Below are 113,698 nucleotides of genomic sequence, written 5' to 3' on the forward strand. Positions count from 1 at the left end.
ATCAACGGCTCAGGTGCAGGAACTGCAGGTGCCGTTCGTACTGGCTGATGATGTCGTTGATGATCTGCTTGCGGTTGTAGCCGACCAGGTCGTAGTCCTGGCTGCCTTCGTACAGATGTACTTCGGCGCGGTAGTAGCGCTGGTTGCGCAGCTGCTGCGCGGCGAAGGACGGGGTCAGGTAGCCACTGAGGATCACCCGGTACAGGAAGTCCTGCTGCTCACCGTGGTTGACTGACAGCTCCATGTCGCCCGCTTCGAAGCGCGTCTGCACATCCCAGCCCTGCTCACCCAGCTGCTCGGCCACCGCCTCCATCGCCGGCTTCACCGTGTCATCCATGAAGCGGTACACCTGGTCGCGTACCGGGAAGTTCATGGCCTGGGTCAGGCGCTGGCGCCAGCCCTGGTGGTGGCGATCATCGCCGATCAACGGCGATGGCCTGAACTGCTGCGCGCGCTTGCGGTGCGACTCGTCACTGAAGGCACGGGTCAGGCCCCACATCATCAACAGCAGCACCGCAGAGAACGGCAACGATGCCAGCACCACCGCGGATTTCAGCGCATCGATGCTGCCGGCCAGCAACAGGCCGGCGGTCAGCACCGCGATCACCGTGCCCCAGAACACGCGCAGCCAGCGCGGGCCATCATCCTCTGGCGCACCGCCGTGCGAGGACAGCGTGGACAGCACCACCGCGCCGGAATCGGCCGACGTCACGAAGAAGATGAAGCTGACCAGCACGGTCACCCCGATCACCGCCTTGCTCCACGGGTAGCCATCCAGCAACGCATACAGCACCGTCGGTGGATCATCCACCGCCAGCTGCGCCAACTGCTGCTGGCCATGGTGCAGCACCTGGTCCAGCGCGCTGTTGCCGAAGATCGACAGCCACGCCAGGGTGAAGCCCAGCGGAATCAGCAGCACGCCGAACACGAATTCGCGGATGGTGCGGCCGCGCGAGATGCGCGCGATGAACAGGCCGACGAACGGCGCCCAGCCGATCCACCAGGCCCAGTAGAACACCGTCCAGCCGCCCAACCATTCCGGCCGGCCACCATAGGCGTACACGTCGAAACTCTTGCCCACCACGCTGCCCAGGTAATCACCCAGGTTCTGCATCAGCGTGCTGAGCAGGTACTGGGTGGGGCCGGCGCAGAGCATGAACAGCACGAGCGCGATCGCCAGCAGCATGTTGATGTTGGCCATCCAGCGCACGCCCTTCTCCACCCCGGACACGGCCACCGCGACGGCCGCGCCCATCATCGCCACCACCAGCAGGATCTGCACCAGGTTGGAGTGCGGCACATTGAACAGGTGCGACAGGCCGGCGTTGAGATGCAGCACGCCGAAGCCCATGTCCGCGCCGATGCCGAACACCGTGGCGACGATGCCCAAGGCATCGACGGTGTAGCCGATCGGGCCGTTGATGCGCTTGCCGATCAGCGGATACAGCGCCGAGCGCAGCGCCAACGGCAGGTTGTGCCGATAGGCGAAATAGGCCATCGCCATTGCCGCCAGCGCGAACACGCCCCAGCCATGCAGGCCCCAGTGCAGGAACAGCAGCTGCATGGCCTGGCGCGCACCGGCCTCGCCTGCTGAGCCATCACCCTGCGGCGGCTGCAGGTAATGGGTCAGCGGTTCGGAAACGCAGAAGAAGAACAGGGTGATGCTGATGCCTGCAGCGAACAGCATGCCGGCCCAGGAGAGATAGCTGAATTCCGGTTCGTCATGGTCGGCACCGAGCTTGATGCCGCCGTACTTGGACAACGCCACGCCGACCACGAACACCAGGTACAGAGTCATCGCCAGCAGGTAGTACCAGCCGACGTTGAGTGCGGCCCAGTCCTGCGCCTTGACCAGCAGGCGACCGGCGCCGAGCGGGAACAGGCTGACGAACAGTGCGAAGGCAACGACGACGATCGCCGCGAAGGCGAAGACGGGCCGCAGGGTTCGCACCGGCTGATGTTGAGGCTCCAGTGCTTCCATGGGCAGCCATCTCCGGATCGATCAGAAAGTGAGCCGGCGGATTCTGGATGAACAGCAGTGGACACAGGATGAAGTCGTGGCACCGCGCAGGCACGATCCTGCCTCCATCCGTGTTACTCGCGCGCCTGCACGGCGCGCGCGCCGCTCCGGCCTTACTGCATCACATGCACGGCGCACAGCTTGTTGCCGTCCGGATCACGCAGGTAGGCCAGGTACAACTGGCGCCCTGCCTTCTGCCGCACGCCAGCCGGGTCTTCCACCGCAGTACCGCCATGGGCCACGCCCGCTTCCTGCCAGGCATGCACCGCCTGTGGGTCGGCCAGCGCAAAGCCGATGGTGCCACCGTTGGCGTGGCATGCCGCCTGTCCATCGATGGGCGGGATGACCATGAACATCCGTCCATCCTTGATGTAGACCAGCTTGCCCTCGTCATCGAACACGCCTGTGCGGGCGCCGACGGCGGTGAACAACGCATCGTAGAAGCGACGGGAGATCGCCATGTCGTTGGTTCCGACGGTGACGTGACTGAACATGCGGGCACTCCGTTGCGGGAAAGCCCAAGTGTCGACCACCGTATCGACGACGGCAACGGCGCCGGCCGCCGCGGGTTTGTCGCGGGCGTCTTCACGCGACTATAATGGGAATCATTCTCATTGACGATTGAATCCGATGGCCGTGCCCGCCACCTCCAGCTCCGTGCTGGCGGGGTTCTACCGCGAACACCACGGCTGGCTGCTGGGCTGGCTGCGGCGGCGCACCCACAACGCCGAATGTGCAGCCGACCTGACCCAGGACACCTTCGTCCGCCTGCTCAGCCGCCGGGTGGACCCCACCGAGCTGCGCCTGCCACGCGCCTACCTGACCACCATCGCCCACGCGCTGCTGGTCAACCACTGGCAGCGTGCCGATCTGGAGCGGGCCTATCTGGCGGCGCTGGCAGCACAACCGGAGCCGGTGCATCCCTCCGCCGAAGAACGCACCCAGGCGCTGCAGCTGCTGCATGCCATCGCCGACATGCTGCAGGGCCTGCCAGAGCGGCCGCGGCGCGCCTTCCTCATGGCGCGACTCTCCGGCATGGGCTATGCGCAGATCGGCCAGCAGCTGGGCGTCTCCGAACGGATGGTCAAGAAGTACATGGCGCAGGCCATGCTGCATTGCCTGCAGCTCAGCGGCGACCTCCCGGCATGAGCCAAGGTATCGCCTCTCCGGCGCTTGAACAGGCCGCCGAGTGGTTCGCGTTGCGCCAGCAGGGCGCCTGGAGTGGCGACGATCAACGCCGCTGGGAAGCGTGGCTGCGGGAGCATGCCGAACACGCCCGTGCGTGGCAGCGGGTCGAATCCATCTGGACCTCGTTTGCTCCGCTGGCGCCGCATGCTGCCGCGCAGGCGCTGGATGCAGCGGGCCGTCGTCGTCGTCGCGCCCTGCGCGGCATCGGTGGCGCGTTGGGGCTGGGAGCGCTTTCGCTGCTCGGTCTGCAGGGCCTGCAATCGCAGCGGCAACGACTGCCGCTGCGCACCGCGGCAGGACATACCGGCGCGTGGACCCTGCGCGACGGCAGCCAGCTGTGGCTCAACGCCGACAGCGAAGTCGTCGTCGATGTCGCCGAAGGCCGTCGTGCCCTGTACCTGCTGCGGGGCGAACTGCTGCTGCAGACAGGGCATGCGCCGGCCTACGCCCATCTGCCATTGACCGTACACACCGCCGGCGCCCGCCTGCAGCCGATGGGGACGCGCTTTGCGGTCGGCCGCTGCGGACCGGACAGTCGGCTGGATGTGTTCGAAGGTGCGGTCCGTTGTCTGCCCTTGCTGGGCACGGCGCTGGACGTGGTTGCCGGTAGCGGGGCGCGCATTGGTGCATTGGGTGCACTGCAGCCGGTGGCTGCCGATCCGTTGCGCGGTGACTGGACCGACGGCCGCCTGCAGGTCACTGACACGCCATTGCTGCGGGTGGTCGATGAACTGGCACGCCATCACCGCGGTTACCTGGGCTGCGATCCGCGCGTGGCAGCGCTGAAGGTGACAGCGGTGCTGCCGCGGCTGGACAGCCTGCAGGCACTGCCGTTGCTGGCGCGCGCCCTGCCGATCCGCATCGAGCAACGCTGGCCCTGGTGGACCGTGCTGCGCCCGGCCTGATCGCGCGGTTCCCTTTTCTGCCGCTCACCGGGCAGTACAGGAGAACCCATTGCGGAACACCGCCCCATGACGTCCCCCCGCCCCCTTCCGTCCCCTCGCCCACTGACACTGGCACTGTGCCTGGCCATCACCGTGCCTGCCGTCCTGCCAGTCAGTGCGCATGCACAGAACGCCGCCGCAACAGTCAGCCAGTGGCGCATCGCTGCCGGTCCGCTCGACCAGGCCCTCACCGCCTTCGGCCAGCAATCTGGACTCAACGTTGCCGTCGATGCGCGCCTCACCCGTGGCCTGCGCAGCCCCGGCGTGCAGCGCGCGGAGTCGGTGGATGCGGCACTGTCGCAGCTGCTGGCCGGCACCGGGCTCACCTTCCAGCGCGATGCCGATGGTGTCGTGCTGCGCCACGCGCCGGCGCGCGACAATGATGGTGCTCGCCAGATAGGCACCCTGCGTGTTGGCGGTGAGGCCAGCGAAGGCGCTTCACCGTGGGGCCTGGCCGATGCCGATGCGGTCTACCGTGACAGCGGCTCGCGCGTGCATCTGGATCGCCAGCAGCTGGAGCGGTTCCGCGGCCAGTCGATCGGCGATGTCCTGGCCGGTGCCGTCGGTGTGCATACCGGCGATGTGCGCAACGGCGGCGCACTGGACGTCAACATCCGCGGCCTGCAGGGCCAGAACCGGGTGCCGGTGATCATTGATGGCGGCCAACAGGCCATCGATGTCTACCGTGGCTATGCCGGCGTGCAGCAGCGCAGCTACCTGGACCCGGATCTAGTGAGTGCGGTCAGCATCGAGAAGGGTCCGAGCCTGGCGGCGAACGCGGCCAGTGCCATCGGTGGCGTGGTGTACATGGAAACGCTCACTGCCGACGACATCCTGGACGAAGACCAGCCCTGGGGCCTGCGCGTGCGCGCCGGCGTGGCCGACAACAGCATCGACCGCACCCACGTGTTCAAGCAGGTGGCACGCGGCAACGACAACCGCAACAGCCTGCGCGATCCGCGCGACTGGAACGGCAGCGTGGCCTTCGCCCAGCGTGGCGAGGACTGGCAGTTCGTGGCGGCCTATGCACGGCGGCGCCAGGGCAATTACTTCGCCGGCCGCAACGGTGCAGACCGCTACGACGACCAGCACCTGTCCAGCGGCGGCACCGGCATGACCAGCCAGCCGGTGTCATCGATCTACCACCCCGGCGATGAAGTACTGAACACCCACACCGACAACGAATCGGTACTGCTCAAGTTCGTCTGGACGCCCAACCCCGACCAGCGGCTGGAACTGAGCCACCGCTTCTTCGATTCCCGCTTCGGCGAAATCATGCCCTCGGCCATCGGCCGCGTCGGCGAGTCCAACGAGTGGGTGACCTACGTGGACAAGGCCAACACCATGTTCCAGTTCGAACCCGGGCGCATGCGCGTCAACGCCACTTCGCTGCGCCACCGCTACCGGCCCGAGGCGCATCCGTGGCTGGACCTGAGCAGCACGCTGTGGTTCACCACCGCCACCAGCCGCATGTTCAACAGCAACGTGGCCAACACGCCACTGTTCAAGGACTACCCCGGCGACAGCATGCCCGACACGCTGGGCGAGACCTATGGCCCTGGCCTGCAGTCGGACGTGAAGAGCCAGCGCTGGGGCGTGGACAGCAGCAACACCACCCGCTTCAGCAACAGCCTGGGCGAATGGACGCTGCGCTACGGCGCCGCCTTCCAGCATGAGGACACCGCACCGAATTCGCCGGTGCTGCCGGTGGACTTCAACAACAACCGCTACCTGCGCTCGGGCACGCGGCGCGAGGCCAGCGCCGTCGCCTCGCTGCAGTGGCAGCCGTGGGACTGGCTGTCGTTGACCGCCGGCGGGCGCTTCACCGATTACCGCACGCAGGACCGCAACCGCGTGGCCTACGTCAGCCAGTCAAGCGACCTGCGCTACACGTTCGCGCGGCTGAGCAAGGACGGGCAGCTGCTGCCGGGCTGGTACAAGGAGTGGTATCCGGATGCACAGGGCGCCTATACCCTCGAGTCGCTGCGTGCCACGCCGTACGGCGACAGCACGCTGGGGCAGACCTATGACTTCGACGGCTTCCAGCGCGATCCGCGCGGTGCCAACGGCTTCTACACCAAGAAGATTCCCACCGCCTGGGGTTACCAGCCGGCGATCCGTCGTTCCGGCCATGGCTTTGCGCCCTACGCCGAAGCCCGCTTCAACCTGGATGCGGATGCCTTCTTCTACGTGAAATACGCACAGGGCTGGAAGATGCCCAGCCTGTTCGAATCGACGCTGGGCAACAGCACCTCGGCGCCGATCAACGGCCTGAAGCCGGAGAAGAACCGTTCCTGGGACATTGGTTTCAGCCTGCTCAAGCGTGACCTGTGGCGTGACGGTGACCGCCTGGCCTTCAAGGTGGCGTGGTTCAAGAACGATATCGACAACGCGATCACCCGCCGCTTCGATTCCAGCAACTGGGCGTTCTATGTCGACAATGTCGACAACTACACCATCTCCGGCTACGAGCTGCAGTCCGGCTATGACGCCGGCATTGCCTACCTGGACCTGTCGGCCAGCTACTACCAGCGCGCACGCACCTGTGATGCGGCCACGGCCAAGCGCCTGCGCGACGACCCGTATGCGAAGTGGAGCAAGCTGGACACCACGCCGGACTGCGTGGACGGCGGCTTCGGTACGTCCTTCGTCAATGCGCAGAACCCGCCGAAGTACTCGATCCACAGCACGCTCGGATTCCGCTTGTTCGACCGGCGACTGGATACCGGCATCCGCCGCATCTACAACAGCGGCCCCACCCATGAACTGGACAAGCCGTGGAACACCACCGGCTCGACCGGCCTGCAGAACATCTATCTGCCAACCGCGATCTACGACTTCTATGCGCGCTGGCAGTTCACCCCACGCACGGAAGTGGAACTGGCGGTCAACAACCTGCGCAACACCTACTACATGGACACGCTGGCGATGAGCCTGATGCCCGGCCCCGGCCGGACCACCCGGCTGAGTTTCACTGCACGCTTCTGAGTACAGCAGAAACAGCAACGCCCCGGGGAATCCATCCCCGGGGCGCCTGCATGCGGCGGCTCACGCTCTGGTAGGTGCCAACCTTGGTTGGCACAGCGACGCGCTACTTCGCGGTACTGAGCAGCAACACCGCCACAGTGACCAGGCCAATGCCAACCCAACCAATCGGGCGCAGGCGATTGCCGAACAGCAGGCGACCACAGGTGGCCGTACCGATCACGCCGATCGCGCCCCACATCGCATAGGCGGTGGCCAGGTCCATGTAGCGCACGGCCTGGCCCAGCAGGGCGAAGGCGATCCAGACCAGCACGATGGCGCCGACACCCCAGCGCCAGCGACGGAAGCCATCGGACTTTGCCACCATCATGTTGGCGGCCACATCGATCAGCGCCGAGCAGATCACGAAAAACAGGGCCATCATGTTCATCAGTGCGCCTCCCCGAGGGTGACACAGACGATGCCGACCACCGCCAGCACCAGACCGGCCAGCTGCTGCAGCGACAGGCTCTCACCGAACACGCTGATGCCGACCACGGTCAGCAGGGTCAAGCCGAGGCCTTCCCACACCGCATAGGCCACGCCGACGGCGATACGGCGCACCGACAGCGCCAGGAAGTAATAGGACAGCGCCAGCGCGGCGGCCATCACCAGATAACCGGTCCAGCCGCCATCGCGGGCGGCATGGGCCATGAAGGACGTGCCGACCACTTCGGCGACGATCGCCACGGTCAGGCAGGCCCAGGCGACGAAGGCGCCACGGGCGGGAACAGTACGGGACATGTGAAGCTCCTTGCGGGACGGGGACCGCGCCCCGTCGTCAATAGATCCACGCCGTGCGTGGATGATCCAAAACACCCCGCAGACAGGGGCGACGGCGGCCAGTATCATCGCCTTTTACGGTGGTATCAAAATGGATTCCATCGACAGGAGCGATGGATCAATGCCCTATTCCCCTGAATCCCTGCAGGCCTTCGTCGAGGCCGCCGCGCTGGGCTCGTTCTCGTCGGCCGCGCGCCGGCTGCGCAAGACCCAGTCCACGGTCAGTACCGCCATCGCCCATCTGGAGGCGGACCTGGGCATGGTCCTGTTCGATCGTAGCGGCCGCTACCCGCAGCTGACCGACGCCGGCCGGCAGGTGCTGGGTCACGCGCAGGAAATCCTTGCCGCCGACGCGCGCCTGCAACAGCTGAGCGTGCGTCTGGCCGCACCCGTGGAGCCACGCCTGACCGTGGTGTTCTCCGATGTCTACCAGCTCGATCCGGCGCAACGTGTGCTGCAGCGGTTTGCCGAGGCATTTCCGGAGATCGAACTGGAATGGCTGGATGCCGAAGGGCGGGACGTGCTGGAACTGGTGGATGCTGGGCGCGCCGGGCTGGGACTGCTGCCGCGCCAGGCGCAGTACCCCGATGCGCTGGTGGCCCAGCCCCTGGCCCACCACAGCGAACTGGCGGTGTATATGGCCAGCGACCATCCACTGGCGCAGGCCGGCGTGCGCGCGGCGGCGCAGCTGGCCCGGCACCGGCAGGTGCGGCTGAGCGCGCAGGTCGACCACGCGCCGCCGATCAGCGGGCCGGCATGGACTGCGTCGGACTACCTGATGGTGATGGAGATGGCCGAGGACGGCATCGGCTGGGCCGAGCTGCCGCGTGCGCTGGTGCAGCGCTACGACCGTGGCCGCCTGCTGGAGCTGCGCGTACCTGGCTGGCCGCGCCGCATCCACAGCGACCTGGTGTGGCGGCGCGATACGCCGCCGGGGCCGGCGGCATTGTGGTGGGTCGAAGCGTTGGGGTGATGTAGTGCCGGCCGCTGGCCGGCATCCCCTTGTCCCGTGGTTGCCGGCCAGCGGCCGGCACTACCGATCAACGATGGGCGAGCGCGTAATCCAGCGCCGAGCACACCGCTGCCACCTGCGCGTCGTTGCACTGCTGCGGCGTCGCCCGCGGGCTGTCCGGGTAGACCTCGGTGGTGGTGGTGTACTTCGCCCCGGTGATGCCGGCGCACAGGCCCAGCGGCACCAGCGCGTACTCGATGACGCCATGCGCGACCACCGGCGAACCGATGATCTCGCCCTTGTCGTCGGCCGGTGCGATATGGGTGACCTTCTCCACTTCGGCGACCACGGCCTGCTGGAACGCCGGCTGCGGATTCTCGCTGTCATCCACCAGGTAGAAGCCATCGGGAATCAGGCCTGGCTCGAACGGCTTGCCATCGCGCGCGGCGAGTGCGGGACGGAACTCGCTCTCGTCGCTGTCGGTGGTTTCGTGCAGGTCGATGTGCAGCACGAACTGGCCCTTCAACGGTGCGATCAGTTCGATCAGCGCCGTCGATTCGCGGGCCGGGCCGTCAGCGCGGAAGTTGCGGTTCGGGTCGATCGCATCGAAGTTCCAACGGTTGATGCGCTCGAAGCCCCATGGATTCACGCACGGCGCGACAAGCAGGTTGGCCTTGCCGGCATAGGTGTCGGCGTGTTTTTCGAGGAATTCCAGCGCGCCCAGCACGCCACTGGTCTCGTAGCCGTGCACACCGCCGGTCACCAGCGCGGCCGGCAGTGCCGGGTTCCAGTCGCGGCTGCGCAGGGCGAACAGGGTATAGGTCTCGCCTGCATAGTCGAGCTGGCCGTAAGCCACCTTGTCGAAGCGCTCGGCCAGTGCATCGATGCGCGGCAGCACTTCCTCGTCGTAACGGCGCAGGCGCTGCTGGCGCGCACGCCACTGCTCCCGTTCCGCCACGCCCCACGGCTGGCCAGGGGTTCCGACGGGATAGAAAGCAGCAGTGGACATGGCAGATCTCAGCGGGTCAGGAGGCAATTGATCACTTTACCACCGGGTCAAAGCGCTGAACCGTGTGCCGATTCCAATGGCGAATGGAATCAGCAATAATTCTCATTTACGCCCTTCCACTGCCCGCAACGATGCCCATCCCTGCCCTGCAACCGGCCCGCCTGCCCTTGGCCGCCGCCCTCGCCCTGTGCCTGATCCCGGCTGCCAGCGCCTTCGCGCAGGACAGCGCCACCACGCTCGACAGCATCCAGGTATCGGGCAGCTGGCTGGGCACCGGCCTGCACGACAGCGTCAAGAGCTTCGCCGGCGCACGTACCGTGGTTGATCGCCAGCGCATCGAGGCCAGCGGCGCCGCCAGCCTGGGCGATGCCATGCGCCGCATTCCCGGCGTGCAGGTGACCGACAACTCCGGCACCGCCGGCAGCTCGGTGTCGCTCAACATCGGCGTGCGTGGCCTGACCGGCCGCTACTCGCCGCGCTCGACCGTACTGCTGGACGGCGTGCCGCTGGCGGTTGCGCCGTACGGGCAGCCGCAGCTGTCGTTCGCCCCGGCCAGCCTGGCCAACATCGAGTCGATCGACGTGGTGCGTGGCGGCGGTGCGGTGCGCTACGGGCCGCAGAATGTCGGCGGCATCATCAACTTCAGCACCCGTGCGATTCCGACCGCGGCCGGCCTGCACGGCGAGGCCGGCGTGCGCTACAGCGCCTACGACCACGGCGGCGGCGACAGCACCCAGTACAACGCGTTCCTCGGCGGCACCGCCGACAACGGTCTGGGTGCCGCCCTGCTGTATTCCGGGCAGGACGGCCGCGGCTGGCGCCAGGGCAGCGATGACCGTTTCGACGACCTGGCACTGAAGTTCGCCTATGCCATCGATGCACAGCAGGAACTGCGCGCCAAACTCTCGTACTACAACGTGCGTTCGCTGACCCCGGGCGGTCTTACCCGCGCCCAGTACGAGACCGATCCGTTCCAGAACACCCGGCCGACCGACTTCTGGAAGGGCCATCGCACCGGCGTCGACCTGGGCTACACCAACACGCTGTCGCAGAACAGCGAGTTCGAGGTGCTTGCGTATTACAACGAAAGCAACCGCGCCAGCTCGCTGATCAACGCCGCCAACACGCAGATCACCGTGCAGCCGCGCGACTACCGCGTGCTCGGCATCGAACCGCGCTACACCCAGCGCCTGCACTGGGGCAGCAGCGTGCACGACATCACCGCCGGCTACCGCTTCCTGCGCGAGCGCGGCAACGACCGCAGCTACACGGTGGTGCGCCGCACCGGCGTGGAAAGTGCCACCACCCGCTTCGACAACGCTACCGATGCGCACTCGTTCTACGTTGATGACCGCATCGCCATCGGCCAGTGGCGGATCACCCCCGGCGTGCGCATGGAGTGGATAGACATGGACCGCCGGCAGGCCGGTGGCGGCGCAACCTTCAGCAGCCGCAACGACAAGGCCCTGCCCTCGCTCAACGTCGCCTACCTGCTGACCCCGCAGCTGACCGTGTTCGGCAACTACACCACCTCCTTCGGGCCGGTGCAGAACATCCAGCTCAACTCGCAGAGCGCGACCAATCCGCTGAACCCGGAAATCGCCAGGACCACCGAACTGGGTGCGCGCTGGCAGGATGGCGCGCTGCGTGCGGAAGTGACCGTATTCAAGATGCGCTTCGACAACCAGATCCTGCAGATTCCGGGCATCACCCCGCCCACCTTCCAGAACATCGGCGCCACCGACCACAAGGGTGTGGAAAGCGCGATCGAATACCGCTTCGCCGAGAGCAGCGCGCTGGCCGGGCTGGAGCTGTACGCGAACTACACCTGGACCAAGGCCATCCAGCAGTCCGGCGACAATCGTGGCCTGGATGTGCCGTTCTATTCGCGCGATACCGACAGCATCGGCGCGCGCTATGCGCTGGCCGGCTGGACCTTCAATGTGTCCAGCACCCACCAGAGCGGCCAGTTCTCCGATGCCGCCAACACCTGGAACGAAACCGCCGATGCGCGCGTAGGCCGCGTGCCGGGCGTACGCCTATGGAACGCGCAGGCCGCCTGGCAGCTGCCTTGGCTGGCCGACAGCGAGATTGCGGTGGGCGTGAACAACCTGGCCGACAAGCGCTGGTACACCCGCAACGTGGATGGCAACGCCGGGCGCATGGTGGCCGCACCGCGCACCTTCTACGTGCAGGGCCGCTACCGCTTCTGAGTGCGGTAACCGCCTGATGCGGTGACGGTGGCGCTCACGGTGGCGGCGTATCATGCCGCCACCATGTCGTCCGCCGCTTCGCCATCGCGCCTGCATCTGGCCTTCCAGGGCCTGCGCCTGCGCCTGCGCGGAAGCGACCTGTGGTTCATCGCCCTGGCCCTGCTGGTCGGGCTGATCGCCGGTGGCCTGACCCTGTTGCAGGCCGGGCTGGCACGCACCCTGCAGACTGCGCTGTATGGGCTGGACGAGGGCATGCGCCTGAGCTCGCTGCCCGCACTGAGCTGGACCGCGCTGCTGGTACTGCCGCTGGGCGGCCTGGTGGTGGGCCTGGTCAGCCTTGCTGCAACGCGCCTCAAGCGCCCCTTGCTGGACGCCGTGGAAGCCAATGCGCTGCACGGCGGCCGCATGTCGATGCGTGACAACCTGATCGTGTTGACCCAGACCCTGGTCTCCAACGGCTGCGGCGCGTCGGTCGGACTGGAAGCGTCGTACACGCAGATGGGTGCCGGCAGCGGCTCGCAGCTGGGACGAGTGATGCGCCTGCGCCGCAACGACGTGCGCATCCTGGTCGGGGCCGGTGCGGCCGGTGCCATCGCCGCGGCCTTCGGCGCTCCGCTGGCCGGGGCGTTCTACGCCTTCGAGATCGTCATCGGTGCCTATACGCCGGCTGCGCTGGCGCCGGTGGCGGTGGCGGCGCTGGCCGGTGCCTTCGTTGCCGACCAGGCCGGCGTGGAAGCCTATCTGCTGCCGGCGGCATCCACCATCGACGTGCGCGCTGCCGACTATGCGATCTACGGCCTGCTCGGCTGCTGCTGTGCCATGGTCGGCATCGTGGTGATGCGCCTGATCGCCTCCATCGAGGGCACGGTCAAGCGCAGCCCATTGCCGCTATGGGGACGGCCGGTAGTGGGCGGCCTGCTGCTGATTCCGCTGGCACTGGCCAGCCCGCAGGTGCTGTCGTCCGGCCATGGCGCACTGCACCTGGACCTGACCACCCATCTGCCGCTGATCTGGATCGGCGGACTGCTGACCCTCAAATGCCTGGCCTCGGGCATCTCGCTGGGTTTTGGCTTCCGCGGCGGCCTGTTCTTCGCCTCGCTGTTCATGGGCACCCTGGTCGGCACGCTGTTTGCCGGGCTGCTGGCGATGGCCACCGGCGTGCCGGTGGTCGACGCCACGTCGGCGGCGCTGGCGGGCATGGCCGCACTGGCCGCGGCGGTGGTTGGCGCGCCGATGACCATGGCCATGCTGGTGCTGGAAGGCACCCACGATTTCCTGCTGACCAGCGTGGTGATGAGCGCCGTGCTGGTGTCCAGCACCCTGGTGCGGCAATGGTTCGGCTATTCCTTCTCGACCTGGCGCATGCATCTGCGCGGGGAAACCATCAAGAGCGCGCGTGACATCGGCTGGGTGCACAACCTCAATGCCGGGCGGATGATGCGCAAAGGCGTAGCCACTGCCCCGGCCGACCTCGATGCCGCCGCCTTCCGCCAGCGCTTCCCGCTGGGCTCGGGCAGCCGGGTGATCCTGATCGACAGTGAAGGCCACTACGCCGGCATCGTGCAGATCCCGCGCCTGTTCGGCGACGGCGTAAAACCCGAGGACGTGGTGGGTACGTTCGCCGAGAACCACGACGTAGCGCTTGCCACCAGCGCGGATGTGGTGAGCGTGATGCAGAGGTTCGACCAGACCCAGGCCGACGAGCTGGCGGTGGTGGCCGACGATGGCCAGGTACTGGGCGTGGTGTCTGAAGCATTCGTGCGCAAGCGCTATGCGGAGGAGCTGGACAAGCGCCAGCGCGAAATGATGGGCGAGCGCGTCGACGAGTAGATCCACGCCATGCGTGGATGACCTTCCCGGCGCCCCCGTCCCGCCCACGCACGGCAAGGGCATGGAGCACGGAAATGCCCCCACTGCGCGTCGACTGGTAGATCCACGCCATGCGTGGATGATGTCCCGGCACTCCCACCCATCCACGCATGGCGTGGATCTACTGTCACCTGCGGGAGGTAGACTGCGGCCATGCGCTTCATTGAAACCTTCCAGTCCGGCCCCTTCGCCGACACCGTGGTCAGCCTGCTGGCGGCGTTCGTGCTCGGCACCCTGATCGGCGCCGAGCGCCAATACCGACAGCGTACCGCCGGCCTGCGTACCAACGTGCTGGTGGCCGTCGGCGCCGCCGCCTTCGTTGATCTGGGCATGCGTATCGCCGGCAGCGCCGAGGCCGTGCGGGTGATCTCGTACGTGGTCTCGGGCGTCGGCTTCCTCGGCGCCGGCGTGATCATGAAGGAAGGCATGAACGTGCGCGGCCTGAACACCGCCGCGACGCTGTGGTGCTCGGCTGCCGTGGGCAGCTGTACCGGTGCGGACATGCTGGCCGAAGGCGTGCTGCTGACCGTACTGATCATCGCCGGCAACACCCTGCTGCGGCCACTGGTGAACGCAATCAACCGCATCCCGATCAACGAAGCCGCCAGCGAGGCGACCTACGAAGTGCGCCTGAGCGTGGATGCCGACGCGGTGCCGCGCGTGCGCGAGCGCCTGGTCGATGCACTGGAAGCAGCGCAGTATCCCGTCGGCGACGTGCAGCTGGTCGAGCACGCCGATGCGCCCACCGATGTGATCGCCGTCCTGGTCAGCACGGCGGTCAGCGCCGACGAGCTGGACGTGGTGCTGGCGCGGATGGAGCAGGTGCCGGGCGTGCTGCACGCCACCTGGGAAGTCAGCACCCGCGATTGAGCGGGGATCGGCTGTTCATCCACGCATGACATGGATCTACTGCTCATCCATGCGCCACGCGCTGCTGCGCATGCAGCAGCCTGCGGAACGAGGCGCAGCGCCGTGCATCGTCAGCGTGCGGACAGGCTGCAGCCCGCCGTAACCGATCCTGCACCCGCTGCAACCCGCGTATCTGCCGCTGCAGCGCATCGGCCTGGGCCAGCAATGCCGAGCGGTCCAGTGCAAGCCCTGTCCCCTGCGGCATCGCCGCGCCGATCTGCTGCAGCGACAGACCTGCTGATTGCCCCAAGCCGATCAGCGCCAACCGTTCCAGCACCTGTTCGTGGTACTGCCGGCGCAGGCCGCGCCGCCCCAGCACCTGCAACAGGCCCAGCTGTTCGTAGTAGCGCAGGGTGGAGGCCGGTACACCGCTGCGGCGCACCACTTCACCGATATCCAGTTCCCGCATCGTGCTTGACCTCAAGTGGGCTTCAAGCGCCACCATGGTCGTACTCCCCGCGCAAGGCAAGCCCATGGCCGATTCACTCCCGCTCGATCAGAACACGCTCTGGAACGGCCCCGCTGGCGAGAACTGGGTCGCGCAACAGGCCCTGCTGGACAGCCTGTTCCAACCGATGGCCGATGCCCTGCGCGACGAGCTGCCGGCTGCCGTCAAGGAACTGCTGGACATCGGCTGTGGCACCGGCGCCAGCACGCTGACCGCCGCCACGATGCGTCCCGATGCGCATTGCACCGGCGTCGACATCTCCGCACCGATGCTTGCCCTCGCCCGCCAGCGTGCCGCCGCGATCGGGCGCGACATCGACTTCATCGTTGCCGACGCGCAGCGCCATGCCTTCGCGACAGCGCGCTACGATTGGATCCAGTCGCGGTTCGGGGTGATGTTCTTCGAGGACACGCAGGCCGCCTTCGCCAACCTGCACCGTGCCGCCCTAGCCGGCGCGGGCCTGCGCTTCATCGCCTGGCGCAGCGCGCAGGACAATCCGTTCATGACCGCCGCCGAACGCGCCCTTGCAGACCAGTTGGTGCTGCCAGCGCGAGCACCGGGTGCACCAGGACAGTTCGCCTTCGCCGATGGCGAGCGGGTGCGTCGGCTGCTGCAGAGTGCCGGATGGCAGGACGTGGACGTGTCGCCGCTGGACCTGACCTGTTTCCTCACCCGTGACGCGCTGGCCAGCTACGTCGGCCAGCTTGGGCCCGTGGGCCTGGCCCTGCGTGCGCTGCCGGCCGAACGCGCCGATGCGCTGCTGCAACACGCGCTGGCTGCGTTCGCATCGTTCATCGACGGTGATCGCGTGCGGGTGGAAGCCGCCTGCTGGATGATCCGCGCCCGCGCCTAGCAATAGAAAAGGGGACGGAGGGGATCACGTCGTTCATGCCCCGGCTGTGCGGGAAACGACTTGATCCCCTCCGTCCCCTCTTCTCTACAGCGCCTCGCCTGCATCGGCCAGCCGCGATTCGATGAGCGCGTACCACTGCTCGAGCATGTCGACCAGCATGTCCAGCTCGGCGTCGGCGCGCTGCGCGCGGCCGCTGCGCAAGCACGCCTGCGCCTCCTGCAGTTGGGTGAGGAACCCGGCAACGGTGTCGGCCTGCAGGATCAGGCCCGGCAGCCGGCGCCCGGGAATGCGCACCACCGCATGGTTGCCGAGTTGGCCGTACACACTGAGAGTGGCTTCCGTCTTCATGGACAAGGGCAGGAATTGGGCATTCATCAGGTGCACCAGGGAAGAAACCTGCCCACCGGCAGGCGTGGAAAACGGGGGAGACGTTTCCACGTCCTGCCGGCAGAACAGGGGGGACTCGGGATGCCGGGGCGCGCCCCGGCACGGGGATTCAGTGCGGCCGCGCCACGCCGGCGATCTGCACCCGGCGGTTGGGCGCCAGGCAGGCAATCAGTTCGCGCCGGTTGCGCTGGTCGCACTGCACCAGTGGTTCCGCCGCGCCGCGACCTTCAGCGCTGATGCTCGCCGCTGATACGCCGCCCTGTACCAGGGCCATGCGCACCGCCTCGGCGCGCCGCTGCGACAGCGTCTGGTTGTAGGCAGCGCTGCCGATGCGGTCGGTGTAGCCGACCACCTGGATCGACTGCACCTGGCTGGCCTCGCGCACCTGCGCCAATACGCCCTGCACGGCCTGCTGACCAGTGGCGCTGAGCACTGCACTGTCGAAACCGAACAGCGCATCGGCAGCCAGTCGCAGCGGCTGCTCCGGCAACGGCGCCGGCGGTGGCGGTGCAGGCGGACGCGGCGGGTCCAGTACGGCAGCGCACGATTCAGGCTTCCAGTAGCCGCCCTGGGCGATGCCCTTGTTGTCGAAGCGCACCTGGAACTGGCAGGTGAAGTATTCGGCGCCCTGTGCGGTGCGGAAGTTGAACAGGTAGTTCCACTCGCGCACGCCCCACATGCCTTCATTGAAATGCGGGGTGCCCAGCAACGTATAGAGCTGGCGCTTGCTCATGCCCGGTGCGAACCGGCGCAGGTCGGCGATATCGGGATAGATGCCTTCCTTCAGCGATGCCTTGCTGGCCTCCGGGAAGGTGACGGTAGTGCTGCCGGCGGGACCGTCGGCGGCCGGTGCGTGGCTGCGGCAGGCAACCAGCAGCCCTGCGGCCAGGATCAGGCCCAGCGTGGCGGCGACGCGGCCACTGCGAGCGATGCGATGCGATTTCATGTCATTCCCCCTGTAGACGTTGCCCGCTGCGCCGGGCCGCAAGTGCGACCCGGCGCGGGCGATCACCACTGGATACCAGCACCGACGGCCACACCGGCCTCGCCACGGCTGTTGGTGGAACCACTGAACTTGTAGATCCAGCGGCCGCCCTCGGAAACACCGGAGATGCCCAGGGCCACGCCGGATTCGCCGTTGTAGCTGCCCGCCGCGATCGAGGCCATGTTGCGGCCGGCTTCGCTGGGCTGCGGCAGCGATGCGGTTGCCATCGCCGAGGCGATACCGGCCGAGGCACGGTTGTCGGTCTTGCGCAGGTCGCGTTCGAAGCCGCCCATGCGCTCATCGGTGTAGGCCTTGGACCAGTCCAGCGTCTGCGCCATGCCCGACTTCAGCTGGTCGACATTGACCGCGTCGGTACCGGCGGTGCCGGCGGCGACGTTGCGCACCGTGGTCGGGCCGCTGCTGGTGCTGCCCAGGGTGACGCTGTTGTAGTTGGTGGTGCCGTTGGTGGTGGTGTCATAGCGGATCGTGCCCTGCTGCGAAGCCTGCAGCTGACGCACGTTGACCGCATCCGTTGCCTGCGAACCGTCGGCCACGTTGACCACCTGGCGTTCGGCACCGGCTGCCCCCACCGACACCGTATTGGCGCGGTTGGCGACCGAGCCTGCACCCAGCGCCACCGAGTTGTCGGCCTGTGCCTGCGAACCGTTGCCCAGTGCGGTCGAGTTCGCCCCGGCAGCGGTGGAGCCGGCACCGCCTGCGGCGGAGTTGGCACCGCTGGCGGACGGATCGGCCAGGTTGTTGCTGTTGTTGGCACGGAAGCTGCCGGCGACGTTGGTGATGTTCTGGATCTTCTGGTCGGTGTAGGACTTGGACTGGTCGATGGCGTAGTTGACGCCGTTCTTCAGCTGGCCGACGTTGGTCGCGTCGTGGTCGTCGGAGCCATCGGCCACGTGGGTGACCTTGCGCTCGCTGCCGCTGCTGCCCACCGCCACTTCACCGGACGAGTTGCTGGCACCGGTCTGGCCGTAGGCTCCGGTATAGCCGGTCTGCGCGCCGACACTGGCCACCGAGCCAGCACCCAGCGCAACACTGTTGCCTGCGCTGGCATCGGCGCCGTTGCCGACCGCCACACTGCCCGCGCCCGCTGCACTGGCCTGCGGGCCGACCGCCAGTGCTTCGGCACCGGTGGCCGTCGCCGCTGCGGCAGTGGAGTTGACCGCCAGGTACGGGCTGCCGCCGCCGTTGCTGATGCGCTGGTTGAGCACCCGCAGCGAGCCATCCACTGCGGAGAACGCCGCAGTGACGTTGCTGTAGTCGTTGCCGGTGATGGTGCCATCGGTGGCGATGGTGGAGATGTTGAAGGTCGGCGCGGTCCACAGGCCGGTGCTGCCGTTGTACACGGTGCTGCCACCGAAGTAGCTGGCCACGGTCTGGTGGGTGCTGAACAGCTGGTCGCCGGTGATGGCATCGCTGCTGCCCGCCAGGATGCTGCCGGCAGCCACGTTGGTGACTTTCACCGGTGCACCGCCGGTACCACTGAGGGTCACGGTATCGACCACGTTGCCACTCCCATCCACGTCATATTTCACGGCGCGCTTGTCCAGGTCATCGGTCTGGTCTGCAACGTTGGCCAGCGAATTGCTGACCGCATCGAAGGCCGTGCCGACGTCGTTGTAGCTGCCCTGGCTGACGGTGCCATTGGCGGCGACATTGTTGAGCGTGTAGGTCGGTGCGGTAACCACGCCATTGGCATCCACCGCAGCGCCGCCGCCGAGATGGGTGGCCACGGTCTGGTTGGCCGCGAACAGCTGCGCACCGTTGATCGCTTCGCTGCTGGCCGCGCTGATCTGGCCCGGGCCAAGGTTGCGCAGCGTGGTGGCCGTGCCGGACTGGCCCAGCGTAGCGCTGCCGTAGTTGACGCTGCCGTCGCCGTTGAGGTCGTAGCGCAGCGCGCCCTCTTCCGAGGCCTGCAACTGGCCCAGGTTGACCGCATCGGTGCTGGCGGTACCGGCGGCGACATTGGTGACCTGGCGTTCGGCGCCTGCGGCACCGATCGACACGCTGTTGGCACGGTCGGCCAGGCTGCCGGCACCGACCGCGATGCTGTTGGCGGCGGTTGCGCTGGCACCGGCACCGACGGCGATCGCTTCGGTACCGCTGGCCACGGCGTCAGCACCGGTCGAATTCACCCGCAGGTACCGGGTGCCGGTGTTGCGGATGTCGTTGATCTGCGTGTTGAGGTTGACCAGCGAGCCATCCACCGCATCGAAGGCGTCGGTGACGTTGTCATACAGCCCAGAGGCCACGGCGCCACCGGTGGAGATGGTGCTGATCTCGAACAGCGGTGCGGTGAACGTGCTGGTGAGCGGATCGAATGCTGCGCGTCCGCCAAAGAACTTCGCCATGGTGTCGTTGCTGGCGAACAGCTGCGCACCGTTGACCGCCTCGCTGCTGGTGGCATTGACCGCGCCGGCGGCCAGGTTGCCGATGGTGGTGGTGCCGGTGCCATTGCCGAGGGTGACACGGCGGTAGTTGGGATCGCCTGCACCATCCAGGTCATAGGTGACCGCCGCTGCGCCGACCGCATCGATCTGGCTGATGGCGCCCTTCAGCTGGGCCACGTTGACCGCATCGGTGTTGGCGCTGCCGGCCGCGAGGTTGGTGATCTGCCGCTCGCCGCCACCGGCGGTGCCTACCGACACTTCACCGGCCGACACCTGCGCGGTGGTCAGGCCATAGGCGCTGTAGCTGGCCTGGGCGCCGCGCAGTGCAGCCGAGCGGTAACCCAATGCCACCGAATTGGCCTGGTTGGAGGTGCTCTCCGCGCCGAGCAGGGTCTGCCCGTTGGCGGTGCCGCTGGCACTGTCGCCGACCACCACCGAGTGCCCCATGCGTGCCGCGTAGTCGGCGGTGGGAACGCCGGTCGGATCGGTCGGATCATTGGCGCCCGCGCCGGGGAAGGCCACGTTGGCATCGACCTTCGGCAGCTCATGGCGGGCATTGGCGCCGATCACCACTTCCTTCGAACCGTTGGCATAGGCGCCATCGCCCATCAGCACCTGGTAGTCCTGCGCGGCGTTGACCGCCCAGCAGGAGATATCGGCCAGTGCAATGTCCAGGCACTTGGCCGCCCAGGCCGGCGAATCCTTGGGCAGCAGCAGGCCCAGCAGGCCACCGGGATTGCCATTGTTGATGTTGTAGATGTAGCTGTCGGAGGTGACGCCGCCGATCAGGGTCAGGTGCGAGCTGCCACCGGTGACCGCGCCACCCAGTCCATTGAGCGTGGTACCGACCGGCGTGGCGTTGACCACCGGCAGGCCCAGCACGTTGACCGTGGAGTAGGTCTGCATGACGTTGGCGGTGCTGAGCTTGAGGTTGCCGTTGGACAGGTAGCCGGTGCCGCCGAACAGGCTGGCAGTGGTCGGGCCAAGCAGTTCGGTGACACCGCCCACCAGGCCACCGGTGCCGATCACCAGGCCCGCATTCGGGTCGGCGGCTGCGGGCGCCTTCGGGCTGGTCGGCGGGATGGCCGACGGCGAGGTCAGGCCGAGGCTGCCCAGGGTGTTGCCGACCAGACCGCCGACGGCGCCGGTCAGGTTGCCGACAGTGCCGTTGAGATCGCCGTTGAGCAGGCTGCCGACAGCGCTGCCAACGCCGTTCAGCGCAGTGCCGACACCGTTGAGCAGGCCGCCCAGGCCCAGCGCGCTGTTCTGTGCGGCGACGGTTGCGGTGCCGGCCAGCTTGAGGTTGCGATCAGCGACGAGTTCTTCGCCGTCCTTGCCCTGTACGCGTACCTTGCCCGCCACGCCGGTATCAAATGCGGCGGTGATCGCGCGGTCATCGGTGTCGCCCGGCAGCTCTTCCTTGGCCGGTAGTGTGACCGCGGCGGTGGCACCGGCCTGGCCTTGTCCTTCGATGGGGTTGCCGGCCACGACCAGATGCGAATCGACCTTGCCATCGACGGCCGCTTTCAATCCGGACGGCGTTGCACTTGCTGCGGCGGCAACCTGGGTACCGGCATCGACGCTGGCAATCGGCGTACCGGCGATACCGACGTTGGCCTTTGCTGCCGCATTGGCAGACAGGCCCAACGGTGCCTGCGCGGCCGGTGCGACGTTCGCGGCAAGCGCTGCATCGACACGGGCGGAGGCTGCGTTGCCGACGCCGATGTTGGCGCGCACGTCGGCGCCGAGCGCCGTTGCGGTCACCTGGCGCGGCGTGGCGCCGGCGGCCAGCTTGACCTGCACGGTGGCCGGCAGGACGTCGCGCACCACCGGCAGCGAGGTCGTGCTCAGCTGCAGGCCGACGCGTGCGTTCGCACTGATCGCCGGGTTCGCCTGGGCCTGTCGTGCGGCCGCTGCCAGCGCCACTTCGGCATCGACCTTCACCGGCATCGGCTGGGTGTACTTGGCTGCCAATGCCTGCAGATCGCGCAGGGATTGGCTGGACTCTGTTGCCGCCGCAGGCCCGCTGGCCAGCACGCACAGCAGTGCCAGGGCCAGGGTGCTGGGCACCAGAAGGCTGGCACGGCGGTCGCGCGGTGCGGTACCACCGCTATCGCCGGTGGCCAGTTCCGAGGCCACAACCAGAGCATTGAGCTGGCGGTTCCATACACGCCGGTAGATGCGGTTCATGAGCATTTCCCCCGTAGGCGGACAACTTGAATGTCAGTGGACTTGCCGTTAGGCAGGTGACTGACATTTCGCGCCTTTCAGCGAGGGCTGAGCACTTCATTCCGGCAGGGCAATCGCGCATTCCGGCAAATCCACGGCCGGATTCGGCAGCCGCATATGCAAAACCGGCAGGGAGGGCTGGCCGGGCTGCGCCCGGCACCCGCAGAGGCCACGTCAAAGGCAACAGCAACGGCAAAAGCAACGGCAGAAGCTGGGTTCCTGGGGGATGGCGGGGTGGGTCCGGTTGCGGGGGACGCCGTAAATACGTCCCTGTAGGCTTGGCCGCGGCATCCATGCCGCGGACACCCCCGCAACCGGACCCACCCCGCCTTCGACAGTTTCCCGCGCGCTTTCCTGTAGAGCCGGGCCATGCCCGGCTGAGGGAAAGTCGGATCATCATTTTTCATTTAGATCGAAATAATCAATGAAAATCGAGGTTGCACTCACGCCCGCAGTGAATGCATGACAGTCAATCCAACCGCCCTCGGGAAACTGTCAGGGGTGGGGCGGTGTGGGCTTGCAGGACCGTTGGCGCCATGGATGGCGCCATCGAGCCCCCATGGATGGGTTTACGGCGTGTCCTGCAAGCCCACACCGCCCCGCCAACCCACAGAAAACCCAGAGCCGGCTGTTGCTGTTGCTGTTGCTGTTGCTGTGGCTGTTGCTGTTGAGGTTGCCGGCCAGCGGCCGGCACTACCGCGGGTGCCGGGCGGCAGCCCGGCCGATACCCTCAGGCCGGTTGGCCGAGCTGTGCGGGCGCGCGCATCAGGGTGTCGCGCGGCAGTTCGCCAAAGACTTTCCGATAGTTGTCGGCAAAGCGCGACAGATCCCACAGCCCGCAACTGAGCGCGATGGCCTTGACCGAGCGCCGGTTGGAATCGGCCATCGACAGGCTGCGGCAGGCCGCGCACAGCCGCAGCATCGACAGGTAGCGATTGGGCGAGGTGCCGAACAGATCCTCGAACGCATAGCGCAGGCCGCGTTCGCTGACGCCGGCGGCGTCGCAGATTTCATTCATGTAGATATTGCGCCGCAGGTTGAGGCGCATGAAGTTCTCCGCCCGCTGCGCGATCAGGTAATGCGTGCGGCGGGCGCGACTGCAGCTGGGCCGGTCGGCTGGGCCTCCACCGAGCAGCGCCTGGATATGCTCATGCAGCAGGCGCTCGGTTTCTTCCGGCTGCAGCGCACCGCCCTGCCCCAGCTGTGCATGCAGCTGCTGGTAATGGCGTACCAGAGGCATTGCATCATCGCCGAGGTTGAACAACGAAAGTGCCTGCCCCGCCGGTGGCGTGCTGCGCAGGCTCAATTCGGTCAGCTTGCGCTGCACGCGCGCGACCGGCACCAGCATCAGCGTCATCTGCGTGCCGGGGCTGAGCGTGAACTCACTGATGCCTTCGGGCATCACGGCCAGCGCCATTCCCGGCGTCAGCGGCACGCCATGGCACCAGCTCAGTGCATCGTCGGTGGTGTGCAGGTAACCGAGCATCGCCCAGTCGGGGGGCAGCATGAATCGGCCGCGACAATGGAAGCCGCAGGTGATACTGCAGAACAGGGCTTCCTCGTGAACGCGCGAAGCGAATGCCGCGCGCGGACCATTGCCATCAAGCAGCAACAGCTCCACATCGCACACGCGGAGCACGCCGCTCAGCGTGGCCAGGTCGATCGACCTGAGATCGCCGTCGTCGTTGTCTTCCACCCCACCATCGACCATGACAGTGTCGTCCCCCGTTTGGTCTGCTGCACGACCCCGCCCCCACTGCCTGACAGGGCGCACGCCGTTTCCAAGAGCATCGTCCGTTGCCGTGATGGTCGCTGCGTAGAACGCGCGTCCATCCATGAAAATGCAAAACCTTGAATGCGAGTATGCCCGATAATCCGCGGCCGTAAACAGGATGTTTCAAGGCAGACGGATTATCGGCTGCGTGAAGAAATTGTGTGTGCGAGTGGCATGGTTTTCGCATGGGCGCAGATCGACCTCACATTATCTGCACGAGCATGAATCGTTTTGCGCAGGAACGGATTTACGTCACAGATCGTGATCGGAATATTCAGCAATTCCCCGAATCTGCCGAATTTGCATATAGGTTCCGGTTGCAGGGAACCGCCATTCAGGCAAAGTCGAATACACGGTGATCGGGCACGCAGATAGCGGCCACACCCAGGGGGACAGCATGACCATGCACCTGCGAAATACCGTTTCGACCACCGGCCCGGTGCCGTGCGGTCGCGGTTGCGCGGCCGCTGCCCTGCCCGGGAATGATCACCCTGCTTGAGCACAGCGGGATTGCCCGCCGTGCCTCCTCCGCCAGGATGGCAGAGGCCTACGGACGGTCCCGGCGGAGCCGGGCCACCGCCCATGCAGGTTTCCTGCAGCAACTGACAGGTAGAGGGAGACAACCGTCATGAACGCATCGATCCGCAAGTTCCTGAAAGAAGAAGATGGCGTGACCGCGCTCGAATACGGGCTGCTGGCCGCCGTGATCGCCGGCATCCTGATCGTGGTGGGCAGAACCCAGATCACCGCATTCTTCACCACGTTGTTCACCCGCCTGCAGGCCATCGCCACCGACGCCACCACCACCTAGCCGCCGCGCGGGGTGCAGCACCTGCGGTCGCTTCGATGGCGACCGCGGTGGCCGATGAAGGGGTCTGCAACTGTCCAATGACGGACGAAGAGGGTGTGCGATGACACTGCTGGGATTGCTGGCCATGGGAGTGTGCCTGCGGATCGCGATCAGCGATCTGTACGCCCGCCGCGTGCCCAACACCTGGCTGCTGGCCGCGTGCGCGATCGCCGTGCCACTGATCATCGCCAACCAGTTCACTGCAACGCGCACGACCTGGGCGCCCCACCTGCTGGGCGCGGCACTTGGCCTGCTGGCTCTGCTGCCGTTCTACGCGGTGCGCTGGATGGGCGCTGGCGATGTGAAGTTCTTCGCCGTGCTCGGCCTGCTGCTGGGCTGGAAGGCATTGCTGCCGGTATGGGTGCTTGCCAGCCTGGCCGCAGGCGCCCACGCCATGCTGGTGATTGCCGGACGGCAGTTGGCCGGTCACCTGCCGCTGCGCCTGCAGATGCAGGTAAATCGCGCCAGCACGCACTGGAATGAGCACCCTGCACTGCGCGAACTCCACGCTGCGCGCGCGGGGCGCCAGGGCATTCCTTACGCGGCCTACCTGGCCTTCGCTGCGATTGGCTGGGTATTGGCAACCACTTATGGAGGCGTGGCATGAAAGCGTTCGCACGTCGCCGCCAACGCGGCGTGGCCAGCATCGAATTCGCACTGATGCTGCTTCTCGGCCTGGTGCCGCTGTTGCTGTTCACCTTTTCCGGCGTGCTGATCATGGCCGCGCAGCAGACCCTGGCCACGGCCTCGGCCGAGGGCGCGCGCGCTTCGCTGCGCTATGGCAGCGCCGGCGAGCGGCGCACCGCAGCCTGCCTGGCGGCCCGCCGCTCCATGCAATGGCTGTTGCAGTTTTCCAGGCAGAACCCGGACTGCAGCGCTGGCGGCGCCGGTGCCATCGTGGTCTCGCCGCAGGCGCCCTGCGCCGGACTGGCGACGGTGCAATGCATGACCGTGACCGTGAGCTACGACTACAACGCCCACCCCTTCCTGCCCGGCACCGCCACGCTCTACGGCTGGGTGATGGGCGCCCCCATTCGCAGCGTCGCGGTCGCCCAGCTGGACCTTGGCAGCAACTGACGATCGGTACAGGAGACGTTCTTCATGCTCAAGTTGACCCGCATCGCCGCTATCGCCCTGATTGCACTCGCGGTGCTGCTCGCCGTGGTCGCCTTCGTGATCGGCCGCAAGCCGGCGGCCTCGGCGGACAATCCGAGCACGATCGTAACGGCCGATGCGCAGACCTTCAGTGTCGTCGAAGCCACCGCGCGGCTGCCTGCCGGCGAGCCGATCAGCGCCAATGGCGTACGGCTGACACAACGCACCGCAGAAGTGCCGGGGGCGGCGGCCGACCTGGCAGCGGTGGTCGGCAAGGTGCCGGTACAGGACATCAGCGAAGGCAGCGCGATTGGCGCCAGCCTGCTCGCGCAGGGCTTCTCGCTGCAGCTGCGGCCGGGGGAACGGGCGCTGGCGGTGCCGGTCGATGAGCTGGTCGCGGCAGGCAACCGCATCCTGCCCGGCGATTTCGTCGACGTGTTCCTCAACCTGCGCAGCGCCGCTACCAGCTACAACGGCCAGCAGGACATCGCACAGACCCGTTTGCTGCTGTCGCGCCTGCGCGTGCTCAGCTACGGTCAGCAGGACATCGCGGTGGCCCCCGGCCCTGCCCAGGGTGCGGCACCGGCCACGGCCAGCAACGACTCACGCGCGGCCGATATCACCAATGGTTCCAGCAGCGGCCACAGCAACGGAAACGGCAGCGATGCCACGCAACCGGCACGCACCGCAGTGCTGGCGGTACCGGTGGCCGACGCCAACCGCCTGCTGCTCGGCGCGCAGCAGGGCAAGCTGTTCCTGGCCCTGCGCAATCCCGCCGATACCGGCCTGCCGGACCTGGCGCTGTTCCCGCAGGCGCGCGGCGTGCTTGACCCGGTGCGCGGCCTGGACAACGAACAGCAGCAGGCTCTGCAGCGACCGGAGAACAACGCCTACGCAGGCCTGGATGGCGACGCACTGGCTGGCCGCGGCAGCAGCGTGCAGCGCAACGCTCACGAAACGCCGGCGCGTGCACCGGTGCAGCGCCGCTCGACACCGCGACCGGCGGGCATCGAGATCATCCGTGGCGACACCGCCGCCCCCCGTGGCTCCCTTTGACCCTTGCCGAGAGCGCACATGACTGAACGTCGCTACTGCCTACGCCCCTCTGTCCGCCAGCGCTGGCTGGCCCTGCTGCTGGTGCTGCTGGCACCGGGTGCGAGCGTGGCTGCCGACGACCTGCTGCTACAGACCCGCGAACAGCGGCCATGGACGCTGCCAGCCGACCTGGAACGGGTCGCCATCGCCGACCCCGGCGTGGCTGACATCGTGATGCTGCGTGGCGCACGCCAGGCGTTGCTGGTCGGAAAGGCGCCGGGCACCACTACCCTGCTGCTGTGGCACCGCAAGCAGAGTGAACCGCAGCGCGTGCAGGTGCGCGTGCAGAGTGCCGTGCAGGGTGCCGCCGATACCGGCTCCAACGGGCTGGTGTTCACCCAACAGGACCATCAAGGGCTCCTGCAGGGAACCAGCGACAGCGTGCTGGCGCACATGCAGGAACAGAAGACCGCCGTGATGGCGCTGGGCAAGGACGGCAGCCTGGCCGACGCCTCCACCATCAGCAGCGGCGGCGTGGTGCAGGTCGAGGTCAAGGTGGTCGAATTCAACAAGACCGCGCTGAAGCAGATCGGCATCAACTTCCAGAACCGCAACGGTGGTTTCGCCTATGGATTCGCCCGACCCGGTGGGCAGCTGCCAGGCAACACCGGCATCCTGCCGGGCATGAAGGAAGGCGAGTCCAGCAACGAAAGCGAATCGCCGATCTCCTCGGCGTTCCGGCTGGTGTTTGGTTCGACCAAGGGCTTGTGGAACGCCGACGTCGACCTGCTGCAGGCCAACGGCATGGCGCGCGTGCTGGCCGAGCCGACCCTCGTTGCGCTGTCCGGGCAGAGCGCCAGCTTCCTGGCCGGTGGCGAACTGCCGATCCTGGAGCCGCAGGGGCTCGGCACGACCACGGTCACCTACAAGCCCTTCGGCATCGGCCTGACCGTCACCCCCACCGTGCTCTCACCGAACCGCATTGCGTTGAAGGTGGCGCCGGAAGCCAGCGACCTGGACTACACCAACGCGATCGCACTGAACGGCGTGCAGATCCCTTCGATCACCACCCGCCGCGCAGATACCACTGTCGAGCTTGGCGATGGCGAGAGCTTCGTCATCGGTGGTCTGGTCAGTTCCACCGTGGCGTCGACGGTCAACAAGATTCCGCTGCTCGGCGACCTGCCGATCATCGGTACGTTCTTCCGCAACTTCGACTACAAGCGCCAGGACAAGGAACTGGTGATCATCGTAACGCCACGGTTGGTACAGCCGATTGCGCGCAATACCGAACTGCCGCTGCCCGGCGATCGCGAAGCCAAGCCGAACATGCCCGAATGGGGCGCGTGGCTGCTTGGCCCGATCAGCCGCGATCCGGTTCCCGGTTTCTCGCGCTGACCCACATGACGTCTCCGGTACCACGCCCATGCCCTACGCCACTGCCCTGCCGCTGCACCCGCAAGGACCACCGATGAACCTGGTCCTGTACGGGATCGACCGCGAACTGCTGCCACGCCTGGCTGCCAAGCTGCCGCCGGCCACGGCATTGCACTGGCAGGACAGCGGCGAGCCGACCTCGGCACAGGACCTGCAGCGTGGCCCGCAGAACCTGGTTCTGCTCGACTTCCGCCCGGAGCATGCGTCGGCATCGACGGTGCTTGCCCAGCAGCTGCAGCAGACCCAGCCCGACTTGACCCTGGTGGCGGTGGGCGCCACCAGCGCCGGTCAGGTTGAAGGTGTGGTGATGGCACTGCGCGCCGGCCTGCGCGATGTGCTGGACCTGGACAGTGACAACACCGGCATTGAGGCCGCCCTGCGTCGCGCCCTGTCGCCGCGGCCCGCCGCAAGCGCACAGCAGGCGCACAAGGCGCGGCTGATCGTGCTGCTGGGCGTGCGCGCCGGCGTCGGCACCAGCACCCTGGCTGCACATCTGTCGGTGCTCGCACAACAGACTCATACCCTGGCGCAAGGCGATGCGGCCGTGCAGGACGGGCTGCTGATGGAGCTGGCGCAGCCGGCCGGCGACCTTGCCCTGTACCTCAACCTTGACAGCCGCTTCCACTACGAAGACGCGCTGCGCAATGCCAGCCGCATCGATGCCACCCTGGCGCGCACCGCGATGGCGCGGCATTCCAGCGGCCTGGTCCTGCTTGATCGCGCCAGTGGCAGCGACGCGCTGCCGCCGTCCGACCCTGGCGCGCTGCTGCAGCGCCTGCGCAGCGTGTTCGCCAGCGTGCTGTGCGATGCCGGCGGCTGCCCGCTACGGCAGTTGCCACCGCTGCTGCTGGACCAGGCCGACGAAATCTGGCTGGTGGCCGACGCCTCCATCGCCACGCTGGTGTCGCTGGACCACGCCCTGAAGCACCTTTCCGGCCAGCGCGATCGCGAGAAGCGGCTGCAGCTGCTGATCAACCGCCACGACGACAACAGTGGCATGAGCCCCGAACAGATCGCGCGCCGCTTCGAGCTGCCGCTGCTGGCCACCCTGCCCGAGCGGCCACGGGTGCGCACCGCCGCCAGCCACGGTCATCTGCTGCTGCAGGATGCGCCGCGCGACCCGTACCTGCGTGCCCTCGCCCCGCTGGTGCAACGTCTGGATCCGGCTGCCTGCCCGGTCCAGACGCATGGCCTGCGGGAAAGACTTGCCCTTGCCCTGGGTGGATCGCAATGGAAGACAAAGTGACCCCGTTCCCGCACGTTGTCGCCCGCAACTCGGTGCCGGAACATGCACCGGGCAGCCTGCCGTTCGCACAGACCGAGCAGTACCAGAAGGTGCTGTCGGCCGCGCACGAGCACCTGCTCAACAGCATCGAAGACGAACGCATCGACATCGATTCCTGGGCCCCTGACACCATCGCCCGCTGGGTGGAGGTGCAGACGGTCAGTTTCATCCAGGAATGGCGCATCCCCATCAACGAAGAAGAAATGCAGGTGGTGGCCGAAGGCCTGGTCAAGGAGCTGACCGGGTTCGGCCCGCTCGATGACCTGCTGCATGATCCCACCATCGAAGACATCCTGATCAATGGCTTCAAGGATGTGCATGTCTCCCAGGGCGGGCAACTCAAACGCGCGCCACAGCGCTTCACCGACGACACCCACCTGCTGCGCATCCTCCGCCGCATCATCGCCCCGCTCGGCCGCCGCCTGGATGACTCCAATCCGATGGTCGATGCGCGCCTGCCCAATGGCGGCCGCCTCAACGCGATCATCTCGCCGTTGGCGGTGGATGGGCCGATGGTGTCCATCCGCAAGTTCCGCAAGGACCCCTTCACCCCCGACGAGCTGCTGGCCAAGGGCACCTTCGATGCACCGATGCAGGCGTTGCTGAAGGCGATGGTGCTGGGCCGCTGCAACATCCTGGTCTCCGGCGGCACCAGCTCGGGCAAGACCTCGCTGCTCAATGCGCTGGCCAGTTATGTCCCGGCCAACGAACGCGTCATCACCGTGGAAGACACCGCCGAGCTCTCGCTCAACCACCCGCACGTGGTGCGCCTGGAGAGCCGCATCGGTGGCGCCGAGGGCCAGGGGGCGGTCAGCATCCGCGACCTGGTGCGCAACAGCCTGCGCATGCGCCCCGACCGCATCGTGGTCGGCGAGGTGCGTGGCGCCGAAGTACTGGAAATGCTGCAGGCGATGAACACCGGCCATGACGGATCGATGGCCACCATCCACGCCAACTCGCCGCGTGACTGCCTGTACCGCATCGAGATGCTGGCCGGTTTTGCCGGCTTCCAGGGCAGCGAAGACAGCCTGCGTCGGCAGATCGCCAGTGCCATCGACTTCATCGTGCAGATCTCGCGGCTGGGCAGCGGCCGCCGCGTGCTGGTGTCGATCACCGAAATCACCGGTGTCAGCGACAACCTGATCACCACCCAGGAGATGTTCCGCCACGAAGTGCAGATCGATGGCAGTGGCAAGGAAATCGATCGCTGGATCGGCCTCGGCTTCCAGCCGCATTCGCACAAGCTGGAGCCGTTCCGGCAGTTGCTGCGCGAATCCCTGTACGGAGACTTCTGAGCATGAGTACCGGCCTGCTGCTGGGTGTGCTGAGCATCGTGTCGGTGCTGCTGGCGCTGGCCGTGTGGTTGTGGGGGACGGCCAACAGCCGCGAACAGCGCCAGGCCTCCCTGCAGCATGCCGAGCAGCAGCTGGCGCGCGGCACCGGCCCTGGTGCCAGTACCACCGCCGACGCGGCGCGGCAGGCCCCGTTGCCTGCACCGGGTCGGCGCACCCTGCCCTGGGACGGACAGCTGCAACGTGCCGGCCTGACGCCTGGCTGGAAGCTGCCACTGCTGATGCTGCTGCCGGGCATCGCCCTGTCCGCATTCGCGGTGCTGCGGCTGGGCACCGCCTGGATGTTCCCCCTGACTCTGCTGCTGTACCTGCTGGGCTGCTGGCTGTGGCTGATGCGCCGCACCGGCAAGCTGCAGGCGCAGCTGCTGCACCAGCTGCCGGACTTCCTCGACAACCTGGTACGTCTGACCGCCCTCGGCAACAGCCTGCAGGCCACCTTCCAGGTCGCCTCGATGCAGACCAACGCACCGCTGCGTGGCCTGCTCGACACCACCGTGCGCTATGCCCGTGGCGGCATGGACCTGGACCGCGCGCTCAACCTCGCTGCACAGCCCTACCGCATGGACGTGCTGAAGGTGCTGGCGGTGGTGATGGGGGTGAGCGTGCGCATCGGTGGCCGTGCCGACCAGATCCTGCAGCGCATGGGCGACTTCATGCGTGACCTCGAACAGGCCCAGCAGGAACTGGCCGCGACCACGTCTGAAACCCGCATGTCGGCCTGGGTACTGGGCCTGCTGCCACCGGCCAGCGCAGTGTTGATGGCGATCTCCAGCCCCGAATTCTTCCAGCCGGTGCTGCACGATCCGCTGGGCCACAAGATCCTGTTGATCGCCCTGTGCATGGAACTGACCGGCGCCTTCCTGCTGTACCGCCTGGCCAAATCGCTATGAGTACTCCCGTCCACGCAGGAGGCATCCAATGAGCGCCAGCATCTGGTTCGTGGCCGCCCTGCTGGTGCTCGCTGCCGGCGTGGCCCTGCTGGGCCTCGGCAGCTGGGTCCGCAGCCATCGCGAGGACCGCAGCGCGGCTACATTGAAGACGGCGCTGCGTCCGCGCGAAAACGAAGACGGCGCTGCCGATGCACGCAAGGATTCGCTTGGATGGCTGGAGCAGTTCGGCCGTGGACTGAGCGGTGGCCGCCTGGAAGCCGCACTGCTGGCCGGTGAAGATCGCCTGCTGTTGGACCTGGCCGGCTGGAACACCCGCCGCGGCACCGCCATCTACCTGGGCCTGCGCCTGCTGCTGGCGGTGCTGGTGCTGGGTATTGCGTTGGCGATCAGCGATGCCACGGGGTTGTCCAGGATCATGGTGGTGATCGGCGCGCTCGCTGCCGGCCTGCTGCTGCCGAAGTTCGCGCTCAGTGCGTGGGTCAAGCGGCGGCGGCGTGCCGTGAACAATGAACTACCGCTGTTGATCGACCTGCTGCGCCTGCTGCAGGGCGTGGGCTTCAGCATGGACCAGAGCCTGCAGACACTGGGCGACAAGCTGCGCGATGCGCTGCCGGTGCTGGGCGGTGAAATCCAGGAAGCGAATGTGTCCTACACCCACGGACGCACGCGCGCGCAGTCGCTGCGGCGGCTGAGCGATGTATACGGCGACGACGACCTGTCCAGCCTCGTGCAGTTGATCCTGCAGGTGCACGCGCATGGCGGTGCCGTGCAGGAACCGCTGCGCCAGTTCAGCATCCGCCTGCGCGAGCAGCGCCGCAACGCGTTGAAGGAAAAGGTCGGCAAGCTCTCGGTGAAGATGACCGTGGTGATGATGCTGACCCTGCTGCCGGCACTGATGCTGGTGCTGGCCGGACCGGCGCTGGTCGCGCTGGCCACTACCTTGTCGAAAATGGGATGACCTTCATGCCTGTCCTGCGCCCCGCCTGCCTGTTGATTGCCTTGGTTGCCGCCGCTGCCGGCTGCAGCTCCACCACGCCGAAGTACCTGCGTGCGCCGAGCCTGGCCGAGCCGACGCCGGCCCCGCAGGACAGCCGCAACGCCTATCTGGAGCTGATCCAGCGCATGCAGCAGCAGGGCGCCTGGTACGCCTCGCTGGCGCACGTGGATGCCTTCCGCCAGCGCTACGGCGATACCCCGGCACTGCGCCTGCTGCAGGCCGACGCACTACGCCAGACCGGCCAGATCGATGCGGCGCTGGCGTTGTACCGCGAACTCGGCAATGGCCCACAGGCCGCGGCCGCCGCGCATGGCATCGGCCTGATCGCCGCCCTCCGTGATGATGACGACGGCGGCGAGCAGGCACTCGCACGTGCCACCCAGCTGAATCCCCTGAACACCGATTACCTGGGCGACCTCGGCTATGCACGGCTGCGCGCCGGTCGCTTCGAACAGGCGCGCGAGCCGCTGGCCAAGGCGCTGGAGCTGTCACCGGGCAACGCCAAGGCCACCGCCAATCTCGCCCTGTGGGCGCTGCTGCGTGGCGACACGGCCACCGTCGAACGACTGGCCCAACAGGCCAGCTTCAGCGAGGAGACGCGCCGCAGCGTCGAGCAGCAGGCACAGCAGATCCGCGCGCGGCTGCAGCAACGGCAGGCAGCCGCCACTGCTGCAGCGGCGGCTGCGACGCGACCGGTTGCTTCGGTAACCGCCAGCGCACCCGCCGCAGGCCCGCGCCTGGCCGCCGAACCCCGCCGCGATGGCCGGGACCAACGCGACCCGTCACGACTGCCGCCCTCGATGCTGGAACGCTTCGGCACCACCGACCATCCCAACGGGAACACGCCATGACCTCGACGCCGCTGATTCGCTGCCTGCTGCCGATGCTTGCCGGCTTGTCTTTCGCTGCGGTTGTGCAGGCGCAGACGCCGCAGCAACCTTTGACCGGGCAGATGCTGGGCGGTGCTGCGCCCGCGTCGACCGCCGCCCCTCTGCACAGCGAGCCGTTGGCCACCGTGGACGTATCGCCGGAACAGGCTCCGCCGCCTCCGCCAGTCCCTGCAGCCAAGCCTGATTTCGGCGGCACGCAGCTGCGGCCCAATACCTCACAGATCGGCGACACCACACGCAGCCTGTTCCGCCTGCAGGCCTCCGGCGAGGTAGCCGGTGCCCGCCTGCCGATCCTCGGCGACCAGGCCACATCCAGCTACGCGCGTTACCTGAAGAGCTTCCAGTACGACATCCCGCAATTCTTCGAAACCGACGTCGCCAAGTCCGCAGGATCCTCCCGATCCGGACGCTGAGGTCTGCCATGAACCGAGCACGCCATATCAGCTTCAGTCGCCCGCGCGGCGGCATGTCGGTCACCATGATGCTGGTGATGATCGCGTTGCTGGCAATGCTCGGCCTGATCGAGATCGGCTTCCTGTTCTGGGCCAAGCGTGATGCACAGAAGGTAGTCGATCTTGCCGCGTTGGCAGGCGCACAACGGCTCGACCTGTGCAACGCCAGCAACGCCGACAACAGTGCGGCCCGGCAGAGCGCACTCTCGCAGAACCGCTTCCGCGGCCAGGTGCAGATCCAGTGCGGCAACTGGAATGCCACCCGCGGAACGGCTGACCACTTCAGCCCGAGCGTGGACGCCAGCAATCCACGCAACGCGGTACGCGTCGTTGCCGAACGCGGCGTGCTGCCTTTCTTCGGCCAGAACCGCACGTTGCCCACCCTGCGCGTGCAAGCGGTGGCCAAGCGCTCGGAACCCACCGCGGTGTTCGCAGTGGGCTCGCAGCTGCTGCGCACCAATGGCAACTCCCCCTTGATGGCGACGCTTCGCCTGGTCGGCCTGGACGTCACCAACGCGACGGTCTTGTCCTACGACGGCTTGGCGCAGGCCACCATCACCCCGTCGGGGCTGCTGGCTGCACTGGGCATCCCGGTCACCGCTGACCTCAGCGTGGCCGACTTCAACCGGCTGCTGTCGATCAACCGCATTTCGCTGGCGCAGCTGGTCAATGCCACCGCCACGGTAGTCGGCCGCGAGACCGCCGTCGGCGTACAGCTGCAGGCGCTGTCCAACCTGGTCGGCACCCGCCTGGACATCAACCAGCTCAATATTCTGCTGGGCAGCCAGAACGGCGGCGGCGGTCTGTTCGCGCAGGTGATCTCACCGGACGGCACCATCGGCAGCGCGCTGGAATCGCAGGTCAATGTGCTGGATCTTGTCACCGCCGCGATCTCCATTGCCAACGATGGCAATGGCGTGCAGGTGCAGGGCTTGAACCTGCTGGGCATCGACGTCAAGGCCGGCGTGGTGGAGCCACCGTCGATCGCCATCGGCGGTGTCGGCGCACGCGCGTACAACGCGCAGGTGCGGCTGATGGTGGACGTCGACAGCGACCGCCTGTTCGCGATCGGTCCGCTGTTGAACCTGCTGGGTACCCGCCTGCATCTGCCACTGCACGTGGATGTGGCCAATGCGATGGGAACATTGACCAGCATCCAGTGCGGGGCGACGCCACCGACGGCCACCGTCCAGGTCGATTCCTCGGTGCTCCGTGCCTGCGTCGGCAAGGTCAACGCAGCTGATCGTTTCTCCAAAAGCAACGTCTGTGACGCGACACTGCAGAACGAGCAGCTGTTGAAGCTGCTGGGGCAGCCCTTGATCAACGACAAGATCACCCTGCCGGCACTGACCAGCACGCAGAGCTTGACCCTGGCCGCCGGCCAGACCGGCTCGACCCGGATCAACCCATTGGCCGTCGGCACCGCCGTGTCCGATCTGGTCAACGAACTGCTGCGCGTGCTGTCAGGCATGCTCAGTTCGCCCAAGCAGGGCATGAACGCCAATGACACCGCCAAGGCATTGGCCGACCGTTACCTGCAGGCCGCCTTCCCCAGCGGCGGGCGCTACAACGTGGACCAGGTGATTCCGTTGCTGCGCGATGGCGATCCGTCGCGCAACCTCGCACCGCTGGGCAACTGGACAGTCACCAAAGGCGTACCCAAGCCCTGCCTGATTGGCCTGGGCACCTGCTGGGAAGATGGTTCAGTCTGGGCCGGTTACCGCGCCACTGTGACCGGCCAGGGCCTGGGCCTGCTCGACGGCCTGCTCGGCTCGCTGGTCGGTGGACTGCTGATCAACCGCTGCGACAGCCTGCTGGGCAACCTGATCGACTACAACGGCTGCGTGCGCACCAACCTGGCGTCCTACATCCAGACCGCGCCGGCCGGATTCCTAGATGGACAGAACGGCGGCGGGGTAACCACCCCGGGCAACAACGTGACCTGCAGCGGCCTGCTGTGCGCGCTGCTGAATCCGGTGCTGGCCGCACTCAAGCCGGTGCTCAACAGCGTCGGCACCCTGCTGACCAATACCCTGGCCAGCCTGCTCGGGCTGGAACTGGGCCGCACCGATGTCAGCATGCAGTCGATCCAGTGCAGCTCGGCGCAGCTGGTCTTCTGACCCGCGCGGGCGCGGGTTGGCGGCGCCCGTGCCCATGCTAGACTCGCGGCGGGGAACCACTTTCAACTCAACCCACACTACATCCGTGGATGGTCTAGACATGCGAGAAACTTCAGGGGGCACCGTCTTCGCCCGGTATCCGCGCGGCGCAGCTCTGCTGGCCGTGGCCATGATCGTGGTGGCGCCGTCGGCGCTGGCCGCACGTGGCGATCGCACTGCCACCACCGAGCCGGCCAAGGCCGCACCGGTGGTACGCAACACCGTCGACGAACTCAAGCAGTTGATGGATGCGCAGCAGCTCACCGAGCTGCGTACCACCTACAACGGCAACTACGGCGCCAGCCTGCTGTTCAACGCCAATACCCTGACCTACTACGTGGCCCTGTTCCAGGAGAAGAACTTCTGGCGGGTGATCAAGACCGATGCCGTCGACAACGCCGAGCGTGTCTACCGCACCTTTGCGCAGCAGTCCGAACAGCTGGCGCAGGTCTACATCGACACCACCCGGCTGGAAGCCGGCAAGCGCTACACCGAGCGCCTGGTGGCCTACAACGAAGAACGCCTGCGCACCCTGCAGCAGGAAATGGAGCAGCAGCAGGCGCAGTCGGCGCAGGTCAGCGCAGCGCTGCAGCAGGCCCAGCAGCAGGCGGTCAGCCTGAGCACCGACGTGCAGAGCACCAACAGCCAGCTCGATGCGCTGCAGCGCCGGATCCAGATCCTGCAGGCCGAACAGGGCAACCCGGAACTGAGCCTGCCCAAGCCGGATGCAGCCGCGGCGCCGGCCGCCGCCAGCGACGGACGCTGAGGCTTACCTGGCCTGTAGACCAGAACGGCACCTTCGGGTGCCGTTTTTCGTTGTGATCAACGACAGGCCTCGCGCACCGCGTCATCCAGCTGCCTGCGCTGCAGGTAATCGAGCCTGCGCGGCTTGGCCAGCGTTCTTACCTGCTGCTGGCGCGCCCGATCGCAGGCTTGCGGGTCGGCCGTGATCGATATCAGCGCGCCCTGCGCGCGCCCGCGCCGTGGCGTCCGCGTGGTTGCGCTGCGGGCAGGCGGCACGGCCGAAGGTAACGGCCCGCGCGCCTTCGACTCGACACTGGGCACCTCCCAGCGCCACTCTGCCCGCCCCTGGCAGGGCGTCTGCTGGTAGACCGGATGCTCACCATCGGTGCATTTGTAGACGTTGGTCTGCGCCGCCGCGACAGCCGCCAACAGCAGTCCAGGCAACACACCCCATCTCGGCATCTTCATGACTGGCCCTCGCGCGTCCGATGGCCATGGTTGCCATCAGTACAGGCCTGCCGCCAGAGCGAGTCGCGTCAGCGCAACGAACCCGTCAATCCGCCACAGCCGTGCAATGCACACCGCGCATCGTGCGCTGTACTGCCGCAGGCGTCGGCGAACCCGCAGGCGTCTTACCTCCCTTCCGCCAAGGAACCTGCAATGAGCAATTTCGTGACCGTCAATGATGGCGCCCGCATCTTCTACAAGGACTGGGGCACCGGCCAGCCTGTCGTATTCGCCCATGGCTGGCCGTTGTCGTCCGACGCCTGGGACCCGCAGATGCTGTTCATGGGCCAGAACGGCTACCGCGTGATCGCCCACGATCGCCGCAGCCATGGCCGCTCCAGCCAGACCTGGGACGGCAACAACATGGACACCTACGCCGACGACCTCGCTGCCGTTCTGGATGCGCTGGACGTGAAGGACGCGATCCTGGTCGGCCATTCCACCGGCGGTGGCGAAGTGGCCCACTACATCGGCCGCCATGGCAGCGCGCGCGTGGCCAAGGTGGTGCTGGTCGGCGCCGTGCCGCCGTTGATGCTGAAGACCGCCAGCAATCCGGCCGGCACCCCGTTGGACGTGTTCGACGGCATCCGCAAGGGCACCGGCGGCGACCGTTCGCAGTTCTTCAAGGACCTGGCCACGCCGTTCTTCGGCGCCAACCGTGATGGCAACAGCGTCACCGAAGGCATGCGTGATTCGTTCTGGCTGCAGGGCATGCTGGGTGGCGTGAAGGGCCAGTACGACTGCATCCACGAGTTCTCGGAAGTGGACTACACCGAAGACCTGAAGAAGATCGACGTGCCGGCCCTGATCGTACACGGCAATGACGACCAGATCGTGCCGTTCGACGCCTCGGCCAAGCTGTCCTCGCAGATCATCAAGGACGCCGAACTGAAGGTATATGCGGGTGCGCCGCACGGCCTCACCCTCACCCATGCCGACCAGTTCAACGCCGACCTGCTGGCGTTCGCACGCAGATGAGGTATCGCGGCGGCGCTCCGGCGCCGCCGCGCCTGCGGTCGTGCCTGCCGCTGGCCGGCAACCGCATCAACTCCGCTCGAAACCGCGTTCAGCCGGCCAGCGGCCGGCCCTACCACGGGGCCATCAGATGTCGCTGTGGTGATGTGGCGCCGCCGCCGGCAGCGGATCATGGCCGCCGACGAAATGACGCACTACCGGGGCACGCTCACCGCGGTGCAGCGCGCGCAGCGCCTCCTGGATCGCCTTGTCGTCGGCAGTGATGCGCTCATGCTGGCGCAGGTGCTCCAACCACGACGCCGCCACGAAATATTCCAGATGGATGCCCGGGGTCGCCACATCCTCGACCACGCCCCAGACCACGGCGCCATCGCGCCGACGGATCGTCCCCAGCGTGCGCATCTGCGCCTGGAACGCGGCACGGTCGGCGGCATCGATGCGATATTCGATGGTCACCAGCACCGGCCCGCGATCATTGGACACCGGTACCGACAGCTCCGGCGCTGGCCAGTGGCCGGCCGGGCTCAGGTTCAGATCTTCGGCACCGGCTATGCGCACGCGCCATACCAGCAGGCCGCCGATGACCGCGCCTGCGGCGGCCACCAGCAATGCCAGTTCCGGCGATGTGCGCTGCGCCAGCGCGCCCCAGCTCAGGCCACCGGCCGCCATGCCGGCCGAGAACACCATGATGTACAGGGCAAGCGCCCGTGCTCTCACCCAGGCCGGCACCGCGGTCTGTGCAGCGATCTGCAACGAAGACAGTACGGTGATCCAGGCGAAGCCATTGACCAGCATCACCAGCGGCAACACGTACCAGCTGCGGGTCAGGGCCAGGCCGGCCAGGCTTGCAGCCAGCGACAAGGTGGCCAGCAGCACCAGCAGGTCACGGTCGAGCTTCGCCCGCAGCTTCGGCAGCAGCAGTGCGCCGCCCACCGCACCGATGCCGATGCAGCCCAGCAGCACGCCATACTGTCCTGCCCCACCGTGCATCTGTCCGCGCACCACCACCGGCAGCATCGCGTTCATCGCTGCGGCAAAGAAGAAGAAACCAGCCGATTTGATCAGTACTGCCTGCAGCCGCCCAGCACGGCTGGCATAGCGCAGGCCTGCCTTCAGGCCAGCACCGAACCCTTCGGGAGGCAGGCTGGACGCCTTCGGATCGCGCTTCCAGCCCCACACTACGAACAGCATTGCCGCAAAGGTGATGGCATTGAACCCGAAGGCCCATACCGCACCCAGCTGGGCCACGATCACGCCGCCGATGGCTGGACCGATCGAACGGGCGATGTTGATGCCGATGGAATTGAGTGCCACTGCCGAGGCCAGCATCGGCTGCGGCACCAGCTCGGAGACGATCGCGGCCTGTGCCGGCATCGCCATCGCCGCGCCGCAGCCCATGCAGAAGGTCAGCAGCACCAGCAGTTGTGGCGTCAGCAGGTCCATCGCCGTAAGCATCGCCGTCACCGCCGCCACCAGCAGCATCCAGCCCTGGGTGAACAGCAGGTACTTGCGGCGATCGACAATGTCGGCCAGGGTGCCGGCCGCCAGCGCCAGCAGCACGATCGGCACGGTGGTGGCCGACTGCACCAGTGCCACCATCAACGCCGAACCGGTGCGTTCGGCCATCACCCAGGCGGCGGCGACGTCGTTGACCCAGGTACCGATGTTGCTGGCCAGGATCGCCAGCCAGATCGAACGGAACATGCGGATCTTCAGCGGCGACCAAGCGCCATCGGCCGGTGGGGAGTGTTGTGACGCGGATGCGTTCACCATTGCCATGCTCCAACGATTGAGGCGAACAGCGTGTCCTGGCCACCGGCCTGCTTCAGTGCAGGGCCCGCGTCGACCCAGGCCAGCTGCAGCTGCCATTGCCAGCGGTCATTGACCTGCCAGCGGGTTTCGGATTTGTACTGGGTGCCGATGCGGCGTGCGCCACCGGCACTGCCGGGCAGCGCAGCCAACGGTGCCGGCGTGGTGTAGACCGCATCGGCGCGCCGCTGCTTCCAGGCCAGCTGTACACCCAGCTCGGTGGTCACCGCGTCATGCAGGCGCAGCGCCAGTGTCGGTTGCAGATCCATCAGGTTGGCCGGTGCCAACAGGCTGGCTTCGCTGAAATAGGCGGACTTGGGAAACAGCGCATTGAACGTACCCAGCCGACCATCCTGTGCATCTGCATCGCCGCTGGCGATATCGGCCTTCAGGCCCAGGCGCGGTTGCAGCGGCAGCCCTGCCCAGCGCCAGCCGGTATCGGTGGCCAAGGTCCATGCGCGTATGTCCAGATCGCCGGTCACGGCCCGCAGCTCACCGCCCTGCACCACCAGTTCGGTATTCCAGTCCAGCGCACCGGACTGGCCGAACCAGCGCGCGCCCAGGGTCTGCCGGCGCTCGGTACCGCTGCCTGCGGCGAAGCGCGCGCCCTCGCGACGATAGTCCAGCAGGTACAGGTCCCATTGACTACCCCCTGCGCCCCTCGCCGTCGTCGCATACACGCCGATCAGGTGTGCACCGCGCTCACCGCGGTCATCGAACGCGCCCACGCGGTTCTCCACTGGGCGCAGCGCCATCAGGTCCAGCGCGCCCCGCCGGCCCTGCCAACCTACCCGTGCACCATCAAACGCCAGGCGGATGTTCGGTCCATCGCGCACCGACAGCAGGCGCGAGCTGCCATAGCCCGCTTCCTGCCGGCCCAGCTGCACGTGCATGCCAGCGCCAGTCCAGCGCCAGTACACCTGCTGTACGTCCAACGCACCGCGATCGGTACGCCCTGGACCGCCGGCCTTGCCGCGCTCGGCATGTGCACCCAGCTGCAGCTTCGCCTGCCAGTCATCGCGGGCGAAGGTGGCCGACGCCAGCGCACGCAGCAGGCCGTAGCCATCCTCGCCGCCACCAACGCCGAACCGGGTCGGGTCGTAGTACATGCCACGCAGGCGCAGCGATGCATCCCATTGCCACTGGCCATCGCCAACCACGGTACAGGCGCCACCGTCGCAGGCCAGTGCCAACGACGGCAATGCCAGTGATGCCAGGGTCAGAACGCGAAGCACGAACATCCCATCGCGCCCCAGAACGCGGTCAGGTCATCGGTTGGCGCGGCATGGCGGGCCGCATGTCCGTGCGCACCATGGGTGCTGCAGGCTGCGCCGTGATGGTGATGATGGGCCGCCGCCAAGCCGGTAGCGGCGCCGCCGACGTGGTAGCCACCGAACCGGTTCACCGGCGACCAGTCCGGCATCGCTGGAGGCAGCTGCGGCGCCAATCCGGCGTAGTCGCCGTCGCCATGCACGATGCGGCCACCCACCACGGTCAACAAGCTGGTGATGTCGGCGATCTGCGGCTCATCGACACGGAAGAAGTCCGCCGACAACAGGATGAAGTCGGCCAGCTGGCCCGCCTTCAGCGTGCCCTTCACCGCTTCGTCGCCGGAGAACCAGGCACTACCCTGCGTCCACAGGCGCAAAGCCTGCTCACGTTCCAGCAGGTTTTCATCGCCGTACAGGGCCAGGCCACCGACGGTGCGCCCGGTCACCAGCCACGACAGCGCCACCCAGGGGTTGTAGCTGGCCACGCGCGTGGCGTCGGTACCGGCGCCGACCGGCACGCCCTCGGCCAGCATCCGCTTCACCGGTGGCGTGTGCCGCGCCGCCTGCACGCCATAGCGCTGCACGAAGGCCTCGCCCTGGTAGGCCATGCGGTGCTGCACGGCGATGCCGCCGTTCAATGCACGGATACGTTCGATGTTGCGCGGGGTGATGGTCTCGGCGTGGTCGATGAACCAGTGCAGGCCATCGAACGGCACCTCGCGGTTGACCTGCTCATAGACGTCGAGGATGCGGCTGATGCTCTCGTCGTAGGTCGCGTGGATGCGGAACGGCCAACGCTTCTCCACCAGCAGCTTGACCACGTCGTGCAGTTCCGGCTCCAGCTCCGGCGGCAGTTCCGGGCGCGGCTCGTTGAACAGTTCGAAATCGGCTGCCGAGAACACCAGCATCTCGCCGGCACCGTTGTGGCGCAGCAGGTCATCGCCCTGGCGCGGCTGCAGCATCTCGCTCCAGCCGCGGAAATCGCTGACCTCGCTGCCCTTGTTCTGGGTGAACAGGTTGTAGGCGATGCGCACGGTCAGCTGCTGGTCGCGGTGCAGCTGCTCGATGACCTGGTAGTCCTCGGGGTAGTTCTGGAAGCCACCGCCGGCGTCGATCACCGAGGTGATGCCCAGGCGGTTCAACTCGCGCATGAAATGGCGGGTGGAATTGGCCTGGTATTCGATGGGCAGCTTCGGCCCCTTGGCCAGGGTCGCATACAGGATCAGCGCGTTCGGCTTGGCCAGCAGCAGGCCGGTCGGGTTGCCCAACGAATCGCGCACGATCTGCCCACCGGGCGGATCTGGCGTTTCCTTGGTATAGCCGCAGGCACGCAGCGCGGCGCGGTTGAGCAGCGCGCGGTCATACAGGTGCAGCAGGAACACCGGCGTATCCGGGGCGATGTCGTTCAGTTCCTGCAGGGTCGGCAGGCGCTTCTCGGTGAACTGGGTGGCGGTGAATCCCCCTACCACGCGCACCCACTGCGGTGCTGGCGTGCGGTCAACCTGCGCCTTCAGCATGGCCATCGCATCGGCCAGCGAGCGCAGGCCGTCCCAGCGCAGCTCCAGGTTGTAGTTCAAGCCACCACGGATCAGATGGGTGTGGCTGTCATTGAGGCCCGGCACCAGGCGCCGTCCCTGCGCATCGATGAGGGTGGCTTCGCTGCCCCAATCGCGCATGATCTGTTCATCGCTGCCGACAGCGACGATACGACCTTCCTGCACGGCCAATGCCTGCGCATGCGGTTGCTGCGGATCGAGGGTGGTGATGCGTGCGTTGCGGATGACCAGCGTGCTCATGCGGCGCTCCTTGGAAGGGGATTCGATGGCCGCGGCGGTGCCGCCAGCCAGTCCCAGCGCCAGCGCGGCACCGGTGGCCAATACCACGTTGCGGCGGCCAGGATCGAGAGGGTCGTTGCTCATGCGATGTCTCCAGAAAGAACCAGGCCATCCACCGCCCATGCACCGGGCCCGGCAAGGGCGATGGCCAGCAATGCCAGCGTCCACAACAACGGATACTCGGCACCGCCGCGCATCCAGAACCATCCTTTGGGCAGTGCCAGCAGTGCGGTGAAGGCGATGAACGCGGCAGCCACGAGCGCGGCGATCCGGGCCTGCCAGCCCAGCATCACCGCGGTGCCGGCCACCACCTGCAGCAGCGCAAGAAGCAATGGCAACGGGGCCGCTGCAGGCAGGCCGAAGCCACGCAGTTCGCCGGCAAAGCCCGCCAAGCCAGGCCCGTTGAACCAGCCGAACAGTTTCCCCAGCGCGTGCGGCAGCAGGAATCCTCCCGCCGCCACCCGCAGGATCAGCAAGGCCAGGTCGAGGCCATGGCCGTCGCGCACGCTCAGTGCCCGCCTTCCTGGGCGCCGAACATGGTCTTGGCGTACTGGATGCCGACGCCATAGCCGCCCGCATGGTCGCGGGCGATGCCGGTGGTCAGGTCGTAGGTTTCACCGCGCGCCCAGTCGCGCTGCAGTTCCAGCAGGTACTGCACGCTGGTGATCGGCACCGCACCGGCCTGCACCATGCGGGTGATCGCGCGTTCGTGCGCCTCTTCGCTCACATCGCCGCAGGCATCGGTGATCACATAGACCTCGAACCCCTGCTCCAGCGCCGACAGCGTCGGTCCGACGATGCAGACGCTGGTCCACAGCCCGGCCAGCACCAGCCGACGCTTGCCGATACGGTTCACCTCATCGATCACCGGCTGGTCTTCCCAGGTGTTCATCGAGGTGCGATCGAACACCGTCTGGCCCGGGAAGATCGCCGGCAGCTCCGGGAACATCGGGCCGGAGAACGACTTCTCGGCCACCGTGGTCAGCAGCACCGGCACGTTGAAGCCCTTCGCGCCCTTGCTGATCAACGACACGTTGTTGCGCAGTGCGGAGATGTCGATGGTGTGGGTGGCGAACGCCATCTGCGACTGGTAGTCGATCAGGATCAGGGCGTGGTCGGTGGGTGACAGCAGTGCCTTGGCGGGGGTGGCGGTGGCGAGGCTCATGGGTGGACTCCAGTGGAAGAAACAACAAGGGGACGTGCGAGCGCCGCATCGCCGGCCAGATACTGGCCGGGACTGCAGCCGGTCTCGGCGCGGAAGCTGCGGACGAAATGGCTCTGGTCGAAAAAGCCCAGATGCTGGGCCAGGCAGGTCATCGACTGCCCATGGGTCGGCAGCAGCTGCCGCGCGCGTTCAATGCGCCGTCGACGCACGTAACGCAGCGGGCTGGCACCGGTGCCACTGCGGAACAGGCGCACCAGATGGAAACGGCTGACGCAGGCGACCTCGGCCAGCTCGGTGACCCGCAGCGGCTGCGACAGGTGCTCATCGATGTAGCGCAGCGCACGCTGCAGGGCGGCCGACTGCTGGGGCGCCAGCATGGGCGTGGGCTGGGCGGGCGAAAGGACGGTAGCCATGCTCGGGCGCGCAGCGGGGGTGGCCCATGGTGCGGCGCCGCCCGTCGGCGCCCTACCCCCAACGGTCGAGGTCAACACTCACCCGATCGGGGGAGGCGGCCGTCGCAGGCGTCGCCGGCCGAACAGCCGCGCGTCCAGCGAATAGGCGCCCGGCCCCAGCAGCAACAGTGCCAGCGGCAGCAGCGACCATGGCAACGCCGCGCCCTGCCAGTAGAGCCCCGGCACCGCCAGCGCAACCGCCAGCGGCGTCAGCAGGCCGGGCAACAGCAAACCCGTTGCCGCCAGGCACAGCCACCACGACCCACCTGCAGCGGTACCTGGCAGCAACAGCGCGCTGGCGACGCACATTCTCAGCCACAGCAATCCCAGGCCCGGGCCGCGATCGGGAAACATCACATACAAGCGCTGCATCGCCGGGCTCCATCTTCCATGTCGGCGTGATAGCCGACCCGGCTGCATCACGCCTACCCCATTCGGGTCACCTGCGCCTGCCCCGCACCTGCCAGAATGAGCACCATGCGTGGCCACATCATCCCTCTCCCGCGTCGCCTGCCGGCGCTGCTGTCGTGCCTGCTGTTGTGGATCGCCCTGCCCGTGCTCGCCGCGCAGCATCCGGTGATCAGCGACGGCATGCCCGGCTACCAGCACACCGCGTGGCGGGTGGGCCAAGGGGCGCCCGGCGATATCTGGGACATCGCCCAGGATCGTGAGGGCATGCTGTGGCTGGCGACCGGCTCGGGCCTGTACCGCTTCGACGGTCGCCGTTTCGAGCGCCAGGCGGCACCTGCGGGCGCCCGCTTCCCCTCCACCAACATGGTCACGCTCGGCCTGGACGGCGAGGGCGACGGCCTGTGGATCGGCTATTTCCAGGCCGGCATCAGCCAGTTCTCGCCGCAGCGGCTGCGCAGTTTCGGGCGCGCACAGGGCGTGCCGGTGGGCGTGGTGCCGCGCTTCGCGCATGACCGCAATGGACGCCTGTGGGCGGCAGTCAACGGTGGCCTGCGCTGGTTCGACGGGCAACGCTGGCAGGCTCCGTCTGCCGATGAAGGCGTGCCACAACGTCGTGTGCAATGGCTGCTGCAGGACAGCCACGGCACCTTCTGGGTGCTGGCCGACCTGCACATCTGGAAGCGCCCGGCGGGAAAGACCGCATTTGAGAACACCGGCATCGCGGTCTCGCAGATGGCGTCCCTGGTGGAAAGCCCGCAGGGCGAGATCTGGCTGGCCGACCGCATCCGCGGCACCTCACCACTGGCCAACGCGCACGGGCTGCTGCCCCCCAGCGAGCGTGAAGCGCGGCGCATGCCGGGCCTGGTCGCCTCGCGGCTGCAGTTCACTGCCGATGGCGCACTGTGGGCCACGCTGAGCCCGCACGGTGGCGTCGCCCGCGTCACCTTCGAAGGTCAGCGTGCCGTGCGCATCGAGCGCTTCGACACGCCACAGGGCCTCACCGCGACCTCGGCGGTGCCGGTCATCGCTGACCGCGAAGGCAACCTGTGGGTCGGCACCAACCTCGGCCTCAACCGCTTCCGCGCCCGCAGCGTGCAGACGCTGGCCGTCGGCCCCAGCGATCCCTACCGCTCGCTGGTACGCGGCAGCGATGGCCGCGTGTACGGCTATGGCGAAGACCTCAAGCTGTTCGACCTGCAGCGCCCGCTGCTGGCCGGTAGCGCGGTGCAATTGCAGGCCGCCGCGCAGCGGGCGCCCACGCCGGTCTGGCAGTTCGACTGGATCAACCTCGCACGCACGGTCGGCGGCCACACCACGCGCATTCCACTGCCCGCACCGTTCACCGGCCAGCCCCTGCATGCCCTGCTGTTTGCCGACGATGACCAGGCCTGGGTCTGCGCCGGTGAGCAGGCGGTGCTGCAGTACGCGGATGACCGCTGGCGACGCGAGACGCGGCTGCCCGAACAGGCGTGCTCGTCGCTGGCGCGTGCCAGCAACGGCGCGCTGTTGCTTGGTTATTCCGACGGCACGCTGCGCCGCCTCGATAACGGATCGATCGCCACGTTCGGCGCAGCACAGGGGCTGTCGGTCGGCCCGATAACCGCGCTGCTGCAGCATGACGATCTGCTGCTGGTTGCCGGTGAGGCGGGTCTGGCCGCGCGCGTCGGCAACGGCCGGTTCCTGCCCGTGCGCACCAACACCACCGGTATCCTCGAAGGCATTACCGGCATGGTCGCCGATGCGCAGGGACGGCTCTGGCTCAACGGCAGCCGCGGCCTGGTGCGGCTAGAAGTCGCTACCCTGCGCAGCGCACTGCGCGACGGCCAGCCAGTCGCCCCGCGCCTGTTCGATGCCGTCGATGGCATGCCCGGCATTGCTCTGCAGAGCGGCCCCATCCCGACCGCCGTGCTGGCCGCCGACGGCCTGCTGTGGCTGGCCACCAACCAGGGCCTGGCGTGGTTGGACACGTTGCAGCCGCACATCAACACCATGGCGCCCGGGGTACGCATCGGCGACGTGCTGTATGGCACCACCCAGACGCCGTTGCAGGAGGGATTGCGCCTGCCGGCCGGCACCTCCCAGCTGCAGATCGACTATGTCGCGCTGTCGCTGGCGCGGCCCGAGCGCAACCGCTACCGCTACCGCCTGTCCGGCGTGGACGACGGCTGGCAGGACGCCGGTGGCAGCACGCGCGCGTACTACACCAATCTGGCACCGGGTCATTACCGCTTCGAGGTGGAAGCCGCCAACGAGGACGGCATCTGGAGCCGAGCGCCAGCCATCCGCAACTTCCGGATCGCACCCACGTTCCTGCAGAGCGTCTGGTTCAAGTTGTTGTGCGTGGTGCTGGTGCTGGCCGTGCTGATGTTGGCCATCCGCATCCGCAGCGGTCAGCTCGCGATGCTGTTCCGCGCCCGCCTGCAGGAGCGCAATGGCGAGCGCGAACGCATCGCACGCGACCTGCACGACACCCTGCTGCAGGGCAGCCAAGGGCTCATCCTGCGGCTGCACGCCATCAGCCAGTCCGCGCAGACGCCTGAACCGGTGCGCACCCAGCTGGAGGCGGCGATGCAGTTGGCCGAGCAGAATCTTGCCGAAGGCCGGGAACGGGTCAACGCACTGCGTGACGGACCGTTCGCCGGTCGCGACCTCGCCTCGGCGCTGGCCGATGTGCACGCCGAATACGCCGGCCAAGGCACCAACCCGCTGCGCCTGACCGTGGAAGGCAGCCCCCCGCCCCTGCAGACCGATGCCGCCGAAGAAGTGTTCCTGATCGGACGCGAGGCCATCCGCAACGCGTTGCGGCATGCGCAGGCCAGTGCCATCGAAGTGGAGCTGTCCTACGGCACGCGCTGCTTCCTGCTGCACGTACGCGATGATGGTGTCGGTATTGCCGACGAGGATGCCGGCCGCGGTCACTGGGGCATGCAGGGCATGCGCGAGCGCGCACAGCGGCTGGGCGCGGAACTGCAGCTGTGGACCCGTCCGGGACTGGGCACCGAAGTGGCGCTGTCCGTGCCGGCCCGTCGCCTGTATCACCGCCGTCCATCGCGCTGGCGCTGGCCCTGGAGCAGACCCACCCATGACTGAATCCCTTCCTCCCATCGGCGTGCTGGTGGTCGATGACCATCCCCTGCTGCGCGATGGACTGGCGGCGCTGCTGAGCACGCACGCAGACCTGCGCCTGCTCGGCGAAGCCGCCGATGGCGAAGAGGCGCTGGCCCGCTACCAGCAGCTGCAACCGGATGTGGTGCTGATGGACCTGCAGATGCCACGCATGGACGGCGTGGAAGCGATCGTGCGGATCCGCGCACTTGATCCCCGCGCCCGCATCATCGTGCTGACGACCTACCGCGGTGATGTGCGTGCGGTGCGTGCATTGCAGGCTGGGGCCAGCGCCTATCTGCTGAAGGACACGCTGCGCCACGAACTGGTGGACACCATCCGCACCGTGGCCAGCGGCCGCCGCGCACCGATACCGGCAGAGGTGGCGGCCAGCATCGCCGCGCATGTCGTGGAAGACCGGCTGTCGCCGCGCGAAACCGAAGTACTGCGCCACGTGGCCGGCGGCCTGTCGAACAAGCGCATCGGCGAACGCATGCAGATTTCCGAGCAGACGGTGAAGGCGCACATGAAAAGCCTGATGGACAAGCTGGGCGTCGGCGACCGCACCCACGCGGTCACCCAGGCGCTGCGCCGCGGAATCATCAGCCTGGATGACACCGGTCAGGAGTGAAGGGGGTTCGGCCGGGCTGCGCCCGGCACCCGCCGAATCAACGTCAAAGTCAACGTCAACGTCAACGTCAAAAGCGGGCTACCTGGGGGATGGCGGGGTGGGTCCGGTTGCGGGGGACGCCGTAAACCCGTCCTTGGGGGCTTGGCCGCGGCATCCATGCCGCGGACACCCCCGCAACCGGACCCACCCCGCCTTCGACAGATCTCCGCGATCTGCCCGGATGACATGACCTGCTCTTGGCAGGTGTCGACCTTGGTCGACACGTAGATCCACGCCATGCGTGGATGCTCTTCGTTCAATTGTCGAATTATTCGATTTCGATGGAGATTCATCCGCGCATGGCGCGGATGTACCAGACACCGGGAAACTGTCGAAGGTGGGGCGGTGTCGGATTGCGGGGTGTCCGCGCCATGGATGGCGCGGCCAAGCCTACAAGGACGTACTTGCGGCGTCCCCGTAATCCGACACCGCCCCGCCCTCCCACGGAATCCAGCTTCTGCCGTTGCCGTTGTTTCGGCGGGTGCAGGGCGCAGCCCTGCCGAACACCCCCTCAACGCAGGCGGATCAGCAGGCTGCCACCAGCACAGATCGTCGCCAGCCACGCCACGCCCTGCCATCCCCACTGCGCCAACGCCAGGCTGCCCAATGCGCCGCCGCCTGCCATGCCGACGAACATACCGGTGAACAGCAACGCGTTGAGGCGACTGCGTGCCGGCGGCACCAGACCGTAGACCAGGGTCTGGTGCGCGACCAGCGCCGACTGGAAACCGAAATCGAACAGCAACGCGCTGACCACCAGCAACGGCAGCAGCGCGGCGGCCGGCAGCCATGACTCGGCCAGCAACAGGGCGAAGCCTGCCAGCGCGACGGCGATCGCCAACCGCGCTACCGCAGGGCTGCCCAAGCGATCGGCGAAGCGGCCCGCAACGGGCGCAGCCAATGCACCCGCAGCACCGGCAATGCCGAACGCACCCGCAGCAGCACTGCCCAGACCCAGCCGTGCGTGCAGCATCAGCGCCAGCGTCGACCAGAACGCGCTGAAGCCCACCGCCAGCAGCGACTGGCTGGCCACGGCGCGGCGCAACTGAGGCTGCTCGCGCCAGAGCGCCAGCAACGAGCCCAACAGCGCGGGGTAGCGCAGCGTGCTGGTCGCGGCGAAGTGCGGCAGTGCCCGTGCCATCACCGCGCCCATCGCCAGCACCGAGAGCGCCGCCAGGCCGAACTGCACGCGCCAGCCCCAGGCTTCGGCCACCACGCCGCTGACCACGCGCGACAGCAGGATGCCCAGCAGCAGGCCGGTCATTACCCTGCCCACCACCTGCCCACGCTGCGCATCCGGCGCCAGCACCGCAGCGGCCGGCACGATGTCCTGCGCCAGCGTGGCCATCAGCCCCACCAGCAGGCTGGCAACAAGCAGCCCAGGCAACTGGCCAGCCAAGGCCGCCGCGCCCAGCGCCAACGCCAGCAGCCCCGACTTCAGCAGGATCAGGTTGCGCCGGTCGAAGCGGTCGCCCAGCGGAGCCAGCAGCAGGATGCCCAGCGCATAGCCCAGCTGGGTCAGGGTCGGCACCAGGCCCACGGCGCGCTCACCGGCCCCCAGATCCTGGGCGATCAGGCCCAGCATCGGCTGGCTGTAGTAGAGCGAGGCCACCGAGAAGCCCGCGCCGGCGGCCATGGCCAGCACCAATGATGGGGTGGGCGCAGCGCTGGGCGCAGCGGTGATGGTTGAGAGCGAGGGAGTGGACATGGGGGCATCCGGGAGAGAAGTGGGGCGTAGAGTGCCTATATTCGCTGCACGTCTGTAGTAGGCTCACTTACATACTTGCCATACGTCACGCGCATGAACGACCTTGCCTTGGGTGGTGACCGCCTGGACCTGCTGCGCACTTTCCTGCGTATCGTGGACAGCGGCAGCCTTTCTGCTGCTGCCCTGCAACTGGGTACCACCCAGCCCACCGTCAGCCGTCGGCTTCAAGCCCTGGAGCGGCAACTGGGTCTGCGCCTGCTGCAACGGTCCACCCACGGCCTGCTGCTGACCGAGGACGGCCAGCGCTGCCAACGTCATGCGCAGCGGGTGGTGGACGAATGGGAAGCGCTGCAGGCCGAGCTGCACGGCCAGGCCCAGATGCTCAGCGGTCGCCTGCGGGTGATGGTGCCGCACGCATTCGGCCAGGCGCAGCTGCTGCCGACCATGCTCGATTTCCTGGCCCAGCATCCACAGTTGAGCCTGGAGTGGATCCTTGAGGACCGCCGTCCGGACTTCATCGCCGAAGGCATCGACTGCGCGGTGCGGGTCGGCACGGTCGACGAACCGCGCATGGTCGCCCTGCCGCTGGCCGAAGTACCGCGCATCGTGGTGGCCGCACCCTCGCTGGCCGACGCGGGTTCGATCACCACGCCCGAACAGGCGCAGGCATTGCCGTGGATCTCGCTGGTCACCTACTACCGCGAACGTCTGTTGCTGCACGATGCGCAAGGCCGCGCACACACGCTGTCGATCACGCCACGCCTGCTCAGCGACAACCTGTTCGTGGTGCAACAGGCCGCACGTGCTGGATTGGGCGCGGCGGTGGTTTCGGCCTGGCTGGTGGCCGACGACTTGGCCGAAGGGCGATTGGTGCAGCTGCTGCCGGACTGGCAGGCACCGCCGCTGCCGGTGCACCTGGTGTTCCCTGCTGCGCGACAGCAACCCCTGCGCCTGCGCGCCTTCATCGACGCGATGAAAGCCGCGCTGCCGCAGCTGCATGGCATGCGGCCGGCACCGCGCTAGGCGCTGCCGGCCACATCACCGCAGGCGTGGTTTTACTTCGCCGCAGCATTCCAACCAGCGACCTTGGCCTTGGTGTCGGCCAGCATCCTGTCCAACGCCGCGCGATCGTACACATCACCGCGCAGGATCACGCTGTCGATCTTTTCGGTGGCGGCGATGTCCTGCAACGGATTGGCGGTCAGCAGCACCAGATCGGCCGCCTTGCCCGTGGCGACACCGCCATAGCGCTGCATCTGGCCAAACCAGGCCGGGCCGGAGCGGGTCGCGGCCGACAGCGCCTGCGGTGCACTCAGACCTTCCTTCACGAACAGTTGCAGCTCCTGGTGCAGGCCGATACCCGGGTAGTTGAACGAATTTAGGAAGCCCGCATCGGTGCCGGCGATGATCGTCACCCCCGCTTCCTGCAGCAGCGGCAGCACTGCGGCCACCTGGTGGTACTGCGCATGGCGCGCCTCGATCTGCGCGGGCGTCGCCTTTGCAGCGCGCTCCACGCGCCAGGCGTACGTCGCGCGCAGGCCCGGGCCGATGTAGGCCAGATACGGATCGTTGGCGTGGTCGTCCTGGTCGAGGAAGTCGAGGATGCGACCACCGTTGAGCGTCGGCGTCACGAATACGCCGCGCTTGGCGAAATCACGATAGGCATGCAGCGCGGTTTCGCGATCGAAGCTGGCGTCGAGCCGGCGGTTGGCCTCGGCGCGGTCGATGCGCCCGGCGCCGAAATCGGCGGCGATCTGCGCTTCATCCTTGCTGCCCGCCTTGAAGGCATAGTCCAGATGTTCGATCGAGGCCAGGCCTGCATCCACTGCCTGTTCCACCGTCAACGCCATCGGAATATGGCCTGAGGCCTTGAAACCCGCCTTGCGCGCGGCGCTGGCCGAGTAAAGGAACAGTTCCGGGGTCAGCGTGCTGTCGGTGATCTTCACGAAATCGACCTTGTCGTGCTGCAGGCGTTCGATCGCTTTGTCCGCGTCGGCCTTGCTGCCCACCTCGATCGTGCCCTTCCAGACCGGCTTGATGCCTTCGATCTTCGCACCGGACGTCAGCAGGCGCGGACCGAACAGCGTGCCGTTGGCGATTTCGCCGCGCCATTGCAGCACCTGCTGCGGCAGATCCCCAGAGCAGTCACGGATCGTGGTGATGCCATGGGCGATGTACAGCGGCAGCAGCGCCTTGTTCTCTTCCACCAGCGCCGGGCCGCCGCCGAAATGCACGTGCATGTCCCACAGGCCGGGAATCAGGTACTTGCCCTTGGCATCGATCTGACGGCTGCTGCTCCACTGGCTGCGTACCTGCGCATCGGGGCCGACCGCGACGATGTCCTCGCCACGGATGACCACGCTCTGCCCGGGCACGCTGCGCGCGTGCTCGACATCGACCACCGTGGCGTTGCGGATCAGCAGATCGGCGCGCTCGGCGGCAGACGCCGACAGCGGTGCAACCGCCAGAAGGACGGCAAGGGACAACGGATGGGAACGGAACATGGAGAGCATCCTGGTGGGCACGGCAGCGTGCGGGTGGAAGGGGCGGGTGTCAGCGTGTCGCGCCGTGCTGGCGCAGCAGGGTGTCGATGTTGGTGTAGCCGCGTTGCCTGGCATGCGCCAGCGGCGTTACGCCGTCGCCATCGGCAAGCTCGGGGTTGGCACCGGCGTCCAGCAGCATTTGCACGATCTGCACGTGGCGCGGGCCGCCATCGCCAAGCAGGATCGCCTCCAGCAGCGCCGTCCAGTGCAGGCGATTGACATGGTCAACGGCGACGCCGGCGCGCAGCAGCGTACGCACGGTAGCGACGTGGCCGCGTTCGGCAGCGGGAATCAGCGCGGTACCGCCGTAACGGTTGGTGCTGTGCAGGTCTGCGCCGTGGGCGAGCGTCAGCGCCAGGATCTCATCCAGCCCGCGCGCGCCAGCGTACAGGTAGGGGCTGTCCTGCATCGCGTCCTTGGCATTGACATCGGCGCCAGCCTCGATCAGCTCGCGCGCCGCGTCCACGTTGTTGCCGTGGGTGGCCAGCAGCAGGGCCGTGCGACCCTGGCCGTCACGGGCTTCCAGATCGGCACCCGCGTCCAGTGACTCGCGCACGGCCTCGGCATCGCCGCGGCTGGCGGCCTCACGCAACTGCGCATCGGCATCGCTGCTGGAAGTCGCCGTGCACGCTGGAATCACCATGGCCAGCAGGCACAGCAACAGCATGCGAGCCACTGCCGAACGACGCTGCCGGGAGCGAGGGTGGTGCATCGTGACTCTCCTCATGCGCGATGGCGCCGGCCATTGCCGGCCCCTGCCCTGCATGGTAGAAGTCGGCACGGGTATCCAGAAGTGAAATGTTCAAATGCAAGACAGTGCCAAATCGAATAGAACAGTGTTCGAACTGGACCTGCTGCGGGCCTTGGTGATGGTCGCCGACTGTGGCAGCTTCACCACGGCGGCCACCCGCCTGCATTCGACCCAGTCCACGGTCAGCCAGAAGGTGAGGCGGCTGGAGGAACTGGCCGGTCATCGCCTGCTCGAGCGCGGCCACCGCGACGTGCACCCCACCGATGCCGGGCACACCCTGCTGGGTTACGCCCGACGGATGCTGGATCTGAACGAGGAGCTGGCACAGGCATTGGCCGGCGCCACCGTGGAGACCGCGGTGCGCATTGGCGTTCCTGAAGACTTCGTCAATGCGCAGACCACGCGCATGCTCGCCGCCTTCAGCCGCCGCCACCCGCAGGTCAAGCTGGAAATCAGCAGCGGCCTCAGCCGTGATCTTGCCCACGGCTTTGACCATGGCGAGCTGGACCTGGTGCTGGTCAAGCAGCGTCGCAACACCCGCCAGGCCGTGCATTGCCGGCGCGAACCGATGCACTGGATCGACAGCCTGCGCAGCAGCAGCCTGCAGCAGGACCCGCTGCCACTGGTCACCTTCCCGCCGCGCGGACTGTACCGCGACGAGATGATCCAGGCCGTCGAGGCGCTTGGCCTGCGCTGGCGCATCGCGTTCACCAGTTCCTCGCTGAGCGGCATCCAGGGCGCGGTAGCCGACGGCATCGGCATCAGCCTGCTGCCACGTCGCGCGGTCAACCGCGAACACCGCATCATCGATGGCGAGCGCGACCTGCCGGTGGTAGACAACTACGAGATCGGCCTGCTGCATCGCGCCGATGCCGATGATGCGGTGCGTGCGCTGGCCAGCGAACTGTGGCGCCAAGTGCAACGCGAACCGGAGTGACCACAGTAGATCCACGCCATGCGTGGATGGAAACGACCGTCCGGTATCCGAAAAGGCGCTGGAGCGCCAGCGGGTACACGCTTGTCGTAAAAGGCCCACTGGTGGCGGACCCAAAGACTGGGCGATAGGGTAGTGAACGTCTTCTCCGGATTGCCCCACCCATGACCAACAAGCACCAAGTTACTTTGACCCCTGCTCCGAAGGACGAAGCCGACATCCGGTTCGATCCGCTGCCGCCTGCACTCATCGCGCACATGCAGCAGCAGCGTGCACAGGTTGCTGCCCTCGTCGCATCTGCGTTCCCCACCGTGCCTGTTCAATGGCCGCTGCTGCCGAGCACGCTGCAACGCGTAGTCGATGCAGAACTGATCGATCACGATGATTGTGACGGTTGGGAAGCACTGGGCGTCGCATTCGGTGACTGTCTGGCACAGCGTGTACCGGAACTTGCCTGGACCCAGGTAACCGATACCTGGGGCGTCGACGCGGTTCTCCGCTATGGAGAGGCCAATAGCATTGTCAGCGCCGTCACCATGTTGATCAAGCGCGTCGAAGAAGGCGAGGCCATCGAGATCAACCATCTGCTTGAAGCCCTTGAGGAGCTCGTCATCCAGCAAGCGCTCAAGTCCAGCTAAGCCCATGAGCGGACAATTGAGCCGCGCAGAATGACGTATGCGGACCTTTATGCTGCACCTGCGGGAGCAATCAGAGTTCGCGCATTGATCATTGATATCTGATCAGACCTGCCGCGCTAAGGCACTACATCGCCCGCTACAGTGCACATTGTTTCCGTGCCTACAGCGCCCTGCCATGTCCGACGAAATCCCCACCCGCTTCGATCCCCTGCCCGCTGCGCTGCAAGCGCATCTGCAGCACCAGCGTTCACGGATCGCCGCTCGCGTGGCCGCCGAGTTTCCCACCCTGCCGGTGCAATGGCCACTGTCGGCCCCGACGCTGCAGCGCGTAGTCGATGCGGAGCTGATCGATCGTGACGACTGCGATGGTTGGGAGGCGCTGGGCGTGGCGTTCGGCGACACGCTGGCCCAGCGCGTGCCGGGCCTGGCCTGGATGCAGGTCACTGACGCCTGGGGCATCGACGCGGTGCTGCGCTATGCCGACAGCAGCCTGCAGATCGGAGTCAGCACGCTGCTGCTCAAACGCGTCGAGCAGGGCGAGACGATCGACATCGCCCATCTGCTGGCGTGGTTGGAGGAGTTCGTCGCCACCCGCGCCGACGATTACGCCTGAAAGGCTGCCGAGCATGGCTCGGCAATACAAGGGGTTGGCGCGGCGTGATGGGTAGATCCACGCCATGCGTGGATGAACGTGACCGCGTGACGGTTCCATCCACGCATGGAATGGATCTACAGCCAGCGACCGTCAACCACCACGCGACGCTCGCCCGGCACCCCGGCCACGGCCGCCGGGCCATGGTCGGCACGCACCGCCACGAAGGTAGCGGGAAGACCATCTGCAATCCCGTACTGCGGCAACCCGATCACCGCCGCCGCATGGGTGGTGACCATGTCCAGCGCCAGCATCAGGTCCGCATCGGTGTAGAAGCCGGAGCGGTAACCGAGCAGCATCGCCCGCTGCAGCAGGTCGCCATTGCCGTAGGGCCACCAGCAGTCACGGATGTTGTCGTTGCCCGCGAACACGCGCACACCTGCGTCGTGCAGGGCGCGCAGCGGCGGGAACGGATGGTCGCCCGGCGCGTTGCTCATGATCGCTACGCCTGCGGCAGCCAACGCCTCGCCGACCTGCAGCGCGCGTGCCAATGGAACCTCGCCCAGCGCATAGGCATGACTGACTGCCACCCTGCCCTGCAGGCCCGACGCGCGCGTGCGCGCCGCGATCCGCAGCAGCTGCGACAGCCCGGTCTCGCCCGGCTCGTGCAGGTGGATGTCCAAGCGTACGCCATAGCGCTCGGCCAGCCCGAACAACAACGCCAGCTGGCCTTCGGCATCCCCGTCCAGCGTGCTCGGGTCGATGCCCCCCAATACTTCCACCCCTGCGGCGATCGCCTGTTCCAGCACCGCCGCCGTACCCGGGCACGACATCACACCCGCCTGCGGGAACGCCACCAGCTGGATGCGCATGATGTCGGCACGGCGCAGCGCCGCCTCGCGCACCGCCTGCAGGTGGCGCAGGCCGGTGCTGCCATCGATATCGACATGGCAACGCATCGCCACCATGCCGAAGCCGCTGCACTGGCGGATCAGCGCCTCGGCACGGTCCGCCATCGGTGCAGCGGCGGCTATCGCGGTCTTTTCCACCGCCAGCCGCTCACGCAGGCTGTTCACCGGCTGGTGCGGATGCCAGCGGTCGCCGACGAAGCTCTTGTCCAGATGGATATGGCCGTCGACCAGTCCCGGCAGAACGGTAAAGCCGGTCAGGTCGACGGTCTGGGCTTTCTCTGTTGCCGTGTCGTCGCTGTTGATGCCGACAAAACGGCCATCACGGACGTGGAAATGCAGGGGGGTACCGTCGCGATCGACGCCACCATGAACGAACTGCAGGGTCATCTGGATCTCCCGGAAAGCCAACTCTGGGGTCATCCTGCCCGCCGCCGCTGCCATCGGCCAACGAAATATCTGCATGCCATGCATTCATCGGCACGATGAATCCCGTCCGCGACCCTGCGCCGCAGGGACGCCGGATGCACGCCTGAACGGGTAACATGGGCGCCTGTTTCCGCTGTGATGCCGCATGGGCCCGTCCGACCGCCACGATCGTCTTCGCCGCTGGCAGGCCGCGTCCCTGTTGGCCGCCGCCCCGATCGCCAGCCTGTCCGCCACCGATGCCAACGCCAGCGCGCCCCTGCAGGCGCCGCCAGGCCAGCAGCGGATCGCCTCGGCTGCGCTGGTCGAGGTGCTGCATCAGCGCGTGCTGGCCGGTCAGAGCGCCACCGCCACCCTGGAAAGCTGGTGTGCCGAGCACGGCCTGGCCGAGCAGGCCCGGGTCCGCGCCGTGCGCGTACATGGCCAGGACAAGCCTGCGCCGGCCGACGTGCTGCAGGCCTTGGGCGCCAATGCCTCCACGCCCCTGCGTTACCGCCGTGTGCAGCTGGCCTGCGGCAGCCGGGTGCTGTCGGAGGCCGACAACTGGTACCTGCCCGATCACCTCAGCGCGGCCATGAACCAGGTGCTCGACACCACCGACGAGCCATTTGGCCGTGTGGTCGGTCCGCTCGGCTTCCAGCGCCAGACCCTCACCGACCAGACGTTCTGGCCGCCACGCGGCGAAGGCGACCATGGCGTCATCCTGGAAGTGCGCGCCCTGCTCCGTGACCGCCAGCGGCAGCCTTTCAGCTACGTCATCGAGTCGTATCTGGTGCAGGCGCTGCCCTGATCCAGCAATGAGCTGAATAGAGAAAGGCCCGGCAATGCCGGGCCTTTCGTTTTGCGTTTCGATCAACGGAACCGGTAATCCAGCTCCACCCAGAACTGGCGGCCGTACGGGTCGTAGTTGCCGACCGGATAGAACGGCCAGCCACCGCCATTCCTGTCCGCCGGCGGCCGGCTGTCGCGCAGGTTGTTGACGATCACACCCAGTGTCAGGTTTTCGCCGAACTGGCGGAACACACTGGCGTTGTAGGTCATGTACGGCGCGATGCGGCCACTGCCATCGCTCTTGGGCAACGAGCCATAACGGTTGCCATAGATCGTCGCGGTCCAGTCGCCCTGGTTCCAGGTGATGCTGCCATTGGCCTTGCTGCGCCACTGCCAGTCATCCAGCGAATTGCGGATGTCGCGCACTTCGTCATCGGCAAACTGCTTGTACTCGTGCTCCAGCACCAGGGTGTAGGCCAGACGCGTGGTGAAGCGGCCATAGCGGCCCGCATCGAAGCGCCAGTTTCCCTTCAGGTCGACGCCACGCACCGATTCCGATGCCGCATTGATCGGATTGATCAACACGCGGGTCACCTGGTCCGGCTGCACGGTGGCAGTGGAGGGATTGCGGATCACCCGCGACAGCGCGTCCTGGCACAGCGGCGAACCGATGTCGCGCGCCTCGCCACCGAGGGTGCGGCCCAGCCGGCAGTCGGCCTCATCGCGCAGGATGCGGCTGGTGTCGAGGCTGGTCACCTCGTTGTCGATGCGGATGTCGTAGTAGTCGGCGCTGAAATCCAGCCCGGACAGCGGCGACCAGACCACGCCGAAGCCATACGATTTGGCCGACTCCGGCTGCAGCTGCGGATTGGCGCGGTTGCTGTAGTCGATCGACAGGCCGTTGTAGTCGCAGTTGTCATACGACTGGCCGGCGGTGCGGCAGCGCCAGTAGTCGGTCATGCCCGGGTTGTAGCCACGGGTCTCGGTGGCAAACACATAATTCATGTCCGGCGCACGGAAGCTGGTGGCGGCGGTGCCGCGGATCAGCAGGCTTTCGATCGGACGGAATTCGACACCGAAGCTCCACGTCGCCTTGCCGAGATGCTCGCCACCGGCGCGGTACTGGTCGTAGCGACCTGCCAGGGTGGTGGTCAGCGACTGCAGCAACGGCAGCTGCAGTTCAACACCGGCCGCATAGCGGTCACGTTCGCCACCGGCACCGATGCCGGCGCTGGTGTTCCAGAATTCACCGGTGCCCAGGCGCGGGTCCGGACGATTGCGGTAGCCCTGGCTGCCCGCTTCAACCACTGCGGCCAACGCGGCATCGCCACCCGGCAATGCGAACAGGCGACCGTTGACCGTCGCGCTGAAGGTCTGCAGCCACGCCGCGTTGCGGCTTTCCTGGTAGTCGGACAGGCGACCGTACTCATCGGGCGTCAGCGGCCGGAACAGGCGCGAGGGATCCGGCGCATAGACCTCAACGCCGTTTCGCACACCGAGCTGCGGACCGAGCAGGTACTCGTTGATACCGGCCAGCAGCACCGGCCGGCGCGTGCGGTTCTCGTAGCGCGAGCGGCTGTAGACCGCTTCGTAGTCCCAGCCGCTGTCACCGAACTGGCCACGCGCACCGACATTGAACGACCACGAGTTTTCCAGGAAGCGATTGGCGTTGCGTGGCAGGCCGCCGATTTCCTCTGGCGCAAAGCGGCGGTACCAGCTCTCCAGGTTGCCCGTGTTCTGGTTGTAGAAGTAGTTGCGTGACGAGGTCCAGGTGGGCGCGCGCGTGTTGTTGTGGATCCGCGCGCTGCCCACGGCGACATCGGCGAACAGGTCGGTGCTGTCGTTGACGTGGAAGGTCAGCAGGCCGTAACCGTTGAGGTTGCGCTTCTCGGTCTGCACGGTCCAGTAGCTGGCGGCGGCCTCGTTGCTGCCGCAGTACCATCCCTGGCGCGGATTGTTGGTGCGCAGCACGCTGCCACCGTAGATGGCCGAAGCGGCATCGCAGCCGGCCGCGCCGGGATCGATGTTGCGACCGGTAGCGGCGTTGCGACGATAGGCGACGGCCGTCGGCTGCGGCGCCTTTCCGGTGGGATCATCGTCCAGCGAATCCATGAAGTCGCGCTGCCGCGCATGGATCGCCTTGCGCACGTCCAGTTCGAAGCCGAACAGGCCTTCCCAGCGATCGCCCGAGCTGCCGCCCACCACCTGCACGCGCTGGTTGTCACCACCACCCTGCTGGGTGCCGCCGGCACGCACGTTGACGTCCACGCCGTCGAAACGGTCCTTGAGGATGATGTTGACCACGCCGGCGATCGCATCGGAGCCGTACACCGCTGATGCGCCTGCGGCCAGCACCTCGATGCGCTCGATCAACGCACTGGGGATGTTGGCCAGGTTGACCACGTTCACCGAGCCCTCGTAGGCCAGCGGATAGTCGGCCTGGCGGCGGCCATTGACCAGCACCAGCGTGCGGTTCGGGCCCAGGCCACGCAGGTTGATGGTATTCGCCGCCGGGGTGAAAGTATTGCCGAAGTCTTCGCCCTGCACGTTACCGGTGTTTTCAGTGAGCGCGCTCAACGCATCGAAGGCGTTGCGGTAGCCCTGCGCATCGATCTGCTCGCGGCTGATCACCGTGACCGGTGACGGCCCCTCGACGCTGGCACGCGGGATGCGCGAGCCGGTGACCTTCACTTCCTGCAATGAGGTGGGTGCGCTTTCCTGCGCGAAGGCCGGCAACGAGGCCAGCATCAGGGACGACAAGGCAAGCACCAGCGGACGCGGGCGCAGCGCCAGGGAAGAGGCGGACATGGGCTTCCTGGGGGAGTTGGGCGGGTGGTCCGGGACGCTGGCGACGGTGCGCGCATAACGATCCCGTAACGAAAGTGTCCTGAACGGATGGTTGCAACGGAAATGACCAGGCCTGATGGCCTTATGCCTGAACCGAATCAGACCGCAGGCGTCGGCAACACCGCGTTTGCAACTTCTTTCATTGCTCCAGTTCGCCCAGGTGCGGCATCGTCCCACCCCATGAACCGGTATTTCCCTGCTTCCCTGCCACCGCTGCGACCGGTGCTGCGCCGCCATCTCCTGCGGCTCCAGCACGGGCCCGTCGTACTGCGCCCCCTGCAGCGTTCAGACCTTTCCGCCTGGCGTCACTACCATCAGCAGGTCGAACGCAGCAGCAACCTGCCTGGCCATTTCGATGCCGAAGCCCACTTCCTCTGCGGTGTGCAGCGTTCGCAGCTGCAACACGACAACGATCATCTGCTGCTGGGCAGCTTCGATGCAGTGGGTGAGCTGCTGGACCAGCTGAATCTGCGCCTGCATTGCGCGCATGCGCGCAGCGTCGAACTGCGCTGGCTGCATGCAGCAGGCTGCCCCCGGCAACGGCAGCTGCACGCTTCGTTGCAGGCGCTGTGCACGTTCCTGTTCGAACAGGTAGGAATCCGTCGCTTGTTCGTGCTGCTGCCGCCCGATGCAGGCAGCGAACTGGTCGCTACCCTGCAGGTGCTCGGCTTCGAGCGCGAAGGCCTGCTGCGCGACCACCACCTGGATGCCGAAGGCTGGCAGGACCGCCAGCTGTACGCCCTGACTGCCCCCGTCTGGCTGCAGCGGCAGCCAACGGAAAACTAGCGCACCCGCTCCAGCGAAGCATCCGCACCGGTCAACACGCTGCAGGCATGGTCCTGCAGCTCCTCGGCGCTGGCATCGTTGCCGCTGTCCGGGTCCAGCTGCGTGGCCAGCAGGATGAAACCGGGCGCGCCTTGCACGTCCTCGTGCCCCGCCACCAGCAGACTCCATTGGCCAACCTTGTCCACGCCGCTCAGGCCATAGGCCAGCAGGTTGAGCGGATTGGCAGTCAGCGCTTCGCCGGGCAGCAGCCGCGCCTGGTACTGATGGCCGCGCAACAGCACCGGAAGTGGTGCCCACTGCGTGCCGAGGGTCGCGCGATTGTCTTCCAACGCCTGCAGAACGTCAGCGCGCAGGCAGTCGACGTGGATGTGCAGCTGGTGCTGCGAACGACCATGCGGCGAATTCAATGCCAGGCTGGCGACGCTGCGCGGCAGCGGCTGGCCCAGCGCCTGTTCGGTGCGCGTGCGGGCCTGCCAGGCAGCGGCGAAGTAATTGGGTGCGCCACGCCGGTACAGCGCGGGGCTTTCGATGCCGCTGACCTTGTCCAGCGGCATCAGCAGGAACTGATAGTGGCCGTGCGCATCCTTGACCAGCACATCGCGGTGGTCGACAGCCGGGCGCACCTGCAGGCAATCGCCGCGTGGCGACTGTGCGCCCTGGCAATCACGCTCGATCAGGCGCCACAGCGCATCCGAATGTGCCGGCGGCGGCGCGGGGGGCACGCTGGCACAACCGGCCAGCAACATCAGGGGCAGCAGCATAAATCGCACGGCAACAACTCGCGGGATCAGGCGCGACAGGCAGCGCCGCGCGCCATTCTAGCCAGTGAGATGTGGCAATCAGTAGGTGCCGAACGGCACTTCAACCACGACCGGTGCACCCGTAGGCAGCAACTGCAGGGTATAGCGGTCCAGTGCGCCATCATCATCGGCCAGCGGCTGGCGATGGAACTGCAGGCGATAATGGGCCTCGCCCAGGCGCACCTCGCTGCCGTCGGCGGCCAGCGCGGCGGCGTCGGGCAGCAGCAGCCCACCCAGATCGCTGTAGGCACCGGCAACATCGGCGAAACCATAGTCGGCCAGTTCATCCACCCGCTGCATCGCATAGACATGCGGCAGGTACGGGCGCGCCGGACTGCGGCCGTTGCTCAGATCGGTCACACCGGCCTGCGGCAGGTGGTACTGCTCGCGAAGCGCGGCAACGCCCAGCGACTCGCTGGCCACCTGCAGGCAGCACACCGCGCGCTTGCCTTCACGGTCGAGGACCACGAAGCGATCACCCCGGGTGGCGGCCTGCGGCAGCATCGCGAACGCCAGGTTGCGCTGCGCCGGCTGGTAACCAGCTTCGGTCTGCAGGTTGCGCCAGCCACCAAACACCGGTGTTTCCGCAGCGGGTGCTGCGCTCGGCTCGGCAGCCACGGCCACCACTGTCATGCAAAGCAGGGACAGCACTGCCAGCGCCTTCACTGTGTTCTGCCTGCCACGCAAACTGCCTGCCGTCATACCCGATCCAACACCTGCACCGGACTGGCCCGGTCTGCCCGCCGGCACGCTGCCGGCAACGCCGGCCACTATGCAGTGCGGCGGCCGCGCGGGCAATGACCCGAACGCTGCCGGGTTTCGCGCGGTCAGTGCTATCGTGCCGCCAATCCCCTGCGCAGGAGCGCCCGCATGACCATCCGCCTGACTCTGTTGCTGCCCGCCTCGGCCCTGTTGCTGTCGGCCTGTGTCAGCACTCCCGGCCCGGAGGTCAAGGGCAGTGGCCGCTGCGATGCCAGCCAGCTGGGCTGGGCCATCGGCCAGCCGGCCAACGAGCCGAACATCCGCCGCCTGTCCAGCGAAAGCGGCGCCGGCATGGTCAATCCCATCGGTCCGGCCACCATCACCACCAAGGACATCCGCCAGGACCGCCTGCGCGTGTTCGTGGACAAGGACAACATCATCACCGCCACCCGCTGCGAGTAAACGCGCCAGCGTCGTCGCGTGGAGCCGGGCACCTGCCCGGCTCCATGGTTCAAGGCTCGGTGTAGCCCGAGCACTCCGGCAGTGGCTGATCCGGCTGGTAAGCCCCTGAGGTGAAGCGGAAGGTACGCGTGTAGCTGCATTCCGCGTCCTGTTCGGTGCGCAGATCCTTCTTCTTCAACTTTCCTTTGGCCAGCGGGTCCCGCTGCGGCGATACCCCGGCCGGATAGTTGCTGGCCTCGGTGCGGTAGCGCAGTACGGGCATGCCCTGCCCTTCGCTCGCCAGCGCAAGTTCCGCCTCGAAACTGTACTCGTCGTGGCAGGCACCGGCGCGCTGATCGAAATCGCGCTCGCTGAAGCACGCCCGGATCATCTTGTTGGCCGACCACGCAACGGACAGCACGTCGGCGTCCACCTGGACGCCATCATCGAGATGACGGATGCGCGCCAGTTGCAGGGTCGATGCGCTGGCACCGCCACCGGAATACATCGCGCGGGCCTCCAGCAGGCCGCCGACGAGCACGTTCTGCAGTGTCGCCTGTTGCGGATCGGCCACGGCCGGGCCTGCACCCGCGCCGGGGGCCAGGCGCACGATGAAGGGCCAGACCCGCAGGTCACCATCGTCAACCACATCGATGGGCACGTGGCGCATCCGTGGTTCGGCTGCACCACCCGCACGCTCGGCGACTTCCAGCGCTGCCGGCTGGTCTTCGCCCGTTGCAGGCAACGCCCGCACGCACCACTGGCCATCGGCAGTGCAGTAGCGCTGGGGGTCGTCCGCTCCCTGCTCGCCCTGCAGCAACAGCGCTTCCAGCCGGTTGCCCGCGGCATCGTGTTGAACGGGCGCGACGTCCGCCGCTGCCGGCAGCGACGATGCCAGCAGCAGGGCGGACAGCACGGCGTAAGCAATACGCGTGGAATTCATGATCATCCTGTGCGCGCCGGCACGTCCTTGCGAGGGGCCGATGGTAGCGCAGGCGCCGCGTCGCGGCTCAGTGCCCGTCGCAGTCGCAGCCACCCCACCCTTTCGCCTTCGACGTCTGGCCGATGCCGGGGTTGAAGGTATTGCTCGGGTCCAGCGTGCGGTAGAAGCCGGCCAGCGCCGGCTTGGCCGGATACAGGTGGCCGACGTTGTGCTCGGCCGGGTACTCAGCACCGCGCTGGTCCAGCAACGCCCACATCGCATGCTCGATGGCCATCGGGTCTTCACCCTTGCGCGCGATGTAGTCCTGGTGGAAGACGTGGCACAGGAAGTGGCCGTAGTACAGCTTGTGCAGCAGGCGGCCATCGATATCAGCCGGCAACTGCTCGAACCAGTCGGCGTCATCGCGGCGCAGCGCGATGTCCAGCGCGACGATGTCCTGCACCTGTTCGCGGTGCACTTCGCGGTAGCGCACCGCTGCACCGGCCACGGCGAAGCGATGCAGGAACGCCTTGCGTCCTTCGTCGGCCGTGCAGTGGAAGTAACCGCCTTCATGGCCGTTGAAGAAGCTGCGCAGCCACGCTTCGGTGGCGGCCGCATCCTGTGCGGAAACCTTCAGCAGAAGATGATGTTCATAACGCTGGCGGAACTCGCCCATGCGCTTGGGCAGGTGCGAAGGCAGCAGACCGGTCAGCGTCTGCATCACCCTGTCGGTCACGCCACGCAGGCCAAGCCGTTCGAACCAGCCATCGACCCGGCTCTTCAGCGCGAACGCGGCCGGCACGCGTGCGGTGCCGAGCTTGTCGATCAGCAGGAAACTGTCCTTGCCGTAACGCTCACCGATGTCATAGGCATCGCGGTGGATGTACTCGCCGGCGATCGGCAGGCGCTCGAAGCCGGTCAGCAGCTGGCGGCGGATCGCGGTCAGGCTGTCGGTGCGGTTGCTGCCGATGTAGAAGACCTCGGCGGCCTCCTTCTCGAACGTATCCAGGCGCACGGCGAACACGGCCAGCTTGCCCGCCGATCCGGCCGCCTCGAAATGGCGGCTGGGGTCGGCATTGAAGCGTGCCGGAGTATCGGCATCGACCTTGCGTACTTCCTCGGCGTAACGCGGATCGGAGGCGGCGCGGCCATCACCGTTGCTGACATCTGCAGTGCTGTAGTCGCCGTCCTGCAGACGCTGCAGGATCTGCTCGGGCGTATCGCCCAGCGCGATGCCCAGATGGTTGACCAGCTGCAGTTCGCCCCGCGCGTCAACCTGTGCATACAGCGCCAGCTCGGTATAGGCAGGGCCACGGCGCACCAGTGCGCCACCGGAGTTGTTGCAGATGCCGCCCAGCACCGAGGCGCCGATGCACGACGAGCCGATCACCGAGTGCGGCTCGCGGCCCAGCGGCGCCAGCGTCTGCTCCAGCCGGTCCAGCGTCGCGCCGGGAAGGCACAGTACCTGCCGCCCCTCGTTCAACAGCTGGATGCCGGTCAGGCGTAGCGTGCTGATCAGCACGATCGGCCGGCCGTAGTCGTCACCATCCGGGGTGGAACCGCCGGTCAGGCCGGTATTTGCTGCCTGCAGGATGATCGCCGCGCCGCCCTGCACCGCCGCCTGCAGCACCTGCCACAGCTGCAGCAGCGTACCCGGGCGCACCACGGCCAGTACCGGGCCGTCGCCGAAGCGATAGCCGCGACGGAAGCGGCGGGTGGCCTTGTCGCCGGTCAGTACGTGGCGGCCCCCCACCGCGGCACGCAACTGCGCCAGCACCGTGTTGCGATCACTCATGGCAGGCGCACCAGCGAATCACGGCCGATATCGGCGATGCGGTGCGCACCGGTCAGTGTCATCGCCACGCGCATTTCCTTGGCGATCAGGTCCAGCAGGTTGGCCACGCCGGCCTCGCCCTGTGCGGCAAGCGCGTAGACGAAGGCGCGCCCCAGCAGCACGGTATCGGCGCCCAGCGCCAGCATGCGCACCACGTCCAGCCCGGTGCGGATACCCGAATCGGCGAGGATCTTCAGGTCGCCCTGCACCGCATCGGCGATGGCAGGCAAGGCACGTGCGGTGGACAGCACACCATCCAGCTGGCGGCCGCCATGGTTGGAGACCACGATGCCATCGGCGCCGAAGGCGACCGCGTCACGCGCATCGTCCGGGTCGAGGATGCCCTTGATCACCATCGGGCCCTTCCAGAACTCGCGGATCCACTCCAGGTCCTTCCACGAAATGGACGGATCGAAGTTGCTGCCCAGCCAGCCGATGTAGTCCTCCAGGCCCGTTGGGTTGCCACGGTAGGTGGAAATGTTGCCGAGGTCATGCGGGCGTCCGCGCAGGCCCACGTCCCACGCCCAGCGCGGATGGGTGATGGCCTGGCCGATCCGGCGCATTGCAGCATTCGGACCACTCATGCCCGAGTGTGCGTCACGATAGCGCGCGCCCGGCACCGGCATGTCGACGGTGAACACCAGGGTGGTCACACCCGCCGCCTGCGCGCGCTCCAGCGCATTGCGCATGAAACCGCGATCGCGCAGCACGTACAGCTGGAACCACATCGGGCGCTGGATCGCCGGCGCGACTTCTTCGATCGGGCACACCGACACCGTGGACAACGTGAACGGAATGCCGCGACTGTCGGCTGCGCGCGCCGCCTGCACTTCACCGCGACGTGCATACATGCCGGTCAGGCCGACCGGGGCCAGCGCCACCGGCATCGCCAGCTTCTCGCCGAACAGCTCGGTTTCCAGGCTCAGGTCGGACATGTTGCGCAGGATGCGCTGGCGCAGCGCAATGTCGGACAGGTCGGACACGTTGCGCTTCAGCGTGTGCTCGGCATACGCACCGCCATCGATGTAGTGGAACAGGAACGGCGGCAACCGACGCTCGGCTGCTGCACGGTAATCGGTGGAGGCGGAAATGATCATGGGGTCAACCGTGTGGGGAAGGCAGGCGCGAGGCCCGCGCACGCCGGGCTTCGTTGTCATCAAGGGTGCGCAGCGTGGTGTGCACGAACTCGAGGTGGGCATGTGCGGCGGCGCGCGCGCGTTCGGGGTCGCCGGCCAGCACCGCATCCATCATCTCGCGGTGCTGGTCGGACAACGGAGAGAAGGTCCTGGCCGAGGTGTACAGCTTTTCCCGGCTCTGCGAGATGTTGGTCTGCAGCAGTTCGAACAGACCACGCATCACCTGCAGCAGCACCAGGTTGTGCGACGCCTCGGCGATGGACAGGTGGAAGGCCGCGTCGGCCTCGGCTTCGCCAGTGGGGTCGTCCTTGCCATGCGCGTCCATCATGGTCTGGAACGCCTGGGCGATGCGCGCACGGTCTTCGTCGGTGGCGCGCAGCGCCGCGTGCCAGGCCGTGGCGCCTTCCAGCGCGTGGCGGATTTCCAGCACGTCGAAGCGGTATTCCGGGTCGCCCTGGAACAGCGGCAGGTATGGCACCAGGGGTTCATCCAGTGCCTGCCGTGCCCGTGCGGCGGGCTCGCTCACATAGGTGCCACCACCCACGCGCGCGGTCAGCAGACCGTGGCTGGCCAACTGTGCAATGGCCTCGCGCAGCGCGGTCCGCGAAACCCCCAGCTGCACCGCCAGCGTGCGCTCGGCCGGCAGCCTGTCGCCCGGCTGCAGCTGCCGTTCCTGCACCAGCGCACGCAGCTGCGCGGCCACCTTGTCCGAAACCCGTTGTGTGCTCATGGCGCCATTGTGGCCCGAAGCACGCCGCTGTTGGTCGGCCGGCGCTGCATGCTCAGGGAATCATCCAGGTCAGCCAGTAGGCCTGGGCCAGGGTGATCAGGCCGACCATCGTGGTGAAGATCAGGCTGTGCTTGACGGTGAAGCGGAACAGGTCCGACTCTTTGCCAGCAAGGCCCACCGCTGCACAGGCAATGGCAATGGACTGCGGCGAGATCATCTTGCCGGTGACGCCGCCGGTGGTGTTGGCTGCCACCAGCAGCACGTCGGACACGCCGATCTGCTGCGCGGTGGTCGCCTGCAGCGCCGAGAACAGCGCATTGGACGAGGTATCCGAACCGGTCAGGAACACGCCCAGCCAGCCCAGGAACGGCGAGAAGAACGGGAACGCCTTGCCGGTGTGCGCCAGTGCCAGCGCCAACGTGGCCGACAGGCCCGAATAGTTGGCGATGAAGGCGAACGCCAGCACCATGCCGATCGAGAAGATCGGCATGCGCAGTTCGCGCACGGTTTCACCGAAGGTCTGCAGCGCCGACCGCGCCGGCATGCGCAGGGCGATGATCGCGATCACCGCGGCGAGGATGATCGAGGTACCGGTGGCCGAGAACCAGTCGAACTTGTACACCGCCTCATAGCTCAGCGGCGCATCGACGATCGGCGGCATCTTCTGCACCATCTGGTCCAGGCCCGGCACCGGGATCTTCAGCACCCAGCCTTCAAGCGGGCCACCGGCTGCGAACAACGACTTGAACGGCTTGATGCTCCACACAGTGACCATCGCGGTGAGGATCAGGAACGGCGACCACGCCTTGGCGATCTGGCCAACGCTGTGGCGCGGTGCTTCCAGTGCCTGTGCCGCCGCCTCGGCGCTGGTTTCGGTATCGAAGCGGAAGATCCGTACCGGCTTCCAGCGGCGCAGGAACAGGGTCAGGCAGACCAGCGACGCCAGCGAAGCGGTGATGTCCGGCAGTTCCGGGCCGATGAAGTTGGAGGTCAGGTACTGGGCAATGGCGAACGAACCGCCAGCCACCAGCACCGCCGGCCAGGTTTCCTTGATGCCGCGCCAGCTATCCATGATCGCCATGATCCAGAACAGCACGATGATGGTCAGGAACGGCAGCTGGCGGCCCGCCATCTGGCCGATCTCGAAGGCGTCCAGGCCAGTCACCTGCCCTGCCACGATGATCGGAATGCCCATCGCACCGAACGCCACTGGCGCGGTGTTGACGATCAGGCACAGGCCGGCCGCATACAGTGGCTTGAAGCCCAGCCCGACCAGCAGCGCGGCGGTAATCGCCACCGGCGCACCGAACCCGGCCGCGCCTTCCAGGAAGGCACCGAAGGCGAAGCCGACCATCAGCATCTGCAACCGCTGGTCTTCGGTAACCGACAGGATCGAGGCGCGGATGATGTCGAACTGGCCGGTCTTGACCGAGACCTTGTACAGGAACACCGCGCCGATGATGATCCAGGCAATCGGCCACAGGCCATAGACGAAGCCGAAGCCTGCCGCGCCCAGCGCCTGCGCCACCGGCATGCGATAGAACAGCAGTGCCACGCCAAGTGCGATGGCCACGGTGATGGTGCCGGCGATCCAGCCCTTCATGCGCAGCACGGCCAGGGCAACGAAGAAGAAGGCGATCGGCAGCAGCGCGATCAGGCTCGACAACCACAGGTTGCCAGCGGGGTCGTACACGTGTTGCCAGGGCTGCATGAGGGCTCTCGACAGGAACAGGAGGTTCCCCACCGGGTGGGGGCGTCGTGCCCGTCACCATTGGTCGTACCGATTTGACCAGTGAACGGACCACAGGCGCGAATTGAACCGCCAATCCTGCGAAGAGCCTATTAGACCATAGGGCTATACGGAACTATTGGTCGTACCATTTGTTTCTCTACAGCTTCTTCTCCACCCGCCGGATCAGTGCGAGCACCAGCACGCACAGCACGCTGACGCCGAGCGCGATCACGTACTTGCCGATACCCACGGCAATGCCGATGGCCGCCGCCATGATCAAAGAGCTGGCCGTGGTGAGCCCGCTGACCTGGTCCTCGCGATTGCCACGCAGGATGGTGCCCGCGGCGACGAAACCGACGCAGGCCACCACCGCTTCGATCAAGCGCACCGGGTCGACCTGCAGCAGATCGCGGTAGCGCTCCTGCTGGAAGTGTTCGGCCACCGAGTCACCGAGCCCGACGATCAGCGCAGCGGCACCGGCAATCAGCATGTGCGTGCGCAGGCCGGCAGCATGCTTGCCCATCTCGCGCTCGACGCCCAGCACGCCGCCAAAGACCATGGCGGCGGCCACGCGCAGCAGAATGGACATGTCCTGGGTGAGTTCCATGGAGAGGCTCCGGTAGTTTCCCGGAGCGTTGCGCGGCGGCCGTGGGATGGGGGTGAAGGCGATGGCACGCCCTCTTCACCGCACGGATTCATCCAGGAATGGCGTCGACCGGTTGATCACCGCCATGCGTACCCCGGTTGCAACCGGTTACTGCGCCAGATAGCCACCATCGATGGCGTAGTACGCGCCCGTCGCGAACGAAGCATCGTCGCTGGCCAGCCAGGCCACCAGCGCGGCCACTTCCTGCGGCGTTCCCAAGCGCTTGAGCGCATGCCGCCCTTCCAGCGTTGCGCGCACCTTGGCGTCCATCTTTTCCAGCAACGGCGTGTTGATGAAGCCCGGGCCCACCGCATTGATGCGGATGCCATCGGCGGCGTGCTCCCATGCGGCCGTCTGGGTCAGGCCGACCACGCCGTGCTTGGCCGCCGCGTAGGCGGTCGAGCCGGCATAACCGACCTGGCCCAGGATGGAGGCCATGTTGATGATGCTGCCGCCGCTGCCCGCCGTACGCATCGTCTGGATCTGCGCCCGCTGGCACAGGAACACGCTGGTCAGGTTCACATCCACCACGCGTTTCCAACCATCGATCGGGTAGTCGCCACTGCTGGCCGCTGGCCCGCCGATGCCCGCATTGTTCACTGCGATGTGCACGCCGCCCAGTTCCTTCACCGTGCGCTGCACCGCCGCTTCCACCGCAGCCTCGTCGGTGACATCCAGCGCGATGCCGATGGCCTCGGCACCCTGGCTGCGCAGCGCGTCTACTGTTGCATCCACCGCTTCCTGCTTCAGGTCCCATACCGAAATACGCGCAGCCGATGCAGCGAGCGTCTCCGCTACCGCCAGGCCGATACCGGAAACACCGCCGGTCACGATCGCGGTTTTTCCGTTGAGCTGGTAATCAATCATCTGTGGTCTCCATCAGGGATAAATCGATACGGACACATTCGTCCGAATCAACAGTACGCCTTTGTCTGTGACGAATGCGCTGCCCCGCGTCTCCCCTGCACAGGTTTCTTTCCAGCGAATGTCCTTCGTACAGCCCGCGTTCGGCATTGGCATGCGGTCGCGCACGGATCGATCACCGTACGCACACGCATTGCAACGCAACCGGCAACTTGGCCGTAATTGCAAATCGATTGACCCACTCGATATCGCATTCGGGCTGGGGATCGAGAAAATGACAGGTAGCTAATTCCAACTCTGAAAGCGCAGGACCGATCCGCGCTGCAGGTGCACGATGGAACGTGCGGGCACATCGTCGCCGGCACCCGTCTTTTATTGTTGAGCGCCGAGCGATGTCCCGATACTTCACGTTTGCCGATTTCCGCCGCTTTGGCCAGCGCCATGGCTATGACTACCGCGCCGATCCCCGCCACCTGCGCGAAGAACAGTGGGCCGGCCACGGTGACCTGCACGAGCAGACCCTGCGCGGCGGCATGAGCCTGATCGCGTCCGACGTGCACAATCGCTTCGCTTACACCGCCACCGCGCATGAGCGGCCGGGCCTGGTCATCCGGCTGATGCTGCAGGGCCAGGTCGATGTGCAGGTCCCGCAGCGCAGTGGCTTTACCCTGCGCGCCGGCACGGCGGTCAGCACCAGCCACCGCGACCATATGGCGACGGTGGGCATGCATCCCGGCAACACGCGCCTGCGCGGCGTCAGCCTGCTGGTGCCAGCCGACATGGACCCGGATGTGTTCCAGCAACCACAGTTGCAACAGGCACTGCGTGCGCCGCTGGAATGCCGCCACTGGGCCATCCCGCACGCGATGCTGCCGACCCTCGCGCAGTTGTTCGAAAGCCCTTGGCAGGACGATCTGGATGCACTCTGGCGCGAAGGTGTGGCGCTGCAGCTGCTGACCGTGGGCCTGCAGGCCGATGATCTGCAGGTTGAAGGCGCACGCATGCTGCGCAGCGGACAGCGCAGCCGGCTGGAACGCGTGCGGGCTTTCCTGCACGACGAGCCCGGTCACGCGCACAGCCTGGTCGAGCTGGCCCAGCTGGCCTGCATGAGCCCCAGCGCGCTGCGCCGGCACTTCGTCCAGGTGTATGGCTGCTCGGTATTCGACTACCTGCACGAACAGCGCATGCGTTACGCCGAGCAGGGCCTTCGTGAATCCGGCTGGAGCGTGGAGCGGGCGGCGGCGGAAACCGGCTATCGTCATCCCAGCAACTTCGCCGCCGCATTCCGCAAGCGCTTCGGGCTGGTGCCCAGCCGCTGGCGCACCGGCCCTTCGAAGGTCGGCTGAAGCCCATCTGCTCTGGCAGGTGTCGACCTCGGTCGACACTCGCTGAAAACGATCGCATTTCCGGTACATCTCTGCGCATGTCGTGCATGCCCCTTGCCGCCAAAGATGGACCGCGCAACCGTAGCAAGGATGACTACAGGGAATCCACGTGGGCAACCGGAATCGACCACACACGCCAGACTTCATCCGAAGCATTCAAAGCCCATGGCTGCCTGAGGCCGGCGCGCCTACGGACGGCCTGCGCAGCCTGCGGGAACATTGGGCCGAGGCAGCGATTCCCGCGGACTTCATGCAGCTCCTGCACTGGTCAAACGGCGGGCGCTGCCTGTTCCCTCACGTTTATGTCGACCTATGGTCCATCGCCAGCATCATCGAGCTCAACGACAGCTACCAGGTCCGTCGTTACCTTGGCGACTCCCTGATGGGCATTGGAACGGACGGTGGATCGGCACTCATCGCGCTCGATCTCAGCCCGTCCAATCGCGGACAGATAGTCTCATTCGACCTGGGCAATCTGGATATCAGCCAAGGCAAACTCATCGCCAGATCCATTGCCGAACTTTTTCGTATGTTCGACAGCGGGCTGCTGACCAGCAACAGCCTTTACCCTTGAGCGTGAGAATGCCGGCCAGCGGCCGGCACTACCACGCGCCGCCGGGCATGGCGCGGCGCTACCGACACACGCGCCCCCCGGGTAACACCGGGCATGGCCCGGCGTCATCCCCTCCGCCTCAATACACCGGCAGCTCGATGTAGCTGGCCTGCGCGGCGCTGTGCCACACCCGCTGTGTGGCCTTCTGGTAGTCACCCGGCTTGGCCAGGTAGATGTTGGGCACGTAGGTCTGCGGGTTGCGGTCGTACAGCGGGAACAGGCTGGACTGCACCTGCACCATCACCCGGTGGCCTTTCTGGAAGGTGTGGTTGGCATTGGGCAGGTCGAAGCGGTACGGCAGCACCTGGTTGGCCGCCAGCGCCTTGGGATCGCTGAAGCTCTCGCGGTAACGACCACGGAAGATCGCCAGTGACACCGGCAGCTCATAGCCACCCATCTCCGGCGTCGACGCCTCCTGGTCCGGATACACGTCGATCAGCTTCACCACCCAGTCGCTGTCGGTGCCACTGGTGGATGCCTGCAGGTTCACCACCGGCGTGCCACCGATGCGCAGGGGTGCGGACAACGGCTCGGTGATGAAGGTCAGCACGTCAGGCCGGCCATCGACGAAGCGCTGGTCCTTGACCAGCCAGGTGGTCCACATGTCACGGTCACCGAAGCGCACCGGCCGCGGCACGAACGGAACCGGCTTGGACGGGTCGGACACGTATTCCTCGAAGTCGCCCTCGCCCGCCGCCGGTGCCTGGAACGCCAGCTTGCCACCGGCACGCAGGTACAGCGGCTTGCTGCTTGCCGCGCACGCCTTCTCGCAGCTGCGCGGCCAGCCCTGCAGGCGGTCCCAGTGGTTTTCACCGGTGTTGTAGACCAGCACCGGTGGCGTATCGGCCTTCGGCGCGCCGTCCACAAGGTACTGATCGAAGAACGGCTTGAGCACATCGCGGCGGAACTGCAGCGCGGTATCGCCGTCGAACTTCAGCGCCCCAAGCTGGCTGCCGTCATAGTTCACCTGGCTGTGCCGCCACGGACCCATCACCAGGTAGTTGTGGGTGTTGCCGGTATCGCGTCCTTCCATCGCCTGATAGGCATGGTTGGCGCCCCACATGTCCTCCTGGTCCCACAGGCCCTGCAGCCACATGGTCGGCACCTTCAACGGCGTCTTCGCCATCACCGCATCCAGCGCCTGGCCCTGCCAGAACGCATCGTATGCCGGGTGCTGCACCAGCTTCTTCCACCAGGTCAGCTGGTCCACGCCGGTGAAGCGTGCGTAGTCGCCGGCCGAGCCGATGCGCAGGAAGGTGCTGTAATCGTCGTAGCCCAGCGACGGCAGTGGCGTGCCCTTGCCGCGCTTCTCGGTCTGCATTGCGAAGTAGTTGAAATTGACCTGGCGGAAGGCGCCGTAGTTGAGCCAGTCGTCGCCCATCCAGCCATCGACCATCGGGCTCTGTGGCGCTGCCACCTTCAGTGCCGGGTGCGGATCGGTCAGTGCCATCACCACGGTGAAGCCTTCATACGATGAACCAAGCATGCCGACCTTGCCGTTGGTTTCCGGCACATGCTTGACCAGCCAATCGATGGTGTCCCACGCATCGGTGGAATGATCGACCTTGGTACCGTTCAGCGGCCCGCGCAGCGGCCGGGTCATCACGTAATCGCCCTCGGAGCCGTACTTGCCACGGATATCCTGGAACACGCGGATGTAGCCGCCATCGACGAACACTTCATCGCCCTGCGGCAGCAGATCGCGCATGCGCGGAGAATCGCTGCGGCTGGCGCGGCCGGCGGCGTCGTACGGTGTGCGGGTCAACAGGATCGGCGCGTTGTGGGCACCCTTGGGCACCACGATCACCGTATACAGCCTGGTGCCATCGCGCATCGGCACCATCACCACGCGCTTGTCGTAGTCGCGGCCCACATCGGGAGCGACGAAGGGTTTTCCGCTGATGTCCGGGGTCATCGGCGGCGTGTCGGCGGCCAGCACGGCGCTGGACAGGCTCAGGGCTACGGCAACAGCAACGGCACGCACACGCATGGACATCACCTCCCGGCAGGAAAGGTTCCAGCCTACTCCCGTAGCCCCCGGCAAAGCGCGTGCCTGCTTTGCATTCTGCGGCGTTTACAGGCAGGACTGATGGCACATGTGCTGGCCGCTGCCGCTGCGCTCGCCGGGCATGGCCCGGCGCTACCCGTTCGCGGACAACCACGGTAGCGCCGGGCCATGCCCGGCGGATTCATCACGCCACCGCTACCTCATGCAACGCCAGCCAGCGCCAGCGCCCGTCTTCCTGCCGCAGCACCGCCAGCGATTCCCGCCATGTGGGTTCGCCCGCGCCTACGGCATGCCCCTCGCGATAGCGCAGCACCGCCAGTGGCATCGGCGCTTCCATCGCCTGCACAGCCTCGATGGCGATCTGCAGCCCAGGTCGTGCACCGTGGCCACCCGCGAACAGCGCCTGCACTGCACTCCGGTCCAACCTGCGTCCGGCAATGCCGACCATGCTGAAGTCCGCGCAGAAATGCGCCATCAGATCGTCCAGTGCATCGGCCGCGATCTCCGCGCGGAACCAGGCCTGCAGCTTGTCGTGCAGAAGGTGGATTTCGTGTTCGGCGGTCATGTCCATCAAGCGGTCTCCGTCGTGGAAAGGGAATGCAGCTGCGCGTGGTGCAGCAGCGCCAGCGGCAACAGGGTGAGTACGGCGGCCAGTCCCAGCGCCACGCCGGTGGCATGCGCCGGCCACCACTGCATGGCCAGGGCCAGCAGCAGGGCGATGGCGGCGGTACCCAGGCAGAAGCTGAGCTGGCGGTTGAGGTTCCACAGCGCACTGGCATCGCCCAGCGCCTCGGCGTCCACACCATGGAACGCCAGCGTCTGCGCGGTGCTGCTGCACAGGCTGCCACCCGCACCCATCAAGGCGAACAGCATGGCGGCCAGCATGAACGGTGGCTGTGATTGCAGCGCCATCAGCAGCAGACCGCTGGCCTGCAGGACCATGCCCAGCCGCAGTACCGTGCCCGGCCCGACGCGCGCCAGCAATCGCCGGCTGCCGGTGATCGCCAGTGCCGAGGCCAGCGCCCACGGCAGCATCAGGGCGCCGATCTGCGCAGCGCTGTAACCGGCGTGGTTCAACTGCAGGGTGCTGGCCAGCTGGCTACCGATGAACACACCCGGCACCGCCAGATAGACCAGCATCGCCATGCGCAGGCCTCGATGGGACAGCAGCGACCAGCGCAGCAGCGGCTGCGGCTGCCGGCGCGCATGGCGTAGATGAGCGACAGCCAGCACTGTCGCCAGCAGCAGCAACCCTGCACCGGCGAAGCGATGGCCGGGCTCACCCAGCCAGGTCAGCGCCAGCAGCAACGCGCCCAGCGCAGACATCGCGGTGGCCAGTGCATAGCCCTGCAGGCGTGGCGCACTGCGCCGGCCATCGGCTGGCATCCACGCCAGTACCAGGGCGATCGCCAGCACCGCCAGCGGCAGGCTGGCCCACAGCACGCCGCGCCAGGACAGCCACTGCACCAGCAGGCCGCCGAGTGCAGGCGCCAGTGCCGGCACCAGCAACGCCACCAGCAGGATGCGCCGGGTCAGCGCACCGCGTTGTTCAGGCGTGCACTGCCGGTACGCCGCCGCCTGCGCCACCGGAATCAACAGGCCACCGGCCAGCCCCTGCAGCAATCGCCAGCCCAGCAGCCAGCCGATGGACGGCGCGGCGCCGGCCAGGCCCGCGGCCACCGCGAACAGCAACAAGGCAACCAGCAGCAGGCGACGCTCACCGCAGCGCGCGGCCAGCCACGGCGCCAGCGGAATCACCACGCTCAGGCCCAGCATGTAGGCGGTGCCCACCCAGGCCAGGGTGCCGATGTCCGCATGCAGCTCGGCCGCCAGCGCCGGGTAGGCCACCGTGGCGATGAACATGTTGACCAGGTCCAGGGCGAACACCAGCAGGAAGATCGCCTCATGGCGCAGGCGGGGGGACGGCATTGGCGGCGCTCCAGCGGGGAAGCGACCAGCATGCCGTCCGGACCTTGTTGGAAAAACACGACAACAGCTGCAACACTGTCAAACCTGCTTTGACAATGAATCGCCATGGTCAGCCTCGATCGCTTCGATATCTTCCGCGCCGTGGTCGAGGCGGGCAGCCTGACCGCCGCTGCCGAGCGCCTGGGCCTGAGCCGCGCGGTGGTCAGCTTCAACCTGAAGCGGTTGGAGCAGGAACTCGGGGTAACCCTGCTGCTGCGCAGCACCCGCCACCTGGCGCTGACCGAGGCCGGCGAACAGTTCCTGCAGCACTGCGTGCAGGCACTGGATGCTGCGCAGGCCGCGATCGATGCCGCACGCCGCGACCAGCATCAGCTGCAGGGCATGCTGCGCCTGACCACCACCCCGGAGTACGCGCAGCTGCGGCTGATTCCGGCACTGGAAGCCTTCCGCACGCAGCATCCAGCGCTGGTTCTGCATCTATCGACCTCGCCGGCACCGGCCGACCTGATTCCCGAACGCTTCGATCTGGCGATCCGTCTCGGCCGCCTGCCGGACTCGGGACTGCATGCCAGCGAGCTGGAGCGGCATCCGTTGTGTGCAGTCGCCGCGCCCGCTTTGCTGGCTCGCCTGCCATCCGCCGATGCTGTCGATGACCCCGTACAGTTAGGCACCCTGCCACGCCTCGGCTATCCGCGCCTGGCCGATGTGCCGGTGGTCGCAGCGGATGGCAGCGATGCCCTGTTCGCCACCAACCCGGGCAACGCGGTGGTACGCGTGGATGGGGCCAGCAGCCTGCGCGCGTTCGCGGTGGCCGGTGCAGGCGTCACCGTGCTGCCACGCTGGCTGATCGAAGACGACCTCGCCCACGACCGCCTGCGGCCCGTTCTGCGCCAGCATCGCTTCCCGCAGCAGAGCGTGTACGCGGTATACCCGCACAGCAGCCAACCCTCGCCGAAGGTGCGGCAGCTGATCGATTTCCTGCGCGTGTGGTTTGGTGACGACGCCGGGTGAATCCCCGCCCGCCGGGCATGCCCCTCGAGCGCAGCCGCACCCCGTAAACAAACACGGCCCCTTGCGGGGCCGTGTCTTCAAGCATCAGGACCGCGCCGTATCAGCGCAGCACCTGCTCCACCAGCTGCACGTCCACGCTCTGCAGCGGCTCGGCAGCATTGCGCGACAGCTGCACCTGGTAGGTGCCGCCCTCGATCTTCCACTGGCGGGCCTGCGCATCGTAGTGAGCCAGGGTCTTCGGCTCGGCTTCGATGCGGATGCGGCGCTGCTCGCCCGGCTGCAGCTCGACCTTGTCGTAGCCGATCAAGCGGATCGGCGTGGTGCTGCCGGCCGGCAGCTTCAGGTACAGCTGGGCCACGTCGGCGCCAGCGCGCTTGCCGGTATTGCGGATGTCGACGCTGGCGACCAGACGCGAGCCTTCCACGCTCACCTTCAGGTTTTCATAGGCGAACGAGGTGTAGGACAGGCCGTGGCCGAACGCGAAGGTCGGGGTCAGGCCCTTGGCTGCCATCCACTTGTAGCCGACGTTGGCGCCTTCGATATCGAAATCGAACACATCGCCGAACGGCTTGGCCGGCTTGAAGCCGAGGCCATCGATGTGCGGACGCGGCAGCTGCGATTCGTCCACCACCCAGGTCACCGGCAGACGACCGGACGGATTGGCCTGGCCGGTCAGCAGGGCGGCAATGCCTTCACCGCCGCGGATGCCCGGGTACCAGGCCTGCAGCACCGCCGGTACCTGCGCCAGCCACGGCGTGCGCACCGGGCCGTTGGTCTCCAGCACCAGCACGGTCTTCGGGTTGGCCTTGGCCACCGCCGAAATCAGCGCGTCCTGGTTGTCCGGCAACTGCATGTCCGGCAGGTCCACCGATTCGGCGGCCCACTGGGTAGCAAACACGATGGCCACATCCGCCTGTGCGGCAGCCTTGGCCGCAGCGGCAGCATTGGTGCCGTCCACATAGGTGATGGTGGCATCCGGACGCGCGGCACGCAGCGATTCCAACGGCGAGGACGGGTGGAAGATCACCGGGCCCGGCCAGGTGGTCGGCAGCACGCCCGGCACCGCATTGGTGCCCTTGGCAGTAACGCCCACCATCGACGAACCACCGCCACCGATCACGCCCTTGTCGGCATGGCCACCGATGATGACGATGCGCTTGGCGCTGTCGGCCAGCGGCAGCAGGCTGCCTTCATTGCGCAGCAGCACGCTGCCTTCTTCCACCGTGCGCTGGGCCACGGCGAAGCCGGCTTCTGCGTCGACCTTCTGGTGCTGCGGCGGATTGTCGAAGTTGCCGTGCAGGAACATCGTGCGCAGGATGCGCGCCACCATGTCGTTCAGGCGCGCCTGCGGTACCACGCCGCCGTGCACGGCCAGACGCAGCGGCTCATCGAAGAACACCGCCGCATCGAACACTTCACCGGCCGACTGCTGGTCCAGCCCGGCCAGCGCCGCCTTCGAACCGCTGTGCACACCACCCCAGTCGGACATCACGAAACCGGGGAATTTCCACTCCTGCTTCAGCACCTGGTTCATCAGGTAGCCGTTCTCGCAGCCGTAGGTGCCATTGATCTTGTTGTAGGAACACATCGCAACGCCCGGACGACCGGCTTCCAGCGCGATCTCGAACGCCAGCAGATCCGATTCGTGCATGGCCTGTTCGCCGATGCGCACGTCGTGGAAGTTGCGGCGGGTCTCCATGTCGTTCAGCGCGAAGTGCTTCATCGAGGAGATCACGTGCTGGCTCTGCACGCCCTGGATCAGCGCGCCGACCATCGAACCGGCCAGCAGCGGGTCTTCACCGGCGTATTCGAAGTTGCGGCCGTTGCGCGGGTCACGCTGCAGGTTGACGCTGCCGGACAGCAGGATGTTGAAGCGCTGCTGCCAGGCTTCGCGGCCCATCGTTGCGCCACCGGCAAAGGCAACACCCCGGTTCCAGGTGGACGCCGTGGACGGGCCCGACGGCATCGCCGTGGCGAAATCACCCGGGCGGATACCACCCGGATTGGTCACGCCCACGCCGGCGTCGGCCGACTGCTGCGACGGAATGCCCAAGCGCGCCACGCCCGGTACGAAACCGGCCGAGCCCACCGCGCCTTCCGGCAGCTTGCCGCCATCCTTGCCCAGCCCGAAGTAGCTGTGCAGCATCTGGAACTTCTCGTCCTCGGTCATCGCCTTCAGCAGCAGCGCAGCACGCGCATCGGCAGTGAGGGTGGTGTCCATCCACGGCTGCTCGCCGCCCTTGTCGGCGGCATAGGCCAGGGTCAGCAGGGTCGCGCGCAGCGTGCTGCCTTCCACCTTGAACGGCGCACTGCTGGCAGCCTGGAAACCATCGCTGAAATAGCTGGCATCGGCTTCCAGGGCCACGCGTGCCGGGTCGAAGCCGGCGGCCTTGGCCGATTCACCGGCTACCGCACCGAGCAGCACCGCCGGCGCGCCGAGCCGCGAACGCGACACCAGCGCCGGCAACTGCGCAGCACCGGCGCCCGCATCGGTGTAGACCGCCACCGCATGGCGGCCGTCATCCAGGCGCAGGTAGTTCAGGCCCGGCTGGTCCGGGCCGGATTCGGCGGCGATCGGCAGCCGGGTCAACACGGCCTGGCCGTGCTGGGTCTGGCCATCGTCCTTGCCGGCGGCGATGAAGCGGTACTGGTAGCCCAGGCCATCGGCCAGCAGCTGCAGCGGGTCGACCTGGCCGATGCCGCGCTGTACCTGGCGAACGCTGACCGCGTCCACCTGCAGGGTCTTCAACTGGGCAGCCAGGGCCGGCATCGTGTCCGCTGTCGGCGCCTGCTCCAGGGTCAGCACGGTGAAGGCGGCGGAGTCGGCCCAGGCCGGAGTGGCCAGTGCGGCAGACAGGGCCAGGGACAGGGTGAGCGGCTTTGTAAACGTTTTCATCGGCGGGCGTAATTCCGTTGCCAAGGCAATCGGTCCAGGGAAAGTGCCGCCGAAGGGTGCAGCGTCATGCCGCGTATGCGTTGCCGGGCAACGCCTTGCAGGCCAGAGGACGGGCCGGTCTGCGCGCGGGACCCTCCTCCCGTGCGTGACAACCTGCCTGTCCGGGCCGCGCAGGGCGACCCATCATGTGAAGAGTGTGCGAGGGCGTTCATCGCTGTCAACAGGACCTAAGTCACAGGCGCCACCTGCGCTATGGTTATCAGCCCATCACCGGCGGTCATCAACGGGCTGCACGACGCTGCCGATAATGGATCTCCCCGGCGACGAATCGAGCCCATGACCGTACATCGCGACTTCGACCATCTCTGGCGCGACCGCTGTGACACCTCCAGCCAGCGCAGCCCGCGCGTGCTGATCCGGGTATTCGTCGCCCCCGGCGAGCTGGAACGCAGCGTGGCTTTCTACGAGCAGCTGCAGGGTGTAGTCGCCGATGCCGGCTTTCCGTTTCCCGAGGCGGGCCTGCGGCTGGCGATGGTCGGTGCGTTCCTGCTGATCGAAGGCTGCGACAAGGCGCTGGCGCCCTTCACGTCGACCACGGGCACGTTGCTGGTCGACGACGTCCGGCCGTATCACGACAAGCTGGTGGCCGCTGGCGCCGAGATCATCTTCCCGCTGCAGGTAGTGCCCACCGGCGCGGCGTTCAATGCGGTGCATCCCGATGGCACCGTGGTCGAGTACGTGCACCATCGGCCGGACCCGCAGGGGCGCTGAGGCGGCGCGCCCCACCTCAGTAGATCCACGCCATGCGTGGATGCCTTGCACCCGGAGACATGCGGCACCATGACCGCTATCCACGCATGGCGTGGATCTACTGCTCTACCTGCGCCATCCACGCATGGCGTGGATCTACAATTCCCCCATGTCCTCCCCCGCTCTGCCCTGGAATGGCACCCTGCTGCTGGATGCACACGTTGCCGTGCTGCACGGCCACGCCGGTGACAGCGCTGCGCATGCGCACTACGCCCATCAACTACTGCTGAGCGACGGCGCGCCCTGGCAGGTCGAGATCGATGGCGCGCGGCAGCAGGGCCAGCGGTTATGGCTGCCCTCCTTCCAGCCACACGCGATCCTGTCGGCTCCCACGGACGGCTGCACGGTGTTCCTCGAACCGGCGCATGCCGACCTCGAACAGATCCAGCAGCATCTGCAGTCGTTGCCAGGCAATGCCGCGCAACTGCACGAGTGGCTGCCACGGCTGAGCCGCCCGCAACCCCTGGACCGTCGCGTGCAGGCGGCGCTGGCCCGCATCACCCAGCACCTGCCCGGCCCGGTGCCGGCCGCCGATATCGCCGAGGCCGCGCATCTGTCGACCAGCCAGCTGCATCGGCGCTTCCAGTCCGACTTGGCCGTGACCCTGCGCGGCTGGGTGCTGTGGCAACGGCTGCGCAGCGCACTGGCGCATCATCTGCGCGGGCACAGCCTGACCGACAGCGCGCATGCCGCCGGTTTCGCCGACCTGCCCCACCTCTCGCGCAGCCTGCGCCGCATGTTCGGCATCGGCGCCGCGCAACTGCAGGGCCTGCAGCTGCACGCGGCCTGACTCCCCGATCAACCGCGCCTGCGCAGACCTTCCGGAAGCTCCGGCACATCACCATGCGGCAGCTCGCGGAAGGGCGCCAGCAGTTGTGCGGAATACGCCTGCGGATAGTCCGGCTGGCTGCCGATGCCCAGATCACGCTGCCCCAGCCGATAGCCCGGCGCATCGAACGCCGTTCCCAGCAGGTGGTCCCACACGGTCAGGAACAAGCCGAAGTTGACGTCGCCCGCAGTGCCATAGCGGATGTGGTGGAAGCGATGCAGCGGCGCCCATGCCATCACCCTGCCCAGCACACCCGGTCGCATGTCCACGTTGGAATGCTGCAGCAACAACTGGATCGCAATGGCAAACGCCAGCACTGCGGCCACCGGCATCGGCATTCCCAGCAACAGCAGCGGCAATACGCCACCCACTGCTTCGGCGGCCTGGTGCAGCGGGTGTTTCATCAATCCATTGAAACCGTACATGCGGGTCACGCTGTGATGCACCGCATGCAGCCGCCACAACCAGCCGATGCGGTGGCTGGCGTAGTGGACCAGGGTGATGCCAAGGTCAGCCGCGATGATCGCCACCAGCACCTGCAGCGCGAATGGCCACTGCGTCGGCCAGATGTGCCAGGGCACGATCACCGCCAGCAGCGGCACCGTGGCGATCGACAGCAGGTTCAGGCTTTCATTGACCAGCGCATGCAGGACGTCACGCAGGCGATCGCCATGGTCGTGGTTGAACGCCGGGTCGTATGGCCACATCCGCTCGGCAGCGAACGACACCGCGATGGCCACAGCCAGCAAGGCAAGCAGCCACAGCGGATCACCGTGATGGTGACCGACCCAGCCGATGGCGGCAGCAACAAAACCCAGCAGGAACAACGGGGCATACAGGCGGAGCATCCAGTGCTTCATGGGCAACCCGGGAAGTGAGGGGCCTGCATGTTGGCGGGGCGTACAGGTGGTCGGCTTGAACAAACGGCGCAATCCCCGCGTCGTCCATCCACGCATGGCGTGGATCTACAATGGCGGCCTCATCGCGGCCGGGACCGGCATGGACTCCTTCACCTTGATGCGCGCCTTCCGCCGCATCGTCGAACGCGGCAGCCTGGCCCGTGCCGCCGAAGACCTGGGCCTGTCGCCAGCCGGGCTGAGCAAGCAGCTGCGCACGCTGGAAACGCATCTTGGCGTAGTACTGCTGCAGCGGACCACCCGCCGCATGAGCCTGACCGAAACCGGCCATGCCTATTACCGCGAATGCTGCCGCCTGCTCGATGAGCTGGACGCCCTGGAGCGCGGCATCGCCCAGCAGCGCGGTGAAGTGAGCGGACGCCTGCGCGTCAATGCACCGCAGTCGCTGGCCGCACCGGCACTGGCCTGCGGCGAGCTGCAGCAGGTGCTGCCCGACCATCGCTATCCGCCGCGGTTCGTCTACGCGGTCTACCCCACCGCGCGCCACCTGCAACCGAAGGTACGCACCTTCATCGATTTCCTGCACGCCGAGCTGCCCGCCTGCGCCGGCCTGGATTCGTAACCGCCAGCGAAAACTGAGCTGCCCGCCGCGTGCTGTTTCGGCCCGGCGGCGACACCTACTCTGCCGCCTCCCCTCTCACGGACGGCAGGCCGATGATCGCCTTTCCTTCACTGACCACCACTGCACCGGTGGTCGATTTCTTCCATGACGTGGTCTGCGGCTGGTGCTTCGTGCTGGCCCCGCGCCTGCAGCAGGTCTCGGCCGAACTCGGCATCCAGGTCCGCCACCGCAGCTTCGTGCTTCAGGACTCGCGCGAACAGATGATCGAGGTGTTCGGCTCGATGCCGCGCGCCAAGGCCATCATCCTGCGCCACTGGGCCGACTGCGCCGCGCATGACGACAGCGCGCGCATCGACATCGACGGCATGCGCGCACAGGACTTCGAGTATCCGTCCGGCTGGCTCGGCGCACTGGCCTGCCAGGCCGCCGGCATGCTCGGCGGCAACGACGCGCACGGCGCGATGTTCGATGCCGTGCAGTGGTCACACCTGCACCAGCACCGCAACATCGGCGACGCCGAAGTGCTGCTCGATATCGCCGAACACCTGGGTCATCGGCGTGGCGTCTTCGCCGACCGGATGCGCAGCGATGAGGTGCGCCAGCGCGTGCAGGCCGACCGCGCTGAAGCTGCCGCGCTCGGCATCCGCTCCATTCCCACCGTCATCACCGGCAACGGTCTGCGCCTGCAGACCCTGCCGCTGCCGCAACTGCGCCAGGCCCTGGCGCCGCTGGTCGTGGCCTGAGCCGCGCCGTTCCCCCACCCTGAAAGGAGATTTCCCATGACCCCACGTACCCTGGGCACCGCCCTGGCCCTGCTGCTGGCCGGCGCCGCCGTCAGCATTCCCGTATCCGCACACGAACGCGTTCCTTCCGGCCAGCAGGTCGGCACCAGCCCCTGGGGGCCGAAGGACGAGATCGGCCGCCTCAACCTGATCACCGAGGCATCGCGCGCGGCGATCCTGTCGCGGGTCAGCGGCGGCAAAGCCTACGATCTGGCAACCGAGTACTACGTCGGCATGCCCAGCTGGCAGGATGCCGGCGACCCGCACTACCAGTTCTGGATGACCCACACCCCGCGCGGCACGGTGATGGACGACCCGATGGGCGTGGGCGAGACGATGAACCTCACCCGCAGCTACACCGGCACCGCGTTCTCGATGTACAGCCATACCGGTACCCACATCGATGCGCTGAATCACTTCGGCATCCATGGAAAGATCTGGAATGGCTTCGAGGCCGACAAGCACCTCGGCGACCGCGGCTGGAACGTCACCGGCATCGAGAAATTCCCGCCGCTGATCGCCCGTGGCGTGCTGATCGACGTGGCCGGCGCCAAGGGCATGGACATGCTGCCGGACAGCTACCGCGTCACCCGCCAGGACCTGAAGGATGCGCTGGCGCGCCAGCACGTGCAGTTGCAGCAGGGCGACATCGTGCTGATCCGCACCGGTCGCATGCGCCTGTTCGAACAGCCCAAGGCGTACATGGCCAACCCGCCGGGCATGGGCCTGGATGCGGCGCGTTTCCTGGTCGAGGACAGCGGCGCGATGATCGTCGGCGCCGACAACCTCAGCTTCGAGACCTTCCCCTCCGAAGTGTCCGACGACTACGTGCCGCTGCACACCTACCTGTTGGCGCAGCAGGGCGCGCCGATCATCGAACTGGTGGCGCTGGATGATCTGGCCCGTGACAAGGTCTACGAGTTCGCCTTCATCGGTGGCCCGCTGAAGATCCGCGGTGGCGACGCCGCCCCGCTGCGCCCGGTGGCCCTGCCGGTCCGCCCATGACCCGATAGCGCCGGGCCAGGGTCCGGGGTGCCGGCCTTGGTCGGCACCGCATTTCCCCCATCCACGCATGGCGTGGATCTACTGCGGCCAAGCCAGCCACTTCCCGGTAGATCCACGCCATGCGTGGATGCTTTACCTCCTTCAGCAAGCTGAAACCCCACCCTCCGATTTCATTAGTAATATTACTCATAAGCCGAGTAGCATGTCCGGTCTCAGCCCCTGATACCGGCCTGTCGATACTCGCTCCATGCCTGCCGCTTCCGCCCACTTCTGTCGCTTCCCGCCAGCCCGGCGCCTCCCTCGGAGGACCGGCTGATGGGCGCCGTCGTCGCCCTCGACCGCCTGCTGGATGGCCGCCAGGTCTGGCGCGGGCCGGCACGCCAGGGGCAGGCCAGCGACCATCTGGCCAGTGGCCACCCGGCGCTGGACGCGCGCCTGCCCGGCGGTGGCTGGCCGGCCAGCGGGCTGTGTGAAGTGCTGCAGGCCGCCCCCGGGGTCGGCGAACTGGCCCTGATCTGGCCGGCGCTGGCAAAGCTGAGCCAGCGCGAACGGCCGATCGTGCTGGTCGCCCCGCCCTACCACCCGCATGCCCCCGCATGGGCCGCCGCCGGGCTCGACCTGGCCCAGCTGCAGATCATCCACGCCACACCAAAGCAGGCCCTGTGGGCGACCGAGCAGTGCCTGCGCTCTGCTGCCTGCGCCGCCGTGCTGTGCTGGCCGCAGCAGGCCGACGATCGCGCCCTGCGTCGCCTGCAGGTTGCTGCCGACAGCGGCCAGTGCCTGGGTTTCGTGTTCCGCGAGGCACGCGCCGCCCGCAACCCCTCCCCGGCCAGCCTGCGCCTGCAGCTCGACCACGGCCAGGTGCGGGTGTTGAAGTGCCGCGGCGGGCTGCCACCGGCGCAGCCGTTGCCGCTGGCCATCGCCCACTGAGGCCGCACCATGCACTGGGCCTGCCTGTTGTTGCCGCAGCTGGCGCTGGACAGCGTGCTGCGCCTGCAGCCCGATCCGCAGCGGCCGCTGGTGCTGCTGCAGGGGCCGGCGCAGCGTCGTGTGCTGCGTGCGGTCAGCCCTGCCGCGCGGGCAGCGGGGCTGCGCCCGGGCATGCTGCTGTCGGCCGCGCAGGTGCTGGTGCAGGACCTGCAGCTGCATGACTACGATCCCAGCGCCGAACAGCACACCCGGCAGTTGCTGGCCAGCTGGCTGTATGCCACCAGTTCGCTGGTCAGCCTCGATTTTCCGCATGCGCTGGTGCTGGAAATCGGTGCCAGCCGTGCCCTGTTCGGCGATTGGCTGACGATCGAACAACGCCTGCGCAACGGCCTGCATGAACTCGGCTTCCGTCATCGCCTGGTCGCCGCTCCCAACCCGCATGCCGCGCGCGTGCTGGCCAATGTGCACGATGGCCTGGGCATCGACGCGCAGCAACTGCCCGCCGCACTGGCGCAGCTGCCACTGGCACGCAGTGGCCTGCCCGTTGATGCGGTGACCGTGCTGGCACGCTCCGGCCTGCGCACGCTGGGCGCGGCCTTCGATCTGCCACGCGAAAGCCTGGCCCGCCGCTTCGCCCCCGAGGTGCTGCAGCAGCTGGATGCCGTGCGCGGCCTGGGCAGCGCGCCGTTGCGCTATTACCAGCCGCCGGACCGGTTCGATGCGCGCATCGAATTCGAATACGAGATCGAATCCAGCCAGGCCCTGCTGTTCCCGCTGCGGCGCCTGCTGCTGGACCTGGCCGCGTTCCTGTGTTCGCGCGATGGCGGCGTGCAGCGTTTCGACCTGCATTTCGAACACGACCTGCTGCCAGCCAGCGTGCTGACCATCGGCCTGCTGGCCCCCGAACGCGATGCGGCGCTGCTGTTCGAGATCGCGCGCAACCGCATGGAAGCCTTCGCCCTGCCCGCCGGCAGCCGTGCGTTGCGCCTGCAGGCCGAGCAGCTGCCGCCGTTCGTGCCGGCCGCGCGTGATCTGTTCGATACCCGCCCGGCGCAGGCGATGCCATGGACCCAGCTGCGCGAGCGCCTGCGTGCGCGGCTGGGCGATGACGCCGTGCAGCCACTGGCGGTGCAGGCCGACCACCGCCCCGAACGTGCCAGCGGCACCCAGCCATCGGCCAAGGCACCGGCTTACTGGCCGCTGCGTCCCGGCTGGCTGCTGGACACGCCGCAGCCGCTGCGCGATCCGCGCCTGCGCATCGTCGCCGGGCCGGAGCGGATCGAATCGGGCTGGTGGGACCAGGCCGACGCACGCCGCGACTATTACGTGGTGGAAACCGCGCAGGGCCAGCGTGGTTGGGCCTTCCGCACGCGCAATGATCCGCATGCACCGTGGATGCTGCACGGCTGGTTCGGTTGATCCCCATGCACACCGACCTGCCCGGGTACGCCGAGCTGCATTGCCTGTCGGCCTTCAGTTTCCAGCGTGGCGCCTCCATCGCCGAGGAGCTGTTCGCACGCGCTGCCGGACAGGGCTATCGCGCACTGGCGATCACCGACGAGTGCTCGTTGGCCGGCATCGTGCGCGCCTGGCAGGCGGCGAAGACACACGGCGTGGCGCTGATCGTCGGCGCCGAATTCCAGGTTGAAGACGGGCCGAAGCTGGCCCTGCTGTGCACCGACCAGGCGGCCTATGCCGGGCTGTGCCAGCTGATCACCACCTGCCGGCGACGAGCGGCCAAGGGCGAATACCGCTGCCTGCGCGAGGACCTGCATGGACTCCCCGAGGGCCTGCTGTGCCTGTGGCTGGACCGGCAACCGGCGGCCACCGAACTGGAACTGCTGCGCCATTGTTTTCCGCAACGCCTGTGGCTGGCGGTGGAGCTGCATCACGAACACGACGACACGCGCCGGCTGCACCAACTGCAGGCCTTCGGCGAACGCCACCAGCTGCCGCTGGTCGCCAGTGGCGACGTGCACATGCACGTGCGTCGGCGCCGCGCCCTGCAGGACACGCTGACTGCGATCCGCCACCGCTGCAGCGTGGCCGAGGCCGGCTGGCGGCTGTTTGCCAATGGCGAGCGCCATCTGCGCCCACGCACCGCACTTGCCCAGCTGTATCCGCCCGAACTGCTGGCTGAAACCCTGCGCATCGCCGAACGCTGCCACTTCACCCTGGACCAGCTGAAATACACCTACCCGCGCGAACTGGTACCCGAAGGCCACGACCCGGACAGCTGGCTGCGCGCTTTGGTCGAGAAAAATATTCCCTGGCGTTGGCCAAAGGGCATCGAGCCCGCGCAACGTGAGCAGATCGAACACGAGCTGGACCTGATCGCGAAGAAACAGTACGCGTCCTACTTCCTCACCGTGCAGGACATCGTAGGTTTCGCGCGCAGCCAGGGCATTCTGTGTCAGGGGCGCGGTTCGGCGGCCAATTCGGCGGTGTGTTTCGTACTGGGCGTGACCGAGATCGACCCGGCGCGCAGCAACCTGCTGTTCGAGCGCTTCATCTCCGCCGAGCGTGATGAACCACCGGACATCGACATCGACTTCGAGCACGAGCGCCGCGAGGAAGTGCTGCAGTACGTGTTCAACCGCTATGGCCGCGAGCGTGCCGCGTTGACTGCGGTGGCGATCAGCTACCGTGGGCGCAGCGCGATCCGCGATGTCGCCCGTGCGCTGGGCCTGCCGATGGACCAGGTCAACGAACTGGGCGCGGCGATGGACCATTGGGGCGGCAACATTCCGCTGCCGGAAACCCTGCGCGAGCGCGGTTTCGATCCGGAAACACCGTTGATGCGCCGGTTGCTGGCATTGACCGCCGAGCTGATCGATTTTCCGCGCCACCTGTCGCAGCATCCGGGCGGCTTCGTGATTTCCGAACACCCGCTGTCGACGCTGGTACCGGTGGAAAACGCGGCGATGGCCGACCGCACCGTCATCCAGTGGGACAAGGACGACCTGGACGCCACCGGCCTGATGAAGGTCGACTGCCTGGCGCTGGGCATGCTCACCGCCATCCGCAAATGCCTGGCGATGCTGCAGCAGCATGGCCTGCATGCAGGGCGGATGGATGCCATTCCCTCCAAAGATGCCAGGACCTACGACATGATCTGCGCCGCCGACACCATCGGCGTGTTCCAGATCGAATCGCGTGCACAGATGGCGATGCTGCCCCGCATGCAACCGCGCAATTTCTATGACCTGGTGATCGAGGTGGCGATCGTGCGCCCCGGCCCGATCCAGGGCGACATGGTCCATCCTTACCTTGAGCGGCGGCGGATCCTGCGCGAACAAGGCCCGGATGCGTTGAACGACCCGGACAACCCGCTGTATCCAGCGCGACTGGAACGCGTGTTCGCGCGCACTCTGGGCGTGCCCTTGTTCCAGGAACAGGTGATGCAGCTGGCGGTGGATGCGGCCAACTACACCGCCGGTGAAGCCGATGCCCTGCGCCGTTCGATGGCCGCCTGGAAGCGTCGTGGCGGCCTGGAGCCGCACCGCGAAAAGCTGCTGACCGGCATGTTGGAAAACGGCTTCAGCCTGGAATATGGCGAACACCTGTTCGAGCAGATCAAGGGCTTCGGTGATTACGGTTTTCCGGAAAGCCACGCCGCCAGCTTCGCCCTGCTCACCTATGCCAGCTGCTGGCTGAAGTGCCATCACCCGGCAGCGTTCGCCGCCAGCCTGATCAACAGCCAGCCGCTGGGCTTCTACAGCCCCGACCAGCTGCTGCAGGATGCGCGCCGGCATGGCATCACGGTACTGCCGGTGGACGTGCGCCACAGCGACTGGGACTGCACGCTGGACTTCAGCAAAGGCGCGGCGGCAATCCGCCTCGGCCTGCGCCTGGTCGATGGCTGCAGCGAACCGGCCGCGCAGGCCATCATGCGCGAACGCGCGCGGCGCCCATTCGACGATGTCGGCGACCTCTGCCAGCGCACCGCACTGGATCGCCGCCAGCAGGGCCTGCTTGCCGATGCCGGCGCCCTGCGCGGCCTCAGCGGCCATCGCCACCGTGCACGCTGGGATATCTCCGGCGTGGAGAACCGCCTGCCGTTGTTCGACCAGGCCCGCGCCACCGCCGAAGCACGCGTGGCCCTGCCCCTGCCCAGCGCCTGGGAAGACATGCAGGCCGATTACCGCAGCACCGGCACCACCCTCGGCCGCCATCCGATATCATTCCTGCGCGCGCAGCTGCGAACCCGTGGCTGCCTGGATGCCGCGCAACTGGCCAACCACGGCCATGGCCGGCGCGTGCGCATCGCCGGCCTGGTACGCATGCGCCAGCGCCCGCAGACCGCCAGCGGCGTCACCTTCCTTACCCTGGAAGATGAAACCGGCATGGTCAACGCGGTGGTCTGGCGACATCTGGCCGACCGCCAGCACCACATCCTGGTAGACACCCAGCTGATGCAGATCGACGGCCGACTGGAACGCGTGGATGGCGTGCAGCATGTGATCGTGCAGCGCATGCACTGCCTGGACGAACTGCTGCAGGGACTGCGCAGCCACAGCCGCGACTTCCATTGACGATACACATCGTCACACAACGAACTGGCCACGACCGACCGGATTCCGCTATCGTCGGCCACGTCCAAGGAAGGAATACACAATGGCGCGTGCCCTGACCCTGACCACCCTGGTGGTCGCCATACTTGCGTTGCTCGTGTCCGGCTGGACCGCCTGGAACCTGCATCGCAGCCAGTCACCGCAACGCGTGATCGAAGCGCGCGGCCTGATCATCCACGATGCCAGCGGCCAGCCGCGGGTGATCCTCGGTGCACCGGTCCCCGATCCCCTCAGCCAGGGCCGCCCGCAGGGGCCGCGTGCCACCGCCTTGTCCGGCGTGATCCTGCTCGGCCCCGATGGTTCCGAGCGCGGCGGCTACGGCACCAGCGACCGGGGTGGCGAAGCCCTGCTGACCCTTGACGATGCGACCGGCACCACCGAAGTCTTCAAAGTGGTCGCCAACCCGGACCGCGGCGCCAGCCTGATGGTCAAGCACCAGAACAACACCGGCGCCATGCTGAGTTCCTGGCAGGGCAAGCCGGAGCTGGTGTTCCTCGACGACAGCGGCCAGTCCTACTACGTGCGCCCCGGCGCCAGCGCCGCGCCCTGAGCGCACACCTTCAACGCATCACCGCCGACAGGTCATCGGCCAACCGACGCTGCTGCTGCGGGCCGAGTGCTGCACAGGTGATGCGCAGCCCATGCGCCGGTGCAGACACGGCAAAGACTTCCCCCCCACGCACATGCCAGCCACGCGCCGCCAACGCCAGCACCTGCGGTGTGCTGTCGGCCGGCAGGGGCAGCCACAGATTCAAGCCTTCCATCGGCATGGGTGTCGGCAGCCCACGCGCCTGCAACAGCGCCTGCAGACCCTGCAGCCGCTGCTGGTAGCGTTCACCGGCCGCTGCGACCTTCGCTCGTTGCTGCGCCGACTCCAGCACCGCACTGACCGCATCCTGCAACAGATGGCTGACCCAGCCGGTGCCCGCCGCCAGCCGCAGACGCAGGCGCGCCGCGGTCTGCTCATCGCAGGCCAGCCAGGCCACGCGCAGGTCCGGGCCCAACGCCTTGGACAACGAACGCAGCAACGCCCACCGCCGACCATCCATCGGCAACACCGAGTGATAGGCCCGTTGCGAGAGCAGCGCGTAGTGATCGTCGATCAGCACCGCGACCTGCGGATAGCCGGCCAGCAACTGGCGCAGCGCACGTGCACGCTTCGCGTCCAGGCTGGCACCAGTAGGATTGTGTGCGCGCGGGGTCAGCAGCACCGCGCGTGCACCTGCATCCAACGCCTGCCGCAATGATTCCACCTGCATGCCGTGCGCATCCACCGCCACCGGCAGCGGCGCGTGTCCGGCCGCACCGAGGACATTGAGGCTGCCCAGGAAACAGGGATCCTCCACTGCGATGCGGTCCCCCGGCAGCAGCCACGCCGACAACAGACGCTCGATGCCATCGACCGCGCCATGGGTCAGTTCCAGCGCATAGTCCGGCGGGCAATCGGCATCCAGCGAAGCCCGTGCCAGGCGTTGCATGCGTGGATCGACCGTCTCCACTCCATACAGGCGCGAGGCCGCCGCGGCCACGCGCAGGCTGGGCAGGCAGCGCGGATCCGGATTGCCGCCGGCCAGGTCATGCAGGGCCAGCCCCGGCGCACTGCCCTCGCGCGCCATCGTCGCCGGCAGGCCGCGCACCACGGTGCCGCGACGCCCCGCCGTACTGGCCAGGCCCGCCGCGTCCAGCCGCTTGTAGGCGGCGGCCACGGTATTGCGGTTGACCCCCAGCTGATCGGCCAGCTCCCGCACCGGCGGCAGCACGCTGCCCGCCGCCAGATGGCCACAACCGATGCCCTCGCGGATGCTGTCGAAGATCGCCTCGGCGCTGCTCCCGGTGATTTTCATTTTGTCCTATGCCAAACTATCTCTTGTCCTGTGCCAGTGTATCCCACCCTGGCCACCCCGCACCGGAGGTGCCCCATGTCCCTCGCCCCCGCCGACTGGCCCGTCGCCCAGTCCGTCGAACAGATCGCCGCCAACCTGGCCACCGTGCGCCAGCGCATCGCCAGCGCCTGTGCCCGCGCCGGTCGTGATCCGGCCAGCGTGCGCCTGCTGCCGGTCAGCAAGACCGTCGATGAAGCGCGCATCCGCATGGCCGTAGCCGCCGGTTGCCACGAGCTGGGCGAAAACAAGGTGCAGGAGGCGCAGCGCAAGGCCGAGGCCATGGCCGACCTTGGCGTGCATTGGTCAGTCATCGGCCACCTGCAGACCAACAAGGCCCGCTACGTCGCACGCTTCGCCAGCGAGTTCCAGGCGCTGGACAGCCTGCGCGTGGCCGAGGCGCTGCAGCAGCGGCTGCTGCTGGAGGACCGCACGCTGGATGTGTTCGTACAGGTCAACACCTCGGCCGAGCCCAGCAAATACGGCCTGGAGCCGGCCGCGGTGGCCGACTTCGTGCAGCAGCTGCCCGCCTTCGACCGCCTGCGCGTGCGTGGCCTGATGACCCTGGCCATCTTCACCCCCGAGGTAGAACGCGTACGCGCCTGCTTCGTGCGCCTGCGCGAGCTGCGCGACCAGCTGCAGCAGACGGCGCCGGCTGGACTCGACCTGTCGCAGCTGTCGATGGGCATGTCCGGTGATTTTGAAGTCGCCATCGAGGAAGGCGCCACCGTCGTCCGTGTCGGACAAGCGATCTTCGGTGCACGCTCCACGCCCGACAGCTTCTACTGGCCCGTTCCGGGAGCACCGGCATGAAGCACGCTGTTGCTCTGCAGCACGTGGCCTTTGAAGATCTCGGCACCCTGCACCCGCTGCTGCTCGCACAAGGGTGGCAGGTGCAGGTCCTGCAGGCAGGCGTGGATGCACTCGATGCCGCCGAAGATGCCGATCTGCTGGTGGTGCTGGGTGGCCCGATCAGCGTCAACGATGGAGCCGCCTATCCGTTCCTCGCCGACAGCATCGCGCTGCTGCAGCGTCGACTGCAGCAGCAGCGACCGACGCTCGGCATCTGTCTCGGCGCCCAGTTGATGGCGCGCGCACTGCACACCGACGTCGCCCCCACCGGTGGCAAGGAAATTGGTTTCGCACCGCTGCTGCTCACCGACGAAGGCCAGCGCTCGCCATTGCAGGCATTGCAGGGCATCCCGGTGCTGCACTGGCATGGCGAAGCCTTCGAACTGCCGGTCGGCGCACGCCGCCTCGCCAGCACACCCGCCTGTCGCCACCAGGCCTTCGCCATCGGCCACCACGCCCTCGCCCTGCAATGCCATCCCGAACTGGACGCGCGCCAGTTCGAGCGCTGGCTGATCGGCCATGCGCTGGAACTGGCCGCGGCCGGCATCGATCCCATCGACCTGCGCGCGCAGGCCCGTCGCTATGGCGGGCCGCTGGCAGCCGCGGCGACCGCGATGTTCCATCAGTGGCTGCACGACCTGCCGGAGACCCGCCAATGCACTACCGCCTGACCATCCAGCACAACGGCATCCATTGGGGCCATGTCGACTGCGACGGTCCCAACGCGCTGCAACGCATCGATGCCATCGCCGCGCGCCTGCCCGCCGCCGAAGGCTTCACCCTGCAACGGCAGAAGGGCATCGGCGAGGAGCGCATCCTCTCCAGCACCGCCGATGGCCTGCGCGTGCTGGCCGCGCAGATCCAGTACCGCGATCTCTGACGATCGTCATGATCGTGCCGGCCAGCGGTCGGCACTACCCGGCGACCCACTCCCATGCGAAGCTTCACGCATGTTGAAACTGTCACGCGGCACCATCGACGGCCTGCGCATTGCCCCACGCTGGCCCGCGTCACAGGTCATCGTCGAGACCGAGGTTCTGCAGCGCCTGCTCGACGCGCAGGCCCTGCTGCCGTCCACGCTGCGTCTGCTGGTCACCCGCGGCTTCGAATGCAGCCAAGGACAGCTGGGCGGCTTCCGGCGCGTGGTCCGGCGGCTGGGCATCGCCGTGTTCCGCTGCTGCTATCGGCATCGCCATGATGAGATCGACGCCATCTTCGGCGCCAATGGCCACGATCTGGACGGGCGTCATGTGGATGTCTCGCTGGTCCTGCACGGCCAGCGCCTGCGCCTGCTTCCGCTGGGCGTGTTCACTCCACTGCGCTGGCAGCAGCAGCGCGTCAGCCGCCATGCCGACGCCGTTGCAGCGGCCAAGGATGCACTGCAGCGATGCGGCTTCGATCTGCACCCCAACGCCACGGAGAGCCTGCAGATCCACTGCGACTATCGCGGCATCACGCTGGCGGAACCGTCGCGTTGATCGACGTTCCCCGCGTGTTGCAGGCAACCTGCACCGACCTTCAGCAACGGCTGGGCCGGATCGACAACCTGTCGGGCAATGGTGAACGAAGCCTCATCATCGAAGGAGAACTGCTGCGGTTCCCTTATCGTATCTACGCCGACGCCACGGACCTGTTCCGGCTCGCATCCCAACTGCAGGGTGATACGCGCGCCCTCTGCCTCTGCCTGCTCTCGCGTCACTGCGACGGACATGTACGGCAACGTGCGATCGAGACGCTGGGGCCCTCGCCGATGCCCTGGGTGCATGCCTTCCAGCTGACCTTGCTGGGTGAGTACGTGGACGAGATCTCATCGGTCGTGGCGATCCAGGCGCAACAGACCGGCCTGCAGCGCTATGCCGCGCTCATTGGCGAGAACCGCGCCTTCGTCGACCTCTGCCGACAACGCGCCGCCAGCTACTGGAATGCTTACTACCGCGCCCGCTACTCCACCCTGCGCCTGTTCCCTGCCCACAGACTGCTGCTGCAGATGGCCAACGCTGCGCGCTCGCCGTAGCGCTCTCTGCACCCGCCAACGCCCATCCGCTCGGCACCCTGCCTCCTCGCCCATAGATGCAAATGATTCTCCTTTACTGTAAGGTAATGCCGCTGCCCTTGCCGCCGCGGGCTGTTCCCTTCCCCAGCCTTCGCCCGCCCCGTGCCCACGCCTGTCGAATCGACGGATGTCGCGCAGCTGTGCGCCGCCCATTACCGGCCGCTGCACGCCCACGTCCGTCGCAAACTCCCACAACGCAGTGACGCCGATGATGTCGTCCAGGAAACCTGGCTGCGTGTCGTCAAAGTCGCCGCCAGCGGCCTGCTCGGCAATGGCCGCGCCTACCTGTATCGCGTCGCCCACAACCTGATCGCCGACCACTATCGCCTGATCCAGCGGCGTCGCGAAGAGGCCTTGGACGACGCGCAGCTGCAGGCCATCGCCGATCCCGCCCCGTTGCCCGAGCAACGCCTGCTCGATGCCGAACAACTGCGTCACCTAGACGCGATCATCGCCGCCCTGCCGCCGCGCTCGCGCGAGGTGTTCCTGCTGGCGCGCGTCGAACAGCTCAGCCTGGCCGACATCGGCCGCCAGCTCGGCATCAGCCGGCAGACCGCGCATGGCCATCTGCTGCGCGCGCTGGTGGCCCTGCAGCAGGTGCCAACCGCATGAGCCAGGATCCGATTGCCCGCGAAGCAGCGCGCTGGTGGCTGCATGCGCACGACGAACAGCGCGACGAAGCTGCCTTCACCCAGTGGTACGAGGCCGATCCACGCCACGCGGCGCAATACCAGCACCTGTTGCAGCTGTGGCAGGCCGGTGCAGCACTGCCAAGCCTGCAACGGCAACAGCAGCGTCGCCAGCGCCGGCGCCTGCGCGAAGCCGGCATCGCCGTGCTGCTGCTGTGTGCGCTCGGCCTCTACACCCGGCACAACGCCCTCCCGCCGGAACAGACACTGCGCACGGCATCAGGCGAAATCGAAGAGGTGCGCCTGCAGGACGGTTCTCGCCTGCAGCTCTCGCCGGACAGCGAACTGGGCGTGCGCATCGATGCCAACCGGCGTGCGTTGCAGCTGCGGCACGGCCAGGCCTGGTTCCAGGTCGCACCTGATCGCGACCGTCCGTTCCAGGTGCATACGCCGCACGGTACGGTCACGGCGGTGGGTACTGCCTTCGATATCGCGGTCAACGGCGATGCCAGCGTAGTGACCGTCACCGAACACCAGGTGCGCGTGGACAGTGGCTCGGGCAGCAGCGAAGCGGCCGCCGGCCAGCAGCTGCGCTTCGATGGCACGGCGCCCTCGGCCGCGCTTGCAGCAGCCCCGGCGCAGCTGGCATGGCGCGAACGCCGGCTGGCCTGGGTCTCCGCGCCGCTGGCTGACGTTGTCCAGGATCTGGATCGCTGGCACGGCGGCCGCACCTGGATCGCCGGCGACGCACTGCGGCGGCAGCCGGTCACGGTGCTGGCCGACGCGGATACGGCCGCGCGCAGCCGCGACCAGCTGGCCGCCGAACTGCACGTGCGCGTTGTCCGTATCGGGCCCGACCTGCAGGTGTGGCTGCCGGCGAAGGCATCGTCCGATGCACGCTGAACGCATCGACCCTGACATCCGGGCCACCGCTGCGTCTTCCCAGGATGACGACGCACTGCGTCACTCCCTGGAGCCCACGATGCTGTCCCACCGCCCCCTTGTTCTTGCGCTGTCTCTTGCCTGCGCCGGTATCGCCCCCGTGCTTGCTGCCACCGCGCAGGCGCAGGCCAGCGCAACCCGCCGTTACGATATTCCCGCACAGCCGCTGGTCACCGCGCTGGACGCCTACAGCCGCGTCAGCGGCGTCGATCTGGTGATCGGCCGTGCCCTGCCAGCCAACCAGAGCGCACCCGCCCTGCAGGGTGACTTCGACGACACCCAGGCATTGGCACGGCTGCTGGCCGGCAGTGGCCTGCGCGCGCGCTTCATCGATGCACGCCGTGCCACCCTCGAACCGGCGCCGGCCAGCACCGGCGACGGTAGCCGCCACACCGGCCCGCTGCGCGTGCAGGGGCGCACTGCCCATGCCACGACACCGGGCACGGGTGCCAGCCAGTACATTCCGGCCACGCAGGATGGCTTCGCGCCGAAGATCGGCAGCGAGCGGGTCGCCATGGCCGAGCGCCAGGACGGCAACAGCCTGCTGCGCTCGATGCCCGGCACGCACAGCTTCCACTCGCGCAGCCAGCCCGGCCTGCAGGTCAACATCCGCGGCATGGCCGGCGCAGGCCGGGTCAACACCATGATCGACGGCGTCACCCAGACCTTCCGCAACAACGCCGGCCATGGTTCGGGCGGCCCGTTCGCCTACGTGGACCCGTTCCTGTTGGCAGGCGTCGACGTACAGCGCGGCGCGGTCAGTGGTGGCGAGGGTGCCGGCACGCTTGCCGGCAGTGCCAACTTCCGCACCCTGGACATCGAAGACCTGGTCTCCGATGGCCGCGATTGGGGACTGCGTGCAGGCTATCGGCATGGCAACAATGGCTATGGCAGCGGACGTACCTTCGCCGGTGCCTGGCGCCACAGCGAAGACGGTGGCGATCGCCAGTTCGGCCTATTGGCAGCAGCCAGCAGCAGCCGCAGCAGCGAATACGCCACCTCCCATGGCCAGAAGAACGATGCCGACCCCGGCAGCCAGCAGCCCAGCAGCTGGCTGCTGAAGGCGCGCCTGCAGCCCAGCGACCAGCACCGCCTGGACCTGAGCCACATGCGCTATGAAAACGACTTCTACCACAACTATCCCTGGCAGATTTCCGCCCGCAACCAGCGCGCCAGCTACCACTACACGCCCTACTCGCCGTGGATCGACCTGCGCGCCAGTTTCGCCGCCAACAAGACCCGGCTGTTCTACCCGCCGGTGGAAGATTCCAGCTACATCGGCCGGCGTACCCACAGCAGCCTGAGCAGCTGGAACGTGGACAACACCAGCCGTTTCGACCTCGGCGCCGTACAGGCACGCTGGAACACCGGCATCAAGCACCAGTCGGACATCTTCGTTGCCGATACCCCCACCCTGCGTGGCGCCAACCCACAAGGGCGCAGCCAACTCGACAGCGTGTTCACCACGCTGGAGCTGCAGTACGACACCTACGCACTGTCGGCGGGCCTGCGCCAGGACCGCTACAACATCCGCGGCCACGTCCCCACCTGCTCGGATGTGCCTGGGCAATGCCTGGAGATCGGAGGTGGTGGCATCGACGTCGATCGCACCCAGCATGCGCTCAGCCCCAGCCTCTCGTTGTCGGTGCAGGCCACTGACTGGCTGCAGCTCTTTGCCGAAGTCTCGCGCACCTCGCGGCCGCCGCGCGTGCAGGAAATGTTCTTCGAGAAGATCCCGCTGGAAGGCATGAGCGATGCCGACGGCGTCGGCGCCAACCCCTTCCTGCGCCGCGAGCGTTCGCGCAACCTGCAGTTCGGCGCCAACCTCAGCGCCAGCTCGCTGCTGGTCGACGGCGACCTGGTGCAGCTGCGCCTGACCCGCTTCGACAACCGCATCCGCGATTACATCAAGCCACAGTACCTGCTGATCGTGCATCCGCCGGAAGTCGAACCGTTCGTGGTACCGATCGAAAGCGACCCGCAGCTCAACGCGTGGACCGACAGCCTGGAGGTGGACGACTTCAGCACCACCACGCGCTGGATGAACCATCCCGGCGTGGTGCGCATGCGCGGCCTGGAACTGGAAGCGCACTACGCCAGCGAGCACTACCACGCCACCCTCAGCTGGACCCGCTCGCGCACCAGCGCGCCGGCCATCGAATTCGTCAACCTGGAAGACATCACCGCCCTGCCCGACCGCTACTGGACGCTAGATGTCGGCGGCCGCTGGTGGCAGCAGCGCCTGCAGGCCGGTGTGCGCGCCGAGTACTCCGGCCCCACCGAAGAGGGTTACGACTTCTTCCAGACCCGCAAGACCGGCGGCACCGGCGTGCTGCTGGACTTCTATGCCAGCTTCAAGCCACAGGCCAACACCACACTGTGGCTGAACATCGAAAACCTGCAGAACAAGGCCTATGACAACAACGCCTCCATCGACAGCATCTTCAGCCCGATCCTGGACCGCGGCAACGGCCGTGGCCGTACCGTCTCGGTGGGCGTCAATGTGGCGTTCTAGCCGGCGCTGGCTGGGGCTGGGTCTGATCGCGCTGGCGGCGGCAGCCAGCGCGCAGCCGATGCCCGGCAAGGTGATCGACCTGGCCAGTGGCAAGGCACTGGATCAGGCCGCGTTCGTGCAGCGGGTTGCTGCCGCCGAGCGCGTGCTGCTCGGCGAGCGTCACGATATCGATGCCGACCATGACGCCGAACGTTGGCTGCTGCAGGCATTGCAGCAGCGGCGTCCGCAGGGCGCGCTGGTGCTGGAGATGATCGCAAGCGAACGCCAGCCGCGACTGCAGCGTGTGCAGCGCTGGCTGGACAAGGGCAACCGGGCAGAATCGCAACGGCTGGCCGAACTGCTGGACTGGGATCCCCGCTGGCCTTGGACACGCTATGGCGGACTGGTACAGATCGCCACCGATAGCGGCATCCGCCTGCAGGGCAGCAACCTGTCGCGCGCTGAAGTCAATACGCTGCTGGCGTCATCGCCCGAGGTGGTGTTCCCGGCCGACGGCGCGCGGCAACGGTTGTCAGCAGTGGTGCTGGCCCAGCACGCCGACGCTGCGCCCATGCTCGACGGCATGCTCGCCGTTCAGCACGCGCGCGACACGCGGATGGCACGGGTGCTGATGCAGTCGCCGGCACCCGCCCTGCTCGTCGCCGGCCGCTGGCATGTGCTGCGTGGCACGGGCGTACCCGGTTATCTGCCAACCTCTGCGCCAGCGCTGGTGATCGCGCTGGCCTCAGTCGACGAAGATGTGGCGAGAGATGACGCTGATCTGTTGTGGGTGGTCGGCGATGAGTGAGCGTCGGCAGCACTGGCAAGCGGTGACGATCAGCATCGGCCTACACCTGCTGCCGTTGCTGCTGTTCGTCCATTGGGTGTCCACTCCGCCGCTGCCACCGCCTCCCGAACAGGACGTGCGCATCAGCCTGCGCCTGCTGGCACCGGCCACACCACCGCAGCCGGTGGAAGAACTGCAGTCCGAACGCCCCAGCCAGGCACAGCAATCGCGGGCAGCCGAAGCGCGCAAAGCACCCCCGCCACCGCGCGCCACGGCGGCACCCGAAGGCAACCTCGCCGCCAGCGAGAAGAATGGCGACGGCCACCAGCCCTTGCCCGTGGCCCCGCCAGCGGCCGCGACCGATGCCCGTTCCGCACCGGCATCGATCACGGCCGCACCGCCCGCCCCGGACGCACCACCGGCGGACTTCCAGGCCGGCGCCGCCAGCGACCAGTGGGAAGCCCGCCTGATGGCGCGGCTGGAGCGTTACCGCTACTACCCCGCCGTAGCGAGGTCGCGGCGCCAGCAGGGCACCGCATGGGTCAGGGCCAGCATCAGCCGCGACGGCCACCTGCTGGCATTGCGCCTCGAGCAGCCCAGCGGACAACCGATGCTGGATGAAAGTGCGCTGCAGACATTCCGGCGCGCGCAGCCCCTGCCGCGGATTCCAGAAGAGCTGCCAGCTCCGCAGGAACTGGTGGTACCGGTGGAGTACTACCTGCGCTAGGCGCTGTAGGCCTCGGCCTCGATCTCGAACAGCATTCCGTCCAACGCCAACCGCGGCACCGGAATAAGCGTGCAGGTCGGTGCCGGGCGATTGGCCCAGCGCCGCCGAACCTGCCGGGCGATGATGCCCAGGCGATCCTCATCGTGGTCGACCACCAGGATCCGCAGTCGCGCAACATCGGTCAGGTCCGCATGGGCCGAGCGCAGCGCGGTCTGCAGATTGTCCAGTGCCTGCGACACCTGCTCCTCGAAGCTGGGTGACAGGTTTCCCTGATCATCTTCACCACCCTGCCCGGCGATATGGATCACCCGCGCTGGCAGTCGCACCACCGCCACGTGCGAGTATCCGTTGGCACTGGGATCGTGCAGGCCAGGGGGATCGAACAGATCCAGCAGGCCATGGCTGAAGTCCGGAGTGGTCAACAGGTTCATACCGCATGCCTCGTGGGGAATGCGAGGCAGTCTGCTACCTCAACTGCTGTTGAGGTCAAACCTATTGCATGCAACAGAGCGGCCCACCGCATGCAACGATCGGCTGCAACAACATCAGGTCCATGCCGGGTCCGCGGTGAAATCGATCGTCAGCCAGAACGTGCTGCTTCGCGCGTCCATCCGCACCGCGATCTCATCGCGCATCGCATCCACCTCACCCACCGTGCCCAGCGGGGTCGACGGCGAGGTCAGGATGTGGATCTCGATGAACCGCATGCGCCCCATCTTCGCGACATGGCTGGTGAAGCCGGCATAGCCATGCTCGGCCACGAATGCCTGCATCACCTGCTGCACGCGCTCGTCCAGGTCATCGGGTGCCACCTGCAGCACTTCCCGCATGGCCTTCCACGCACTGCGCGCCGGCACCGGCAATACCGCCAGGCTGATCAACGCCAGCACGATCGAATCCAGATAGGGCACCCAGTGGTGCCACTGCCCACCGTGCAGCGCCAGCGCCAACACGAAGGCCAGCACCACCGCCAGGCTCATCAGTCCACCCAGCAGCCAGCCCCGCACATCCAGCCACAGCAATGCTGACTGCAACCTGCGGGCACGCTGCGCCACGAACGCGGCCATGCCCAGGTTGCTGGCGCTCAGCAACGCCGCCCACCACAGCGCGGGCCCGAACTTCACTTCGTGCCCGCCGGTGGTCAATCCAATCACCGCATTGGCCAGCGCGTACACGCAGGCCAACGACAGGATCACTCCACCCAGCGCCTCGACCATCGGCTCCAGGTGCCAGTAGCCATACTGGAAGCGCGGGCTGTGTTCCCGCGCCACCAGCCGCAGCACCGACAACGACACCAGGGTCAGGGCTACGTCAACCAGGCTGTAGATGCCGTCGAACAGGATGGCCTGCGATCCCACCAGCAGGCCACCGATGAAGCCGACCGCGCTGACCGCCGCGGTGACCCCGATCGAGAACTTCAGGATGCGTTGCTCGCGCGCGGTATCCATCGTTCGCCGAAGGGCCGACCGTACCGGCTCAGGCCTTCAGCACCTCCACCTTGTAGGACGGCACGTCGCCATCGCGCTCGATGATAAGGCCATGCACGTCCGACTCGAAGCCCGGGAAGCGCGCGTTCTGCTCGCGGGCGATGCGCAGCGACTGGATGATCGGCTCGTCGCGGTCGCCGAAGCGCTCGCCCGGCATGATCGTCGGGATGCCTGGCGGGTACGGCACCAGCATCGTCGCAGCGATACGGCCGCTGACCTGCTCGATGTCGACCCGCTCGATCTCGCCCTTCACCAGGTGGTTGTAGGCATCGGCCGGGGTCATCACCGGTGTCGGCAGGTCCACGTACATCTCGCGCATCACCTTGGCCACCGCGAACTCCTGGTTGAACGCATGCAACGCGTCACACAGGTCACGCAGGCCCCAGCCGGCATAGGCATGGGGGTAATCGGCGGCAAGCGACGGCAAGGCCTGGCTCAGCGGCGCGTTGCGGTCATACAGCTCCTTGAACGCCATCAGTTCGGTAACCAGCGTGCTCCACTTGCCCTTGGTGATGCCCATCGAGAACAGGAACAGCACCGAGTACAGGTTGGTCTTCTCCACGGTGATGCCGCGGCCCCACAGGAACTTGCTCAGCACTGCAGCCGGGATGCCCAGCTTGCCCATGCTGCCGTCCATCGACAGGCCCGGCGTCAGCAGGGTCACCTTGATCGGATCGATCAGCACATAGTCATCGACCAGGTTCTCGAACCCGTGCCAATGCGCATCGGGCTGCAGGTACCATTCCTCGCGCTTGGCGACCAGCGGCGCCGGCGTATCGCCCTTGTCCAGGCTGCGCTCGACCTTCGTCGGTTGCCACACGCTGAACCACCAGTCATCGCGGCCCAGATCGTCGCGTACGTGCAGCATCGCACGGCGGAAAGCGATCGCTTCGTCATGCATTTCCTGCACCAGCGAACGACCGGCATCGCCCTCCATCATCTTCGAGGCCACATCGCACGCGGCGATCACCCCGTAGTGCGGGCTGGTCGAGGTATGCATCATGAACGCTTCGTTGAAGCGCTCGGCATCCAGGTCGCGGCTGGCCGAGTTGCGTACATGGATCATCGAGGCCTGCGAGAACGCCGCCAGCAGCTTGTGGGTCGAATGCGTGGTGAAGATGATCGCATCCTGCTCGCGCGGCTTGCCCTTGGCCATGCCGTAGTGATTTTCATAGAACGGATGGAATGCGGCATAGGCATACCAGGCCTCGTCGAAATGCAGGAAGTCGACCGCGCTGCCGATCTCCTCAGCGATCTTCTCGGCGTTGTAGCACAGGCCGTCGTAGGTCGAGTTGGTCACCACCGCGATACGCGGCTTGGAGCCGGCCTGGTAGGCCTGGCTGGCCAGCGGATTGGCGGCGATGCGCTGCTGCAGTGCTTCCGGAGTGAACTGGTCCAGGCTGATCGGGCCGATGATGCCGTGTGCATTGCGGCTGGGCGTGAAATACACCGGCACCGCGCCGGTCATGATCAACGAATGCAGCAGCGACTTGTGGCAGTTCCGGTCAACGAACACCACGTCGCCGCGGGCCACAGTGCCGTGCCACACGATCTTGTTGGCCGTCGACGTACCGTTGGTGACGAAGAAGGTGTGGTCGGCACCGAAGTTGCGTGCTGCCTCGTTCTCGGCGTCCTTGATCGGGCCGGTGTGGTCGAGCAGCGAGCCCAGTTCCGGCACTGAAATCGACAGATCGCTGCGCAGCGTGTTCTCACCATAGAACTGGTGGAAGGCGCGCCCGACCGGTGACTTGGTGAAGGCCACACCACCGGCATGGCCCGGCGTATGCCAGGAATAGTTCGACTCGGCGGCGTGATGGATCAGCGCCTTGAAGAACGGCGGCAGCAGGTTCTGCATGTAGTCTTCGGCTGCTCGCATCACCTGCCGCGAGATGAAGCTCTTGGTGTCTTCGAACAGGAAGATGAAGCCGTGGATGTACTTGAGCAGCTTGCTCGGCACCTTCTCGATGGTGCGTCGTTCGCCATACAGGAACACCGGAAGATTGGCGCGGCGCGCACTCTGTTCGCGCAGGAAGGCGGTCAGGCGCTGGAACTCGCCATCGACCTCCTCGCTGCCGTCGATCGAGATCAGCACCGCCGAAGCGGCCACGTAGGTACGGGCACCGGCACGGGCGTCATCCAGGTTCAGGCCGCACAGCACGCGCTGATCGTTGCTGCGCAGTTCTTCCACCAGCGCACGGATGAGGATGCCGCCGATGCGCGGCGAGTCGTAGTCACCGTCAATGACGATGACCGGGTAATCCAGGGACTTGAAATACACGTTGATTCTCCTTGTCTAACTCAGGAACGCTGCGCGCCGGCCGAAATCGCCGCCGCCTCGCGGGAACGCTGCCGCTGCTGGCGACGCTCCTCGCTGAAGAAGGGATAGAACACAGTGATGAACAGCACGAACAGGAAGGCGTACTGCACGATCGTTCCCGACGAGCCGTAGATCGCCCACAGGCAGTACACGACCGTCAGGCTGGTCAGGGTCCAGAACGCACCGGTGTGCACCAGCGTGTGCGAACGTTCCACCACGAAATAGCAGGCGACGCACGAGTAGATGTACGGCAGCAGCGTCAGCACCACCGCTGCCGAGGTGATCACGTCGAACTGGGCCGAGGCGGTCTTCGAGGTGGAGGTCACCAGCACCGCCAGGGTCATCAGCACGGCCACGATCAGCACGCCCTTGACCGGCACGTCGTCCTTGTTGGTCTTGCTGAAGATGCTCGGGAACAGGCCATCATCGGACGCCGCCTTGGCGCTCTGCGCGGTCAGCAGGATCCAGCCGCCCAGCGAACCGGCGGCGCCGACGAAGGCACACAGGCTGACCAGCGCACCACCCCAACCGCCCACGGCCTTGGCCGCTGCCAGTGCGAACGGCGCGTCGGACACCTGCAGCTCGCCGTTGGGCACCATGCCCATGATCACCGACGAGCTGGCGATGTAGGCGATGGCGGCCAGGAACACACCGGCCAGGGTGGCGCGGGCCACGTTCTTCTCCGGATTCTCGACCACGCCTGCCGTCACCGACGCCGACTCCACGCCGATGAAGGCCCACAGGGTCAACGCCGCGGCACTGGAGATCGCACCGAAGTTCGATTCGCCGGACACGTTGTAGGCGCCCTTGAAGATGTCGGCATCGAAGAAGAACCAGCCGAAGATGGCGATGCCCAGGATCGGCACCAGCGCGAAGCTGGTGGTGACCGTCTGCACGCGGCTGACGAACGCCGGGCCGATCATGTTGGCAAAGCTCAGCGCCCACACCAGGATCAGCACCGCGATGCAGCGCACCAGTGGCTCGGACAGGATCGGGAAGAAGTAGCTGAAGTAGCCCACCGCCGCGATGGGAATGGCCACGTTACCGATCCAGTTGGCGAACCAGTAGATGGTATTGGTCTGGAAGCCCATGTACGGCCCGAACCAATCGCGCGCGTACGCATACGGGCCGCCTGCCTTGGGTGCCAGCTTGCCGAGCTTGGCGAACACGAACGCCAGCAGCAGCGCCCCGGCGGTGGTGATCAGCCAACCCCATATCGAGGCGGTACCAATCTTGGCCAGGCTGGAGGGCAGCAGGAACACCCCTGAGCCCATCATGTTGCCGGCGACGAGGAAGGTGGCTCCGACCACCCCGATTTTCTTTGCTTCTGCCATGACAATCTCCTGTACCTGGCATGGGCCCGGTGAACCCGGGCGTGGGGAATGGCTACGCTGGCGTGCTGCCGCTGGCGCCTACTTGATGAAGTTGTATTGCAGGCTGCCCTGCACCCGGACCGTGTCGCCGCGCGCTCCGCCCTGCTGCTGCAGGCGGCCGTACAGCAGCTCCATGCCCATCGTCCACGACGGGGCCGGGCTCCAGATCAGATTGAACACGCCGTAGCGGCTTTGCCGGAATGCATCGGTGGGCAGCGCCGCATTGCGCTCCAGGGTCAGCTGGCCGTAGATCAGGTTCGAGCGCCACAGATCCGACCAGTAATGGGTGTAGCCGACGAAGCCACCGTGCAGGTCCAGCGCATCGATGCGTCCATCGGCATCCACCACGGCATCCAGGCCGGAGCCGGTGAGATCGGCGGTGTAGCGGCTCAGGCCGCGACCGCCCAACGCGCCGAACAGCAGCAGATCGCGTTCCCCCACCGAGGCCGAGCCACTGAGCTGCGCGCCACCGGCAAAGACGCGGTCACGACGGGTATCGCCGTCGTAGGCCAGATTGCGCGCCACGACGCCCAGCTGCAGATGGCCCCAGTCGCGCTCCATGCGCGCGATGGCACTCACATCCGGCAGTCGATTGACCGCCGCCATCGCATCGCTGGCGCCGGCCAGCTCGGTGTCCGGGTCTTCGGCGGCCAGCGTCAGGGTGTTGCCCTTGCCCAGCGCAAAGCTGTGATGGATGCCGGCCACGAGCAGGTAGCCGGCGCCGCCAGGGCCCGCAAAATCCAGCGTGTCGGGCAGGCTGTCCGGATCCATGAAACTGGAATAGCCATAGCCCGCGTAGGTGTTGCCGAGTTGACCATACGCGTGGCGCAGGCGGAATTCATAGCCATCGCTGCTGCCGAAGAAATCATTTTCCAGATAGAAGCGCAGGTTGCCGTGCGTGGTCGGCCGCCGCGCCTCGAAGCTGAAACGCGTCTGCTTGGCGTGGATGTTGAAGTTCGAAACATCCCGATGGTTGCCGCCCACCGGCATCGACGAAGGAATGAACTGATCCTCGTCCCCTGCCCCGCGCGAATCCGCAATCGCATCGAGCTTGGCATAGCCGCCAATGCGGATCACGGTGTCGGTGCCGGGAATGGCGAAGAAGCCTTTCAGGTCCGGATCGGTGGGGCCAGCGGCGCTGTCTGGACGCGAGGCCGCCGTTGAAGGATCGGCCACCGATTCACGCTGTGGCAGCACCGGCTGCGCGACGCCAGGCACCTGGGTGGAGTGAAGGATCCCACTGGTGGTTGGCACATTCAGGGTCGACTGTACTGCTGCGGGCAACGGCGACGACGCGGCAACGGGGGCCGCAGCTGCATGCTCTTCGCGCCGTTCAAGCTGGTCCAGACGCTGCTGCATGCCTTCCAGCGTCTGCCGCATCGCGTCGATCTCGCGACGCAACGCCTGCGCATCGTCCTGAGCATGCAGCGGCATCGCTGCCATTGCCGTCAGACACCCCAGACTCAGTACCGCCAAGCGCATTGCATCCTCCCTGGACTGAAACTCCCGCTGTGCGGCCGTACAACGCGCGTGCGCCATCCCGACCTCAACGAGCCGTTGCTGGAAATACGGGTACTGCGTGGACAACCGTTGCCAGCCTGCGCGTTGCAGGCAACAGGGCAATGACACTGTCCCGATTGCCAACACTGCGCCGGAGTCGCTCCCACTGCAGCAGTGCTGCCGAAGGGGTGGCGACCGCAGGCGTCTGGGTAACAAGCGCTGGGTGAGAGTGTCGTGAATGGCATTGCGCGCACGCCCTCTCGAGGGCGTGACGTATGCGGCATCCATAGCGCAGTGACGCTGTAATCCATGCGCCAAGGCTAGTTCGACTGTCGTTTTTGGCCTTGATTGGGATCAAAGCGAAATGCTTGATGTCAGTCACGATTCAGACGTGACATCTGTTCACGACGTGCGCAGCCCTCATCGCCGCGAATGTCGCAGAAAGCAACAGGCCCGCACGTTGCCATGCGGGCCTGTCGCTCAGTACAGCATGTCGGAGGCCTCAGCGCGGGCCGAGTACCGCCTGCAGGTCGTTGCCCTGCGGTAGGCCGGCACGTCGCTGCACCTGGCCCTGCGCATCCTGGAACAGGATGCCCGGCGTACCCTGGAAGCCCATCTCCACCATCAGCACCTGGTTGGCATCCAGCTTGCCAGCGATCTCCCGGCTGATGCTGGGCAGCGGCTTGATGCCACCTCGATCGAACTGATGCTCGTTTTCCAGCAGTGCCGCACTGGGATCGCGTGCGGCCATGATCGCCGCCGCCTTGGCCGGGCTGTCCTCACGGATCACGCCGACCATGATGTGGCGCAACTGCACCTTTCCTGCGTCCACCCAAGGGCGTGCCGCCTCCCAGAACTTGTGGCAGTAAGGGCAGTTGGCATCACTGAAGGTGTACACCACGCGTGGCGCATCGGCCTTGCCGTCACGTACCCAGGCGCTGGCCTCCAGCTTGCTCCACATCTTGGCCGACATCGGCGCGGCAACCAGCTTCTCCAGCGTCTCGGCTGCAACTTCGTTGCCCTCGGCGTCGAACAGGCTGCCCACCAGCACATGCTTGCCATCGGCGGTCACGTAAGCCGCCGCCGGCTGCTGGCCGCCGACCATGCCGGCAAAGCCGCGCAGGCCACCCGGCGCATCGAATTCGGAGACCACCTCGAAGCCATGCTTCTCGATGCCCTTCAGGACAGCCGGCAACTCGCCCTTTTTGGCAGCCGTCGATGCCGAAGCCGTTGCCGGCGCAGCGGCATCCTTGCCTGGCGGGGTCTGTGCCTGGCTGCAGGCAGCCAGCGCCAGCATGGCCGGCAGCATCAGCGTATGCGCGATGCGCGGGGAAATCGACAACATGGAAACTCCGTAGTGGGATGCCAGCGCAGGCTACCGCAGCCGGCGCAGTTTGTGTTCAAGACCGGCCTGGGTCAGTTCGCCGAGATGCAGTTCCTGCAACCGCCCCTGCGCATCGAAGAACAACGTGGAAGGAAAAGCCCGGACGTCCAGCGTGGTCGAGGCAGCCGAAGCCTCATCCAGCAGGACATTACCCAGCACGATGTGTTCAGCGGCAAGAAAGGTCTGGACCTCTCCAAGGGTCTCGCCCTGGTTGAGGAAGACGAACTGGATGTCAGCATGCTTCTGCTGGGCCGTCGCCAGCACCGGCATCTCGCGGCGGCACGGACCACACCAGCTGGCCCACAGATTCAGCACCAGCGGCTTGCCATGAAACGTCTGCAGTTCAATCGCCCTGCCCTGCAGGTCGACCACCTGCAGCGTGGGCAGTGGCATCTGCTTTGCCTGCCAGTACGCGAGCCCCTGGCTTGCCCCGCCCCACAACAGCAACCCAACCAGCGCACCTGCCAGCACCGGCGCCCGCAACGGGCGCTGCCTGCGCAGCCGCCACAGCGCCCAGGCAAATCCAGCGCCAACAACAACGGGAAGGTGGTACCCGCCATCGGCAATCTGCAGCACGCTCCAGGGAGCTTCACGATAGAGGCTGAAATGCGCTGCGACAAACGACAGCCGGCCACACAGCAGGCCAACCAGCAACATGTCCAGCACCATCCCCGCTGCGGGCGGCCGAACCTGACCAGGCTCACCACGCGACCAGATCCGCGCAATGGCCATCGCCAGCAGCAGGAAGATCAGGATCAACACCACCGGCATCGGCACCGGCCCAACACTCGACATCAGCTCACCCGCTCTCGCCTGCACAGACCCGCATGGTCAAAGCGTCGAGCCCGCGATGCAAGCACGACGCATTGAACCTTGTTCATCAAGCGGCGCTGCGACCCAGCTGCGTGCCCGGCGAGGCGCGCAGCCCCCGCAGGCTGCCGGCCACAGCAGGCGTCAGCGGACGATCGCGGCGTTTGCTGCTGACGTGGCGACGATAGTTGGCGGGCGTCATGCCAACAATGCGCAGGAACAGCCGACGGAACGCGCTCTGATCGGCGTAACCCACACCCCAGGCAACTTCATCGATGCTGGCGCCCTGCTGCAGCAACGTCTGCGCCTTCGCCACGCGCAGCCGCTGGCAATACTCGATGGGCCGCAGTCCGGTCGCCTTCAGGAAACGACGCTGCAGGGTCCGCGGTTCCAATCCCGAAATCTCGCAGATCGCCCCCAGCGTGGCCCCACGTGCAGCCGTGGTATGCAACCAGCGCTGTGCCTTCAGCACGTCCCGGTCGCCATGGGCGAAATTGGCGCTGAATCGCTCGAGGTCCTGCTGGATGCCGACCGGCACCACTATTCCCAACTGCTGTGCCACCGCGCTGGCCACGCCCTGGCCATGCAGCCGGTACAGCAGGCGCAAGCCAAGGAAGCGCCAGGCCTGGGCGCCGCCCACGGTAAGCAGATCGCCGTCATCGACGAGTGCCCGCTCACTGGGCGCCCAGCTGCCGACCTGCACCTGCAGCGCCGGATGGCGGTTGAGGTCAGGGCCGGACACCGTACGCCCGGTCAGCAGACCGGCCCGCGCCAGCACACTCACCCCGTCACCTGCGGCGGCCAGCAGGCTGCCGCCGTCATAGTGGGCCCGCAACCAATCCAGCAGGACGTCCTCGGCACGCACCGACGTGCTGGAACTGACCTGCCCCGGCAAGGCGATCACCGCAGGAATTGCCGCGTCCAGCATCTCGGCACCGGCGATGCGATGCACACCGGTATTGCTGGCGGGCACGATCCAGCGGGTCACCAGCACCCGCTTGCAGGGCCGCCGCTGCTGCTGTGCCAGACGATTGGCGACGTGTGCCATTTCGGCGAGCACCGATGCTGCCGACGGGTCGCCTCCAGGGTATTCAACCACCGCAACCTCGACGAATCCCTCGTTCCTGATTCCCTCCACTCCCCACCTCCTCTTCCGGTTCAGGCCGTCGAGCGGCCGGTTCAGGCGCAGGGTAGGAACTGCTTTGCCCTGAGGGATATGAAGAAAGTTGCAAAGTGTGCTGAATAGGCGGCGTGGGCAAAGCCTTGACTCTTGACCAGAGTCCAGGGATGACTATGCACGGCAGGCCCCAAGGAGTCCGCCGTGAACATTGGTCAGTTGGCACGTCAGGCCGGCGTTCCCATCGATACCGTCCGCTACTACGAACGTCAGCAGCTTCTGCCCACCGCAGCGCGCTCGGCAGGTGGCTACCGCATCTTCGGCGAGCGAGACCTGCGACGCCTGCGCTTCATCCGCCGGGCAAAGGCGTTGGGCTTCAGTCTCGATGAGATCGGTGAACTGCTTTCCCTCAGCGACCATCCTCCGCAGGACATGGGCAGCGTGCGTGACACCGCACGGATACGCCTGCAGGACATCGAACTGCGGATGGCAGAGCTGCAGCGCATGCATGGCGCGCTCTCCCAGCTGGTCGATGCCTGCCCTGGACATGGCGCCCTCGACCAGTGCCCGATCCTGGCAGCGCTGACCGGGGAAGACCGCTGAACCCTTCGCTTCTGCATCGACACATGTGCTGCCCGCATGCAGAAAACGCAGCTGCGCCACCGCGCGCGCTACGTGAAGAAAAGTGCAACAAAGCGCTTGCCAACCCCCGGGGGCACAGCTATTATTTCGCTCCTCAGCGACGTGGGGCCATAGCTCAGCTGGGAGAGCGCCTGCATGGCATGCAGGAGGTCAGCGGTTCGATCCCGCTTGGCTCCACCATACTTTCGGCATTAGGCCGTCGAAAGGTCGCAAAGAACATTGATGAGATCTGCGTCCCCATCGTCTAGAGGCCTAGGACATCACCCTTTCACGGTGGCGACCGGGGTTCGAATCCCCGTGGGGACGCCACTCATCATGAACAACGAGGACCCGGCCGATAACCGGGTCTTTTTTGTTCACCGCC

100 protein-coding genes and 2 tRNA genes are annotated in these 113,698 nt (G+C 67.0%); 56 read left to right on the top strand and 46 right to left on the bottom strand.

The genetic code is table 11. From position 1 onward, the window contains the following. Window position 1: 1 nt before the first annotated feature. Together betT and HFK18_RS18040 are read right to left on the bottom strand one after the other, a co-directional pair. Window positions 2–1,981, bottom strand: coding sequence for a choline BCCT transporter BetT (gene betT, locus HFK18_RS18035; protein WP_180167304.1), 1,980 nt, complete (start codon window positions 1,979–1,981; stop codon window positions 2–4). A gap of 152 nt (window positions 1,982–2,133) precedes the next feature. Beyond that, window positions 2,134–2,514, bottom strand: a complete 381-nt coding sequence (locus HFK18_RS18040; protein ID WP_180167305.1) for a VOC family protein — start codon at window positions 2,512–2,514, stop codon at window positions 2,134–2,136. Between the two features lie 136 nt (window positions 2,515–2,650). Here HFK18_RS18040 and HFK18_RS18045 point away from each other — a divergent pair, with 136 nt between their 5' ends. The 3 genes from HFK18_RS18045 (at window position 2,651) to HFK18_RS18055 (ending at window position 7,140) form a co-directional block, all read left to right on the top strand. After that, complete coding sequence (locus HFK18_RS18045) at window positions 2,651–3,169, top strand: sigma-70 family RNA polymerase sigma factor (RefSeq protein WP_180167306.1); 519 nt, start codon at window positions 2,651–2,653, stop codon at window positions 3,167–3,169. Beyond that, window positions 3,166–4,113, top strand: coding sequence for a FecR domain-containing protein (locus tag HFK18_RS18050; protein ID WP_180167307.1), 948 nt, complete (start codon window positions 3,166–3,168; stop codon window positions 4,111–4,113). Before HFK18_RS18045 ends, HFK18_RS18050 begins: the two co-directional genes overlap by 4 nt. Before the next feature lie 66 nt (window positions 4,114–4,179). After that, window positions 4,180–7,140 carry a TonB-dependent receptor gene (locus HFK18_RS18055; RefSeq protein WP_180167308.1) on the top strand — a complete coding sequence of 987 codons (2,961 nt, stop codon included), beginning with the start codon at window positions 4,180–4,182 and terminating at the stop codon, window positions 7,138–7,140. A gap of 103 nt (window positions 7,141–7,243) precedes the next feature. Here the strand turns inward: HFK18_RS18055 and HFK18_RS18060 are convergent, their stop codons facing one another. Both HFK18_RS18060 and HFK18_RS18065 read right to left on the bottom strand, forming a co-directional pair. Continuing rightward, window positions 7,244–7,567 carry a multidrug efflux SMR transporter gene (locus HFK18_RS18060; RefSeq protein WP_108268048.1) on the bottom strand — a complete coding sequence of 108 codons (324 nt, stop codon included), beginning with the start codon at window positions 7,565–7,567 and terminating at the stop codon, window positions 7,244–7,246. Beyond that, window positions 7,567–7,920, bottom strand: a complete 354-nt coding sequence (locus HFK18_RS18065; RefSeq protein ID WP_032975306.1) for an SMR family transporter — start codon at window positions 7,918–7,920, stop codon at window positions 7,567–7,569. The genes HFK18_RS18060 and HFK18_RS18065 overlap by 1 nt, the downstream gene beginning before the upstream one ends. 160 nt (window positions 7,921–8,080) lie before the next feature. On the opposite strand from HFK18_RS18065, the gene HFK18_RS18070 reads away from it, so the two are divergent. Further along, window positions 8,081–8,932: a LysR family transcriptional regulator gene (locus HFK18_RS18070; protein ID WP_180167309.1), complete on the top strand. Its 852-nt coding sequence runs from the start codon at window positions 8,081–8,083 to the stop codon at window positions 8,930–8,932. A gap of 67 nt (window positions 8,933–8,999) precedes the next feature. Here HFK18_RS18070 and HFK18_RS18075 read toward each other — a convergent pair whose 3' ends face one another. Continuing rightward, window positions 9,000–9,920 carry a M14 family metallocarboxypeptidase gene (locus tag HFK18_RS18075; protein WP_180167310.1) on the bottom strand — a complete coding sequence of 307 codons (921 nt, stop codon included), beginning with the start codon at window positions 9,918–9,920 and terminating at the stop codon, window positions 9,000–9,002. A gap of 131 nt (window positions 9,921–10,051) precedes the next feature. Between HFK18_RS18075 and HFK18_RS18080 the strand changes: the two genes are divergently transcribed. The 3 genes from HFK18_RS18080 (at window position 10,052) to HFK18_RS18090 (ending at window position 14,872) form a co-directional block, all read left to right on the top strand. Then, complete coding sequence (locus tag HFK18_RS18080) at window positions 10,052–12,133, top strand: TonB-dependent siderophore receptor (protein ID WP_180167311.1); 2,082 nt, start codon at window positions 10,052–10,054, stop codon at window positions 12,131–12,133. 63 nt (window positions 12,134–12,196) lie between these two features. Further along, window positions 12,197–13,963 carry a chloride channel protein gene (locus HFK18_RS18085; RefSeq protein WP_218946793.1) on the top strand — a complete coding sequence of 589 codons (1,767 nt, stop codon included), beginning with the start codon at window positions 12,197–12,199 and terminating at the stop codon, window positions 13,961–13,963. 192 nt (window positions 13,964–14,155) lie between these two features. Continuing rightward, complete coding sequence (locus tag HFK18_RS18090) at window positions 14,156–14,872, top strand: MgtC/SapB family protein (protein WP_099818727.1); 717 nt, start codon at window positions 14,156–14,158, stop codon at window positions 14,870–14,872. Between the two features lie 43 nt (window positions 14,873–14,915). Here HFK18_RS18090 and HFK18_RS18095 read toward each other — a convergent pair whose 3' ends face one another. Further along, window positions 14,916–15,320 (bottom strand): MerR family transcriptional regulator, encoded by a 405-nt coding sequence (locus HFK18_RS18095; RefSeq protein WP_180167313.1) that lies wholly within the window; start codon window positions 15,318–15,320, stop codon window positions 14,916–14,918. A 64-nt stretch (window positions 15,321–15,384) separates the two neighbouring features. Here HFK18_RS18095 and HFK18_RS18100 point away from each other — a divergent pair, with 64 nt between their 5' ends. Next, the gene (locus tag HFK18_RS18100; RefSeq protein WP_180167314.1) at window positions 15,385–16,212 is read left to right on the top strand and encodes a class I SAM-dependent methyltransferase; all 828 of its coding nucleotides are present in this window, start codon (window positions 15,385–15,387) and stop codon (window positions 16,210–16,212) included. A gap of 84 nt (window positions 16,213–16,296) precedes the next feature. On the opposite strand, the gene HFK18_RS18105 is transcribed toward HFK18_RS18100, so the two are convergent. The 4 genes from HFK18_RS18105 to HFK18_RS18120 all read right to left on the bottom strand — a co-directional run bounded on the left by HFK18_RS18105 (window position 16,297) and on the right by HFK18_RS18120 (window position 23,929). Then, window positions 16,297–16,587 carry a hypothetical protein gene (locus HFK18_RS18105; RefSeq protein WP_170929478.1) on the bottom strand — a complete coding sequence of 97 codons (291 nt, stop codon included), beginning with the start codon at window positions 16,585–16,587 and terminating at the stop codon, window positions 16,297–16,299. Between the two features lie 121 nt (window positions 16,588–16,708). Further along, window positions 16,709–17,545, bottom strand: a complete 837-nt coding sequence (locus tag HFK18_RS18110; protein WP_180167315.1) for an OmpA family protein — start codon at window positions 17,543–17,545, stop codon at window positions 16,709–16,711. Between the two features lie 62 nt (window positions 17,546–17,607). Further along, window positions 17,608–22,179: a YadA-like family protein gene (locus HFK18_RS18115; RefSeq protein ID WP_180167316.1), complete on the bottom strand. Its 4,572-nt coding sequence runs from the start codon at window positions 22,177–22,179 to the stop codon at window positions 17,608–17,610. A gap of 769 nt (window positions 22,180–22,948) precedes the next feature. Further along, window positions 22,949–23,929, bottom strand: a complete 981-nt coding sequence (locus HFK18_RS18120) for a helix-turn-helix domain-containing protein (RefSeq protein ID WP_180167317.1) — start codon at window positions 23,927–23,929, stop codon at window positions 22,949–22,951. A gap of 691 nt (window positions 23,930–24,620) precedes the next feature. Between HFK18_RS18120 and HFK18_RS18125 the strand changes: the two genes are divergently transcribed. The 13 genes from HFK18_RS18125 (at window position 24,621) to HFK18_RS18185 (ending at window position 37,200) form a co-directional block, all read left to right on the top strand. Beyond that, a complete protein-coding gene (locus tag HFK18_RS18125) occupies window positions 24,621–24,803 on the top strand; it encodes a Flp family type IVb pilin (protein ID WP_025878547.1) in 183 nt (60 codons plus the stop codon). 100 nt (window positions 24,804–24,903) lie between these two features. After that, entirely contained in the window at window positions 24,904–25,449 is a 546-nt protein-coding gene (locus HFK18_RS18130) for a prepilin peptidase (RefSeq protein WP_180167318.1), read from the top strand. Continuing rightward, a complete protein-coding gene (locus HFK18_RS18135; protein WP_089235916.1) occupies window positions 25,446–25,919 on the top strand; it encodes a TadE/TadG family type IV pilus assembly protein in 474 nt (157 codons plus the stop codon). Before HFK18_RS18130 ends, HFK18_RS18135 begins: the two co-directional genes overlap by 4 nt. Window positions 25,920–25,943: 24 nt before the next feature. Next, the gene (gene cpaB, locus HFK18_RS18140; RefSeq protein WP_180167319.1) at window positions 25,944–26,993 is read left to right on the top strand and encodes a Flp pilus assembly protein CpaB; all 1,050 of its coding nucleotides are present in this window, start codon (window positions 25,944–25,946) and stop codon (window positions 26,991–26,993) included. Between the two features lie 18 nt (window positions 26,994–27,011). Further along, window positions 27,012–28,370, top strand: coding sequence for a type II and III secretion system protein family protein (locus HFK18_RS18145; RefSeq protein ID WP_180167320.1), 1,359 nt, complete (start codon window positions 27,012–27,014; stop codon window positions 28,368–28,370). 28 nt (window positions 28,371–28,398) lie between these two features. Beyond that, a complete protein-coding gene (locus tag HFK18_RS18150; RefSeq protein ID WP_099818736.1) occupies window positions 28,399–29,655 on the top strand; it encodes a fimbrial protein in 1,257 nt (418 codons plus the stop codon). Then, complete coding sequence (locus HFK18_RS18155; RefSeq protein ID WP_180167321.1) at window positions 29,640–30,989, top strand: CpaF family protein; 1,350 nt, start codon at window positions 29,640–29,642, stop codon at window positions 30,987–30,989. Before HFK18_RS18150 ends, HFK18_RS18155 begins: the two co-directional genes overlap by 16 nt. A gap of 2 nt (window positions 30,990–30,991) precedes the next feature. Continuing rightward, on the top strand, window positions 30,992–31,936 hold the full coding sequence (locus HFK18_RS18160; protein ID WP_180167322.1) for a type II secretion system F family protein: 945 nt from the start codon (window positions 30,992–30,994) through the stop codon (window positions 31,934–31,936). Between the two features lie 28 nt (window positions 31,937–31,964). Next, entirely contained in the window at window positions 31,965–32,894 is a 930-nt protein-coding gene (locus HFK18_RS18165; RefSeq protein ID WP_180167323.1) for a type II secretion system F family protein, read from the top strand. A gap of 5 nt (window positions 32,895–32,899) precedes the next feature. Beyond that, window positions 32,900–33,784, top strand: coding sequence for a tetratricopeptide repeat protein (locus HFK18_RS18170; protein WP_180167324.1), 885 nt, complete (start codon window positions 32,900–32,902; stop codon window positions 33,782–33,784). Further along, window positions 33,781–34,236 (top strand): DUF3613 domain-containing protein, encoded by a 456-nt coding sequence (locus HFK18_RS18175; RefSeq protein WP_180167325.1) that lies wholly within the window; start codon window positions 33,781–33,783, stop codon window positions 34,234–34,236. The genes HFK18_RS18170 and HFK18_RS18175 overlap by 4 nt, the downstream gene beginning before the upstream one ends. Window positions 34,237–34,244: 8 nt before the next feature. Next, window positions 34,245–36,395 carry a TadG family pilus assembly protein gene (locus tag HFK18_RS18180; RefSeq protein WP_180167326.1) on the top strand — a complete coding sequence of 717 codons (2,151 nt, stop codon included), beginning with the start codon at window positions 34,245–34,247 and terminating at the stop codon, window positions 36,393–36,395. A 100-nt stretch (window positions 36,396–36,495) separates the two neighbouring features. Then, on the top strand, window positions 36,496–37,200 hold the full coding sequence (locus HFK18_RS18185) for a DUF2968 domain-containing protein (protein ID WP_180167327.1): 705 nt from the start codon (window positions 36,496–36,498) through the stop codon (window positions 37,198–37,200). Between the two features lie 56 nt (window positions 37,201–37,256). Here HFK18_RS18185 and HFK18_RS18190 read toward each other — a convergent pair whose 3' ends face one another. Further along, window positions 37,257–37,646, bottom strand: coding sequence for a hypothetical protein (locus HFK18_RS18190; RefSeq protein WP_180167328.1), 390 nt, complete (start codon window positions 37,644–37,646; stop codon window positions 37,257–37,259). 192 nt (window positions 37,647–37,838) lie between these two features. On the opposite strand from HFK18_RS18190, the gene HFK18_RS18195 reads away from it, so the two are divergent. Beyond that, window positions 37,839–38,663 (top strand): alpha/beta hydrolase, encoded by an 825-nt coding sequence (locus HFK18_RS18195; RefSeq protein ID WP_180167329.1) that lies wholly within the window; start codon window positions 37,839–37,841, stop codon window positions 38,661–38,663. A gap of 123 nt (window positions 38,664–38,786) precedes the next feature. On the opposite strand, the gene HFK18_RS18200 is transcribed toward HFK18_RS18195, so the two are convergent. The 7 genes from HFK18_RS18200 to HFK18_RS18230 form a co-directional block, all read right to left on the bottom strand. Next, window positions 38,787–40,433 (bottom strand): MFS transporter, encoded by a 1,647-nt coding sequence (locus HFK18_RS18200; RefSeq protein WP_180167330.1) that lies wholly within the window; start codon window positions 40,431–40,433, stop codon window positions 38,787–38,789. Next, a complete protein-coding gene (locus HFK18_RS18205) occupies window positions 40,427–41,710 on the bottom strand; it encodes an alginate export family protein (RefSeq protein ID WP_180167331.1) in 1,284 nt (427 codons plus the stop codon). Before HFK18_RS18205 ends, HFK18_RS18200 begins: the two co-directional genes overlap by 7 nt. Continuing rightward, window positions 41,689–43,536, bottom strand: coding sequence for an amidohydrolase (locus HFK18_RS18210; protein WP_180167470.1), 1,848 nt, complete (start codon window positions 43,534–43,536; stop codon window positions 41,689–41,691). The genes HFK18_RS18205 and HFK18_RS18210 overlap by 22 nt, the downstream gene beginning before the upstream one ends. 119 nt (window positions 43,537–43,655) lie before the next feature. Then, window positions 43,656–44,081 carry a DoxX family membrane protein gene (locus tag HFK18_RS18215; RefSeq protein ID WP_180167332.1) on the bottom strand — a complete coding sequence of 142 codons (426 nt, stop codon included), beginning with the start codon at window positions 44,079–44,081 and terminating at the stop codon, window positions 43,656–43,658. 2 nt (window positions 44,082–44,083) lie between these two features. After that, the gene (locus tag HFK18_RS18220; protein ID WP_180167333.1) at window positions 44,084–44,740 is read right to left on the bottom strand and encodes a hydrolase; all 657 of its coding nucleotides are present in this window, start codon (window positions 44,738–44,740) and stop codon (window positions 44,084–44,086) included. Next, window positions 44,737–45,117 carry an AraC family transcriptional regulator gene (locus tag HFK18_RS18225; protein ID WP_240196406.1) on the bottom strand — a complete coding sequence of 127 codons (381 nt, stop codon included), beginning with the start codon at window positions 45,115–45,117 and terminating at the stop codon, window positions 44,737–44,739. The genes HFK18_RS18220 and HFK18_RS18225 overlap by 4 nt, the downstream gene beginning before the upstream one ends. A 114-nt stretch (window positions 45,118–45,231) precedes the next feature. Then, complete coding sequence (locus tag HFK18_RS18230; RefSeq protein ID WP_099818750.1) at window positions 45,232–45,564, bottom strand: hypothetical protein; 333 nt, start codon at window positions 45,562–45,564, stop codon at window positions 45,232–45,234. Window positions 45,565–45,660: 96 nt separating this feature from the next. Between HFK18_RS18230 and HFK18_RS18235 the strand changes: the two genes are divergently transcribed. Beyond that, the gene (locus HFK18_RS18235; RefSeq protein WP_180167335.1) at window positions 45,661–48,693 is read left to right on the top strand and encodes a sensor histidine kinase; all 3,033 of its coding nucleotides are present in this window, start codon (window positions 45,661–45,663) and stop codon (window positions 48,691–48,693) included. After that, entirely contained in the window at window positions 48,686–49,339 is a 654-nt protein-coding gene (locus HFK18_RS18240) for a response regulator transcription factor (protein ID WP_180167336.1), read from the top strand. Before HFK18_RS18235 ends, HFK18_RS18240 begins: the two co-directional genes overlap by 8 nt. Before the next feature lie 550 nt (window positions 49,340–49,889). Here the strand turns inward: HFK18_RS18240 and HFK18_RS18245 are convergent. Then, a complete protein-coding gene (locus tag HFK18_RS18245; RefSeq protein ID WP_180167337.1) occupies window positions 49,890–51,086 on the bottom strand; it encodes an MFS transporter in 1,197 nt (398 codons plus the stop codon). Window positions 51,087–51,179: 93 nt separating this feature from the next. Between HFK18_RS18245 and HFK18_RS18250 the strand changes: the two genes are divergently transcribed. After that, the gene (locus tag HFK18_RS18250; protein WP_100552775.1) at window positions 51,180–52,109 is read left to right on the top strand and encodes a LysR family transcriptional regulator; all 930 of its coding nucleotides are present in this window, start codon (window positions 51,180–51,182) and stop codon (window positions 52,107–52,109) included. A 32-nt stretch (window positions 52,110–52,141) separates the two neighbouring features. Here the strand turns inward: HFK18_RS18250 and HFK18_RS18255 are convergent, their stop codons facing one another. After that, window positions 52,142–53,590, bottom strand: a complete 1,449-nt coding sequence (locus HFK18_RS18255; RefSeq protein ID WP_180167338.1) for an amidohydrolase family protein — start codon at window positions 53,588–53,590, stop codon at window positions 52,142–52,144. 49 nt (window positions 53,591–53,639) lie between these two features. Beyond that, a complete protein-coding gene (locus HFK18_RS18260) occupies window positions 53,640–54,341 on the bottom strand; it encodes an ankyrin repeat domain-containing protein (protein WP_180167339.1) in 702 nt (233 codons plus the stop codon). Between the two features lie 94 nt (window positions 54,342–54,435). Between HFK18_RS18260 and HFK18_RS18265 the strand changes: the two genes are divergently transcribed. The 3 genes from HFK18_RS18265 (at window position 54,436) to HFK18_RS18275 (ending at window position 56,565) form a co-directional block, all read left to right on the top strand. Then, window positions 54,436–55,317, top strand: a complete 882-nt coding sequence (locus tag HFK18_RS18265) for a LysR substrate-binding domain-containing protein (protein ID WP_180167340.1) — start codon at window positions 54,436–54,438, stop codon at window positions 55,315–55,317. 161 nt (window positions 55,318–55,478) lie between these two features. Beyond that, window positions 55,479–55,952 (top strand): DUF3806 domain-containing protein, encoded by a 474-nt coding sequence (locus HFK18_RS18270; protein WP_180167341.1) that lies wholly within the window; start codon window positions 55,479–55,481, stop codon window positions 55,950–55,952. A 175-nt stretch (window positions 55,953–56,127) separates the two neighbouring features. Next, window positions 56,128–56,565, top strand: a complete 438-nt coding sequence (locus HFK18_RS18275) for a DUF3806 domain-containing protein (protein ID WP_099821536.1) — start codon at window positions 56,128–56,130, stop codon at window positions 56,563–56,565. A gap of 116 nt (window positions 56,566–56,681) precedes the next feature. Here the strand turns inward: HFK18_RS18275 and HFK18_RS18280 are convergent, their stop codons facing one another. Continuing rightward, window positions 56,682–57,842: an amidohydrolase family protein gene (locus HFK18_RS18280; protein ID WP_180167342.1), complete on the bottom strand. Its 1,161-nt coding sequence runs from the start codon at window positions 57,840–57,842 to the stop codon at window positions 56,682–56,684. A 184-nt stretch (window positions 57,843–58,026) separates the two neighbouring features. Here HFK18_RS18280 and HFK18_RS18285 point away from each other — a divergent pair, with 184 nt between their 5' ends. Next, window positions 58,027–58,668, top strand: a complete 642-nt coding sequence (locus tag HFK18_RS18285) for a hypothetical protein (RefSeq protein WP_180167343.1) — start codon at window positions 58,027–58,029, stop codon at window positions 58,666–58,668. Between the two features lie 62 nt (window positions 58,669–58,730). Here the strand turns inward: HFK18_RS18285 and HFK18_RS18290 are convergent, their stop codons facing one another. Beyond that, window positions 58,731–61,457: a TonB-dependent receptor gene (locus HFK18_RS18290; RefSeq protein ID WP_180167344.1), complete on the bottom strand. Its 2,727-nt coding sequence runs from the start codon at window positions 61,455–61,457 to the stop codon at window positions 58,731–58,733. A 219-nt stretch (window positions 61,458–61,676) separates the two neighbouring features. On the opposite strand from HFK18_RS18290, the gene HFK18_RS18295 reads away from it, so the two are divergent. Next, on the top strand, window positions 61,677–62,282 hold the full coding sequence (locus HFK18_RS18295; protein WP_180167345.1) for a GNAT family protein: 606 nt from the start codon (window positions 61,677–61,679) through the stop codon (window positions 62,280–62,282). Here the strand turns inward: HFK18_RS18295 and HFK18_RS18300 are convergent. Both HFK18_RS18300 and HFK18_RS18305 read right to left on the bottom strand, forming a co-directional pair. Then, window positions 62,279–63,043: a CDP-diacylglycerol diphosphatase gene (locus tag HFK18_RS18300; RefSeq protein ID WP_180167346.1), complete on the bottom strand. Its 765-nt coding sequence runs from the start codon at window positions 63,041–63,043 to the stop codon at window positions 62,279–62,281. The two genes, HFK18_RS18295 and HFK18_RS18300, sit on opposite strands and share 4 nt — an antisense overlap. Window positions 63,044–63,121: 78 nt before the next feature. Then, window positions 63,122–63,784, bottom strand: coding sequence for a decarboxylase (locus HFK18_RS18305; protein WP_180167347.1), 663 nt, complete (start codon window positions 63,782–63,784; stop codon window positions 63,122–63,124). A 168-nt stretch (window positions 63,785–63,952) separates the two neighbouring features. Here HFK18_RS18305 and HFK18_RS18310 point away from each other — a divergent pair, with 168 nt between their 5' ends. Next, a complete protein-coding gene (locus HFK18_RS18310; RefSeq protein WP_025878511.1) occupies window positions 63,953–64,246 on the top strand; it encodes a hypothetical protein in 294 nt (97 codons plus the stop codon). Window positions 64,247–64,295: 49 nt separating this feature from the next. Here the strand turns inward: HFK18_RS18310 and HFK18_RS18315 are convergent, their stop codons facing one another. The 7 genes from HFK18_RS18315 to HFK18_RS18345 form a co-directional block, all read right to left on the bottom strand. Further along, window positions 64,296–65,168, bottom strand: coding sequence for a hypothetical protein (locus tag HFK18_RS18315; RefSeq protein WP_180167348.1), 873 nt, complete (start codon window positions 65,166–65,168; stop codon window positions 64,296–64,298). Between the two features lie 67 nt (window positions 65,169–65,235). Continuing rightward, window positions 65,236–66,942 carry a D-lactate dehydrogenase gene (gene dld / locus HFK18_RS18320; RefSeq protein WP_180167349.1) on the bottom strand — a complete coding sequence of 569 codons (1,707 nt, stop codon included), beginning with the start codon at window positions 66,940–66,942 and terminating at the stop codon, window positions 65,236–65,238. Continuing rightward, complete coding sequence (gene lldD, locus HFK18_RS18325) at window positions 66,939–68,078, bottom strand: FMN-dependent L-lactate dehydrogenase LldD (protein ID WP_100552785.1); 1,140 nt, start codon at window positions 68,076–68,078, stop codon at window positions 66,939–66,941. Before lldD ends, dld begins: the two co-directional genes overlap by 4 nt. 4 nt (window positions 68,079–68,082) lie before the next feature. Further along, entirely contained in the window at window positions 68,083–68,847 is a 765-nt protein-coding gene (gene lldR / locus HFK18_RS18330) for a transcriptional regulator LldR (RefSeq protein WP_180167350.1), read from the bottom strand. 52 nt (window positions 68,848–68,899) lie between these two features. Continuing rightward, a complete protein-coding gene (lldP, locus tag HFK18_RS18335) occupies window positions 68,900–70,558 on the bottom strand; it encodes an L-lactate permease (RefSeq protein ID WP_180167351.1) in 1,659 nt (552 codons plus the stop codon). 178 nt (window positions 70,559–70,736) lie between these two features. Continuing rightward, entirely contained in the window at window positions 70,737–71,186 is a 450-nt protein-coding gene (locus HFK18_RS18340; RefSeq protein ID WP_100460309.1) for an MgtC/SapB family protein, read from the bottom strand. 147 nt (window positions 71,187–71,333) lie between these two features. Beyond that, window positions 71,334–72,092, bottom strand: a complete 759-nt coding sequence (locus HFK18_RS18345) for an SDR family NAD(P)-dependent oxidoreductase (RefSeq protein WP_180167352.1) — start codon at window positions 72,090–72,092, stop codon at window positions 71,334–71,336. 389 nt (window positions 72,093–72,481) lie between these two features. On the opposite strand from HFK18_RS18345, the gene HFK18_RS18350 reads away from it, so the two are divergent. Continuing rightward, the gene (locus tag HFK18_RS18350) at window positions 72,482–73,435 is read left to right on the top strand and encodes an AraC family transcriptional regulator (RefSeq protein WP_180167353.1); all 954 of its coding nucleotides are present in this window, start codon (window positions 72,482–72,484) and stop codon (window positions 73,433–73,435) included. Window positions 73,436–73,583: 148 nt separating this feature from the next. Beyond that, complete coding sequence (locus tag HFK18_RS18355) at window positions 73,584–74,048, top strand: SMI1/KNR4 family protein (protein WP_180167354.1); 465 nt, start codon at window positions 73,584–73,586, stop codon at window positions 74,046–74,048. Between the two features lie 118 nt (window positions 74,049–74,166). On the opposite strand, the gene HFK18_RS18360 is transcribed toward HFK18_RS18355, so the two are convergent. From HFK18_RS18360 to HFK18_RS18370, 3 genes are all read right to left on the bottom strand, one after another. Continuing rightward, window positions 74,167–76,077, bottom strand: coding sequence for a CocE/NonD family hydrolase (locus HFK18_RS18360; protein WP_180167355.1), 1,911 nt, complete (start codon window positions 76,075–76,077; stop codon window positions 74,167–74,169). A 202-nt stretch (window positions 76,078–76,279) separates the two neighbouring features. Continuing rightward, the gene (locus tag HFK18_RS18365; RefSeq protein WP_180167356.1) at window positions 76,280–76,666 is read right to left on the bottom strand and encodes a DUF4440 domain-containing protein; all 387 of its coding nucleotides are present in this window, start codon (window positions 76,664–76,666) and stop codon (window positions 76,280–76,282) included. After that, a complete protein-coding gene (locus tag HFK18_RS18370) occupies window positions 76,666–78,024 on the bottom strand; it encodes an MFS transporter (RefSeq protein ID WP_180167357.1) in 1,359 nt (452 codons plus the stop codon). Before HFK18_RS18370 ends, HFK18_RS18365 begins: the two co-directional genes overlap by 1 nt. A gap of 105 nt (window positions 78,025–78,129) precedes the next feature. Here HFK18_RS18370 and HFK18_RS18375 point away from each other — a divergent pair, with 105 nt between their 5' ends. Further along, entirely contained in the window at window positions 78,130–79,035 is a 906-nt protein-coding gene (locus HFK18_RS18375) for a LysR family transcriptional regulator (RefSeq protein ID WP_180167358.1), read from the top strand. Window positions 79,036–79,135: 100 nt separating this feature from the next. On the opposite strand, the gene HFK18_RS18380 is transcribed toward HFK18_RS18375, so the two are convergent. Next, on the bottom strand, window positions 79,136–81,931 hold the full coding sequence (locus HFK18_RS18380; RefSeq protein WP_180167359.1) for a glycoside hydrolase family 3 C-terminal domain-containing protein: 2,796 nt from the start codon (window positions 81,929–81,931) through the stop codon (window positions 79,136–79,138). Window positions 81,932–82,267: 336 nt separating this feature from the next. Between HFK18_RS18380 and HFK18_RS18385 the strand changes: the two genes are divergently transcribed. Then, a complete protein-coding gene (locus HFK18_RS18385) occupies window positions 82,268–82,702 on the top strand; it encodes a VOC family protein (RefSeq protein WP_180167360.1) in 435 nt (144 codons plus the stop codon). Between the two features lie 124 nt (window positions 82,703–82,826). After that, on the top strand, window positions 82,827–83,531 hold the full coding sequence (locus HFK18_RS18390) for an AraC family transcriptional regulator (protein WP_180167471.1): 705 nt from the start codon (window positions 82,827–82,829) through the stop codon (window positions 83,529–83,531). An 8-nt stretch (window positions 83,532–83,539) separates the two neighbouring features. On the opposite strand, the gene HFK18_RS18395 is transcribed toward HFK18_RS18390, so the two are convergent. Then, complete coding sequence (locus HFK18_RS18395; protein WP_240196437.1) at window positions 83,540–84,418, bottom strand: sterol desaturase family protein; 879 nt, start codon at window positions 84,416–84,418, stop codon at window positions 83,540–83,542. 106 nt (window positions 84,419–84,524) lie between these two features. Between HFK18_RS18395 and HFK18_RS18400 the strand changes: the two genes are divergently transcribed. The 7 genes from HFK18_RS18400 to HFK18_RS18430 all read left to right on the top strand — a co-directional run bounded on the left by HFK18_RS18400 (window position 84,525) and on the right by HFK18_RS18430 (window position 92,890). Further along, a complete protein-coding gene (locus HFK18_RS18400) occupies window positions 84,525–85,049 on the top strand; it encodes a LysR family transcriptional regulator (protein ID WP_218946794.1) in 525 nt (174 codons plus the stop codon). 92 nt (window positions 85,050–85,141) lie between these two features. Beyond that, window positions 85,142–85,792, top strand: a complete 651-nt coding sequence (locus tag HFK18_RS18405) for a DsbA family protein (protein WP_180167363.1) — start codon at window positions 85,142–85,144, stop codon at window positions 85,790–85,792. A 36-nt stretch (window positions 85,793–85,828) separates the two neighbouring features. Beyond that, window positions 85,829–86,836, top strand: a complete 1,008-nt coding sequence (locus HFK18_RS18410) for a cyclase family protein (protein ID WP_180167364.1) — start codon at window positions 85,829–85,831, stop codon at window positions 86,834–86,836. 315 nt (window positions 86,837–87,151) lie between these two features. Continuing rightward, window positions 87,152–87,766 (top strand): translesion DNA synthesis-associated protein ImuA, encoded by a 615-nt coding sequence (gene imuA, locus HFK18_RS18415; RefSeq protein ID WP_180167365.1) that lies wholly within the window; start codon window positions 87,152–87,154, stop codon window positions 87,764–87,766. Window positions 87,767–87,775: 9 nt separating this feature from the next. Beyond that, the gene (locus HFK18_RS18420; protein WP_180167366.1) at window positions 87,776–89,185 is read left to right on the top strand and encodes a DNA polymerase Y family protein; all 1,410 of its coding nucleotides are present in this window, start codon (window positions 87,776–87,778) and stop codon (window positions 89,183–89,185) included. Window positions 89,186–89,190: 5 nt separating this feature from the next. Beyond that, window positions 89,191–92,301 (top strand): error-prone DNA polymerase, encoded by a 3,111-nt coding sequence (locus HFK18_RS18425; protein WP_180167367.1) that lies wholly within the window; start codon window positions 89,191–89,193, stop codon window positions 92,299–92,301. 82 nt (window positions 92,302–92,383) lie between these two features. After that, window positions 92,384–92,890, top strand: a complete 507-nt coding sequence (locus HFK18_RS18430) for a hypothetical protein (RefSeq protein ID WP_108265455.1) — start codon at window positions 92,384–92,386, stop codon at window positions 92,888–92,890. A 10-nt stretch (window positions 92,891–92,900) separates the two neighbouring features. Here HFK18_RS18430 and ptsJ read toward each other — a convergent pair whose 3' ends face one another. Beyond that, window positions 92,901–94,184 (bottom strand): transcriptional regulator PtsJ, encoded by a 1,284-nt coding sequence (gene ptsJ, locus HFK18_RS18435; protein WP_180167368.1) that lies wholly within the window; start codon window positions 94,182–94,184, stop codon window positions 92,901–92,903. Between the two features lie 75 nt (window positions 94,185–94,259). On the opposite strand from ptsJ, the gene HFK18_RS18440 reads away from it, so the two are divergent. The 10 genes from HFK18_RS18440 (at window position 94,260) to HFK18_RS18485 (ending at window position 102,704) form a co-directional block, all read left to right on the top strand. Then, window positions 94,260–95,033 carry a YggS family pyridoxal phosphate-dependent enzyme gene (locus HFK18_RS18440; protein ID WP_180167369.1) on the top strand — a complete coding sequence of 258 codons (774 nt, stop codon included), beginning with the start codon at window positions 94,260–94,262 and terminating at the stop codon, window positions 95,031–95,033. Beyond that, on the top strand, window positions 95,030–95,743 hold the full coding sequence (locus HFK18_RS18445) for a glutamine amidotransferase (protein WP_180167370.1): 714 nt from the start codon (window positions 95,030–95,032) through the stop codon (window positions 95,741–95,743). Before HFK18_RS18440 ends, HFK18_RS18445 begins: the two co-directional genes overlap by 4 nt. Next, entirely contained in the window at window positions 95,728–95,952 is a 225-nt protein-coding gene (locus HFK18_RS18450; RefSeq protein ID WP_032975245.1) for a hypothetical protein, read from the top strand. The genes HFK18_RS18445 and HFK18_RS18450 overlap by 16 nt, the downstream gene beginning before the upstream one ends. Before the next feature lie 70 nt (window positions 95,953–96,022). Further along, window positions 96,023–96,550 carry a hypothetical protein gene (locus tag HFK18_RS18455; RefSeq protein WP_180167371.1) on the top strand — a complete coding sequence of 176 codons (528 nt, stop codon included), beginning with the start codon at window positions 96,023–96,025 and terminating at the stop codon, window positions 96,548–96,550. Continuing rightward, a complete protein-coding gene (locus HFK18_RS18460) occupies window positions 96,547–97,086 on the top strand; it encodes a hypothetical protein (RefSeq protein WP_180167372.1) in 540 nt (179 codons plus the stop codon). Before HFK18_RS18455 ends, HFK18_RS18460 begins: the two co-directional genes overlap by 4 nt. A 141-nt stretch (window positions 97,087–97,227) precedes the next feature. Further along, entirely contained in the window at window positions 97,228–97,737 is a 510-nt protein-coding gene (locus tag HFK18_RS18465; protein WP_180167373.1) for an RNA polymerase sigma factor, read from the top strand. Beyond that, a complete protein-coding gene (locus tag HFK18_RS18470; RefSeq protein ID WP_180167374.1) occupies window positions 97,734–98,657 on the top strand; it encodes a FecR domain-containing protein in 924 nt (307 codons plus the stop codon). Before HFK18_RS18465 ends, HFK18_RS18470 begins: the two co-directional genes overlap by 4 nt. Before the next feature lie 79 nt (window positions 98,658–98,736). Continuing rightward, window positions 98,737–101,211: a TonB-dependent receptor gene (locus HFK18_RS18475; protein ID WP_180167472.1), complete on the top strand. Its 2,475-nt coding sequence runs from the start codon at window positions 98,737–98,739 to the stop codon at window positions 101,209–101,211. Beyond that, window positions 101,198–101,998, top strand: a complete 801-nt coding sequence (locus HFK18_RS18480) for a ChaN family lipoprotein (RefSeq protein ID WP_180167375.1) — start codon at window positions 101,198–101,200, stop codon at window positions 101,996–101,998. The genes HFK18_RS18475 and HFK18_RS18480 overlap by 14 nt, the downstream gene beginning before the upstream one ends. Then, window positions 101,991–102,704, top strand: coding sequence for an energy transducer TonB (locus HFK18_RS18485; RefSeq protein ID WP_180167376.1), 714 nt, complete (start codon window positions 101,991–101,993; stop codon window positions 102,702–102,704). The genes HFK18_RS18480 and HFK18_RS18485 overlap by 8 nt, the downstream gene beginning before the upstream one ends. On the opposite strand, the gene HFK18_RS18490 is transcribed toward HFK18_RS18485, so the two are convergent. The 8 genes from HFK18_RS18490 to HFK18_RS18525 all read right to left on the bottom strand — a co-directional run bounded on the left by HFK18_RS18490 (window position 102,701) and on the right by HFK18_RS18525 (window position 112,713). Continuing rightward, a complete protein-coding gene (locus tag HFK18_RS18490) occupies window positions 102,701–103,135 on the bottom strand; it encodes a RidA family protein (protein ID WP_049464364.1) in 435 nt (144 codons plus the stop codon). The two genes, HFK18_RS18485 and HFK18_RS18490, sit on opposite strands and share 4 nt — an antisense overlap. Window positions 103,136–103,249: 114 nt before the next feature. Next, window positions 103,250–104,152 carry a cation diffusion facilitator family transporter gene (locus HFK18_RS18495; RefSeq protein WP_180167377.1) on the bottom strand — a complete coding sequence of 301 codons (903 nt, stop codon included), beginning with the start codon at window positions 104,150–104,152 and terminating at the stop codon, window positions 103,250–103,252. Between the two features lie 28 nt (window positions 104,153–104,180). Next, the gene (locus HFK18_RS18500; RefSeq protein ID WP_180167378.1) at window positions 104,181–106,469 is read right to left on the bottom strand and encodes an Orn/Lys/Arg decarboxylase N-terminal domain-containing protein; all 2,289 of its coding nucleotides are present in this window, start codon (window positions 106,467–106,469) and stop codon (window positions 104,181–104,183) included. A gap of 20 nt (window positions 106,470–106,489) precedes the next feature. After that, a complete protein-coding gene (gene adiC, locus HFK18_RS18505; protein ID WP_180167379.1) occupies window positions 106,490–107,842 on the bottom strand; it encodes an arginine/agmatine antiporter in 1,353 nt (450 codons plus the stop codon). 78 nt (window positions 107,843–107,920) lie between these two features. Next, window positions 107,921–109,363 carry a DcaP family trimeric outer membrane transporter gene (locus tag HFK18_RS18510; protein WP_180167380.1) on the bottom strand — a complete coding sequence of 481 codons (1,443 nt, stop codon included), beginning with the start codon at window positions 109,361–109,363 and terminating at the stop codon, window positions 107,921–107,923. 520 nt (window positions 109,364–109,883) lie between these two features. Beyond that, window positions 109,884–110,726, bottom strand: coding sequence for a thiol:disulfide interchange protein DsbG (dsbG, locus tag HFK18_RS18515; protein ID WP_180167381.1), 843 nt, complete (start codon window positions 110,724–110,726; stop codon window positions 109,884–109,886). Window positions 110,727–110,756: 30 nt separating this feature from the next. After that, window positions 110,757–111,560, bottom strand: a complete 804-nt coding sequence (locus tag HFK18_RS18520) for a TlpA disulfide reductase family protein (RefSeq protein ID WP_180167382.1) — start codon at window positions 111,558–111,560, stop codon at window positions 110,757–110,759. A gap of 85 nt (window positions 111,561–111,645) precedes the next feature. Further along, on the bottom strand, window positions 111,646–112,713 hold the full coding sequence (locus tag HFK18_RS18525) for a helix-turn-helix domain-containing protein (RefSeq protein ID WP_180167383.1): 1,068 nt from the start codon (window positions 112,711–112,713) through the stop codon (window positions 111,646–111,648). Between the two features lie 183 nt (window positions 112,714–112,896). Between HFK18_RS18525 and HFK18_RS18530 the strand changes: the two genes are divergently transcribed. The 3 genes from HFK18_RS18530 to HFK18_RS18540 all read left to right on the top strand — a co-directional run bounded on the left by HFK18_RS18530 (window position 112,897) and on the right by HFK18_RS18540 (window position 113,643). Further along, the gene (locus HFK18_RS18530) at window positions 112,897–113,295 is read left to right on the top strand and encodes a heavy metal-responsive transcriptional regulator (RefSeq protein ID WP_180167384.1); all 399 of its coding nucleotides are present in this window, start codon (window positions 112,897–112,899) and stop codon (window positions 113,293–113,295) included. Window positions 113,296–113,438: 143 nt separating this feature from the next. After that, window positions 113,439–113,514 (top strand) — tRNA-Ala (locus HFK18_RS18535). A 53-nt stretch (window positions 113,515–113,567) separates the two neighbouring features. Beyond that, window positions 113,568–113,643 (top strand) — tRNA-Glu (locus HFK18_RS18540). Window positions 113,644–113,698: the final 55 nt, after the last annotated feature.

Origin of the sequence: Stenotrophomonas sp. SbOxS2 (genome assembly GCF_013416715.1) — a bacterium.
Lineage (GTDB): Bacteria > Pseudomonadota > Gammaproteobacteria > Xanthomonadales > Xanthomonadaceae > Stenotrophomonas > Stenotrophomonas lactitubi.

What these genes read in the sequence shown, in the direction of transcription:
- betT (WP_180167304.1), bottom strand. Translation starts at nt 1,981, where the DNA reads ATGGAAGCACTGGAGCCTCAACATCAGCCGGTGCGAACCCTGCGGCCC.
- HFK18_RS18040 (WP_180167305.1), bottom strand. Translation starts at nt 2,514, where the DNA reads ATGTTCAGTCACGTCACCGTCGGAACCAACGACATGGCGATCTCCCGT.
- HFK18_RS18045 (WP_180167306.1), top strand. Translation starts at nt 2,651, where the DNA reads ATGGCCGTGCCCGCCACCTCCAGCTCCGTGCTGGCGGGGTTCTACCGC.
- HFK18_RS18050 (WP_180167307.1), top strand. Translation starts at nt 3,166, where the DNA reads ATGAGCCAAGGTATCGCCTCTCCGGCGCTTGAACAGGCCGCCGAGTGG.
- HFK18_RS18055 (WP_180167308.1), top strand. Translation starts at nt 4,180, where the DNA reads ATGACGTCCCCCCGCCCCCTTCCGTCCCCTCGCCCACTGACACTGGCA.
- HFK18_RS18060 (WP_108268048.1), bottom strand. Translation starts at nt 7,567, where the DNA reads ATGAACATGATGGCCCTGTTTTTCGTGATCTGCTCGGCGCTGATCGAT.
- HFK18_RS18065 (WP_032975306.1), bottom strand. Translation starts at nt 7,920, where the DNA reads ATGTCCCGTACTGTTCCCGCCCGTGGCGCCTTCGTCGCCTGGGCCTGC.
- HFK18_RS18070 (WP_180167309.1), top strand. Translation starts at nt 8,081, where the DNA reads ATGCCCTATTCCCCTGAATCCCTGCAGGCCTTCGTCGAGGCCGCCGCG.
- HFK18_RS18075 (WP_180167310.1), bottom strand. Translation starts at nt 9,920, where the DNA reads ATGTCCACTGCTGCTTTCTATCCCGTCGGAACCCCTGGCCAGCCGTGG.
- HFK18_RS18080 (WP_180167311.1), top strand. Translation starts at nt 10,052, where the DNA reads ATGCCCATCCCTGCCCTGCAACCGGCCCGCCTGCCCTTGGCCGCCGCC.
- HFK18_RS18085 (WP_218946793.1), top strand. Translation starts at nt 12,197, where the DNA reads ATGTCGTCCGCCGCTTCGCCATCGCGCCTGCATCTGGCCTTCCAGGGC.
- HFK18_RS18090 (WP_099818727.1), top strand. Translation starts at nt 14,156, where the DNA reads ATGCGCTTCATTGAAACCTTCCAGTCCGGCCCCTTCGCCGACACCGTG.
- HFK18_RS18095 (WP_180167313.1), bottom strand. Translation starts at nt 15,320, where the DNA reads ATGCGGGAACTGGATATCGGTGAAGTGGTGCGCCGCAGCGGTGTACCG.
- HFK18_RS18100 (WP_180167314.1), top strand. Translation starts at nt 15,385, where the DNA reads ATGGCCGATTCACTCCCGCTCGATCAGAACACGCTCTGGAACGGCCCC.
- HFK18_RS18105 (WP_170929478.1), bottom strand. Translation starts at nt 16,587, where the DNA reads ATGAATGCCCAATTCCTGCCCTTGTCCATGAAGACGGAAGCCACTCTC.
- HFK18_RS18110 (WP_180167315.1), bottom strand. Translation starts at nt 17,545, where the DNA reads ATGAAATCGCATCGCATCGCTCGCAGTGGCCGCGTCGCCGCCACGCTG.
- HFK18_RS18115 (WP_180167316.1), bottom strand. Translation starts at nt 22,179, where the DNA reads ATGAACCGCATCTACCGGCGTGTATGGAACCGCCAGCTCAATGCTCTG.
- HFK18_RS18120 (WP_180167317.1), bottom strand. Translation starts at nt 23,929, where the DNA reads ATGGTCGATGGTGGGGTGGAAGACAACGACGACGGCGATCTCAGGTCG.
- HFK18_RS18125 (WP_025878547.1), top strand. Translation starts at nt 24,621, where the DNA reads ATGAACGCATCGATCCGCAAGTTCCTGAAAGAAGAAGATGGCGTGACC.
- HFK18_RS18130 (WP_180167318.1), top strand. Translation starts at nt 24,904, where the DNA reads ATGACACTGCTGGGATTGCTGGCCATGGGAGTGTGCCTGCGGATCGCG.
- HFK18_RS18135 (WP_089235916.1), top strand. Translation starts at nt 25,446, where the DNA reads ATGAAAGCGTTCGCACGTCGCCGCCAACGCGGCGTGGCCAGCATCGAA.
- cpaB (WP_180167319.1), top strand. Translation starts at nt 25,944, where the DNA reads ATGCTCAAGTTGACCCGCATCGCCGCTATCGCCCTGATTGCACTCGCG.
- HFK18_RS18145 (WP_180167320.1), top strand. Translation starts at nt 27,012, where the DNA reads ATGACTGAACGTCGCTACTGCCTACGCCCCTCTGTCCGCCAGCGCTGG.
- HFK18_RS18150 (WP_099818736.1), top strand. Translation starts at nt 28,399, where the DNA reads ATGCCCTACGCCACTGCCCTGCCGCTGCACCCGCAAGGACCACCGATG.
- HFK18_RS18155 (WP_180167321.1), top strand. Translation starts at nt 29,640, where the DNA reads ATGGAAGACAAAGTGACCCCGTTCCCGCACGTTGTCGCCCGCAACTCG.
- HFK18_RS18160 (WP_180167322.1), top strand. Translation starts at nt 30,992, where the DNA reads ATGAGTACCGGCCTGCTGCTGGGTGTGCTGAGCATCGTGTCGGTGCTG.
- HFK18_RS18165 (WP_180167323.1), top strand. Translation starts at nt 31,965, where the DNA reads ATGAGCGCCAGCATCTGGTTCGTGGCCGCCCTGCTGGTGCTCGCTGCC.
- HFK18_RS18170 (WP_180167324.1), top strand. Translation starts at nt 32,900, where the DNA reads ATGCCTGTCCTGCGCCCCGCCTGCCTGTTGATTGCCTTGGTTGCCGCC.
- HFK18_RS18175 (WP_180167325.1), top strand. Translation starts at nt 33,781, where the DNA reads ATGACCTCGACGCCGCTGATTCGCTGCCTGCTGCCGATGCTTGCCGGC.
- HFK18_RS18180 (WP_180167326.1), top strand. Translation starts at nt 34,245, where the DNA reads ATGAACCGAGCACGCCATATCAGCTTCAGTCGCCCGCGCGGCGGCATG.
- HFK18_RS18185 (WP_180167327.1), top strand. Translation starts at nt 36,496, where the DNA reads ATGCGAGAAACTTCAGGGGGCACCGTCTTCGCCCGGTATCCGCGCGGC.
- HFK18_RS18190 (WP_180167328.1), bottom strand. Translation starts at nt 37,646, where the DNA reads ATGAAGATGCCGAGATGGGGTGTGTTGCCTGGACTGCTGTTGGCGGCT.
- HFK18_RS18195 (WP_180167329.1), top strand. Translation starts at nt 37,839, where the DNA reads ATGAGCAATTTCGTGACCGTCAATGATGGCGCCCGCATCTTCTACAAG.
- HFK18_RS18200 (WP_180167330.1), bottom strand. Translation starts at nt 40,433, where the DNA reads ATGGTGAACGCATCCGCGTCACAACACTCCCCACCGGCCGATGGCGCT.
- HFK18_RS18205 (WP_180167331.1), bottom strand. Translation starts at nt 41,710, where the DNA reads ATGTTCGTGCTTCGCGTTCTGACCCTGGCATCACTGGCATTGCCGTCG.
- HFK18_RS18210 (WP_180167470.1), bottom strand. Translation starts at nt 43,536, where the DNA reads ATGAGCACGCTGGTCATCCGCAACGCACGCATCACCACCCTCGATCCG.
- HFK18_RS18220 (WP_180167333.1), bottom strand. Translation starts at nt 44,740, where the DNA reads ATGAGCCTCGCCACCGCCACCCCCGCCAAGGCACTGCTGTCACCCACC.
- HFK18_RS18225 (WP_240196406.1), bottom strand. Translation starts at nt 45,117, where the DNA reads ATGCTGGCGCCCCAGCAGTCGGCCGCCCTGCAGCGTGCGCTGCGCTAC.
- HFK18_RS18230 (WP_099818750.1), bottom strand. Translation starts at nt 45,564, where the DNA reads ATGCAGCGCTTGTATGTGATGTTTCCCGATCGCGGCCCGGGCCTGGGA.
- HFK18_RS18235 (WP_180167335.1), top strand. Translation starts at nt 45,661, where the DNA reads ATGAGCACCATGCGTGGCCACATCATCCCTCTCCCGCGTCGCCTGCCG.
- HFK18_RS18240 (WP_180167336.1), top strand. Translation starts at nt 48,686, where the DNA reads ATGACTGAATCCCTTCCTCCCATCGGCGTGCTGGTGGTCGATGACCAT.
- HFK18_RS18245 (WP_180167337.1), bottom strand. Translation starts at nt 51,086, where the DNA reads ATGTCCACTCCCTCGCTCTCAACCATCACCGCTGCGCCCAGCGCTGCG.
- HFK18_RS18250 (WP_100552775.1), top strand. Translation starts at nt 51,180, where the DNA reads ATGAACGACCTTGCCTTGGGTGGTGACCGCCTGGACCTGCTGCGCACT.
- HFK18_RS18255 (WP_180167338.1), bottom strand. Translation starts at nt 53,590, where the DNA reads ATGTTCCGTTCCCATCCGTTGTCCCTTGCCGTCCTTCTGGCGGTTGCA.
- HFK18_RS18260 (WP_180167339.1), bottom strand. Translation starts at nt 54,341, where the DNA reads ATGCACCACCCTCGCTCCCGGCAGCGTCGTTCGGCAGTGGCTCGCATG.
- HFK18_RS18265 (WP_180167340.1), top strand. Translation starts at nt 54,436, where the DNA reads ATGCAAGACAGTGCCAAATCGAATAGAACAGTGTTCGAACTGGACCTG.
- HFK18_RS18270 (WP_180167341.1), top strand. Translation starts at nt 55,479, where the DNA reads ATGACCAACAAGCACCAAGTTACTTTGACCCCTGCTCCGAAGGACGAA.
- HFK18_RS18275 (WP_099821536.1), top strand. Translation starts at nt 56,128, where the DNA reads ATGTCCGACGAAATCCCCACCCGCTTCGATCCCCTGCCCGCTGCGCTG.
- HFK18_RS18280 (WP_180167342.1), bottom strand. Translation starts at nt 57,842, where the DNA reads ATGACCCTGCAGTTCGTTCATGGTGGCGTCGATCGCGACGGTACCCCC.
- HFK18_RS18285 (WP_180167343.1), top strand. Translation starts at nt 58,027, where the DNA reads ATGGGCCCGTCCGACCGCCACGATCGTCTTCGCCGCTGGCAGGCCGCG.
- HFK18_RS18290 (WP_180167344.1), bottom strand. Translation starts at nt 61,457, where the DNA reads ATGTCCGCCTCTTCCCTGGCGCTGCGCCCGCGTCCGCTGGTGCTTGCC.
- HFK18_RS18295 (WP_180167345.1), top strand. Translation starts at nt 61,677, where the DNA reads ATGAACCGGTATTTCCCTGCTTCCCTGCCACCGCTGCGACCGGTGCTG.
- HFK18_RS18300 (WP_180167346.1), bottom strand. Translation starts at nt 63,043, where the DNA reads ATGCTGCTGCCCCTGATGTTGCTGGCCGGTTGTGCCAGCGTGCCCCCC.
- HFK18_RS18305 (WP_180167347.1), bottom strand. Translation starts at nt 63,784, where the DNA reads ATGACGGCAGGCAGTTTGCGTGGCAGGCAGAACACAGTGAAGGCGCTG.
- HFK18_RS18310 (WP_025878511.1), top strand. Translation starts at nt 63,953, where the DNA reads ATGACCATCCGCCTGACTCTGTTGCTGCCCGCCTCGGCCCTGTTGCTG.
- HFK18_RS18315 (WP_180167348.1), bottom strand. Translation starts at nt 65,168, where the DNA reads ATGAATTCCACGCGTATTGCTTACGCCGTGCTGTCCGCCCTGCTGCTG.
- dld (WP_180167349.1), bottom strand. Translation starts at nt 66,942, where the DNA reads ATGAGTGATCGCAACACGGTGCTGGCGCAGTTGCGTGCCGCGGTGGGG.
- lldD (WP_100552785.1), bottom strand. Translation starts at nt 68,078, where the DNA reads ATGATCATTTCCGCCTCCACCGATTACCGTGCAGCAGCCGAGCGTCGG.
- lldR (WP_180167350.1), bottom strand. Translation starts at nt 68,847, where the DNA reads ATGAGCACACAACGGGTTTCGGACAAGGTGGCCGCGCAGCTGCGTGCG.
- lldP (WP_180167351.1), bottom strand. Translation starts at nt 70,558, where the DNA reads ATGCAGCCCTGGCAACACGTGTACGACCCCGCTGGCAACCTGTGGTTG.
- HFK18_RS18340 (WP_100460309.1), bottom strand. Translation starts at nt 71,186, where the DNA reads ATGGAACTCACCCAGGACATGTCCATTCTGCTGCGCGTGGCCGCCGCC.
- HFK18_RS18345 (WP_180167352.1), bottom strand. Translation starts at nt 72,092, where the DNA reads ATGATTGATTACCAGCTCAACGGAAAAACCGCGATCGTGACCGGCGGT.
- HFK18_RS18350 (WP_180167353.1), top strand. Translation starts at nt 72,482, where the DNA reads ATGTCCCGATACTTCACGTTTGCCGATTTCCGCCGCTTTGGCCAGCGC.
- HFK18_RS18360 (WP_180167355.1), bottom strand. Translation starts at nt 76,077, where the DNA reads ATGCGTGTGCGTGCCGTTGCTGTTGCCGTAGCCCTGAGCCTGTCCAGC.
- HFK18_RS18365 (WP_180167356.1), bottom strand. Translation starts at nt 76,666, where the DNA reads ATGGACATGACCGCCGAACACGAAATCCACCTTCTGCACGACAAGCTG.
- HFK18_RS18370 (WP_180167357.1), bottom strand. Translation starts at nt 78,024, where the DNA reads ATGCCGTCCCCCCGCCTGCGCCATGAGGCGATCTTCCTGCTGGTGTTC.
- HFK18_RS18375 (WP_180167358.1), top strand. Translation starts at nt 78,130, where the DNA reads ATGGTCAGCCTCGATCGCTTCGATATCTTCCGCGCCGTGGTCGAGGCG.
- HFK18_RS18380 (WP_180167359.1), bottom strand. Translation starts at nt 81,931, where the DNA reads ATGAAAACGTTTACAAAGCCGCTCACCCTGTCCCTGGCCCTGTCTGCC.
- HFK18_RS18385 (WP_180167360.1), top strand. Translation starts at nt 82,268, where the DNA reads ATGACCGTACATCGCGACTTCGACCATCTCTGGCGCGACCGCTGTGAC.
- HFK18_RS18390 (WP_180167471.1), top strand. Translation starts at nt 82,827, where the DNA reads ATGGCGTGGATCTACAATTCCCCCATGTCCTCCCCCGCTCTGCCCTGG.
- HFK18_RS18395 (WP_240196437.1), bottom strand. Translation starts at nt 84,418, where the DNA reads ATGCTCCGCCTGTATGCCCCGTTGTTCCTGCTGGGTTTTGTTGCTGCC.
- HFK18_RS18400 (WP_218946794.1), top strand. Translation starts at nt 84,525, where the DNA reads ATGGCGTGGATCTACAATGGCGGCCTCATCGCGGCCGGGACCGGCATG.
- HFK18_RS18405 (WP_180167363.1), top strand. Translation starts at nt 85,142, where the DNA reads ATGATCGCCTTTCCTTCACTGACCACCACTGCACCGGTGGTCGATTTC.
- HFK18_RS18410 (WP_180167364.1), top strand. Translation starts at nt 85,829, where the DNA reads ATGACCCCACGTACCCTGGGCACCGCCCTGGCCCTGCTGCTGGCCGGC.
- imuA (WP_180167365.1), top strand. Translation starts at nt 87,152, where the DNA reads ATGGGCGCCGTCGTCGCCCTCGACCGCCTGCTGGATGGCCGCCAGGTC.
- HFK18_RS18420 (WP_180167366.1), top strand. Translation starts at nt 87,776, where the DNA reads ATGCACTGGGCCTGCCTGTTGTTGCCGCAGCTGGCGCTGGACAGCGTG.
- HFK18_RS18425 (WP_180167367.1), top strand. Translation starts at nt 89,191, where the DNA reads ATGCACACCGACCTGCCCGGGTACGCCGAGCTGCATTGCCTGTCGGCC.
- HFK18_RS18430 (WP_108265455.1), top strand. Translation starts at nt 92,384, where the DNA reads ATGGCGCGTGCCCTGACCCTGACCACCCTGGTGGTCGCCATACTTGCG.
- ptsJ (WP_180167368.1), bottom strand. Translation starts at nt 94,184, where the DNA reads ATGAAAATCACCGGGAGCAGCGCCGAGGCGATCTTCGACAGCATCCGC.
- HFK18_RS18440 (WP_180167369.1), top strand. Translation starts at nt 94,260, where the DNA reads ATGTCCCTCGCCCCCGCCGACTGGCCCGTCGCCCAGTCCGTCGAACAG.
- HFK18_RS18445 (WP_180167370.1), top strand. Translation starts at nt 95,030, where the DNA reads ATGAAGCACGCTGTTGCTCTGCAGCACGTGGCCTTTGAAGATCTCGGC.
- HFK18_RS18450 (WP_032975245.1), top strand. Translation starts at nt 95,728, where the DNA reads ATGCACTACCGCCTGACCATCCAGCACAACGGCATCCATTGGGGCCAT.
- HFK18_RS18455 (WP_180167371.1), top strand. Translation starts at nt 96,023, where the DNA reads ATGTTGAAACTGTCACGCGGCACCATCGACGGCCTGCGCATTGCCCCA.
- HFK18_RS18470 (WP_180167374.1), top strand. Translation starts at nt 97,734, where the DNA reads ATGAGCCAGGATCCGATTGCCCGCGAAGCAGCGCGCTGGTGGCTGCAT.
- HFK18_RS18475 (WP_180167472.1), top strand. Translation starts at nt 98,737, where the DNA reads ATGCTGTCCCACCGCCCCCTTGTTCTTGCGCTGTCTCTTGCCTGCGCC.
- HFK18_RS18480 (WP_180167375.1), top strand. Translation starts at nt 101,198, where the DNA reads ATGTGGCGTTCTAGCCGGCGCTGGCTGGGGCTGGGTCTGATCGCGCTG.
- HFK18_RS18485 (WP_180167376.1), top strand. Translation starts at nt 101,991, where the DNA reads ATGAGTGAGCGTCGGCAGCACTGGCAAGCGGTGACGATCAGCATCGGC.
- HFK18_RS18490 (WP_049464364.1), bottom strand. Translation starts at nt 103,135, where the DNA reads ATGAACCTGTTGACCACTCCGGACTTCAGCCATGGCCTGCTGGATCTG.
- HFK18_RS18495 (WP_180167377.1), bottom strand. Translation starts at nt 104,152, where the DNA reads ATGGATACCGCGCGCGAGCAACGCATCCTGAAGTTCTCGATCGGGGTC.
- adiC (WP_180167379.1), bottom strand. Translation starts at nt 107,842, where the DNA reads ATGGCAGAAGCAAAGAAAATCGGGGTGGTCGGAGCCACCTTCCTCGTC.
- HFK18_RS18510 (WP_180167380.1), bottom strand. Translation starts at nt 109,363, where the DNA reads ATGCGCTTGGCGGTACTGAGTCTGGGGTGTCTGACGGCAATGGCAGCG.
- dsbG (WP_180167381.1), bottom strand. Translation starts at nt 110,726, where the DNA reads ATGTTGTCGATTTCCCCGCGCATCGCGCATACGCTGATGCTGCCGGCC.
- HFK18_RS18520 (WP_180167382.1), bottom strand. Translation starts at nt 111,560, where the DNA reads ATGTCGAGTGTTGGGCCGGTGCCGATGCCGGTGGTGTTGATCCTGATC.